Genomic DNA, 115,018 nt, shown 5'->3' on the forward strand with positions numbered 1-115,018 from the left:
GCTGTTGTTTCCAAACTTTCAAAGATCTTTCATTGGACCTCCCCGCAATTGCTGCGGTAAAATCTCAACTACTTGTTGCTTGATATCCAGGTTGCGAACCCGCAGGCCTTAAGCCCATATCATCATTAAATCTTAAAGAACTTTTTTCGTTTTCCCCTCTTTGTGTGCCACCGTTTCAGTGACCGTGTTTCGAAGGGAGTGCAAAGGTAGTGATTATTTTGTTTCTTCCAAATTTTCGGTCAGAAATTTTATTTTTTATTTTTCTGATCCTCAACTACTTATGCGGGGGAAATTCTTTATCGTGAAGCGCGCTTTTCCTTTCGGATCGAGCGACAATTCCCCGCTCCTTGCAAGCGGATTGCAAAGATAGAATGTTTTCAGATTACAGCAAAATTTTAAGTGGCAACTTTTGAAAAAAACTTGCGCAAATGCCTCCCGTCCCGTCAAAATCGCGCACGACACTTATTAATATATGGAAAGCGGAAAACACCCCTCATCAAACCACCGAAATTCTTTTCCGAACCAGGCGCTGATCCACATTTATATTACCTTCATGACCATGGAACCCACCTCTTCCTGCTCACCCGACATCCGCCGGGCACTCGATTTCTTCACCTCCGTTTCTCCCCTTTCCTCCGCCGCGCGCGATGCACTCAGCCATTGCATGGCACTCGAATCCTTTCCCAGGAAACACTGTTTCCAGCAAGCGAAACGGCCGGCAACACATTTGTTCATGGTAGCCAAAGGCCTCGTTCGCAGCTTTTACCAACATAACAACCGGGACATCACCCTGCTGCTGGGAATGGAAAGCTGTATCGTTTGCGCGATGGACAGCCTCCTCTGCGGAAAACCCGCCTATTATAACATCGAAACCCTGGAAGACAGCGACATCATCTCCATTTCATATGCCGACCTGGAACGCCTGTACAGCGAGTTTCACGAGATTGAGCGCCTGGGAAGGCTCATGATCAGCCAATATTACCTGGAGCTGGACCAAAGCTTACGGTCGCAGCGGTTCCTTTCCGCACGGGAACGCTACCAGGAACTGATGGAAAAACAACCGGAATTATTGCAGCGGGCGCCACTGCAGTTCGTAGCGTCGTACCTCGGGATGTCTGCCGAAACGTTGAGCCGCATCCGCGGGTAACGCAGCAGCACGCCCGCGCAAACACTCCGGTCAGGAATGCTTGCACGATGCACCTAATATAATGACTCTCAAAAGCTTACTGAAAATTGGCAGGATGATTCCCTGCAGGGGTCGATGGTTTACTGGACTCTCAAAAGCAAAAATTCTCTCCTGGCGGACGATACGATAACAACTTTATAGTGGAAAGGTTCTGATGTTACCCTGTTTATTTCCTTCTTTTTATCGGTCGTGATTCACGAATATGACCAACTTCACGGCATTCTTACAGCAGTGATCCTACATGAATGCCTGTTGGTGATTGCCGGTTGCGGGCGAAGCGCATCCTGGTGGTGCTGCGTCATTTTCCCTGGCTTCCGAGATTCTCTGCAGACCGCAGCATTCGGGCGAGACTTCCCGGTTTTTGCCAGCGGAGGCTTCCGAATGCAGTGACCTTTACGGGCTTGATGCCGCAAAACTCAAGCGTGGCGCGCTTCATGGCGCGGTGACCGGCGTTGCGGTAAACGAGCCAGTTGTACCAAAGCGGGCTATCCATCGTGGTGATGAGGCGGCCCGATTTCCCTTTCAGCAGTTTGTCCCACAGCGAGGAATTGTCGCGGTACCTGAAAGCTTTGCCGGGCAGGAACACCCGGTCGATAAAGCCTTTCATCAGCGCAGGGTACGTTCCCCACCAGGTGGGATATACCCAAACGAGGTGATCGCACCACTGAATATCGGCCCATGCGGCTTCCAGTGCGGGTTCCCAGGGAGTGCGCTGGCGGTAGCCATGATGAAGGTCGGGCTGGAACGTTATCTCTCCGAGTTGCAACTGGCGGACGGAGTGCCCGGCTGCGGAGGCCCCTTTCGCATAGGCGTCGGCCAAAGCGCCGCAGAAGCTGGTTGCGTCGGGGTGGCCCAGGATCACGAGGATGTTCTTCGATTTCATAGGTGTAAAATTCAGTAATGCGATGTGTGATCTTCTTGATATATATCAATTAGTGGAATGATGGTGGTAACAATGGATTGTTGGGGATCAGCGAAAACCGTGATGGCCGTTTTTGGCGGGAAGGCCCAATAAAAAAGGTCCGTTAGAAAACGGACCTTCTACTAAACTAACCCAAACAAACGTTTAAAAAACGTATGTAAAATCTTGAATTTCTTTTTTGTTGTGCCGGAGTTTCTGGCTGGAATACTGTTCTGTACAGGAATGCGTGTATTTCCAGTTTCGGTTCCGGATGTGGAGCCTCAAGTCTTAGGCGGTAGCTGCGGCTTCGGCGAGCTTCGCTTTGATCTTGGCTTCCACTTCGGCGGCTACTTCCGGATTGTCGAGCAGCAATTGCTTCACGGCATCGCGGCCCTGGCCGAGTTTGTTGCCTTCGTAGCTGAACCAGCTACCGCTTTTCTGCACGATCCCGTATTCCACGCCCATGTCGATCAATTCGCCGACTTTGGAGATCCCGAGGCCGAAGATGATATCGAACTCGGCCATCCGGAAGGGAGGAGCCACTTTGTTTTTCACGACTTTCACTTTCACGCGGTTACCTACAGCTTCGTCGCCGTCTTTGATCTGGCTCATACGGCGGATATCCAGGCGTACGGAAGCGTAGAATTTGAGGGCGTTACCGCCGGTCGTGGTTTCGGGGTTACCGAACATCACGCCGATCTTTTCACGCAGCTGGTTGATGAAGATGCAGCAGCAGTTCGTTTTGGAGATGGTGGCGGTCAGTTTCCTGAGTGCCTGCGACATCAGACGTGCCTGGAGGCCCATCTTGCTTTCGCCCATTTCACCTTCCAGCTCGCCTTTGGGTACGAGGGCGGCTACGGAGTCGATCACCACCACGTCCACCGCTCCGGAAAGGATCAGGCGGTCGGCGATCTCGAGGGCCTGCTCACCATGGTCGGGCTGTGAAATCAGGAGAGAATCCACATCCACGCCCAGCTTGCGGGCATATGAACTATCGAATGCGTGCTCGGCGTCAATGATGGCGCAAATGCCACCTTTTTTCTGCGCCTCCGCAATCGTATGAATCGCGACAGTCGTCTTACCCGAAGATTCAGGCCCGTAAATCTCGATGATACGGCCTTTCGGGAAACCGCCAATACCCAGGGCAATATCCAGCCCCAGCGAGCCCGTGGAAATAACCTCCATCGGCGCTTCCGCTTTTTCTCCCATCATCATCACGGATCCCTTCCCGAAATCCTTCTCGATTTTGTCCATGGTAAGGCGAAGGGCCTTCAGCTTTTCTGTATTGGCGTTTGACATATCAGTTTGAATTAGTAAGTCAGTATTTAGGTTTGTTTTCGTTTTTTTCATTCTCGGCTTGGTACTGCAAGGTAAAACTATTTTCAGATATTATCCTAAAAAAATTAGCAATTTCTTTCCAATGCTAATTTTAATAGTATATCTCCTTCCGTTCACGATACAAAATTGCACCGCCGCTACGCACGGGATCTGCGCAGTAAAAGAATTCCTGAAAAAAGCTGAAAAAAGAAGGGAAAAGCGGAAGCGTGCGACGCAACGGCGGCCCAAAAGCCCTGCCAGCGCCGGCTTCACCCCTATCCTACCCCAAAATGAGATAAGCGCCCACCTGTGCCACGAGCCCTACGAAGAAGCCCGTCCACACCTCGGCGGGCGTATGCGCGTCCAGCACCAGGCGCGCCGTGCCCGCCACGCCGGCCAGTACCACGGCGATCGCCAGCGGCACCGCCACGTTCATGCCCATGCCCGCCATGAGGCAGGCCAGGTAGCCCACAACGCCCCCCCAGCCCACGGTATGCATGCTGATCTTCACGAAACTGTTGGCCACAAAGGAAATCACCACGGCTATGAACACGCCGAGCCAGAACGCATTATAAAATGCCGGCGCCGCCCCTTCGCGCTTGAAGGTATAAAACGCCCAGAAGTAAAATATAATGGAGGCTACGTAGGGAATGATCCGGTCTTTCTGGTCTTTCATCGTAATGCTCCCCACGAAACCCAGGGCTTTCGATAAAGACACCACCAGCATGGGGAACAGCACGCTCGCCACCGCCACGCGGATGAAAAGCACGTCGTAATCCCAGCGGAAACTGTTGCTGCGGAATGAAGTAAAGAATTCGGGCAGCGCCGTTACGGACAGAAAAGTCACGAGCAGCGGGATAAATAAAGGATGCAGAACGTACGAAAATACGTTCGCCAAAGCCCTGGTCACGGGCGAAAAAGTCGGTTTCTGCTCTTCCATGAATGTCATCATAATTCCTTGCGTAAACGCGCCACCGGTATGTTTAACTGTTCCCGGTACTTGGCCACGGTGCGCCGCGCGATGTTGTAACCCTTGTCTTGCAGCATCTTGGTCAGGTTCTCGTCGCTCAGCGGCTTGCGCTTGTTTTCCCCGCCGATCATGTCGGCCAGGATTTTCTTCACTTCGCGGGTCGATACTTCCTCACCGCTATCGGTGCTGAGCGATTCGGAGAAAAAGAATTTCAGCTTGAAGGTGCCGAATTCGGTTTGCACATATTTACTGTTGGCCACGCGGCTCACCGTCGAGATATCGAGCTGGGTGATGTCCGCTATATCCTTGAGGATCATGGGGCGCATCGTGGTTTCGTCGCCCGTCAGGAAGAAATCGTGCTGGTAATTCAGGATCGCTTCCATGGTGCTCAGCAGGGTGTGCTGGCGCTGCTTGATGGCGTCGATGAACCATTTGGCCGCATCGATCTTCTGTTTGATGAACAACACCGCCTCTTTCTGGCGCCTGTCTTTCTTATCGCCCCGGTCGTATTCCTTCAGCATTTCGCGGTAGCCCTCCGAAATCCGGAGGTCGGGCGCGTTTTTGCTGTTGAGGGACAGTTCCAGTTTGCCGTTGTTGTTCATGATGAAAAAATCCGGGATCACATAGCTTTCCGCCTTGTTCATGACGCTGTAATTAGCGCCTGGCTTAGGGTTCAGCTTGATGATCTGGCCGATTGCCTCCCGGAGGTCGTCGTCCGTAAGGTTGAGGGCGCGCTGTATTTTCTCGTAATGTTTTTTCGTGAATTCGTCGAAGTAGTCGTCGAGGATGCGGGTAGCGTAGATGACGCCTTCATCGTCCTGCGGTTTTCTCCGCAACTGGAGCAGGAGGCATTCCTTGAGATCGGAGCAGCAAACGCCGGGCGGGTCGAATGTCTGGATCATTTTGATCATCTGGCGGATTTCTTCCTCATCGGTTTCCACATTCTGGGAAAAGGACAGGTCGTCCACGATGGCGGAAGCCTCCCGGCGGAGGTACCCGTCGTCATCGATCGAGCCGATGATCTGTTCGGCGATGCGGCGCTGGCGCTCGTCGAGCGTCTGGAGGCCCAACTGGTCGAGCAGGTGATCATGGAAAGTGGTTTCCACGCGGATGGGCATGGTCCGCTGCTCGTCGGGGTCCGGATAATTATCGTCGCGGAGTTTGTAATCGGCGATTTCGTCGTCGCCCTCAGACACGTATTCGGAGATATCTATATTATCGTATTCGCTTTCGCTGCCGTCGGGCTCGAATTCGTCGTCGGAACCCGCTTCGAATTCTTCGGCGGGCTTTTCCATTTCATCGTCGGGAGAGGAGCCGTCTTCGCTGTATTCGAGTGCGGGATTTTCTTCCAGTTCTTCCTTGATCCGCTCTTCCAGATTGGCAGTAGGTACCTGCAGCAGTTTCATGAGCTGAATTTGCTGAGGCGACAGTTTCTGTAATAATTTCTGTTGTTGGGTCTGCTTTAACATGGCTCGTTCCTTTTTACCACTTGTCCTCCCCGTCCAGGCTTAATTGATCCGGAAGCAAGCGGAACGACCTTCGGTGAAAGGGCGTATCGCCGTGATTACGGATTGCGTCTCTGTGCTGGCGGGTCGGATAACCTTTGTTGTCTTTCCAGCCATAGTTCGGGAATTGTTCATGCAGGTTTTGCATGTATTCGTCCCGATAGGTTTTGGCCAGCACCGATGCTGCAGCTATGGAAGCATATTTTCCGTCGCCCTGGATAATGCAGGTATGCGGGATATTGCCATAGGGAGTGAACCGGTTACCATCGATGAGTAACAACTGGGGCTGTAGCGATAATCGTGCCAAAGCGATGTGCATCGCTTTGAACGAGGCTTTCAGGATATTGATCCTGTCTATTTCCTCGTTATCGACGCTGGCAACGGCGAAGGCTAAAGCCCGGGCTTCGATGACGGCCCTCAGTTCGATCCGGTCGGATTCCGTCATTTGTTTGGAATCGTTGAGGAACGGGTGGCTGAAATCTCTCGGCAAAATAACCGCCGCGGCGAACACGGGGCCAGCGAGGCATCCCCTTCCGGCTTCATCGCATCCGGCCTCCATGAGTTCGTCCTGAAAATAAGGCAGCAGCAAGGTTACTGGTTTAGTTGGCGCTAAAATTACAAAAACCGGCCGAATGATTCCGGAATTGATAAAAATCATCCGCGGTGCCGGTAATTTCCCCATAAATTTGCGGGTTATGGACATGCAGCAAACAAAAGGGAACCGGGCCATCGTCATCTGGTTATACACCGGGGTGGCCATGATCATCGTGCAGGTATTGCTGGGCGGCATCACGCGGCTGACGGGAAGCGGGCTCAGCATCACGGAATGGAAGCCTATCCTCGGCGCCCTTCCTCCCATGAACGAAGCCGCCTGGCAGGAGGCGTTCGCGAAATACCAGGAGATCGGGCAAAGTAAATATATCAATAGTCACTTTACTTTGACCGATTTCAAATGGATTTATTTCTGGGAATGGCTCCACCGCAACTGGGCGCGCCTGATCGGCATCGTGTTCTTCGTTCCCTTTGTATTTTTCATCCTGAAAAAGATCATCGACCGCAGCATGATCTGGCCCATGGTGGTGCTTTTCGTGCTCGGCGGGCTGCAGGGCGGGATCGGCTGGATCATGGTGAAGAGCGGGCTGAACGAGGAAGACCTTTACGTGAGCCATATTCGTTTAGCCGGTCACTTTATCGCTGCGCTGGGATTGCTGTGGTACGTGCTCTGGTTTGCCCTGAAGCTGAGCGTTCCCCCTTCCGGCCGCGCCGAAGCGCCGGGGCTCCGCCGGCTTTCCGGGTGGATCCTGGGGGTTTTGGTCCTGCAATTAATATACGGTGCGTTCATGGCAGGTTTGCACGCAGCCCTTTCCGCGCCTACCTGGCCGTCTGTCAACGGGTTCGCCGTTCCGCCGGGGATGTTTGCGCAGGGAGGGTTCTGGGCCGATGCCACCCACAATCCCATCACGATACATTTCATCCATCGCGGGCTGGCCTATTTATTAGTAATACTGATCGCCGTATGGTACGTGAAGGCATACCGGTTCCCCCAGCTCCAGGGAGCCCGCGCCGCCGCATTGTTCACCGTACTGCTGCAGGTATTCCTCGGCGTGCTCACCGTGCTGAACAGCCCGGTGAAAATCCCGCTGGCGTTCGCCCTGGCGCACCAGTTCGTGGGCATGGGCCTGCTGATGGTGATGGTGTGGGCGCGATTCCTGACATTGCCGGCGCACCGCTGACATATTATTAATTTTTCATTGCCGATTTTCTCCTTAATTTACTGAGGTGAAAAGATTTTGGTCAAGATTCTTCTACTCCTTCCCTATTCAGCTGCTGTTACTGCATTTCCGCAAGTACCAGGTGCTGTTAATATTCTGGGCGATCCTGTTCAGCACCATCAACGGCGGCTTCGCGAAGCTGTACGGCGGCGATGCGCTGTACCTCGCGCCCGAATACATGGGAAAGGTGAATTTCTACAGCACCACCGTGATGGGCGTGGCTACCGCCATCTTTACCATGAGCTGGAACATCACCACGTTCATTCTGCACAGCGGCCGGTTTAAATTCCTCGCCACCACATCCCAACCCTTTTCGCGCTACTGCCTCAACAATTCCATCATTCCCGCCGCCTTCCTGCTCATGCTGCTCTGGCGCGGATGGCAGTACCAACGCTGGCAGGAGCTCAATTCCGTTCCGCAGATCCTGCTGCTGGCGGAAGGTTTTATCTGCGGTTACCTCGCCATCCTGTTCGTCTCCTTTTTCTATTTCTTCAACGCGGATAAAAATATCGGGAAACGCCTGATGCGCAAATTCGGCAATCCGCGCAATTTCCTCCGCACCATCCTCATCCCCAACCAGGAGCACGACGAAAACGCCATCCCCGTACTGAATTATTTCGCCAGTCCATGGCGGGTACGCCGGGCCAGGAACGTGGGCCATTACAATAAACATTACCTCGATAACATTTTCCGCCAGCATCATTTCGCGGCCATGATCACGATAGGCCTGGCGCTGGTGTTCCTCGTCATCATGGCCTACCTCATGGATTATCCCGCTTTCCGCATCCCCGCGGGCGCGAGCGTCCTGATCTTCTTCGCGTTCCTCATCGGCGTGGCCGGCGCATACGCCTACCTGCTCGAAAGCTGGGCCATACCGGTACTGATCGGCATCATCATCAGCCTCAACTGGATGGTGAAAAACCAGTGGCTCGACAACCGCAACAAAGCATACGGACTTAACTATAACAACAAAAAAGAACGCCCGGCCTACAGCGTGCCGCATCTGCAGGAATTCTTCACGGCAGCACGCGCGGAAGCCGACCGGAAACATACGCTGCAGATCCTGGAGAACTGGAAGAAGCAATTCCCCGCTGGCAGCAAACCTCCGCTGATCGTACTGAACACCAGCGGCGGGGGGAGCCGTTCCGCGGCGTGGACGATGAACGTCCTCCAGCGGTACGACAGCCTCCTCAAAGGAAAAATGCTCCGGCACACCTTCCTCATGACCGGCGCCTCCGGCGGGATGCTCGGGGCCACGTATTTCCGGGAACTGTACCTCCGGCGCCAGGAGCACCGGCTGCCGGCGTCGCAGTACCTGTACGACAGCTCGTACTGCGAAAAAATTTCGAGGGATTTGCTGAATTCGGTTTTCAGCTCGTTCGCCGTTAACGATATCATCACCCCGTTCCGGCATTTCAAGATCGGCGACAACGCCTATGCGAAAGACCGCGGGTATGCCTTCGAGATGCAATTAAACCTGAACACCGATCACATTCTCAATAAAAAACTCGGCGAATACCGGGAGGCGGAATTCGAAGCGCGCATCCCCATGCTGATCTGGTGCGCCAGCATCAATGCAGACGGGCGCCGGTTGTATATGTCGCCGCAGCCGGTCAGTTACCTCTGCGCGCCGGAGTACCGGTATCCGACGAGGAGCATCCGGGATGTGGACGGGGTAGACTTCGCGCAGTTTTTCGCCAACCAGGACGCGCAGGAGCTGCGGGTGACGAGCGCCATCCGGATGAGCGCCACTTTCCCTTATGTGCTGCCGAACGTTTTCCTGCCGAGCAATCCTATTATCGATGTGATGGACGCGGGTATCAGCGATAATTTCGGGCAGGAAACGAGCCTCCGGTTCCTGTATAATTTCCGGGACTGGATCAGGACCAATACGGCCGGCGTGATTTTCCTGCAGCTGCGCGATTCACGGAAAAACGATGTGAGCCCTATCAAACAGAAAAAGGACCTGGGCGATTTGATATTCGAGCCCCTGTTTTCCATGCAGCGGCACTGGACGAGCATGCAGGATTTCGACCAGGACCAGCTTATTAATTACATGGAGGGATATTTTCCCGGGAAGTTCACGCGGCTGATCTTCCAGTACGTTCCGCAGCAGGCGGACAAGGCGGCGGCGCTGAGCTGGCACCTCACGCCGCGGGAAAAACTCGACATCGCCCGGGCGCTCGACAACCCGGCCAACCAGCAGGCCTTCCGGCAGCTGGAAGCCGCGCTGGGAGGGACTTTCACTACTCCTTAACCCGCACACTTTTTTGTTATAACGTATTTATAATTATCTGTATATCAGTGGCTTGGACAAATGTCCGGATTCTGTTATTTCCGGGTTATTTAAAAATCTGCGGCACCAAATTCGCATGATTATTCGTACCTTTGCGCCTTCATTTCGGATTCTTCCGGTTTTTCAGAGCTATCAGGAAGGGGTCGGAAACGGCTAAAAACATTGTCATGCAAATCAGAAACATCGCTATCATCGCGCACGTAGACCACGGCAAAACGACCCTGGTAGACAAGATCTTACATTCTACCAACGTGTTCCGGGCCAACCAGGAAACAGGGGAGTTGATCATGGATAACAACGACCTGGAAAAGGAACGCGGTATCACGATCCTGTCCAAAAACGTGTCGGTTGAATATAACGGAGTGAAAATCAACGTTATCGACACTCCGGGCCACGCCGACTTCGGTGGTGAGGTGGAACGCGTACTGAAAATGGCCGATGGTGTGATCCTGCTCGTGGATGCCTTCGAAGGCCCCATGCCGCAGACCCGCTTCGTACTCCAGAAAGCCCTCCAGCTGAACCTGAAACCCATCGTCGTAATTAATAAGGTAGACAAAGCGAACTGTCGCCCCGACGAAGTGCATGACGCCGTTTTTGAACTTTTCTTCAACCTCGACGCAACCGAAGAGCAGCTGAACTTCCCGACCTACTACGGTTCCGGCAAGAACGGCTGGTTCAACGATTCGCTCACGCCCCGTGAAGACATCCTGCCCCTGCTCGACGGTATCCTGAAACACGTTCCGCAACCGAAGATCGCAGAAGGCTCCCTCCAGCTTCAAATCACCTCGCTCGACTATAGCACCTTCCTCGGCCGTATCGCCGTAGGTAAAGTGACCCGCGGCACCATCGTCGAAAACCAGCCTATTTCACTGGTTCAGGTAGATGGCTCCATCAAGAAATCCCGTGTTCGTGAACTGTACATCTTCGAATCGCTCGGTAAAAAACGCGTGACCGAAGTGTTCCCCGGCGACATTTGCGCGGTGGTAGGCCTGGAAGATTTCGGTATCGGCGACACCATCGCCGACTTCGAAAATCCCGAAGCACTGCCCGTTATCAGCGTAGACGAGCCTACCATGAACATGATGTTCAGCATCAACAACTCTCCTTTCTTCGGTAAAGACGGCAAATTCGTGACTTCCCGTCACCTGCGCGACCGCCTCATCAAGGAAACCGAGAAAAACCTCGCCCTCCGCGTGGTTGACACCGACTCGGCCGACTCCTTCCTGGTGTATGGCCGCGGTATCCTCCACCTCGGCGTACTGGTAGAAACCATGCGTCGCGAAGGGTACGAGCTGACCGTTGGCCAGCCGCAGGTTATCCTCAAAAACATCGACGGCAAGAAATGCGAGCCTTATGAAACCCTCGTGGTAGACGTTCCCCAGGAATTCGCTTCCAAAGTGATCGACCTGGTTACCCGCCGCAAAGGTGAAATGCTCATCATGGAAACCAAAGGTGAAATGCAGCACCTGGAATTCGAAATTCCTTCCCGCGGCCTCATCGGTCTGCGCACCCAAATGCTGACCAACACCGCCGGCGAAGCCGTAATGGCACACCGATTCAACGACTACAAACCCTGGAAAGGCCCCATCCCCGGCCGTAACAACGGTGTACTCGTGGCAAAAGAAGCCGGTACCACTACCGGTTATTCGCTCGACAAACTGCAGGACCGCGGATCATTCTTCGTGGATCCGGGAGAAGAAGTTTACCGTGGCATGATCATCGGTGAAAACAACAAACCCGGTGACCTCGTGGTAAACCCGAACGAAGGCAAGAAACTGACCAACATGCGCGCGAGCGGAAGCGACGCGGCTACCAATATTGCGCCGAAGATCCTGATGACGCTTGAAGAATGTATGGAGTATATTCAGCAGGACGAATGCATCGAAGTTACTCCGAACCACATCCGTATGCGCAAAACCATCCTTGACGAAGAAGAACGCAAGAAATTCCAGAAGATGTTGAAAGCTGAAGAGGTGAACTGATGAATCAAAAGAACTAACATTAGAAGGATACGGAACCGGGCCATAACAGCCCGGTTCTTTTTTATCCTTACATCCCGGGAATGCCCATGCCGCCGAGCATTCCGCCCGCCATGCCTTTCATTTCGGCTTCCCAGGTTTCTTCCGCCTGTTTCAGCGCGCGGTTAAGCGCCGTGATGAGCAGGTCTTCCAGCTCCTCCTTCCTGTCGGCCGACAGCAATTCCGGATCGATCTCCACGCTCTTCACTTCGCGGCCGCCCGTCACCAGCGCCTTCACGCCGCCCGCTTCCCCTTCAATCGTAATATGACGCAGGCGCTCTTTGCTTTCCTGCATTTTCTGCTGCGCTTCCTGCAGCTTGCCGAACAAATCTCCAAACATATGATGCCGTTTTAGGCAAAGATATATTTTCCCCAGCGGCAGCAGAATACGTAACTTGCCGGATATGATCATGACGGATGTTTGCATAATCGGCGCCGGCCCCGGCGGTGCGGCCGCCGCCCTCCAGCTCGACAGGCTGGGCATTCCCTGCGTGGTAGTCGACAAAGCGGTTTTCCCGCGCGACAAAGTTTGTGGCGACGGGCTCAGCGGCAAAGTGATCGCCGGGCTGAACCGGATCGATCCGGCCATCGGGCAGCGATTGCAGGCTTTCGCCGAAAAGGAAAACAGCTGGGGCGTGACGTTCGTGGCACCCGGCCGCACGGGGATGGACGTTCCCTACAAACCGAATTACGATCCTGCGAACGATGCGCCCATCGGCTTCGTCTGCAAGCGGATCCATTTCGACAATTTCCTGGTGGATGAACTGAAGCAGTGCAAAAACGTGCAGTTGATCGAAGGGAAATCCATCGATCAATATACGCCGGCTCCAGACGGATACGCACTGAGCGACGCGAAAGGGACTTTGCAGATCCATGCGAAGATCATCATCGTGGCCAACGGCGCGCATTCCGCATTCACCAAAGACGTGGCCGGCATCCGGATGGAACCGAAGCATTACGCCGCAGGCGTGAGGGCTTATTATTCCGGGGTGACGGGCATGCACGATCACAGTTACATCGAACTGCATTTCCTGAAAAACCTCCTGCCGGGGTACCTCTGGATTTTCCCGCTGCCCAACGGCGAAGCGAACGTGGGCATCGATATGCCGTCTGACACCATGCGCCGCCGCAAGGTGAACCTCAAAACCCTCCTCCACGAAACCTTGCAATCCGACCCGGTTTTCGCGGAAAGGTTCCGTTCAGCACAACCCCTTAGCGCCGTGGAAGGCTACGGGCTGCCGCTCGGCTCCCGCTCCCGGAGGCTTTCCGGCGAACGCTGGATGCTCGTAGGCGATGCCGCTTTCCTCATCGATCCCTTCACGGGTGAAGGGATCGGCAATGCCATTTACAGCGGCGCCATTGCAGCGAAACAGGCGGCGGAATGCCTGCAATCCGGAGATTTTTCGGCGGAAACATTACTGGCGTACGACGCGTCTATCCAGCGCGTGCTGGGCGCGGAACTGCGGCTGAGCACCAAATTGCAGCAGCTCGTCCGCTACCCGCGGCTGTTTAACCTGCTCATGCGCGCAGGTACACAGAACAAACAGCTCCGCGATGTAATTTCCAGCATGTTCTACGAAGTGGACCTCCGGAAAAAACTCACCAAACCTTCCTTCTACATCAAACTGTTACTGAACCGGTAAACCTATGACGAGAGCAATATTCCTGCTGGCCGGGGTGCTGGCGGTTTCAAACGTAAGCGCACAAACGAAATTTTACGACGAGCAGAACGGCATCCTCCGGCTTACCCAGGCCGGGGCGGAACATTTGTCTGGCCTGCCGCTGAAATGCATGCAGCACGAGTTCCCCTACAAAACGGGCATCGTGTTCTCCGATTCTACCCTCGTCCAGAAACCGATTGCTTACCATCCTGCCTTTTACGGGTGTTTCGACTGGCACAGCAGCGTTCACGGCCACTGGATGCTGGTCCGCCTCCTGAAAACGCATCCCGGCCTCCCCAATGCCGCGCTGATCCGCGAGAAGCTGTCGCAGCACCTCACGGCCGAAAATATCCGCAAAGAACTGTTGCTCTTCGCCAACAAGGAAAATAAGGGATTCGAAAGGATTTATGGCTGGAGCTGGCTGCTCCAGCTGCAAAACGAACTGCTGACCTGGAACGATCCCTTCGCCCGGGAGCTTTCCCGCAACATCGCTCCCATGGCCCGTTATTTCAGCGTGGCCTGGCGCGATTTCCTCAAAAAGATCGCTTACCCGATCCGTGTGGGCGAGCACACCAACCTCGCTTTCGGGCTCCGGCTGGCATGGGATTACGCGGCCACGGCAAAAGATACGGCACTACAGTCTTCCATCCGCAGCACGGCCATGCGGTTTTACGCGGCGGATGCCGATTGCCCCGCCAACTGGGAACCCGGCGGCTACGATTTCCTTTCGCCCTGCCTCGAAGAAGCCGATCTCATGTGGCGCATTCTTCCGGCGGCGGAATACAAGATTTGGCTGAAACGCTTCCTGCCGGGGCTTTTCAAACAAGAACCGCTTTTCAGGACCGCCATGGTCAACGACCGGACAGACGGGAAGCTCGTTCATCTCGACGGCCTCAACCTTTCCCGCGCCTGGTGCCTGTACGGCATCGCCCGGCACGCGGGGAACCATGCCCCCGCCATCCGCGAACTGGCTGCACAGCATCTGAGGGCCGCATTGCCCCATGTGGCGAGCGGCGACTATGCGGGTGAGCATTGGCTCGCTACTTTTGCCGTGTACGCGCTCACGGTGGAATAACACATGATTCGCCCAACCCTGATCGAGTATTTATCCAATCCCTGGCAGTCCTGATTGTAAGAACCTACAATTCGTTACCATGAACTTTCTTCAAACTGATTTTCTGATTTCCGCCTTGCTGATCGCATCAGCGTTCATCGTTTTCGGCTTGCTGATCCTCCGGCTGAACAATACATCGCTGCCGCCGGTGTACCCCACGCCCATGCCTATTGCAATCGGCGGATGGCTCATCGTGATCGCGGTGCTGGTTTGCCTTTCGCTGATCTCGAGCTTCTTCGCACTTTTCGAACTGAGTATCTGGATGGATGGTTTCTGGACTGTATATTTCCAAAATCCGGAATCATACCTGACATTGTCGCTGCAGGTTTTATTCGCGTTGAATGTCGTTTTCATCCTGACTTTCGGCTTTTATTCCATTATCCTGTTTTTTAAACGACGGGACATTACTCCCAAGGTGATGACATACTACATCGTCATCAGCACCGCCGTAAATTGCTTTATCAAACTGTCAACTATTCTGGCAGCGCTTTCGGCCATCCCGTTCGATGGTCTTCCGGCGCGTCTATTCATGATACAGCTCCTCGGTATAGTAATTGTCATTCTCCTGACCATGCTCACGATTAACTACCTAAGAAACGCGACCCGGTCGAAGGAAACCTTCGTTCTGCCGCACCCCAGCCTGGTCGACCACGAGTATCCGGAATTCGAGCTCAATAAGGAATCGTAATAAAAAAGGGAGCCTGCCGGCTCCCTTTCGCGTAAGGGTTATTGTGGAATAGTTACGGAGTCGAATACGACCACCTTTTCCCAAAGCGCGTTGCATTTGTCGATGAACGCGAGGTGGATGGGATGTTCCTGGTAGATGTCGTGACCGGCTTCGTCGTTGAAAACGGTCAACAGGCAGTAGCTGTAACTTTTATCGATCACAGGCCGGTCTGTATTGGCGGGCTTCCCGACGTTGAAGACTTTCAGTGTCTCGATTTTCTCCAGTGAGCGCACGCCTTCCTCAAATGTCTTGATTTCCGCTGCGGTGAGACCGGGTTTCAGATAAAAATTTACTACGTGCACGAATTTTTGTGATGACATGGCCGTTTTGTTTTGGACAGACAAGTTAGGGGTTCCCTGTTTAAAAATCAAGCCGTTGGTCAGGTATGCGCCTGTATCTCCTTGCGCACCGTCACCAGGTTCACGACATACACCAGCGCCAAAATCCCCAAAGTGGCGACGATGGTCATGATGCCGGGATACGGCGCCACGAACATCCCATGCTTTGCCAGCACGCCGCTGGCCCACCATTGTGCCGCGGAAACTACGATCAGCGCGATCACGCCCGTCACGAAATACACCGGCACCAGCTGGCCCAGCAGGTAACGCTGCAACCGCTTCGGGGCGGTACCCAGCGTCACCAATAACCGGATTTCCTTCCTGCACGACGAAATGACGAGCTGGATGAACATACTGAACACGAGGAGCGCGAACATGAGCAGCACTCCGCCGAAGAACCCGACCACGCTCACGATCGTTTGTACGATGCCGCGGATCTTGTTGTATTTCGTTTTTTCGGAATCGGTCGAATAGTTATGTTGCTCGAGATAGTTTTTCAGTTCGATGCTGCTGGGGTCTTTCACGCGGATCACCACGCGAGACGGCAGTTTGGCCACACCTTTCCCGTAGCGCGCATTCGCCCAGTCCATAAAAGATTGCGGTACGAGCACAGTGGAGATGCGATCGGAAAATCCGGCGATCTTTCCCCTGAACTGCCCCTGCTGCATGCCGTTGGAGATGATGACTTCCGGCGTGAGGCTTTTGATGGACGTTTCGGAGAATTGCGGGATACCGTTCCCCAGTGCGAACCCGAAATTGAACATATTCACGAAATCGCGCGGCACCACGATCGGCAGCATCTGGTCGCCTTCCCGCCATTTCCATTCGTCGGATTTCACATCGAGAAAAGTATCGGGCACGGCTTCGAAGAACGCGAGGGTCTGGAAACCCAGCTGGTCGGCCTGCATCTGCACGTTGAACTGCGCGGCGGTGATGGCGCCGAAAGCTTCCACGAAAGGCTGCGCGGCAAAATCTTTCTGCTCTTCGGGTGTGAACACCGTTTTTTCCGGTTTGCCCATCATATCGTTGGTGATCAGTTTGTTGACCACGAGATAATCGGCCCGTTCGTTCTGGTTCCGGCTGCCATGGAGCAGTTCATTGAAATCCGTATGCACCTGGAGCGCCACAAGGATCAGCAGCATGGCCACGCCGAGGCCGATGATGGCCATCCAGTAACGGCTTTTGCCGACGCCGGTGCGGATGATCTTTTTTAAAATCCGGTTGAATTGCATGCTATAGCTGGTAGGTTACTTCGTAATTGAAATGTTGATCGTGGTCGAGATCGGTGAGGATGAACCCGGCGTTTCGCGCCCGGCATTCCTGGCCGATCAGTTGCGCGGCTTTGGCGGTATTGCCTTCGTCGAGATGACTGAAGGGCTCGTCCATCATCAGCCACTGGAATGGTTGCATGAGGGCGCGGATGATGGCGATGCGCTGCCGTTCGCCATACGAAAGCGTGGCGGCGCTCTGGCCGAGTACGTGCGTAACGCCGAGCTGTTCGGCGAATTCGCGGATTTTCCCTGCCGGGTACAGGGGTTTGTTGTTCATGACCCGTTTCAGTTCGATGTTTTCTTCGGCCGTAAGCTGGTCGAACAACCGGAGGTCCTGGAACACGACGGAGATGTTTTCCTGGCGGATGGCGGCGAGTTGCGCGGCGGAATAATCTCTCCAGGGCTTTCCGCCGGCTTTGATGGTGCCGGTATAATCGTATCGGATATTGTAGAGATAATGTACGAGCGTGGTTTTGCCCGTACCGGAGGGGGCTTTGATCTTGACGAATTGTCCGGGTTGGAAGGCGACTTCCCGGTCCCAGATGTCCGATGGCCGCTGCCGGATCCTGTCGCGCAGGGGCACCGGCACCACGGCTGAAAGCTCGATCTGCATGTTGAAATGGATGTTAGGCTTAAATATAGGCAAAAAAAGAAAGCCGCCTCTTTGGAAAAGGGCGGCTTTCGGAAATATCGGTATCGATATGCGATTATTTTTCTTCTACTGCAGGCGCTGCAACGGCGGCATCTTCAACAATGGCGCTGTCTACAATTACTGCATCCGCAGCAGGCTCTCCCCACTGGGCTTCGTCGGCTTTACGCTTGGCGTTGGTCCAGTTGTACACCTTGTTGGTGAAATTGAACAGCTGGCTGAGGGCGTTCTTCGACTGGTCTTTAAACAGTACCACGCCGGAAGAATGAGATTTTTCGCCGCTGAACTGTTCGGATTTCGCGGAGATGGATTTCAGCAGGGATTTGAGGTCGGTGCTGATGCTATCGGGCAATTCCATTTGTTTGGAAGGAATGGCGTTCATGATTTTTTCCACGTCAACATAGAAAGCGCCGTAGCTGCCTTTCGCGTTGTCGAGTGCGTCTCCGTCGAGTTTCGCTTTGCCTTTACCTGCGTCGTAAGATTTCAGCAGTTCGGCATCGGAAGCAGCGAGCACGCGCTTGCTGTTGATCGACAGGGACACTTCGCCGAGGGGCATGTTAGGTACGTATTCGTCGCCCTGTTTGGTGAGCGACTGTGCAATCATGGGAGAAGCCATTACTTTTTCGAAAGCGGCTTTGTCGCCCACTTTCAGGCTGAAAATCCATTTTGCTTCGGGTTTGGTAGCGGTGCTGTCCCATTCGGTAGGTTTGGGAACGGCGGCGAAGTCGGAACCAACGAGGGTCATTTCACCTTTGAAAGCGAGCAGCAGATCGTCGAGAGTGATGCGTGCTTCGGAGAGGCCCATATTGGCGAATCCGTCCATGCCCATCATTTTCAGCAGTTCGCCGACGATGCGCAGGTCGAAGTTAATGGCTGCATAACCGAAAATGTTATCGGAAGGATATTGTTCGATGGCGGCTACGTTGACTTTTTCAACGGGGTATTTTTTGATGATGGCGGCGAGTTCCTTGCTGGTGTAAGACCATGCGTCGAAATCGATCTTGCCGGCTTCGAAGTTGGCGGAGCCGGTGGTGAAGGCGCCTTCGGTGATTTTCTTCATGTTGGAAGCCATGAGGGCGCCCATGCCGGAAGCGTTGGCACCGTTCATATTATACAGGGCTTCGCTGCTCATCCAGAAGAGGATGTCGCCTTTTTCCTTGCTGATGTCTTTGAAAGACGCAATGGTGGCAACAGATTCGTCTGCCTTGAGGGTGAACAGTTTTTCGAGGAGCGCGGTACCGGAAGCCGCTGCGGGCTTGGCGGTATCTTCGGAGTCGAAGTAACGGTTGCCCTGATCGATAGTGGCGATGCCGATCATGGTTTTGGCGGTGAAGCCAACCACGCTGTTTTTGTCTTCAACATATTTAAAGTCCTTACCGGCTTTCACTTCTTTTTTGGATTTCTCCTTCACGAACGCTTCGAGTTTGGCAGCGTCGGAAACGTCGGCCACAACGATCATGCTCATGTTGCCACCGGCTTCGCCGGGAACCATGGCGAAGAATACGTCGCCCTCGAGGTCGATACCGGAGCTTTTTGCGTCGGCGAGGGCTTTCGCGTAGTTATTGGAGGTGTCGGACTGCTGGAGGGTTTCGAAGATCTTGTCGATCGTGAGACCGTCTTTGGCCAGTTTGTCCTGGATTTGTTTGGATTTGAACCCGAAAACGATGGCGGCATTTTTAGGAATATGCTTTCCCGACTCGGGGGCTTTGGAGCACGAGGCTAACAGGATAAGCGCCGCACCCGTCATAAAGAGAAGCGCTTTTTGGATCGATCGTTTCATAAAGAAAGAGATGTTAAGAAAAATGGATTTGAAAATTAGAGGCAAAAATACAAGCTTTTTTGCTAATGCGTCTAAATTTGTTCCCTGGCGGGCGTTGGCTCGATTACTTTGCGCAATTTACATACCTTTGGCAGATATTCAGGATTTTAACCATTTTTTTGAAAGACCATATCTAACCTTTATGTACCTGATCCTCCTACAGTACATCCGCCCGCTGGCGGCTATCGAGCACTATATGGAAGCGCACAACGTCTTCCTGGAAAAGCAGGTCCGCGAAGGCCGCTTCATCCTCACCGGCAGGCGCAAGCCCCGCACGGGTTCCATCATCGTTTGCCGCGCCGGCAGCCGCAGGGAAGTGGAAGCCATCCTGGCGGAAGACCCGATGGACAAGTTCCAGCTGGCCGTTTACGACATCATCGAGTTCGAGCCGAATACTTTCGAGATGGCCGGAATCAGCTCCTGATCTGCCTTTCACGCAACTGTACACTAGCCAACTTATCCAGCTCACGTGAACCGGCTTCCTGGCCGGCATCCCCTTTCATCCGGAACAAATACCAAAAACGCTACCGGCCGCGCTACCGCGACCGGGGATCCATATTTCCATCAAACGATTGACTATCAAGTGATAGCTCACCTCCTGCCGGCAGAAAAGTTAGCTTCGGCGGCAGATTTCAGGCGTTGGAGGCTTTTCCGGAAATCGGTTTCGAGATTGTCTTTCATGAACATTCCCAGGATATTCTGCGGTCGTGGATATTTGGCGTCCATGCTCCACGCAACGCGGGTGCCGCCGGCTGAATCGGCGAATTTGAAGGAGATTTCGCAAATGGAGGCAAGCGGTTCGAAGAACTCCAGCTGCTGGCGGATTTCTGTATGGGGTGTGAGGGAAAGGTGGCGCAGGCGGCCGAAGCCGATCTTTTTACCGGTCCAGGTGGTGGAAGCTCCGGCCGTACCGTCTACCCCGTCTATCCTGAATTGCGCGCCGGGTTCCCTTTCCTTGAGGGTATTCCATTGATTATAATGGTCGAAACGGGCGGTTTGGTCCCACACTGCAGCAGGCGGCGCGTGAATAAATACCGATTGCTCGATGTGAACGTGCGTGGGGGCTACCAGCAGCAGAATTGCCAGTAAAGCCATGGCCATGCCGATCACCCAGGCACTGTAATAGAAGAATTTTCTCAAAGGGATAGCTGGTTTTCCACAATTTACCGAATTTTTTCCGGCGGATGGAAAATCCGTAGCATTGGAAAGGCCGGCGCAAAGGAATTTGCACCGGCAGCATACAGTCAGGTCTTTTGGATGTGAATTACTTTTCTTTCTCGTTGAACTTCTTTTCCACGTCTTTCGCTTTCTCGAAATCCAGGATCACCGAATTGATGCAGTAGCGAAGCCCCGTCGGCGGCGGGCCATCGTCGAACACATGCCCCAAATGCGCCTTGCACCGGCCGCATTGCACTTCGGTACGCTGCATGCCATGAGAATTGTCGGGCGTATAGATCACGCTCGTTTTGCTGACGGGCTGGTAAAAACTCGGCCATCCGCAGCCGCTCTCGAACTTCGTGTCTGAAACGAACAGCGGGTTGCCGCAGGCCGCGCAATAATACGTCCCATGCTCCTTACTGTTCCAGAATTTGCCCGTAAATGCCCATTCGGTGCCTTTTTCGCGGGCAATGTCGTACACATCTTTCGGTAAGATCTTTTTCCACTCTGCGTCTGATAGGTTGACTTTGCCCGTGTCAGTGCGGGAATACACCGGGCTCTTTTTTTCTTCCATAAATGATTTTTTAGTTCCGTTCTGTGAATAGGAACAATGACTGAACATCATGCCAGCGATCAATAAAAGATAGGTCCATGTCTTCATGGCTTCATGATTGATTAGATGCATTACTATCGGAACGCAATTATTTATAAATTATTAATCTGGATATGTGTCGTTCCTGCTCTACACATTAAAGGTACGAAACGTACTACTGTATGGATTGTACCCGTTAATGTATTTAACAATATTTTTTCTTCCTAACTTTACGCCAAAAGGCAGGTAAGTGGCGGATATCATCAATTTATTACCAGACAATATTGCGAATCAGATAGCAGCGGGCGAAGTGATCCAGCGGCCGGCATCGGCGGTAAAGGAGTTACTGGAAAATGCGGTGGACGCTGGCGCTACTGAAATCCAGCTCATTATAAGAGATGCGGGCAAAGAGCTCGTTCAGGTGATCGATAATGGAAGCGGGATGAGCGGCACCGATGCACGGATGTGCTTCGAACGGCACGCAACTTCCAAAATCAGGTCGATCGACGATCTTTTCCAAATCCGGACCATGGGTTTCCGGGGCGAAGCCCTGGCTTCCATCGCCGCGGTGGCGCAGGTAGAACTGAAGTCGAAGCGGCAGGACGATGAGCTCGGCACTTTCATCGAGATCGACAATTCCGTCATCCGCCGGCAGGAGCCCTGCCAGGCGCCCGTGGGCACCAGTATCGCCATGAAGAACCTCTTCTTCAACGTGCCGGCCCGTCGTAACTTCCTGAAAAGCAACGCTGCCGAAATGCGCCACATCGTCGATGAATTCATCCGCGTAGCGCTCGCCTTCCCGCATCTTCAGTTTTCGCTGAACAGCAACGGGCAGCAGATGTTCCATTTCGAGAAAGGCTCCCTCAAGCAAAGGATCGTCTCCATTCTCGGCCAGCACTACAACTCCAAACTCGTCACCGTTAAGGAAAGCACCGATTATATGAACATCCACGGGTTTGTGGGGAAACCGGAAACGGCCAAGAAAACCCGTGGCGACCAGTTCTTCTTCGTCAACAACCGGTTCATCAAATCCAGCTACCTCAATCATGCCGTGATGAACGCGTTCGCGGAAACGATCCCGTCAGACAGTTACCCGTTGTACGTGCTCTTCATCGACCTCGACCCCGCGCATGTGGACATTAACGTGCATCCCACCAAGCAGGAAATCAAGTTCGACGACGAGCGCATTCTGTACGCATTCGTGCAATCGGCCATCAAACACGCTTTGGCGCAGTTCAGCGTAACCCCCGCGCTCGATTTCGACCTCGACCCCGGCATCCAGCAGCTCGACGCGCTCACGCAGCCTTTCACCGAAGAAAAGAAAGCGCAGTCGGCCGGTACTTCCATCTACAAAACCTTTACGAGTGCCAACCAGGCGCACGTGATCGATAAAACGGCCAACAGCAACCTCCAGCACTGGAAAGAGCTGTACGGCCCGGCGCCCGCGCGGGATAACGATTTCCCCTTGCCGCCGCCTTCCGATTTCCCGGCTGCACCCACTTCTACCGCCTCCGTCATCGACGAACGCTGGCAGGAAGCGGCACACGACCAGAAAGGCCCGGTGCAGGTGCATCAGCAGTATATCCTTTCGCAGATCAAATCGGGTTTTATCCTGGTAGACCAGCGATCGGCGCACGAACGCATTCTGTACGAACGGTATCTCCGCGCCCTCGCCGAAAAACCCATCGCTACCCAGCAAAGCCTTTTCCCGCAAACGCTGGAACTGTTGCCGGCGGATGCGATCATCGTCCACGAAATGCTGCCCGACCTGCAGGCGCTTGGTTACGACCTCGAACCTTTCGGCCAGCATACTTTTGTGGTGCGCGGAACGCCCGCCGATATTCAATCGGGTAACGAACAGGCCAGTATCGAAGGGTTGCTCGAACAGTTCAAGCATTTCAGTACCGAACTGAAACACAACCGCCGCGAGCGCCTCGTGCGCAGCATGGCCCGCAATAACGCCATCCCATCCGGTAAACCGCTGACTTCCCGCGAGATGCAGAATATCATCGACGAGCTGTTCGCCTGTTCGATGCCCAATGTTTCCCCGGGCGGCAGAGGCACGTTTATCTCTTTTAAGCTGAATGACCTGGAGAAAATGTTCGACAGGGGGTTCTGATCCAATATTTCCATCGTTCCATAAAAAAAGACAGCCGCCTCGAAAGAAGCGGCTGTCTTTTTTATTTTTCCCGGAGGATGTCGGTGACGTCTTTCAACCTGTCATATAAAATTGAGAATGCGCGGTAATTGCGTTCGTACACCGGCGCATGTTCCGTGTTGGGTTCGAAAACGCGTGCCGCGGCCGACGAGCTGAACTGCCAGGCGTCTACCTGTTCCAGCGCGTGCCAGGCCAGCATGGCGGCTCCCAGCGCTGAGGCGTCTTCGTCCTGGTGCAGGAGCATCGGCTTGCGGAAAATATCCGCCAGCAATTGTATCCATAGCGGCGATGCGGTAAATCCACCGCTCACGGTCACCTCACGGATATCGCCCGTCACGCTTTCGAGGGCTTCGCCGATACTGAGGAGGTTGAAGCAAATCCCTTCCACCAACGCCCGCTGGAAATGCGGCGATCCATGGTGCTGGCGCATGCCCACAAACGCTCCGGAAGTGCGGCTGTCCCACACCGGCGCGCGCTCGCCCAGCATGTAGGGCAAACAGAGCAGTCCATCGCTGCCTGCCGGCGCGGTAAAGGCGGTTTTCAGAAAATCGTTATAGTCAGACCAGGGCAGGAAAGCTTTCGAGAACCATTGCAAGGCTACGCCGCCGTTGTTCATGGCGCCGCCGCAAACGTAATGTTCGGGTGTGAGCACGTAAGAGAAAATCCTCCCGGCGGGATCGTCGGCGGGTTTCGGGCTCATCACGCGGATGGCGCCGCTCGTTCCGATAGTGAGCGCGGCATGCCCGGGCTCCACGGCGCCGGAGCCCAGCTGCGCCAGGCAACCGTCGCTGCTGCCGGCCATGATGAGCGTGCCTTCGGGAACGCCCATGGCCTGTGCCATGGCGGGGTCCATGCCGATGAGCAGGCGCGTGGTCTCTACCGGGATGGGCAGGCGGTCGTCTGTGATACCGGCGAGTTTCAGCGCGGGGGCGTACCAGTCCAGCGTACGGATATCAAAAAGCCCCGAGCACGAGGCGAGGGAATAATCGGTGATGAATTCGTGGAAACAGCGGAACAGGAACAGGTCTTTGATCCCTACGAAACAGGCGGCCTGGTCGAAGATGTCGGGCTGCTGTTCGCGGATCCACTGGATTTTGCACAGCGGCGACATCGGGTGGATGGGCGTTCCTGTGGCGCGGTGGATCTCTTTTCCTTCCGGCGTGTTGCGAAGGGCGGCGGCATAATCTTCGGCGCGATTGTCGGCCCAGGTCATCACCGGCGTGAGGGGCTCACCGTCTGCATCTACGGCCAGCAGACTATGCATGGCGCTGCTCAGCGAGATGGCCGCGGGGGCGTAACCCATTTCCGCGACGGTTTCGCGGATGGTCTTGATGATAGCGGCGAGCACTTGCTCAGGGTCTTGCTCACTATACCCGGGAACCGGCTCCTGGGTGGGATAGGTTTGTCTGCGGGATGCGGGGATCTGCCCCGCCGTGGTCACCGCGATCGTCTTCGCACTCCCCGTTCCGATGTCTACACCGAGGATATATGGTGATTTTGTCGTCATAGAATAGAGCCCGAAAGTAAAAAACCCCTTTCATTTTCCGTATTTAATTTATAGATTTAAAATCATTCAGGTTAAATCACGCTACAAAAATCCACGTACTTACAATGGCATTTGAGATAAAAAAACAGGCGAAAGCGTACGACGTGTGCATCATCGGATCTGGCGCTGGTGGCGGAATGGCGGCCAAAGTGCTGTCAGACGCGGGGCTGAAGGTGGCACTGCTCGAAGCGGGCCCGAAGTACGACCCTGCCGATCCGGAGCAGCAGACCCAATTAAAATGGCCTTACGAATCGCCCAGGCGAGGCGCCAACACCACCCGGCCCTTCGGCGATTTCGACGCCGCTTATGGCGGATGGGAAATCGAAGGCGAGCCCTACACACAAAAAAACGGCAGTAAATTCGACTGGTTCCGGTCCCGCATGGTAGGCGGCCGCACCAACCACTGGGGCCGCATTTCCCTCCGTTTCGGACCGAACGATTTCAAGCATTATAGCCTCGACGGGCATGGAGACGACTGGCCGATCGGGTACGATGAGGTGAAACCCTGGTACGACCAGGTAGACAAAATGATCGGGGTTTTCGGGTCGAAGGAAGGGATCTACAACGAGCCGGACGGCTATTTCCTCCCTCCTCCCAAACCGCGCCTCCACGAGCTGATGGTGAAACAGGCCGGCGATAAGCTCGGCATCCCGGTGATCCATTCCCGCCTCTCGATCCTCACCCGCTCGGTGAATAAAGACCGCGGCGCGTGCTTCTTCTGCTCGCAATGCAGCCGCGGATGTACCGTTCACGGCGACTTCTCCTCTTCCACCGTGCTCGTGAAGCCCGCCATGAAAAGCGGCAACGTGGATTTGTACGTGGGCGCCATGGCAAGGGAAATTGTGACGGACGCGTCCGGCAAGGCAACGGGCGTGAGCTATGTCGATAAATCGGACATGCAGGAATACCGCATCGATGCCCGCGTGATCGTACTGGCTGCGAGCGCGTGCGAATCGGCGCGGTTGCTCCTCAATTCCAAATCTCCCATGCACAAAAACGGCCTCGCCAATTCCAGCGGCCTGGTCGGAAAATACCTGCACGATTCCACCGGCGCTTCGCGCGGGGCGTTCATGCCTTCGCTCATGGACCGGAAACGGTACAACGAAGACGGCGTGGGCGGGATGCATATGTATATTCCGTGGTGGCTCGACAATAAGAAGCTCGACTTCGCCCGTGGCTATCACATCGAGTTCTGGGGCGGCATGGGCATGCCGGCATACGGTTTCGGTTTCGGGATCGAAGGCATGCATATGAAAGACCCCAACCGCGGCGGCGCTCCCGCAGGCGGTTACGGCGCCAGCCTGAAAAACGATTACCGCCGGTTCTTCGGTTCCACGATCGGGTTCGCCGGTCGCGGGGAAGCCATCGCGCGGGAAGACAACTATTGCGAAATCGACCCGAACGTCGTGGATAAATTCGGCATTCCCGTTCTCCGTTTCAATTACAAATGGAGCGAACACGAGATCAAACAGGCGCGGCATATGCACGAAACGTTCGAAGAGATCATCCACCAGATGGGCGGCATTCCCCTGGGCCATAAACCCGGTGAAGAAACCATGTACGGCCTCGAAAACCCGGGCCGGATCATCCACGAAGTGGGCACCACCCGCATGGGCAACGATCCCAAACGCTCCGTCCTCAATAAATACAACCAGGCGCACGACGCCAAAAACGTATTTGTAGTGGATGGCGGCGCTTTCGTTTCGCAGGCAGATAAAAACCCCACCTGGACGATCCTCGCGCTTTCGCTGCGCGCATCGAATTACATCGTGGACGAATTGAAAAAACAAAATCTCTGATCATTATGGACAGAAGAGAATCGCTCAAAGCCCTCCTGATAGGTTCCGTATCCACCGGCGTTATCCTCAGCGCCTGCGAAACCAGCACCAAAGAGGCCGACAAGGCGCCTAAAACCGGGAAATTCTACGGCCGTACGCCCGAAGAAGCGCTCCGCGACGAGGCCCTCAAAAAAGAAAAATTCTTCACAGACGCGGAGATGAAAACCATTACCGTGCTCGTAGATATCATCATCCCGAAAGACGAAACTTCCGGATCGGCCACAGACGCCAAAGTGCCGGAGTTCATCGATTTCATCGTGAAAGACCAGCCCAAACACCAGCTGCCCATGCGCGGCGGCCTCCGCTGGCTCGACGTGCAATGCCAGAAACAGTACGGCAAGATCTTCACCGGCCTGGAGCCCGACAAACGCCTGGCCATGGTAGACCAGATCGCGTTCCCCGAAAAAGCGGCGCCGGAAATGAGCCAGGGCGTAGCGTTTTTCAGTTTGATGCGCAACCTCACCGCCACTGGGTTCTTCACCAGCGAAATGGGCATCAGGGACATGGGGTACGCCGGCAACCGGCCCAACGAATGGGACGGCGTTCCGGACGATGTGCTCAAACAATACAACCTCGCATACGACGAAAAAATGCTGGCTGTTTGCCTGAAGAAGGAAGACCGCACCAAACTCATGACCTGGGACGATTGATCCCATCCAGACCGCATAAAAAAAGCGACGCCCGTAATGGACGTCGCTTTTTATTTTTTAGCCGGTGGATCAGTGCGTGTGTTCCTTAAACACACGGTTCAGCCAGCGCAGCATCAGGATGATGGTGCCCGCGGCAACGCCCAACAGCAGGAAATTCACGAGGAAATAATTGACTTTATTGTCGTACTGGTCCCACATCGCCGCGAGCACGCCCGACAATTTGTTCCCGATAGATGTGGCCAGGAACCAGCCGCCCATCATCAGGGAAGTGAGGCGGGCAGGACTCAGTTTCGATACGAGCGACAGGCCCATCGGGCTGAGGAGCAATTCTCCCGCGGTGATGATGCCATAGCTGCCGAACAGCCACCAGGGCGCAGCTTTCACTGCGCCGTTATCGCAAACCATGACGGCCGCCACCATGCAGAAAGTGGACAAAGACGAAATCACGAGGCCCCACGCGATTTTGGTCATCGTGGTCGGTTCCTTTTTCCGTTTGCGGAGGAAGGTGAAGAATGCGACCACGAGCGGCGTGAGGATGATCACGAAAAACGGGTTGATGGATTGGAATTGTTCGGTGTTGACGAGACTGATGGTTGCCCCTTCCGCAGGCATTTTTTCGGGCGCCACGTTCTTAAAATAAACGGGTTTCCCGATTTCCCTTACCGGATTGCCGTTTTCGTCTTTGATAACCCGGAATTCATGGTCGTACGCTACCACTTCGCCGGTTTGGTTGGTGGTGGTTTCCGCGAGGGAAAGCGCGTTGGCGGGGCCGGTCAGCGAGGCAGACAGTTCGCGGTCCGTATAAAACTGCGCCCAGGTGGTGAGCGCGGTTCCGTTTTGTTTGAATACCGCCCAGAACATGATAGACACTGCGAAAACGGCCAGCAGGGCTTTCACAGGCTGTTTGTCGGTTCCCGTAGCTTTGCGCAGCAGGTTCACGAAGAAATAAATAATGGGGAGGCAGGCGAAGATGAACGCATCCGTAGAATCGGTGCCGAAGATATTGCCGGGGATGAACCAGCCGATGCTGCCCACGATCAGAACGGGAACGAATACCTGCGCGAAGATGGAACCGAGGGGCATATCGCCGGGCTGGACGGGTTTGAGGACGTCTGCATGGCGGTAATGTTTGAGCCCGGCAACGAAGATGATGACACCGAGGAACATGCCTATGCCTGCTGCGATGAACGCCGCGCCCCAGTTGATATTGTTGCGGAGGTACGATGCGAAGAAGGTACAGATGAAGGCGCCGATGTTGATCCCCATGTAGAAGATATTATAGCCGGTATCCTTGCGCTCGATGTACCGGGGGTCGTTGTAAACATTGCCCAGCAGGGTGGAGATATTGGGTTTGAAGAAGCCGTTGCCCACACAGATGAGCGCCAGCGAACAGTAGAAAACCGTTAAGTCTTTGACGGCCAGTCCGCAATACCCGATCCCCATGAGGATGCCCCCGATGATGATGGATTTGGCGTAACCGATCTTACGGTCGGCCAGGAGCCCGCCGATGAACGGGGTGAGATACACGAATGCGATGAAAGTGCCGAAAATATCGACCGCCGCAGGCCGGTCCATGGCCCATCCGCCCTTTTCGGCGTCTGTCAGGTATAGTTGCAGAATGGCGAGCAGCAGGTAGAAACCGAATCGTTCCCACATTTCGGAAAAGAATAAAAACGGTAAGGCTACCGGATGTTTGCGGTTAGTCGACATGTTGTAACATAAGGTTTGAGACGGCTAAAAATAGGATAAAAAACCACATTGCACCCAAACATTCCCGACGAACGGTAAGCCCATCCCACCCTGTCTAAAATTTAAGGTTGAAAAAATCGATTTAGCACAGGACAGAACAGGATGCCGCTCATAGAGATTATTGCTTTTTCTATACTTTTTCGATTATATTGAACGAAAATTTATCAAATCATGGTTCAGGGAAAAAATAACAAAAGAAACCAGATTTCACGTAGATCATTTCTAACCAACAGCGCTACCGCCGCTGCAGGTTTCATGATCGTTCCACGTCACGTATTGGGAGGCTCGGGATATACCGCACCCAGCGACAGGCTTCGCGTTGCCGGCATCGGTGTTGGCGGTAAAGGCGACAGCGATTTGAGCGAGATATCCAAAGGCCCGGCAGACATCGTCGTACTTTGCGACGTGCATGACAGCCGCGCAGCAGGATCCGTAAAACGCTTCCCCAAAGCGAAATACTACCGGGATTACCGCGAAATGCTCGACAAAGAACACAAAAACATCGACGCGGTAACCGTTTCCAGCCCCGACCATAACCACGCCGTGCAAGCCATGGCCGCCATGCAGCTCGGCAAGCACGTGTACGTTCAAAAACCCCTCACCCACGATATCTACGAAGCGCGCATGCTCACGCAGGCCGCCAAAAAATATAAAGTAGTCACCCAAATGGGCAACCAGGGCGCCTCCGGCGACGGCGTCCGCCAACTCATGGAATGGTACAATGCCGACCTCATCGGCGATGTTCATACCGTGTATTGCTGGACCAACCGCCCCGTATGGCCGCAGGGAATTCCCTGGCCCTCACAACCCGGCACCAAACCGGCCGACCTCGACTGGAACCTCTGGCTGGGCACCGCTCCGCAAAAAGACTACGTTGACAAACTCGTTCCGTTCAACTGGCGCGGCTGGTGGGATTACGGTACCGGCGCGCTCGGAGACATGGGCTGCCACATCGTGGAACCGCCCTTCCGCGTGCTCGGCCTCGGCTACCCCGTATCCGCGGAAGCCAGCGTAGGCAGCGTGTATGTAGACGAATTCAAACAGGGATATTTCCCGGAAAGCTGCCCCCCGTCTTCCCACGTGATCATGACTTTCGAAACGAAACGCGGTCCGCTGAAACTCCACTGGATGGATGGCGGCATCCAACCCGCGCGCCCCGAAGAGCTGGGCCCCAACGAAAGAATGGGCGACGGTGGCAACGGCGCCATCTTCGAAGGCACCAAAGGCAAAATGATGTGCGGAACCTATGGTATGTACCCTTCGCTGCTGCCTTCCAAACGCAATGCGGAAGTGAACGTGAAGCAAACCATCGCCCGCGTGCCCGAAGGCCACTACGTTCAATGGGTAAACGCGTGCATCGCCGGTTACGGCAAGAAAGAACTGTCGGCCCCCTTCGAGATCGCCGGTCCGCTCACCGAAACCATCCTCATGGGCAACCTCGCCATCCGTAGTTACGATATCCGCAAGCCCAAAGCCGACGGCAAAGGCTTCGATTATCCCGGCCGCTACATCAAGCTGCTGTGGGATGGTCCGAACATGAAGATCACCAACTTCGACGACGCCAACCAGTTCGTGAAGCGTACCTATCGCGACGGCTGGACGCTCGGTGCGTAAGCTGTTTATACGAAATAGTAAGGGTGCCTCCGGCCGGAGGCACCCTTTTTTCTTATAGATACGCTACTTGTCCTAACGGAACAGTTCCTTGAAATCGCGCTTGAACTCTTTCCATTCGCTATCGGCTTTCTTCAGCGATTTATCGAGCCCTTCCCTTGTTTTGTCCCACGCTTCCACCGTGGCGTTTTTCACATCGTCTGCCGCTTTGGCGAGGTCTGCCCGGGCGGCTTCCAGTTTAGCCTGCGCTTTTTTGCTTTTCGCGCTGCCGTCTTTCTTCAGTTCTTCGATCCGCACGTCCAGCGAATCCATTTTTTCCTTGATGGAGGCCGAAGCTTCATCTTTCTGCCGTTGGAACCAGGCGCCGGCGGTATCCGCTTTTTGTTCGATACCTTCCTGGATGGAATCTACCCCTTCATGGATCTTCGCGTTGGCGGAAGAATCTTCGCCGGTAGCGGCGGTTTTGTTCTGGCAGGCCGTGAGGATGGCGGCGGCACCAAGGACGAGGAGGATTTTATTCATATACATTGATTTTTAATCGGTTATTACTGTTTTGTGGCGGTGAAGGTCGCCAGTACGGAATCTCCACGCTGAATGCTGAGGATATCCTTTTCGATGGTGTATTTATTGGTGTTTTGCAGTGCCTGGCTGAAAGCGTTTTCCACGTTCAGGGCCGGACAGGCCATTTGGGTGGACATGATGTCGGACACGGCGAGTTCGCCGGTGGGCGTGGCCACGAATTTGCCGCCGAAGCCGTTGCAGCCGAGATGGCCGCGCACCTGCGACGAAGAATCCAAGAACTGCATATAAATTTCTTTCCCCCAGTTGCTGGTGTCTTTGGGGCCGTTCACGATTTCTTTCAACACCCATTTGGTGCCGGAAAGCGGCCATGCGGGCGCCCCGTCTGTCGTAACGGCGGCTGCCGCGGCGGCGGAATCGGTACCCGATTGCTGTTGGGAACTTTGGCAGGCAGCCAAAATAGCCAGGGCGGCAAAGCGGGAAGCAGTAACTGTTTCATGATAGTGGTTTTATGGTGTATTTGTTTTTCTTATCAATCATCAAGCCATTTTAACGCCGCGGCACCTTCAATTGTTGACTTCCATGACCGGTAAGGGCTATTATGAAAAAAATCGGTAGGTTTGGGCCCTTACAAAATCTAACATATGAAGAAAAATCTATTCCTGTTGCTGCTTTTGCTGTCTGTCAAGCTGGTAAAGGCAGACGAGGGCATGTGGCTTCCTTACCTGCTGGGGCCGCAAACTTATGCCGATATGGTGAAGAAAGGGCTGAAGCTGTCGAAAGACCAGTTATACAGCATCAACAAATCATCCATTAAAGATGCCATTATCATTTTCGGTGGAGGTTGCACGGGAGAGATCGTGAGCAATGAAGGGCTGATCTTTACGAATCACCATTGTGGTTACGGCGCCATCGCTTCTGCCAGTTCGGTGGAGCATAACTACCTGCGCGACGGGTTTTATGCCCGCAGCAAGCAGGAAGAGATCCCTGCAAAAGGGCTTTCCGTTCAGTTCCTCGTGCGGGTGGAAGATGTGACCGCCAAAGTGGAAGAAGCCATCAAAGGTACTACCCTGGCCGATCGCAACCCCAAACTCCAGGCTGCTTACGGCGATATCGTGAAAGCCGCCACCGCCGGCAACGGTTACGAAGCCAAAGTGGTGCCCATGTTCAAAGGGAACCAATATCTCCTCTTCGTGTACGAACGTTACACCGACGTCCGCCTCGTAGGAACGCCTCCCGAAAACGTTGGCAAATTCGGCGGCGATACCGATAACTGGGAATGGCCCCGCCATACCGGCGACTTCTCCGTGTTCCGCGTATACGGCAACGCCAGCGGCAAACCGGCCGAATACGCCGCCAACAACGTTCCCCTCAAGCCGAAACACTTCCTGCCCGTTTCCATCAAAGGCGTGAAAGAAAACGATTACGCCATGATCTTCGGATACCCCGGCGGCACCAATCGTTACGAAACATCCTACGGCGTGAAACTGAAAACCGAGGTGGAAAACCCCTCCATCGTCGGCCTACGCGACATCCGCCTCAAATACATGTTCGAAGAAATGAAGAAAGATCCCGCCGTGAAGCTGCAACTCGCATCTTCCTACGCCGGCATCGCCAACTACTGGAAATTCTTCGACGGCGAAACCGCCCAATTGCTGAAGTACCATGTGTACGAAGAAAAACTGAAAAACGAAGCCGCCTTCCGGCAATGGGCCAAAGGCAAATCCGAGTTCGAGCCCGTATTTACGCAGTATGAAGACATTTACAAGAAATGGTCTCCCTACGCAAAAGTACGCCTCTACCTCATGGAAGGCATCCTCGGCTCGCCCCTCGCTGCCTACGCCAGCTCCCTCGCACAGGTGGAAAACGCCATCCTCAAAAATGGCGACGTCAAAGCCGCCGCCAACGCCGCAGACCAGGCCCGCACCAATTTCCTGAAAGACGAGAACAAACCCTCCGATCAGAAAATCCTCGCCGCCATGGCCATGCGCTATTACCAGGATATCCCGAAAGACCAGCACCCCGTCGGTTTCTACGAAGGACTGAAATCTTTCGGCGACCTGAACGACGAAAAAACCTACCGCAACTGGGCTGCCAACGTGTTCAACAACACCATCATCTTCAACGACGCGAAATGGAAAACTTTCATCAGCCAGCCTGATGCCGTTACGCTGCAGGAAGATCCGGCGTTCGCCTATGCTTCCGCTTTCGTGAAGAACTACGTTACCAAATATGCGCCGATCTACTCCCAGTTCACCGCGCAAAACAACGAGCTTGGCCGCCTCTATCTGAAAGGGGAAGCCCAACGCACGCCCAACGCCAACCGCTATCCCGACGCCAATTTCACCATGCGCCTTTCTTACGGCCAGGTGAAACCCTACTCCCCCCGCGATGCGGTGGCTTACGACTACGTAACCACGATCGACGGTGTTATGGAAAAATACAAACCCGGCGATTACGAGTTCGACCTGCATCCCAATTTCATCGACCTCGTGAAGAAAAAGGATTTCGGCCAGTACATCGATGCGAAGCGTAAAACCCTCGTCGTAGGCTTTATCACCGGCAACGACATCACCGGCGGCAACTCCGGTTCGCCCGTGCTCAACGCCAAGGGCGAACTGATCGGCCTCGCGTTCGACGGTAACTACGAAGCGCTCAGCCACAAAATCCAGTTCGATAAAAATTACAACCGTACCATCAACGTAGACATCCGCTACGTGCTGTGGTGCATCGACAAACTGGGTGGTGCCAAAAACATCATCAACGAACTGAAAATCGTGAAATAGGATTTCCGTTCCGAACACAAAAAATCCCGGCAAGCGTAACGTTTGCCGGGATTTTTATTTGCAGGGAACTCGTCAGCCCGCATTGGCCGTGCGCACGAGGAATTTTTCCACCGCCCGGCGGACCGTAGCCGAAGAATTTGCGTTGTGATTATTGACGAGCACGCTGAAAATGAGCGTTTTACCGGATTTGGTGATCAGATATCCGCTGAGCGCCACTACGCCGCTGAGCGTACCGGTTTTAGCGTAAAGCCGGTTCGGCAGCGCCTGGTAGTAATTTTTCAACGTGCCTTTTCCGCCGGCGGGAAACAGCGGGAAGAGCCGTTCCTTCGAATGTTTTTTATACATTTTATCGAGCACGGTAACGAAGTCGCGGGGCGTAAAAAGATTGTAGCGCGACAGTCCCGAACCGTCTACCCAGTTCGGCGGATGCGGAAGGTCGGTCAGCAGCGAGTCCAGCAAATAACCGATCAGTTTACGGGAATCGATCGCGTCGTATTTGAGGGAAGATGCCATCATAAGGATTTGCTCCGCGAAGAAATTATCGCTGCGGTGCATCATGGGTTGGAAAAGGGTGTCTGTGGGGATGGATTTCAGGATCGTTCCGCTCAAAGGCGCGGTGGTGGCCATTATGCGGACGGGCTTGCGGATCGTGTCTTGCAGGCGGCGGGCCAGTTGGGAAATGCTTCCGGTGATAAAAGGCACTTCGTAAGTCTGTTCCGCTTGCACGTCTGACCGGATGTGCAGCGTGAAGAGGTTCTTGCGCTCTTCGCGGTCGGCCAGTGCTTCTGCGGGCGGGCGTTCGTATACGAGTTCCGTCGGGAATTCGGGCGTCATGGAATAATGGGCGCCTTTCATCCGGATGCGGGCTACGTTGCCGTACATGGGCCATTCGTTGAGTTCCGGCTGATAATAATCCGCGTAATCGCTCCATCCCCATCCAGGCCCGAAACGTTTATTCCTGATAACGCCGGGTTGCAGCCAGATGTTTTTCCCGGTTTGGGCCAGCATGTCCAGCACGCGCTGGGCGGTAAAATCGGGATGGAGGAACGATGGGTCGCCCGTTCCCTGTACAAACAGGGCCGTATCGTTTTCCACGAACCGCATCCCCGGCAACGAATCCCCCAGCAACTGCAAACCCGCGAACAGCGTGAAGATCTTCGTGTTCGACGCGGGCACGAAAAATTTATCGTCCTGGTACTGCAGCCAATACTTCTTCGTGGCCGGATCGTAAATGCTGATGCCGACATGCGCGCTCTTGAGCTCTTTCGTCAGCAAAATATATTGCTGCGCCCAGGCGCGCAGGTTCTTCGGTTGCGCCGCTGCGCCGAGGCTCAGCAACAGGGCGATGGCTCCCGTGAGGTACGATTTCATGTGCTGAATATAATCAATTTGAAGAAGGTTAAGCTTTCCATGGATGGACAGTTTCCGTAGCGGAAACCGTTAGCCGTGTTCACCGTTTTACCAGTAAATCATAAAAGGAAAGGCGCACCCGGGCATGGGGTGCGCCTTTCAAATATCGCTGCCTTTTCACTTGCGTGATCAGGAGAAATAGCGGGTGATGCCGGGCTTCGCGTATGCGTAGTGGCCGCTTGCATCCGGGAGCACCGGCGGCGGCGCGTCGAATGCATATTTCGCGGGTTGCAGGTTGATGCCGGATTTCAGTGCCTTGTCCCACTCGATCAGCTGACCGGAATAGGTGGCCATACGGCCGATGATGGCGGAAAGCGTGGCTTCTGCACCGCGCTGCGCGTCCTGGTATTTGAACTGGCCGGCGGCGATGGCTTCAAACAGCTCGTCGTGCTCGGCCTGGTACGGACGGTTGTGCATTTTACGGTCGAACTGGTAGAGCGTTTTGCCTTTATGGTCAACGATCTGGCCACGGTCGCAGAAGATGCGGCCTTTGGTGCCCACGATCTCCTCGTCTACCTTGCTCACGGAATCTTTCCAGTGGCGGCATTGGGAGTTCATGACAACGCCATTGTCGTACCGGTATTCCACGAAGTGGTGGTCGAAGATTTCCCCTGCTTCCGGACCGGTGCGGATGGCGCGGCCACCCATACCTACGGCGCTTACAGGCGTTTTACCCATGAACCAGTTGCCCACGTCGATGTTGTGGATATGTTGTTCTACGATATGATCGCCGCAGAGCCAGTTGAAATAGTACCAGTTACGCATCTGGTATTCCATTTCGGTGTATTCGGGTTTGCGCTCGCGCACCCAGAGGGCGCCCTGGTTCCACCAAACCTGGATGGAGGTGATGTCTCCGATCATACCGTCTTTCAGGCGTTTGTACAGTTCGCGGTAAGAGGTCATGTAGTGACGTTGGAGACCTACTACCACGTTGAGTTTTTTGGCTTTCGCCTTTTCCGCTGTTTCGAGCACTTTGGCGATGCCGGCGGGGTCTGTGGCCACGGGTTTTTCCATGAACACGTGCTTACCCTGCGCGATGGCTTCTTCGAAGTGGATGGGGCGGAAGCCGGGAGGCGTGGTGAGGATCACCACATCCGCTTTGGCGATGGCTTGCTTGTATCCGTCGAACCCAACGAATTTATCGGCTTCGGCGACTTTAACGCGCTCGGGCGTTTTTTTCATGGCCTCCACGATTTCGTTGTAGCTACCATCGAGCCGGTCGCGGAAAGCGTCGGCCATGGCAACGAGCTGAACGTTCTGTTTGGTGCTGAGCGCCTGTACTGCGGCGCCCGTTCCGCGGCCACCACAGCCGATCAGGGCTATTTTAATGACACCGGCGGAGCCAGAGAAATAATTGGTCTGTGCTGCTTGCGACAGGTAAGGCGCGGCCATGGCGGCGCCTGCGAGGATAGAGGATTTCTTTACGAAGTCTCTGCGAGTTTGATCGTGGAATGATGAGCGTGTTTCCTTTTCCATGTTTGGTAATTTACCGGACGCCTGCCGGCGCCGTTGGTGAAAAAGTATAATGAAATAGACAATAGCTTTATAAAGTACGGATTATCCTGCGAAAATCCATGTGTTGACAGAGATTTGACGGATCAGCGCGCACCTACGAACTGGTCGATCATATCGGCGAAGAATTTCTCCGCTTCTTCTTTTGTCGGTTGCTGAACGGGGCGCACGATGCGGAACCCTACGAACGGCGCATCCGCGTTCCACCATTTGCTTTTCGGGATCTGCGGGTCGCGGTCGTTCCACGCGATGTCGGACATCAGGCGGGCGGCGCTGCGCGCAGCGGCGGCGTCGTCCATATAATTACCGCCACGCACGGTACGCGGGGTTTTGTCTGTCGGTTTCAGCCAGGGATTGGCAGCATCTACGGTTTTGTAGGCTTCCGGTTCGTACTGGTCCATCGTCCACTCCCCCACATTGCCGAGCATGTCGTACAGCCCCCAGGCATTGGGTTTCAGCTCCCCAACCTTGTGATATTTATCTTCGGAATTGCTGGCCGTCCAGGCGTATTCCTTCAATTTCGACGCATCGGCGCCGAAAGGATAAGCGGTTTTGGAACCTGCGCGGCAGGCATATTCCCATTCTGCTTCGGTGGGCAGGCGGAAGAATACGCCGGTCTTATTATACAGCCAGCGGCAATACATCAGCGCGCCGTACTGGCTCATACTGTTGGCAGGGAAGCCGCCGGCCTTGCCCATACCGAGCGTAAGGTCGATGTAGGGCGGACTGGGCCGGGTCATGCCATCGGGCAGCGGGGCCTTGTCCTTGTCTTTGTCTGCATACAGATCGTACTGGTCGAACGTCACTTCGTAAGCGCCCATCCAGAAGGCATCTACTTTCACTTTCTTCTGCGGCCCTTCGTCTGCACCACGGCCTTTTTCGGAAGCGGGGCTTCCGAGGAGGAATTCTCCGGCTTTCACCGGCACCATGCGGATGGTAACGTCTGTGCCCTCGATCTTCTGGTCGTAGGCCTCGAAAGGTGTAGTTTGTGCATGAACGGCGGCAGTGCAGCAGCCTCCGATCAGGAATAACGCGGTTGTCCTTTTCATCTAGTTGGATTACAATAAAGCGTGTGAATTTATCGATTTAGAGGCGGGAATGCAATATTTATTTTATGAACGTCAAAAAATGAAGATAGGCGTTGCATGAAATCGAATGAAATCCCCGTTCATCTATTTTTTATTCAATACATATTGATTTCCTTATTAAAAGCTATAAATTTCGCCTTCGCTAAGTCATTTTAAAATACACGCTATGGAAAGAAGAAGCTTTTTACAACAGTCGACCCTCGCCGGCATCTCCGCGCTGACATTCGGGGGCGCTACTGCGCTGGCAGGCTCCGCCAAAGGGGCAGGGAAAGACAACACCGCCACCGCGGGAAAAACTTTCAATCTCGATTACGCACCGCACCAGGGGATGTTCAAAAACTCCGGCGGCGAAGATTTCCTCGATCAGATCCGGTTCATGCACGACCAGGGATTCCGGTCTATCGAAGACAACGGCATGCTCGGCCGCGATACCGCCCAGCAAAACAAGATCGGCGACCTCCTCGCCAAACTCAACATGCGCATGGGCGTGTTCGTGATCGACGGCGGCGAAAACTGGAAAGTTTCGCTCACCACCGGTAAAAAAGAACATCTCGACGTATTCCTCAAAGCCTGCGAACGCTCCGTAGAGCTCGCCAAACGCGTCAACGCCAAATGGGCCACCGTAGTTCCCGGCTTCTTCGAGCGCCGCATTCCCATCGGCATTCAGACCGGCAACGTGATCGACGCACTCCGCGCCGGTTCCGAGATCCTCGAAAAAGGCGGTCTCACCATGGTCCTCGAGCCCCTGAGCGATACGCCCGAACTGTTCCTCCGCACCTCCGATCAAACGTACGAGATCTGCCGCGCCGTAAACAGCCCGTCCTGCAAAATCCTCTTCGATATTTATCACATGCAGCGCAACGAAGGCAATCTCATCAATATGATCAACCATTGCTGGAGCGAGATCGCCTATGTGCAAATCGGAGACAACCCCGGCCGCAACGAGCCCGGCACCGGCGAAATCAACTATCGCAATGTGTTCAAGCACCTCCACGAAAAAGGCTACAAAGGGGTGATGGGCATGGAGCACGGCAACGCCAAACCCGGTAAGGAAGGGGAAGCCGCGCTGATCAAGGCGTACCGCGATGCGGACAATTTCCTGTAATCGTTACGGGATACATAATACGATCTGATTGGTTTATAACGGTCCCGGTTTGCTTCGGTAAACCGGGATTTTTTTTGCGCTCATCCAAATAAAAAGCCCTCGCAGCAAGACTGCGAGGGCTTTTATCTCGAATGGAAGTTTACTTTTTGAAGAGCATCCCGTTGATCCAGTTCACCACGAGGCCGGGCCAGGTGTTGAGCACCGGGTCTTTCGGGGCCATGCCGAACCCATGCCCGCCGTGATCGTAAATATGCATGGTGGCGGGAATGTTGTGCTGCAGCAACGCTTTGTAGAAAACGAGGCTGTTTTCCACCGGCACGCCTTTATCGTCGCTGGCGTGGATGAGCATGGTGGGCGGGGTTTCGGCGGTTACGCGGTTTTGGGTAGACAGCGAATCCTGTTTTTCCTTCGGCGCACCCGCGCCCAGTAAATTATTGGCGGAGCCGGCATGCCGGAAGCTTTCGCTGAGCGAGATCACCGGGTACACGAGCACGGAAAATGCGGGCCGCGAGCTGAACCGTTCGTGCGCCGCTTTCCCCTGCGGATCGGGCGCGATGTGCATGGTGGTGAGCATCGAAGCGAGGTGCCCTCCTGCCGAAAAGCCCAGCACGCCTACCTTTTCGGGATCGAATCCCCAGGACCCGGCTTTGCTTTTCACGATGCGCATCGCTAATGTTACGTCGTTGTACTGCGCCGGAAAAGTGGACCCGGGCTGCGGACCGCCGTTCAACCGGTAATGCAGCACGATGGCGTCGAACCCGTTGGCGTTGAAGAATTCGGCCACGTCTTTCCCTTCGTGGCCCAGGGCCAGGTGGGCGTAGCCTCCGCCCGGGCAGACCAATACGGCGGCCCCGTTTTTCCTGCCGGCCGGAGCGGGGTAATATTCGATGTGGGGGACGTCGTTGATTTCCTTTCCGCCCAGGATCTTCCATTCCGGATGGTCGGGGTACAGGTTGATACGTTCCTGCGCGGTGGCGTTGATAGCGGCGATGGTAAGCATGGCGGCGATGAATGACTTTTTCATGCGTGGAATGTTTCGCGATTAATGTGCCCCCGCCCGGCGCTTGATCATGCCGCCGCGGGTGTCGTTGATATTATGTTGCACAATAAACGCTTTTTCATCGATCTTTTCAATCTCGTCGATGACCTTATGCACCTCCAGGCGGGTTACAACGGTATAAATGATCTCGATTTCATTATCCACTTCCCCTCTTTTTCCGTACCCGCTTTTCCCTTTGAAAACGGTCACGCCTTTTTTCAGTTTGAGTGTCAATGTCTTACGTATCAATTCCGATCTTGGGGAAATAACGGTCAGGGCGATGTATTCCTCAAAGCCCTGGATCACGAAATCCACCGTTTTCGACGCGGAGAAATACGTGAGCATGGCGTACAGCGCGGTTTCCATGTTGATGAGCACGGCGGCCACCCCGAAGATGAGGATGTTGAAATACATGATCACTTCGCCGATAGACAGTACGGTTTTCCGGGAAATCCACAGGGCGAGCACTTCGGTCCCATCGAGCACGGCGCCGCCACGGATAGACATGCCGATGCCGGCGCCGAGAAAGAACCCTCCGAAAATGGCGATCAGTAATTTGTCTTGCGTCAGTACCGGTACTTTGATGAGCGCCAGCGCCGTGGCGAGCCCTACGATGGCCGCGATGGTTTTCAGCGTGAAGAGGCGCGACAGCTGTTTGTAGGCCAGTACGATGAAAGGCGCGTTGATGACGATCAGCAACACGGAGATCGACCATCCCGAAAGGCGGTTTACCAGCAGGGAAATACCTGTTACGCCGCCGTCGAGGAACCCGTTGGGCAGCAAAAAGGCTTTGAGGCCGATAGCGGCCAGCAATACGCCGATGGCGATGAGGGTGGCGTCTTGCGCATTCTGAATGATATTGATGCGGGCGAGCCTGGCTCTGCGGGGATGCGTCACATGATTTGCTTGAACGTTACCCTAAAAATAAGGAATTACAGGCGTTCCTGGCTACGGAGCCAACGCTCGGGAAGCTCGTTGTTGCTGGCCATGAGGTAATCCGAATAGGCGCAGGGAACGAAATTCTTGTCGGGCAGCTGCATCCACCAGCGACCGGTTTTCTTGCTTTTCAGAAACACGGTGCTGATATCGGCGCCGGCGATGTGGAACTCCAGGAAAGCTTCGCGCTCGTTGAGCTGTGCTTCCTTGTTGCGGACATGCCGCCCGTCGAGGAAATACCAGAGCATTTGCGAGATCTGTTTGGCCGTGAGATTGTCGCGGTCGCGGGTAGGATCGTATCCATAAATGCCGTACGTGGAAAGGTTATTGCTCATGCCGGCATAACGGGAAAGGGCACACGCTTCTTCGCCGGTGAAACCGTTGGGAGAAAGGGAGTGCGATGGTGCGTCGGTATGTTTGATCATGCAGACGTCTACCGAGAACAGGTCTGTATTCCGCAGCACGGGCTCGATCTCTTCGATGTTTTCGCGCACTTTGCCGAGGCGGTAGCAATCGAACCGGAGTTTGTCGAGCGTTTCGAGCATGCGGGGCTGTACGAAATAGCTCTGGAAGCCGATGTGGTTGTAGTGGCGGATGTAGTTGGGCTGTTCCATGAACATATCGAGCAGGAATCGCTGCGATTTCATGGGAGAAGTTTCCTGCAGGTCGATAAGGGCATCGGCTACGCTGACTTCGATGATGTATTTTTTGCAGGCGTAGGCCTGGTATTGGGCGTAGGTGAGGTCGTGGCTGCCGCCGAGGACCACGATGGTTTTGCCGGCGTCGATGAGCTCGGTGAGCACGGTTTTGAGGGCGGCGTAGGCATCGGCCTGGGAGCGCCCCGGGAGGAGGTTTCCGGCGTCGGCGATGCGGAGGTCGCGGTGCCAGAGATAAAGGCGGTAAAATTCTTTTCGGATAACGTCGGGTGCGGGTGTGGCGGAGTTGCTCCGTCCGTTGCCCCGTTCGTCGCCGGCGCCGAGGAAAATGATATCGGCGGCGTCGAGGTTGGGGAGGTGGCCTTGTTCGTAGCTGTCGATGATGTTCCCGACCTGGAGGTCGTCATATTCTTCATCTTCGTTCAGTTCCGCTTTGGAAACGGGCGACAGGTAATCTTGCAGGTGCGAAAAGTCTATCATCACAACGGATATTATTTGTGCGCAAACCTACAACAAGAATTTTACAAATCGTGCGGTGGCGCTGTTCAGTTCATGAACGGCATGGGCAGGGCGGGGAGCCGCCGGTGAAGCGGTCCGGGAAAGGAAATGGTGAGGTGGAAATAGTTACCGGAGACAGTTTTGCTGACCGGTTCGAAGATGGCTCTCTGCGTATTCACTTACTACTGAACAACGGGATGAACGTTGGTGATCTGGCCGGGGAAGGAAGGCCTTTCCGGAATGGCGGGCTGGATATGTGCCCTTAATTTTTGTGGATAATGAACTCAAATGCCTTTGGCTCCTTGCGGAAGAACGCGCGCTCCAGCACTTTGCGCTTACTGGTGACCCGATGCTTGTTGCAATCCGCCACTTCGGTGGCGGCAGCCAGGAAATCCATCGTTTCTACCAGTGATAGCATATCGCTGATCTGCTTCACTTCCTGCTGGATCTCTTGCTCATTATAGCGGTCTTCGTGCAATAAAATGAGTAAATCCCTCTCTACAGGCTTCATGCTAATTAGGTTTGATTGTTTTCGCTGTTGTTGACATCCATGTTTTCAATAACGTGCGCACACGGTAAGATGTGCTTCAAGGTATAGGTGAGATATTCGCTAGTGCCGCATCCGCCCCTTCTGCATCGGCGGGCAGCCGCAATCGTTTTTCTTCAGCACACTGCAACCTTGCCACGTTAAACTGGCCATCGTCAAGAAAATGAAAATCCAGAAAATCCTTTTCATCAACCAATATTAAAATGCTCGTCAAAATTGCTAGTCAGTCGGGCGGGAAGTTTACCTTTTCTTAACAGTGATCATTTCTAAATTAAACTAATTTCGCAATAAATTCTGAAATATTTGTCCACAAATCCCACTGTGCAAAAAAAAGTGCTGGTGGTACCCCTCGATTGGGGCCTCGGCCATGCCACGCGCGACATTCCGCTGATTCGTGAACTCTTAAACGCTGGTTGCGTGGTAGTTATTGCGGCCGAAGGAAAGCACGCCGCACTCCTCTCCCGGGAATTCCCGGAAATTACCATCCTTCCCCTGCCCGGATACCACATTACGTATAGTAAAAAAGGCCTTTTCTTCGGTGTCAAAATCCTGCGCCAGGTCCCCAAGATCTGGAAAGCCGTCCGCCACGAACAGGCCTGGCTGCGCAAAACCGTTGCCGAGCACGGCATTTCCGCCGTCATCTCCGACAACCGGTTCGGCCTTTACCATCCAGACATTCCCTGCGTTTTCATCTCCCATCAACTGCTCATCAAGACGCCATTCGGCGGGGTTACCGAACGCATCCTGCAGCGCATCAATTACCGGTATATCAATAAATATTCCGCCTGCTGGGTGCCCGACTTCCCGGGCGCACACAACCTCAGCGGCGTGCTCGCCCATCCGGCCGAACTGCCCAATAACACCACTTACCTGGGCTGCCTCTCCCGGTTTGAGCCACAGCCGGGCGTTTCCCGGAAATACGATGTGCTCGCCCTCATCTCCGGCCCGGAACCGCAACGCACCCAGCTGGAAACCATCCTGAAAGAACAGCTCCGCCAGATACCCGGCATCAAAGCCCTTATCGTCAGCGGAAAACCCGACCAGGCCAGCGAAGAAGCCACCGCGCCGGGGATTTCTCAAGTCAGCCACCTGGGCGCGGCCGACCTCAACGCCGCCATGCAAGCCAGCGACATCGTCATCTCCCGCTCCGGGTACACCACCCTGATGGACCTCGCCAAACTGAACAAAAAAGCCATCCTCATCCCCACCCCCGGCCAGTCCGAACAGGAATATCTGGGCAAGCACCTCATGCAGGAAGGCTATTTCATCAGCGTGCCGCAACACCGGTTCCGGCTCCAGCAGGCGCTCGACGACGCAAAAACATTCCCCTTCCGCTCTTTCGGCCGGCCGGAAGACATGAACGCGTACAAATCGATCGTCCGCCGCTTCGCAGAATCACTTTAGGGAAATGTATAATTTGTGATCGATTAACGAAATCAGCGCGCGCCCTTCAGCGCCGCCACGGTCTTCGCGTCGTTCCCGATAAAGATTTTGCCGTTCACGATCGCCACCGGCCGTTTCAGAAAAGTATATTCTTCGAGGATCAAATCGCGGTAATCATTTTCCGACAGCTCTTTTCCCGCAAGGCCGCGCGCCTTGTACTGCATCGACCGGCGGCTGAACAGCGATTCGTAGCTCCCGGCCAGTGCGTGCATTTCTTCCAGTTGTTCCGGCGTAATCTTTTCCTTCTTGATGTCTTGCAATTCCGCTCCTTTCGCAACCGCGGCCGTTTCTTCGAGGATACGGGCGCAGGTGCTGCAGGTCGACAGGTAATAAATCTTCTTCATCCCGTAAAATTAGGAATTATGGGAATTGATTACTTTTGACGAATGAGCAAAAAACTCTTCTTATTGGACGCAATGGCGCTTATTTACCGCGCCTACTACGCATTGATCCGGAACCCCAGGCTCACCAGCAAGGGAAAGAACACCAACGCGCAGTTCGGGTTCACCACTACGTTAATCCACCTCCTCAACAAGGAAAAACCCACGCACATCGCCGTGGCATTCGATACGCACGCGCCTACGGAGCGGCATACTGATTTCGCCGACTACAAGGCCAACCGCGAAGATGCGCCTGAAGACCTCCTCGCGGCCCTGCCCGACATCAAGCGGATCATCGAGGGTTTCAACATTCCCGTGCTGGAGCTCGACGGGTACGAGGCCGACGATATCATCGGTACCGTTGCCTGGCAGGCCGCGGCCCAGGGATATTCCGTATACATGGTTACGCCGGACAAGGATTACGGCCAGCTCGTAAAAGACAATGTTTTCATCTGGAAACCGCCTGCGCTGGGTAATAAGGAGGAAGTGATGGGGCCGAAAGAAGTTTGCGAGCGCTGGGGCATCAGCGATGTGGCCCAGGTCGTGGATATTCTGGGGTTGATGGGCGATGCGGTAGACAACATCCCGGGGATCCCCGGTGTGGGCGAAAAAACCGCCACCAAGCTGCTTTTCGAATGGAACACCCTCGAAAACGTCATTGCCAACGCCGACAAAATTCCCGGTAAGCTCGGTGAAAAAGTACGCGCCGGCGCCGATTCCGCCATCCTTTCCAAAAAACTGGCGACGATCATCACCGATGTTCCCGTAGAATTCCATGAAGAGAATTTCTGCTGTACCGAAATTCACAAGGAAAAACTCACGGAGATCTTCTCCGAGCTGGAATTCAAAAGCCTCGGCAAAACGATCCTCGGCGACTCGTTCAACGCCCTGGCAGGAGATCCCGGAAAGCCCGTTCAGCAAGATCTCTTCGGCACCCCCACCGAGGCTCCCCAGGCCGGAAGCACCCTCGCACAACAGGCGGAAGCCATCGAAGCACCGGGCCTCGTCGCCGATAAAAACATCGAAAACACACCGCATACATACCACCTCGCCGATACGCCCGAAAAGCACGCCGAACTGGTAGCCCGGCTCATGAAGGAACCCCTCGTCAGCTTCGATACCGAAACCACCGGCACCGACGCAAATGCGGCAGACATCGTGGGGATGAGCTTCTCCGTGAAACCGTCCGAAGGCTGGTACGTTCCCCTGCCCCCGGCCCGGGACGAAGTGCTGCAGATCCTCGAAACGTTCCGACCGCTTTTCGAACGGACGGACGCGGAATTCGTGGCGCAGAACGCGAAATACGATATGATCGTCCTGAAATGGTACGGCATCGAAGTGAAAGGGAAATTGTTCGACACCATGCTGGCACATTACCTGATAGAGCCGGAGGGCCGTCGCTCGATGGACCTTCTCAGCGCCCAATACCTGCAATACGCGCCGGTTTCCATCGAAACGCTCATCGGGAAGAAAGGGAAGAACCAGGGCAATATGCGCGATGTCGAGATCGAAAAGATCAAGGAATACGCTGCTGAAGACGCCGACATTACCCTTCAGCTCAAATCCTGTTTCGAGCCGCTGTTACGCGAACGCAATGTGGCCAACGTGTTTTACGACATCGAAGCGCCGCTCGTGCAGGTATTGACGGATATGGAATTTGAAGGGGTGAAGATCGATACCCAAGCCCTCGCCGATTATTCCCGCGAGCTGGAAACCGAAATCCGCAAAGCGGAAGAAAGCGTGTTCCAGCAGGCCGGCGTCCGCTTCAACCTCGGTTCGCCCAAACAACTCGGCGAAGTACTGTTCGAAAAGCTCCAGCTCGATCCCAAAGCCAAGAAAACCCGCACCGGGCAATATGCTACCGGCGAAGACGTGCTGGCCAAACTTTCCGCCAGGCACCCCATCGTGGAAAACATCCTCGTCTACCGCGAGTTGAGCAAACTCAAATCTACGTATGTAGACGCGCTGCCGACAATGATCAATCCGCGCACCAACCGGGTACACACCTCCTACAACCAGGCGGTGGCGGTGACGGGGCGCCTCAGTTCCAACAATCCCAACCTGCAGAATATTCCCATCCGCACGGAAAGAGGGCGCGAAGTGCGCAAGGCGTTCGTGCCCCGCAGCGAGGAATTCACCCTTCTTTCCGCCGACTATTCGCAGATCGAGCTGCGCATCATAGCAGCCATCAGCGGCGATCAGAACATGAGCGACGCATTCCGCAACAACCTGGATATCCACACCGCCACAGCAGCCAAAGTATATGGCGTGGAACTGGCAGACGTAACGTCAGACATGCGCCGGAATGCCAAAAGCGTCAACTTCGGAATCATTTACGGCCAGAGCGCCTTCGGCCTCAGTGAAAACCTGGGCATCCCGAGAAGCGAAGCCAAAGCATTGATCGACAACTACTTCGCACAATATCCGGCCATCCGTCAATATATGGAAGACCAGGTGAAATTCGCGCAGCAGACCGGATATGTGCAAACGCTCATGGGCAGGAAGCGCTGGCTGAAAGACATCAATTCTTCCAACGCCGTGGTGCGTGGTTTCGCGGAAAGGAACGCCATCAACATGCCTATCCAGGGAACGGCGGCGGACTTGATCAAACTGGCGATGATCTCGCTGCACAAAACCTTCCGGGAACATAATTTCCGCTCGCGGATGATCCTGCAGGTGCATGACGAGTTGGTGTTCGACGCGCATAAAGACGAGGTAGACATCATCAAACCGCTCATCATCGAAGGGATGCGCAACGCCATGCCGCTCAGTGTGCCGATCGAAGCCGAGATCGGGACGGGGAAGAACTGGCTCGAAGCGCATTGATCCATATCGAAAAATCAGCAAACCTAACTAATACAAAGCCGGTACGGAACGCCGTTCCGTACCGGCTACAGTGAACAAAAAAACAGCAACGGCGCCCTGCTCCTGCACGCAGGCCGCACCCCTTGCAAATCAGCGAATCGTTTACTAGTTTTCACTTATGATCCAAACCTCAAGGTTACAATTGTTACCCTGCACGTTGCAATATTTTGAAGCGCTTTTGCATGGGAATGAAGCATTAGCCCAGATTTTGGGAATAGACGTGCCGGAACAATGGACAGAATACCCTGAAATGGTATTGGTGGCCTACGACAAGTTGCGCAACGATCCTTCCTTACTGGGTTGGTTCTTTTACCTGGCCGTCCACAAGGCCGACAATCGCCTGATCGGCACCGCGGGCTTCAAGGGCCGGCCGGATGCGGATGGCGCGGTGGAAATCGGGTACGAAGTCTCCGGGCCCTACCGCGAGCAGGGATACGCCACGGAAATGGCGGAAATCCTTATCCGTTTTGCATTCAGCCATCCGTATGTGTCGAAGGTGATCGCGCATACGGAAGAGGAATATAATGCCGCCGTGAAAGTATTGCAGAAATCGGGGCTTCGCTTCGCCGGTGAGATCAATGGCCGGGAGGCCGGGGAGCTTTGGCGATGGGAAATCTCCCGGGAACAATACCTCGGGGGCTGACCGCTCATCCATACCACGCCACGCCATTTCCTGCCGATCCCCTACATTTGTCGCCTAAATCTGCAATCAACATGAGCATGAAGAACTGGATGATGGGGGCGGCGATGCTCGCCGGCACCTCCGTTATGGCGCAAACGATGCCGCTCACCAACAAAGCGGGCAGCGAATACAAATTCACCATCCTCAAAAGCCAGGATGCCTTCGCGGTACAAAACCAGGGGCAAACCGGCACCTGCTGGTCTTTTTCCGGCCTCTCCTTTTTCGAATCCGAACTTCTCCGCTCCGGTAAAGGCAAAGACCTGAACCTCAGCGAAATGTTCGTGGTCCGCAAAATGTATCCCCTCAAAGCCGCCAACTACGTGCGCATGCACGGAAAAGCCAACTTCGGTGAAGGCGGCGGTTTCCCCGACGATCTGCTTTGCCTCAGAAATTTCGGTCTCGTACCACAGGAAGCGTATGACGGCAACCGCGACAAAACCTACAACCACGCAGAAATGCTGGGCCTCCTCGAAGGCATGGTCAAAACCCTCGGCGACGCCAAAACAGTGAACCCGAACTGGCAAAAAGCCTTCACCGGCGTGCTCGACGCCTATATCGGCGCCACGCCCGAACAGTTCCAGTACAAAGGCAAAAGCTATACCCCGCAAACCTTCGCCAAAGCGCTCGGCCTCAATGCCGACGATTACGTGATCGTTTCCTCCTTCAACCACCACCCGTTCTACGAACAGTTTGTGCTGGAAGTTCCCGACAACTGGAACTGGGAGAAAGTGTATAACGTTCCCCTGAACGAGTTCACCCAGATCGCCGAACAGGCCGTTCTCAACGGTTACACCCTTGCATGGGCAGCCGACGTGAGCGAAAAAGGGTTCTCTTTCAAAGATGGCCTCGCCATCGTACCTGAAAAAGACTGGGCCGACTATTCCGACGCCGAGCGCCAGGCATTGTTCACCAAGCCCGCGAAAGAAAAAACCATCACGCAGGAAAACCGCCAGCTCGGTTTCGACAATTTCGAAACGCAGGACGACCACGGTATGCACATTACCGGCCTGGCCAAAGACCAGGAAGGCAAGAACTACTTCATCGTGAAGAATTCCTGGGGCGCCAATAACGGTTGCGGCGGCTATTTCTACGCTTCCGTTCCTTATTTCGCCTATAAGACCACCTGCTTCATGGTGAATAAAAAAGCCATCCCCGCCGCGATCGCGAAGAAAATGGGCATTTAATTACATCATATAGCAGCAACGTATTTTTTACAGGGCGCCTCCGGATGGGGCGCCTTTTTTATGCTCCCTGAAAATTGGAACATCCGGGGTGAATCGTTTAAATCGAAAGAAGGATCGCATCGTTATCGATAATTGTACGGGTGCGTTGCGGCGTACTGCCAGAAAAGTACAACGTGGCTTCCGGGAGAAAATCGGAGATCACGCATCAACTAACGGTTTCCCAATCCCCCGCGCCCTCGCGCACCACCATCGGCTCCGGACCGGTACAGTCTACCACGGTAGACATCAGCACACCGCCAGGCCCGCCATCCACCACGATATCCACCAGCTTGCCGAATTTGTCGTGGATGATCTCGGGATCGGTATATTCTTCGACGTACTCGTCGATGGGCAACGACGCACTCATCACCGGGTTCCCCAGTTCTTTCACCAGCGTCCGGCAAATCAGATTGTCGGGAACACGGATGCCGACGGTGTCGCGCTTCGTTTTCAGGAGCTTCGGCACCTGTTTGCTGGCCGGCAGAATGAAGGTATACGGCCCCGGCAACGCCCGCTTCAGGATACGGAACAGCGGCGTGTCCACACTTTTGGTGTAATCCGTAAGATGGCTCAGGTCGTAACAGATGAAGGAAAAATGCGACTTTTTCGGGTCGATCCCCTTGATCCGCGCAATCCGCTCCACCGCTTCGGGCTTGAATATGTCGCAGCCCATGCCATACACCGTGTCTGTCGGATAAATCACCACGCCGCCGTCGCGGAGGCATTCGATGATCGTTTTCAGGTTCCGGGGATTCGGATTTTGCGGATGCAGTTCTAATCTCATGGGCCTTCCTTTTTTATTATTAACAATCTTTCGCGGATCAATGTTGGCGGGTAAATTACAACCGTATCCATAATCTTGCTAACTTTCCGCCCTGTTTCGAAATCAAACCGGATGAAATTAAAAGGAATCGTCCCGAGAACATGGAAAATCATTAAAAGGGTTTTTCTTATTCTCTTTGTGGCACAACTGTTATACATCGTCATGCTCCGATGGGTGAACCCGCCCGTCACCATGACCATGATCGGCAGTTGGTTTTCCCTCATCGGTACCGATAAATCTTTCCATCGCGATTATGTAGACCTCGGCGAAATGTCGCAACATGTCAAACTGGCCGTTATCGCCAGCGAAGACCAGTTGTTCCCCGATCACGACGGTTTCGATTTCAAATCCATCGAAAAGGCGCTCAAACATAACCAGAAAAGCAAAAAGATCCGGGGGGCCTCTACCATCAGCCAGCAGGTCGCCAAAAACGTTTTCCTCTGGCAGGGCCGGAGTTGGGTCCGCAAGGGACTGGAAGTATACTTCACTTTCATGATCGAACTGTGCTGGAGCAAGAAGCGTATCCTGGAAATGTACCTCAACGTGGCTGAAACCGGTGAAGGCATCTTCGGAGTGGAAGCCGCTGCGCAGGCGTATTACAAAAAGCCGGCATCCCATCTGAACCGGGAAGAAGCCGCCATGATCGCCGCATGCCTCCCCAACCCCGTCAAATACACGGTGAATCCCCCCGCCCGCATCACCGCCTGGCGGCAGAAACGCATCCTCCAGCAAATGCGCAACATCGCCGGGGACCCCGACATCGCCGAGCTGATCACAGCGCCGAAAGCGGATAAATTATCTTCGAAAGAAGCCGATAAATAGCCCTGATCGGCCGCAATTCCATATTTGTGTATTTCTTCCCCTAATTTTTTTACCGGCATTTTTAAAATGCCCGGCATTTGTGTCTAATCGCCAGAAAGCCCTCCGGCGAGGGTTTGGGGGCCACAAACATTCGCCAGGTTATCCCAACATCTCCGGAATGGCCGCCGCGGCGGTTTGTAACCGCTGGTTATGATCCCCGCGGACGTCTGCCCAGGGAACGCCGGAATTGATGACGATATCGCGGTAAATATTATAATAATACAGCCGTTCTTCGGGGAGGGGATGTTCGCGGAGGGGATCGTCTTCCCAGGGGATATCAATATATGTGAGCAGGTAGCCGTGGTATTCCCGGACGGCGATCTGTTCGAGGATGCGCGGGTCGCAATCGCCGTACTTCGCTTCGCTCCAGACTTTGATGACGTAGAGATCGGTGTCGCAGACGATGAAATCCTTTCCGCGGGCGGCGGCTTCGTCTTCCGCAGCGAGCTGCCCCTTCGCGATGTGCCAGAGGTCTTCCTTTTCGTAGGGCCGGCCCAGCGATTCGAGGTAGGCCCGCGCGAACTCGGGGACCCACTCCGTTTTATAGTAGGCCGCCAATTGCTGGCTGAGGGTACTTTTGCCCGTGGATTCCGGACCGATGACTACGATTCTCTTCACACCTGTTCGTTTAGTTGTTCCCGGTAGATGCGGCGCCAGTGGAAATATCCGTTGACGGCCACGATGAACAAAATTACGGTTAATACCGCGGTTGGCGCAAGCCCTTTATAGAGCAGCAACGGCACCGCGATAAAATTGGAGACATTCAGCATCACCCAGTTTTCGATCTTCCGCTTCGCCAGCAGCCACATCCCGCTCCAGGCCGCGGCAGACACGAGCGCATCCAGGATGGGAACCGTACTGTCGGTAAAAGTCCGCAACACCCACCAGATGAATACCCATCCCACCACAACAATCCCCAGTGCGATCTGCCAGTCGCGGCGGCTCATCCACGAAATCCCTACCGCATTGTGCCCGTCTTTCTGCCGCGTCCAGTTATACCAGCCGTACACGCTCATGATGAAATAATACGCGTTCAGCCCGGCTTCGGCATACAAACCTACGCCGGGTTTGGCGAACAGGTAGGTGAAAAACCCCGTGCTGACGAGCCCGGTCGGGTACACCCACACACTATTGGCCCGCGAGCAAAAAACGCTCACGATCCCGAAGATCACACCGGTCGCTTCCTGCCACGACATCTGCAGAAATCCGTTTATCACCTGCTGAATAAATCCGTCCATATATAAAATAAAAAAGGCCGCCAAGCCGGCGGCCCTTGCTGTAAAATTAGTTATTCCTGATCGCCGATCAATACGCCGGACACATTCCAGAAACTGAAACTTCCGCCTTCGGGCTTGCCCAGCGGGATCGCTACCTGGATGGTATGCTTGCCGGGCGTGAGCTGCGGCAGCGGAATATCCGTTGGCAGTGTCAGCGTTCCGGGGCACCAATTGCTGCGGCTCAGATCGGAAGAGGAAAGCCCGTTCCCGAAATTCCCCGAAGCCGGGTTGAGCAGGCGGTAAGTGGCGCAATCTTCTCTCCAGGGGATGAAATGGTACGCACGCTGGCCGTCCACATAAATCTCGTTGAGCTTGGGGTTGAACTCGTCGCCGCCGCCCCAGCCGCCATGGCCGGTGGTGATGTAGCGCAGCTTGAGGTTTTTCACGCCTTGCGGAACGTTCACCGTCACCGTCAGCGAATCCTGGTCGAAGAGGGTCGCGTATTCCTGTCCCGCCATTTCCATGACGTTGGTGGAATTGAAGACCGGCTGCACCCATTTCTTCGGCTCGGGCTTTCCTTCACCGTCGTGCCCGGGATAATATTTGAACGTAAGACTGGCTTTATGTCCGCCTTTATCGTAATTCCCGATGTAGATACCGATATACACATCTCCCTGCAGGCGGGGCGCCAGGTCGGAGATGTCCTGTTTGAAAACGGCGGAATCCGCCCAGGGGTACCCTTCGATCTGTACCTGTTTATTGAAATGACGGACCCCGAACGGCGTGAAGAAGCGCATCACTTCCAGCGGCGCCGTGTAGTCTTCCGTGGAAACGTAGCCCTGGTAAGCTTTTCCGTTCCGCCCTTTGAAAGCGGGCAGCACGTTCGCCCCTTTTTCCAACCCTTCGAGGAAACTGCGGGCCTTGTCTGTCGGCACCACGAACACGGAACCCGTACGGTCGTACGCATCTCCGTTCGAATATTGCACCAGTTCGGCGAAGAGCCGCTGGCCAGATTTCACTTCGGGAAGATTTACTTTTTTCAGCACCACGGTCCCGCCGGCGAAATGATAGGTAGCATTGAGCGGATAGCCTTGCGGGTTATCGATTTTGTTGCCCCAGCTGATCTGCTCGCTCTGGAAGATGGGAACGGTAGCATACCGGCTGTCGATCACCTGGCGCTGGTACGCGGGCTCGGACACGAGCTTCCCCCAGGATGCGGGCCATTTCAGCTCGTCATTCGTCACTTTTCTATATTCGATCTTTTTGGCGAAAGTTTCGCTGTTGCCGTTGCGGACGATTTTGAGAATGAGGCCCAGCCCCGGCGCGATGGAGATCTGCGGCGATCCTTTGATGGCCAGTGCGTCGGTGTACCAGATCTCGATGGTGTTGGACCGGATGATGGCTTTGGCCTTTTTACAGGGGATGCCGGCTACCGTGTCTAGTCCCGGGAGGAGCTCGGGTTTGATGTATTCGCCGAAGGGTTTCTTCAGGGTGAAAGTCCCGTTTTTGGACTGGAGCAGCTGGAAGGTGGCTTTGTCTGCATAGCTGAGGAACTGCCGTTCCGTTTGTCTGCCAGCAGTCCCGACGGCAACGCGTTTCCCCTGGACCAGGAGGGTTTGTTCGCCGCGGGATTCTTTCCCGTTATTGCGGAAGCCGTAGGTGACCACAGCCTCGGTCTGTTGCGCGGATACGGTGGCCGAAGTCAGCACCATCGCGCATCCGAATAGAATTCCTTTCATCGTTCACTGTTTTGTTGCAAAGCACCAAAGCTACATAACAAAACGAAAAAAGCGCAGTTATGAAAACTGCGCTTTAACACTATCATTCTTTCAACTATGGCTTATTCGGATTCGGCCACCACTTCCTTCACTTCGGGGATCATGCGTTTCATGATGCCTTCGATGCCGGATTTGAGGGTGATCATGGACGACGGGCAGCCGGAGCAGGAACCCTGCAGGATCACGGTAACCACACCGTCTTCGTAATTTTTGAACTGGATGGCGCCACCGTCCATTTCCACGGCGGGCTTCACGGCGTTTTCCAGGAGGTCTTTGATACGGGTTACCACATCGCTGTCGTCTCCGCTCATCACGGGGGCCGCCTTGATCTCGTCTTCATTGATCACCGCACGGTTATCTTCCAGGTATTCCTTGAGGAACTGGCGGATGGTGGGGATCACGTCTGCCCAATCGGTATCGTTGGTTTTGGACAGCGTCACGAAATTGCTGGCGATGAATACGCCGCGGATGAAGGGGAAAGTGAAAAGCTCGGCTGCGAGCGGGCTCGGGCCGGTGCTGGCCGCATCGGGAAAATCGATGGATTTATTCGGATACAGGAGCTTGTTCGCCACAAACTTCATCGTTTCCGGATTCGGCGTCATTTCCGTATAGATACTGATGATGGGATTTCCTGTTTTGATCATTATTAGTCCAATTTTATCTCCGCCAAAATTAACAAAATTTGACGAGAATGCCGGCCCTAACTTGGAGTCTCCGGAAACAGGTATATTTTTGCAATATGTTACAGACTAAAACCCTGCATGCCCGCAAGCGGATCGCATTGATCGCACACGATCACAAAAAGGCGGAACTGCTGGAATGGGCCACGTACAACAAAACGGTGCTCGTGCGCCACGAGCTGTACGCCACCGGCACCACCGGCAAGCTCATCGAAGAAGCGCTCGACGTTTCCGTACGCAAGCTCCTCAGCGGCCCGCTGGGCGGCGATCAGCAGATTGGCGCGGCCGTTGCCGAAGGGCGGATAGACGTGATCATCTTTTTCTGGGACCCCATGGAGGCCCTGCCCCACGACCCGGACATCAAAGCCCTGCTGCGGCTGGGCGTGGTTTGGAACATCCCCATGGCTTCCAACCGGGCTTCGGCGGATTTCCTTATGACTTCCCCCCTCATGCACCAGGAATACAACGCCATCCTCCCGGATTACAGCCAGTACCTCGGCCGGAAAGTGTAAAATCCGCCGCTGGCTTCATTTTTATGGAAAATTCCACCCAGCCGTTCCTGTTATTCCAGAACAAACGGGCATCCTGTCCCATCCACATAATCGCTTGAAAATCACCGGTGATCGGTGTCGTAATGGCGTTTGAGCGCATCGTCCCCAAAGTCGTTTTTCAGTTCCCGGAACACCGAATGCACGTGGTTCGCGTTGTTTTGCGTGTTGTCGTACTCGATGAGGAACGTTGGCCCCTGGATGCGGTAATAATGCCCCTGGCCCCAGCTGGTGGCGCCCGCCCAGGCGAAACGGATACTGTCCAGCCCCGCCGTTTCGATCTCTTTCCACAAAATATCCTTCATCAGCCGCGTGTACCGGCCAATATATTCGTCGATCAGCGTGCGTAACTGCCGCTGCTGCGCGGGTTGCAGCGAGGCCCAACCGATACCCGGCGGATCGAGCTGCCAGGCGCGGCGCTTGTTGCCGGTAATGATGTCTGATGGCGCCTTTTCCGCAATCAGGGCGATTTTGCGCTGTTGTTCGTTCAGCCCGTTGACGAGCGAGAACGCCAGGTCGGTTTCCCCTTTCAGCAGCTGGTGGCCTTTATGCGGACCGGCTGCCACCCACGCGGGATTGGCCCCGAGGAACCCCGGGCCGGCAGACAGCACATGATTATTAAGGATGGTAAAATTGAGGGACACGTGATGCCCCTCCATGCGCAGGCCCCAGGGCTTGCCGGCGAAAGGGCTTCCGAACACGGCGAAGTAGAAATTCCCCGTATCGCGGTAAGTATCGTTAATGGCGCGGCCTTCCACTTCGCGGAGGATAGCTTCCAGCTCCACCACGCCTTTCGCTTTGCGGGCGCCGTCTTTGCTCAGGCAAAGGTTCACCAGCGCAAAAGCTTTCTCCTGCTGGGTTTGCGTCATGTCTTTCAGGCGCAGGCCGAAACGGTCTTTCGGCACGAAATGCCAATCGGTCCGCTGTTCCCCCTCGAACGGAGCGGTCATCTTCGCCAATTTTTCCTTCCCCAGGTCGAAAAACAAATCCTGCGCCGCCTGCTCCAACGTTCGCTCGGCGGCTTTGGCCGGAAGTTTGGACTGTGGGTATGCTTTCCCGCAAATACTGCTGAGAAATAAACATATGGGAAGGATGAGCGTTTTCATGGGCGTGGATTCTATTTACAAAATACAAATCCTGTCCGCATTTGGCATTTGACCTTCGGAACTTTATTTTCGCAGTTTACGGTAAACCGAAACAGGAAATGGTGAAGCACTTATTGACCGGACTACTACTGTGCGGCAGCTTTCTGCATCCCGCAAAGGCGCAGCAGCCCCCCAAACGGGAGTTCAGGGCGGTATGGATATCAACGATAGCAAACATCGATTGGCCTTCCCGTAAAGGGTTGACGCCCGATCAGCAACGCGCTGAATTTATCGGGCTGCTGGATTTTCACCAGCGGAACGGGATGAACGCCATCATCCTCCAGGTGCGGCCTGCTGCGGATGCGTTCTATCCTTCCCCATATGAACCCTGGAGCGAATACCTCACCGGAAAACAGGGCCAACCACCCATCCCGTACTACGATCCGCTGGAATTCATGATCACGGAAACGCATAAACGCGGCATGGAATTCCATGCCTGGTTCAACCCCTATCGCGCCGTAGCCAACATCCGCGGCAGCAGCATCGCCGCCAATCATATCACCCGCACCCGGCCACAATGGTTCGTGACGTACGGCGACAAAAAATATTTCGACCCGGGCATCCCGGAGGTCCGCTCCTACGTGACCGAGCTCATCCGTGATGTGGTAAAGCGCTACGACATAGATGCCGTTCATTTCGACGATTATTTCTACCCTTACCGCATTCCCGGGAAAGATTTCCCGGACATCGGTTCCTGGCGGCTGTACGGCAAAGGCATGGGGCTCGATGAATGGCGGCGCCACAATGTAGATACCATCATCCAGATGCTCAGCGGTGTTATCAAGGCAACCAAGCCCTGGGTGAAGTTCGGGATCAGTCCGTTCGGCGTTTGGCGCAACCAGGAGAAGGATTTCTCCGGTTCCCCCACCCGCGCGGGCGTCACCAACTACGACGATCTGTATGCCGACGTCATCAAATGGCAACGCCTCGGCTGGATCGATTACCTCACGCCGCAGCTGTACTGGGAGTTCGGGCACCGGCTGGTGGCGTATGACGTGCTGGTAGACTGGTGGTCGAAGCATGCCTACGGCCGGCACATGTACATCGGCCACGGGGCTTACCGTTTGGGAAGCAGCGCCGCCTGGCGGAACCCGCGGGAGCTTCCCAACCAGATCGCCGCTACGCGGGCTTACGGCAATATCCAGGGGAGCGTGTTTTTCAGCAGCCGCTCGTTCGACGGTAACCCGTTCGGTATCAACGATTCCCTGCGCAATCATTTATATAAATACCCGGCATTGGTGCCCACGATGCCCTGGATAGACGATAAAGCGCCGCTGGCGCCATATTTCACGGACGCTTTCGAGAAAGACGGCGGGCTGGAGATCCGTTGGGCGGACGATGATACATCCCACCAGACCCATCAATATGTATTATACCGTTTTGAGGAGGGGCAGGTGATCAATGTGAGCGATCCGACGAAGATCATCGCGATGGTCCCGCAGATGCCGGACCCGGTGTTCATGGACCGCCAATATATTAAAGGCCGCTCCTATATTTATATCGTTACCGCATTGGACCGTATGCACAACGAGAGCATGATCAGTGATCCGATGCGGGTGGAGATGGTGAATGGGTCGGTGAAATTCGAATTTGCACCCTGAAAATGATAGTTTTTTCACATTTTATTCACGGCCGGGAAAATTCCCGGCCTTTTTTATACCCCATCGGGCCCTCACCCGGGGTTCAATTTTTATGTTTTTCAAATGAAGCGGCGGCCGATTTTGAATTTTTCTAAATTTTGGCGGTTTAATCAAACTTTCTGTAAAATAAACCGCATTCTATTAGTATCTTTAAACCGTTCCCAAAGCAAAATACGGTACCTGAGCCTGGGCTTTGTTGCCTGTGGGCGTAGTGTATCTGATAAGGATAAAAAGGAAAATTTTAACAGCCAATGCGAATTGTGAGCCAAGAACAAGGTTTATACCGTCCGGAATTTGAGCACGATGCGTGTGGTACGGGCTTCACCGCCCATATCAAGGGTCGGAAATCACACCAGATCATCCGCGACGCGTTAACCATGCTGGAAAACATGGAACACCGCGGCGCCTGCGGATGCGAGCGCACCACCGGCGACGGTGCGGGTATCATGATCCAGATGCCGCATGAATTCTTGTATGCCGAATGCCTCAAAATGGGCATCCGCCTACCGGATGCCGGAAAATACGGTGTAGGGATGGTTTTCTTCCCCAAAGAACCCCGCTGGCGCGAAGAGTGCCGCGAGATCATTCAACGCTGCGCGGAAAAAGTGGGCCTCGAAATCCTCGGTTACCGGAAAGTACCCGTTCGGCCAGACGGCATCGGCGAAACAGCCCTGTCAGTAGAACCCGAAATCGAACAACTCTTCATCGCCTGCCCGTATCACATCTCCGATCCGGAAGAATTTGAACGTAAACTGTTCGTGCTCCGCAACTACATCACCAAAACGGTACGTTGCTCCATCCCGAAAGAAAAGGCCGAAATCTATTTCGCGTCCTTCTCCCATAAAACCGTCGTATATAAAGGTCAGCTCACCACTTACCAGGTGGGCCATTATTACCCGGACCTTCGCGACGAGCGCATGGTTTCCGCATTCGGCCTCATCCACAGCCGTTTCGCCACCAACACCTTCCCCAGCTGGAAGCTCGCGCATCCCTTCCGTTTTATCGCACACAACGGTGAGATCAACACCCTGAAAGGCAACCTCAACTGGCTCCGCGCCGGCGAAAATGCCTTCCTGACCAAATATTTCACCAAAGAGGAAATGGAAATGCTCTCGCCCATCGTGGACGAAGGGCAGTCCGACTCCGCCTGCCTCGATAACGTGGTGGAACTGCTGAACCTCACCGGCCGCTCGCTCCCCCATGTCATGATGATGCTCATCCCCGAAGCGTGGGACGGCAACGACAGCATGGACCCCATGAAGAAAGCCTTCTACGAATACCACGCGTCGCTCATGGAACCCTGGGACGGCCCCGCGTCGATCTCCTTCACCGACGGCAAGATCATCGGCGCCACGCTCGACAGGAACGGGCTTCGCCCTTCCCGCTTCGTGGTTACGAAAGACGATCGCGTGATCATGGCCTCCGAAGCCGGCGTGCTCCCCATCGATCCGAAAAACGTAAAAGAAAAAGGCCGCCTGCAACCCGGTAAAATGTTCATCGTAGACATGGACCAGGGCCGCATCATCGGCGACGAAGAGCTGAAGCAGGCCATCTGCTCCGCACAGCCCTACGCCGAATGGCTCAATAAATACAAGATCCGGCTGGATGAATTGCCCGAGCCCCGCGTAACCTTCACGCACCTCGAGCACGACCAGATCTTTAAATACCAGCGCGCTTTCGGTTACAGCACCGAAGACCTGGAATCGATCATCGCCCCGATGGCCATCGACGGCAAGGAGCCCATCGGCTCCATGGGTACAGACGTTCCGCTGGCTATTTTGAGCGATCAGCCGCAGCACATCAGCAGCTATTTCAAACAACTGTTCGCCCAGGTGACCAACCCGCCCATCGATCCTATCCGGGAAAGACTGGTAATGTCGCTGGCCACCTTCCTCGGCAATAACGGCAACCTGCTGGACGAGGATCCGCTGCACTGCCACTCCGTGGCGCTGCCGCACCCTGTTTTGAACAACTACGAACTGGAAAAGATCCGCAGCATCGACACCGGGATTTTCCAGGCCAAGACGTTACATACTTATTTCAAGGCCGACGGCAAGCCCGGTTCCCTTGAAAAAGGCCTCGCCCGCCTCTGCCGTTATGCGGTAGACGCTGTGGAAGACGGTTTTGAAGTGATCATCCTTTCCGACCGCGCCATCGATTCCGAGCACGCCGCGATCCCGAGCCTTATGGCCATTTCGGCAGTGCATCACCACCTCATCCGCAAGGGTTACCGCGGCCAGGTTGGTCTCGTGGTCGAAGCCGGCGATGTTTGGGAAGTACATCATTTCGCCGCGCTCCTTGGCTTCGGCGCCACCGCCATCAACCCGTACCTCGCGCTTTCCACCATCCGCGACCTGCGGCTGCGCGGAAAGTTGCAAACGGAACTGGATGTGGACAAACTGAAAAAGAACTACATCAAAGCGGTTTGTGAAGGATTGCTGAAAGTGTTCTCCAAGATGGGCATTTCCACCCTGCAGTCTTACCAGGGCGCCCAGATCTTCGAGATCCTCGGCATCAACAAATCCGTCGTAGACAAATACTTTACCGGCGCCGTGTCCCGCATCCAGGGGCTTGGGCTGGACGAGCTCGCGCAGGAAACGCTGGCGAAGCACTGGATGGGTTACGGCCGCAAGGAAACCCCGGTCCAGCGCCTCACCACGGGCGGCGTGTACCAGTGGAAAAGGAAAGGCGAATTCCACCTTTTCAATCCCACCACCATCCACCTGCTGCAATATTCCACCCGGCAGAACGATTACAGCATCTTCAAGAAATACTCGAAAGCTGTAAACGACCAGAGCGAGAAAGCCGCTACGCTCCGGAGCATGTTCACTTTCAAACGGAACCGCAACCCGGTGCCCATCGAAGAAGTGGAATCTGCGGAAAGCATCCTCAAACGCTTCGCTACCGGCGCGATGAGCTTTGGCTCCATCAGCCACGAAGCCCACTCCACCCTCGCGATCGCCATGAACCGCATCGGCGCGAAAAGCAATACCGGTGAGGGCGGGGAAGATGAAATGCGCTATGAGAAATTGCCGAACGGCGACTCCATGCGCTCGGCCATCAAACAGGTTGCGTCCGCCCGTTTCGGCGTTACGAGCTACTACCTGACCAATGCCGACGAATTGCAAATTAAAATGGCGCAAGGCGCGAAGCCCGGTGAGGGCGGCCAGCTGCCCGGTCATAAAGTGGACGAATGGATCGGGAAGGTCCGCCACGCCACACCCGGAGTAGGCCTCATTTCGCCGCCGCCGCACCACGATATTTATTCGATCGAAGATCTGGCGCAGCTGATCTTCGACCTGAAAAACGCCAACCGCGCGGCCCGCATCAGTGTGAAGCTCGTGTCGAAAGCCGGAGTGGGGACCATCGCCGCGGGTGTTGCCAAAGCGCATGCCGACGTGATCCTGGTATCCGGCCACGACGGCGGCACCGGCGCCTCTCCCATCAGCTCCATCAAACACGCCGGGCTTCCCTGGGAACTGGGGCTGGCGGAAACGCATCAAACCCTCGTCCGCAACAAACTCCGCAGCCGCGTAGTGGTGCAGACAGACGGCCAGCTCAAAACCGGCCGCGACATCGCCATCGCCACCCTGCTGGGTGCCGAAGAATGGGGCGTGGCTACCGCCGCCCTCGTGGTAGAAGGTTGTATCATGATGCGTAAATGCCATCTGAACACTTGCCCCGTGGGCGTTGCCACGCAGGACCCCGATCTGCGCAAACGCTTCAACGGCACCGTTGAAGCCGTGGTGAACTTCTTCCACTTCCTCGTGGCCGAATTCCGCGAAATCATGGCCGAGCTGGGCTTCCGTACGGTGCAGGAAATGGTGGGACAGGTGGAAGTGCTGAAAGTGCGCGACAACATCTCTCACTGGAAATTTAAAAACCTCGACCTTTCTCCCGTGCTGTACCGCGAACCGGCTTCCGACGAAACCGGCCTGTACAAACAGGAAGAGCAGGATCATGGCCTGGCCGAAGTGCTCGACTGGCAGCTGCTCAAAGCCGCCAAAGACGCGCTGGAAAGCAAGACCCGCGTATTCGGCACTTACAAGGTGAAAAATACAGATCGTACCCTTGGCACGATCCTGTCCAACGAAATATCCAAACGTTACAAGAGCGAAGGGCTTCCGGAAGACACGATCCATTTCAAATTCAACGGTTCCGCCGGCCAGAGCTTCGGCGCCTTCAATACCAAAGGCGTAACGCTCGAACTGGAAGGCGAAGCCAACGACTACTTCGGCAAAGGCCTCTCCGGCGCCAAACTGATCCTTTATCCGTCTACGGAAGCGGGATTCAAGGCGGAGGAAAACATCATCGCAGGCAACGTGGCCCTGTACGGCGCTACTTCCGGCGAAGCCTTCATCCGCGGAAAAGCCGGCGAACGCTTCTGCGTCCGTAACTCCGGCGCCACCGTGGTAACCGAAGGAACGGGCGACCACGGCTGCGAATACATGACCGGCGGCCGCGCAGTGATCCTCGGTGAAACAGGCCGCAACTTCGGCGCAGGCATGAGCGGCGGTATCGCCTTCGTGTACGACGTCAAAGGCAATTTCGCCGGACAATGCAACCCGGAAATGATCGACCTCGACCCGCTCGGCGAAGAAGATGCCGCTCAGCTGCACGACCTGATCACCAAGCATCATGCGTACACCAACAGCACCGTGGCCAAATTCATCCTCAGCGACTGGGAAAATCAGCTCCGCCATTTCGTGAAAGTATTCCCGAAAGAATACAAGGCCGCCCTCAAAGCTGCCGCCACCAAAGGCGTGAAAAGCAAAGCGTAACTAACTAATTATCTAAGCGACCAAGCAGAGACAGATATGGGTAAACCAACAGGATTTCTGGAATTTACAAGGGAACTGCCCGGAAAGGCAGACGTGAAATCCCGCGTGAAACATTATAACGAATTCGTAGAGCGATTCCCCGAGAACAAGCTCAACGAGCAGGCCGCCCGCTGCATGAACTGCGGCGTGCCCTTCTGCCACAGCGGATGCCCTCTCGGCAACATCATCCCCGAATTCAACGATGCGGTGTACCGCAAAGACTGGCAGGAAGCGTACGAAGTGCTCACTTCCACCAACAACTTCCCCGAATTCACCGGCCGTATCTGTCCCGCGCCGTGCGAAAGCGCCTGCGTGCTCGGCATCAACCAGCCGCCCGTGGCCATCGAGGAAATCGAAAAGCATATTATCGAGATCGCGTTCGATAAAGGACTGGTAAAAGCCAAAGTTCCCCGCGTGCGCACCGGCAAAAAAGTGGCCGTGATCGGCTCCGGCCCCGCAGGCCTCGCCGCCGCAGCGCAGCTCAACTACGCCGGGCACCAGGTAACCGTTTTCGAGCGGGACGATAAGCCCGGAGGCCTCCTCCGCTACGGCATCCCCGACTTCAAACTGGAGAAATGGGTGATAGACCGCCGCGTGGCCCTTATGGAAGAAGAAGGCGTGACGTTCCAATGCAATGCGAACGTGGGGGTGAACGTTAGTATCAATGACATCCTCCGCGAATTCAACGCAGTGGTGCTGGCCGGCGGGTCTACCATCCCCCGCGACCTCGCCATCCCGGGCCGGGAACTCAACGGCGTACATTTCGCCATGGACTTCCTGAAACAACAGAACCAGCGGGTGGGCAAATCCAAAGTACAGGGCAACGATATCCTCGCCACCGGCAAAAACGTAGTAGTGATCGGCGGTGGAGACACCGGGTCCGACTGCGTTGGCACCTCCAACCGCCACGGCGCCAAAAGCGTCATGCAACTGGAATTAATGCCCAAACCCCCGGCAGACCGTACCCCGTACATGCCCTGGCCTACTTACCCGATGGTCCTCAAAACGTCGTCGTCCCACGAAGAAGGGGCAGACCGCCATTGGGCCATCGCAACCAAAGAATTCGTCGGTGACGATAAAGGCAATCTTACCGGCCTCAAACTGGTGGACCTTACCTGGTCTTTCGGTGAAGACGGCCGCCCCGGGCGCTTCGTGGAAGTGGCCGGATCTGAAAGGACCGTTCCCTGCGAACTCGCGTTCCTGGCCATGGGCTTCCTCCATCCCCAATTCAAAGGCATGCTGGAAGACCTCTCCATCGAGACCGACGAGCGCGGCAACGTGAAAGCCACCGAAAAAGCATATCAGACATCCATCCCGAAAGTATTTGCTGCCGGCGACATGCGCCGTGGCCAATCTCTCGTGGTATGGGCCATTAGTGAAGGAAGAGAGTGTGCGAGAAAAGTGGACGAGTTTCTGATGGGCGCATCCCAACTGGAAAGCAAGGACGATTCCCTCGTATACCTTTCCATCTGATTCTTGAATTTTAAGTCTTCTCATAAGCAGGTTTAGATTTTGTTGTAACCTTCAGCCGGGCCGGGTTTTTACCCGGCCTTTACGTTTTTACTGCCGTGTGGTTGCGCGGGTGTTTTCGTATCTTTTATACAGACACATCCCTCCATATCTTAACCGTGAATTATGCCGCAACCATTGACAGACACAGCTTCCGCGGTCCTGGCCGACGTGCGCGCCCAATACGCCCAATTGCGCGGCCGGACGCAATTTTCGCTGCAAGACCTTTTTTGTCCGGATCATTTCCGGCTGGACGCCTGGTGCCTCCGCTTCCATTCCCATCCGCAATCCGGAGCGTTGGCCGAAGTGGCGAAAAGTTTCGGATCGCAATACGGCTTGTGGCTCGAAAACGCCCGTCACCACGTCACCTGCGCGCTTTTCCTGTACCCCGGTGCCGATCCGCTGCGGATGCTGGACATGATGAAAAACCTCCTCATCGATTTCTATCTGAACGATGTGATGGGGCGGGATGTATTTCCCCTGTTGCCCGAGCCGAAGCAGCGCGAGGCGGAGCGCATCGTTTCGCGGATCGGGAAATACGATCCGGATTTGCCTGTTCCTGAAAACGCGCTACCTGTGGAATTCGCCAACATCCTCGTGCTCCGCGATTTCCGCGACAACGCGCCCGACGCGTGGTTCCGGCGTTTCCTCCGGTTATACACCCAACACGTTACCATTACCCACCGCGATAATAGCGCGGTGGCGCGGGGCGTTATCCCCACCGTGGAGGAATACATCGAACAGCGGTGCCATTACGCGGGCATGCACCACATCGTGATGTGGGTGGAATATGCGACCGGGGATTTCTTGGACTGGAGCTGGCTTACGGATGCCGGGATGGAAGAAGACCTCCGGCAGCTGCATCTCGCCGTGGCGGCGTTCGGGGCCCTGTCCAACGACCTGTTCAGTTTCGAGAAGGAAGTGATCGTGCAGGGGTCAGACGCTAATCTGATGATGGCGGTGGTGCTGAACGGTAAAGCCTGCACGCTGCAAAACGTCATCCGCCAGAGCGCCGCCATCGTCCGGAATTTACTGGAGGATTATTTCCGGTTGACGGAAAGTTGCAAAAGGAGGATGCTGGTTTATACACCGCTTTTCCCACAGCAAACGGCGCTGGTGCTGCGCCATCTCGCCGGGCTGGAGCGCTGCATGCAGGCTTGCTGGGCCTGGCAGGTGCATACGAAAAGGTACAAATCGCCCGGTTCGATCTGGCTGGAAACGACGTTGCCTGTTCCGGAAAAGATCAGGTAGCAGACCGGTCCAGGAGTTGCTGCATGACGGTGGCGAGCGCGCGGAAATCGATCGGCTTTTCGATGATGGCGTCTGCACCCGCTGCTTCGAGATTTTTACGGGTTTCCACGAAAACATCGCCAGTAGTGAGGATCACGGGGATACGGCGGGTGGAGGTGTGGCTTTTCAGGCGGATGAGCGCTTCTTCGCCGTCCATAATATCCATATGTTTATCGAGAATGATGATGTCGGGGAGATGATGTTCCACCTGCTGGATGAGCTCCAGTCCGTTCCGGCTCATGAATACTTCGGCGCCGCTTTGGGAAAGCATCCGGCGGAGGAGGAATGCGTTCAGCTCGTTATCTTCCGCCACGGCCACTTTCACGCCCGGGAACATGATCTGCTCCTTCGGCGCTTCTTCGCGGTGGAGGTCTTCCGCCCGGGCTTCGCGCAGCGGTAAGGTGACGGTAAAAACAGTAGATACCCCTTCCCCGCTTTCCACCCCGATCGTTCCGCCCATGGCCGTTACCTTATTGCGGACGATGAACAGTCCCAACCCGGTGCCCTCGGTATAGCGGCTCTTTTCCGTAACGAAGGGCTCGAAGATGAGGGACATTTTTTCCGGCGGGATGGCAGGCCCTTCGTTGATCACGGCGATCGTCCAGTTGGGCGGGCTCCCCGTCAGCCGGACCAAAATTTCCTTCCCTTTATCCCCGTACTTGATGGCATTGGCCACCAGATTGGTCGTAACCTGGATAAGTTTAAGGGAATCGCCGGCGATGACTGGCGGCATGTTTTCCACTTCCAGCCTGAGCCGCATTTGCCGGCCGGCGGCTACCACCTTGTTCATATTGAGGATATTGGTGAAGAAAGGCTCCACTTCGAAAATGTCTTCACTGCTGGATTCCATTTTCCCTGATTCGATGGCTGCCATATCGAGAACGTTGCTGACGATGTTTTTTGCGCTGATGGCGGCAGACATGAGCTGGTCGGTCAAAGGCTCCACGGGATGGAGGTCTTTATTCTGCCGGATTTCCTTTTTCAGCAGTTGCGCCACGCCGAACACGGCATTGAGCGGGGTGCGGATTTCGTGGATCACCTGGTACACGAACACCCTTTTGAAATCGTTGGCCCGCCGGAGCTGGGAATTGACGTCGTTGCTCTTGACCAGCGGCTGGCTCACGGCGATTACGATCACCAGCACCGCGAAAACGACCATGACGTGGATGATGAAAGCTGCTGTGGGATCGAGTTTCAGCAACAACACCTCCTCCTTTCCGAAGTAATACGCCACTTCCACGAGCAACAGCACGGCGATAGCCGCGATGAAGGCCCAAAACCGGAGGGATGCTTCGCGGAAAATCTGGTAAATGATGGACAGGAGAAAAACGACGGTGAATTCGAGTTGCAACAGCGGTCCCAGTAAAAACCCGAAAACGACGATGGAACAGCATTGCACGAGGTACATCAGCATTGCGGCCTGCCGGAAATGTCCCTTGGCGTTGAGGGGCACCACGCAGGCATTCAGCATAAATTCCGCCAGGAGCACCGCGCCCACCAGCCAGTGCATTTTCACAAGATACAGCAGCACGGGAGCGATCAATAGAATGATGAACCCGAAAGTCAGGCTGAGCTTATTGACCATGATGATGCGCGCTACGTCTTCGGGGTCCTGTACGCGGACCGTTCCCGCCACTACCTGCTGGTAAAAATAATGGCGGAACCGGTGTATGATCGATGCGTGTTTACGCTGGGGTGCAATGTTCATATGTACCTCCGTGGGGTGGTTGTGGGTGGCGGTATCTTTATGACGGTTGCTTAGGACTGGTTCACCTAAAGGTAAAGCATTTCCCAATTCCAAAACCATATCGCCAAACGGCCGAAAAACAGCGGCGCACTCATTTATTTCCTAAATTTATAGCACTAACCAAAAGAGAACCATATGCGCTGGCAAGGACGCCGAGAAAGCACAAACGTAGATGACCGCAGGGGCTCCGGCCGAGGAGGCCTCGTAGTAGGCGGCGGTATCGGGACCATCGTAATTGCCCTGCTGGTATATTTCCTCGGCGGAGACCCCTCCCAGGTCGTGAACATGCAGCAGCAAACCGGCGCCGAACAGGGTCAACTTTCCCCAGAACAGGAAGCCCGGCAGAAAGAAGCCGCCTCCTTCACCAAGGTGGTGCTGGCCGAAACGGAAGATGTCTGGAACAAGGTTTTCCGCGATATGGGCCAACAATACCAGGAGCCCACCCTCGTCATGTTCACCGATGCAGTTCAAAGCGCCTGCGGGCAAGCGTCTGCCGCCTCCGGCCCCTTCTATTGCCCGGCAGACCACCAGGTGTACATCGACCTGTCTTTTTACGACGAACTTAAAAACAACCTCAACGCCCCCGGCGATATGGCCATGGCCTATGTGATCGCCCACGAAGTAGGGCACCACGTCCAGAACCTGCTGGGCGTTTCCCAAAAAGTACAATCCATGCGCAGCCGCCTCAGCGAAGCGGAATACAATAAGCTGTCCGTGAAACTCGAGCTGCAGGCCGATTTTTACGCCGGCCTCTGGGCACACTATATGAAAGGGATCGCCGATTTCATTGAACCCGGCGATATCGAAGAAGCCCTCAACGCCGCAAACGCCATCGGCGACGATAGACTGCAACAGCAGTCGCGCGGGTACGTGGTGCCCGACGCCTTCACCCACGGCACGTCGGCACAGCGCATGTACTGGTTCAAAAAAGGTTTCGAAACCGGCGACATCCGCCAGGGAGACACATTCAACAGCGCACAATGAAAAGACAGATCGTCTGGAAAGGACTTTACTATCAAATGATGGAATACTGCAGCATAGACGCCAGTGGAACGGATATCCGGATAAACGGGACCATCGTGGGTTTCGGGGAAGATGTGCCGTTTTCGGTTTCCTATGATATCGTTACGGACCGCGCCTGGCAAATGTCTGGTCTCGAAATGGCGATCGAGCGGGACGGCGATTGTTCCTGGATTTCCCTCCACCGCGATATCAACGGTAAATGGACGCAAACCGGCCACACGCGCGACGAGTGGGACCATTGCATCGATGTCGATATATCCCTCACCCCATTTACCAATACCCTGCCCATCCGCAGGCTCGGCCTGCAACCCGGCGAGCGAACGCAGGTGGATGCGCTGTACATCAACGTGCTTAAAAACGAGATCAAACCCGTCACGCAGTTTTATACCCGCCTAGATGAAAACCGTTACCTCTACGAAGGCGTGCTCAAAGATTTCAAGCGCGAGATCATCACCGACGAAGACGGACTGGTGATCGATTACCCCGGGCTTTTCTATGCCGTTCAATCCGAAACGGAATAATACTTTTTCAATAGCCAGAGGTAATGCTCGGGCAGGTGGTGCACGAAAATGTTCTTTCCGTCGAACGGGAATTTTTTGTGGTAATCCGCATCCGTCATGAGAATGATGGGCGTGCCGCAGGTCATGTAGTTGTTGCTGAACACATAATCCGGTTGCACCATTTCCGTAAGATTTCTTTTTGCCAGCCGGAATACTCCGTTGCCAAGGGTTTTGCGGAACCGGCGCACGCTGCGGTTGGTAGTACGGGTGAGGCGGTTATAAATGAGGTTGCCGTAGATCCGCACGAAAAATTTCTGCTTCTTCAGTTGCCCCTTAACATTCATGAAAGGGTTCGGTATGTTGTAATCCTGCACGGTTTGGAGCGACAGCGGCGTTTCGGGCACCCAGTCGTCGCTGTTCACGATGCGGTACCCCCAACCGTCGCGGGTGATATTTTCGAAATCGTATGCATAGAAAAGATTGCCGGGTTTGGGCGCTGCGCTGCAATAGGTTTTGTAGATGATATCTTTGGGAAGATCGGGGTGATATTGCAGGTACGACCGCAGGAGGAACGCGATGGCGCCACCCTGGCTGTGGCCGGTAACGATGAACTGGCGCGTGCCCCGGGCATACCGTTCCTTCACATGCGAAATAATGTCTGCAGACATGAAGCCCACGGCGGCCGTCCAACCCACATGCACATACGCCTTCGCGGTATCTGCGGCCATCTGGTACTCCCACCGGGTGCTGTCGTTCAGTTGGAGCACACCTTTTGCGGGGATCATGGCGGCGTAGAAATTCGCCAGCCAGCTTTCGAGTTTGCCGATAGTGCCGCGCACCTGGATCACGTCTACCCCGTCGTTCCTTTCCCACATCATCCAACGGTTATAAAAACCGACTTCCGGCGAAGTGTGAAGCAGGCGATACGCCGGCGGATGATTTTTGGCGGCGGCGGTGTCTCCATCCTGGTGGAGATGCATGAGATCGTAGTACTCGTTGGCGTCGAAACCCGCTTTCAGCTGGGCTTTCACAGGCAGGGCCAACACGGCGGAAAGGGCCCACAAGATAGCGCGCATGTGTTTTTTTCCAAACATAACAAAAATCTGTCGTGTAAAGTTGATAAGCCTTAAATTGCAACGTCACCATTTAACCGCCCATCATGATCACGATTACGAAAGCATCGCCAGAACAATTGGCCATTGTGCAGCAGATCGCCTATGCTACCTGGCCGCATACTTTCGGCAGCATTCTTTCCCCGAAGCAGATCGATTATATGCTGAAGATGATGTACGACCTCGACGTACTGACCGAATCCGTGGAAAAGAAAAACGTCGTTTTCCTGCTGGCCAATGTGGACGGGGTTTTCGGCGGATTTGCCGGCTATGAGCTGCACTATAAAAAAGAACCGGTATCAAAATTGCACAAGATATACGTACTGCCTTCGATGCAAGGGAAAAACGTAGGCCAGGCGCTCATGTCGGAAGTGGAACGCATTTCGCGGGAAGCGGGCATGGAAAAACTTTCGCTCAACGTAAACCGCGATAATAAAGCGGCCGGATTTTACGAACGGAACGGATTTACGAAAACGGGCGAAGAGGATATCGACATCGGCGACGGCTTTTTCATGAACGACGCCATTATGACCAAGAAACTGTAAAGCGGAATATGATCCAACGAAAACACCTCCTGCCAACAATCGCCGCGGCCGCATTGCTGTGCTTCAGCTCCTGCGCCCGCCAGATATCCCAGTCCGGAAAAGCCTCGTTTTATGCCGACAAATTCCAGGGCCGCAAAACCGCCAACGGCGAAACCTTCCGCCAAAGCCGCATGACCGCCGCCCATAAAACCCTCCCGTTCGGCACCAAAGTCAAAGTCAAAAACCTCGATAACGGCAAAACCATCAAAGTCCGCATCAACGACCGCGGCCCCTTCGTTGCCGGCCGCATCATCGACCTTTCCAAAAAAGCCGCGAAGAAACTCGGAATGGTGAATGCCGGCGTGGCGAATGTTAAGATTAAGTATAAAAAGCCCAAAGGATAGGGCTTCGCTTTCTTTTAACAAATTTTCGTCATATATTAGAGTAAAGTGTTGTGTTCAACTATGGACTACTGGTTCCCCATACCTACAGTTTCCAATGAACTCCCTCCAATGACCAACCTGCCCGCTTACCCGGATTTTACAGTAACCCTTTCCGGCGATAACTGGCGACAGGCAGAGTTCGTCAATATTTCCAAGCTGAAATTAGTTGGCGAGGAAGTGGATGAAATCAAGGAAATCCATATCAATCACAGCCGCGAAATGGCGGAAGGCATCCGCGCGTTCGACAATGTGCACGTCCGCCGAAGTATTGGCGCCCCCGAGCTTTTCATTCCCCTTTTCGAGCTTCGGTCCTTCCTCAACTCCGACATGCTTGGCGCTATTGCCATACATCAACATCCCGGGTTCGTGAAAACCGGCTTCGCCATTACGTCGCGCGGCGGATGTTATTACGGCACGGAGGAAAACGGGGTCGTCAAATCCCTCGCCCTTTGCGATGCCACGCCCTGGGCCGATTACGAGATCCCCCGCATCGTCCGGCAATTTTCCCTGGTTTTCGTAGATTGGTGTGATTGCATCATCATAACACCGTAATCAGTGGTTCCTCCATTTCCTGGATTTGTACGGGAACGAGATCGTTTTGGTGGAAATGAGGAAATGATTTCCTTCCAATCCCCCGCTGCGTCTGTGTTTTGTCAATTTTGACGAACAAACTTGCATCCCGGCTCCGTGGTTTTTTTATTTGTTTTATGAAAATGATACGCTACTCTTTCCTCTGCTGCGCCCTGGCCGCAGCCGCGCCCGCGATGGCGCAAAACGCCCGCGTGGTTTTGCCGGGCTTCACGGCTTACGCCGACCCCGCCGAAACCGGCGTGGATATCTCCGGCAGGAACGGGGTTGTGCGGTGGACAGACAGTTCCAACACCGTCCATTTCTGGTTCCACGCCGCCAACACCGGCTCCCTGAAACTGGGGCTCCAGGCAAAAGCCGACGCTCCCGCCAGCCTGACCGTTTCCGTCAACGGTGCGGAAAAAACCGTACAAGTGCCTGCCGGTGCGGATTACGCGGATATTCCCGTGCTGTCTACCAAACTCAAAAAAACCGGATTTTACGATATCGCCCTCAAAGGCGCCTCCAAACAAGGTAATGTGTATGCCGACGTGAAAGGCGTCACCCTCGAAGGCCCCGCCACGAAAGACATCCAGTTCAACCCCAAACCCTGGCGCCGCTCGGCTTCCGTCCATCTCAACTACACCGCCCCCGAGGGCAAAGACGTGGAATGGTTCTACGGCGAAATCAAGGTTCCCGAAGGGCAGGACAAAATCGGTACCTACTTCATGTCTTGCGGATGGCACCGTGGTTATTTCGGGATGCAGGTCAACGGCCCCGATGAAAGAAGGATCATTTTCTCCGTGTGGGATTCCGGCAAGGAGCCCGATAGCCGCGATAAAGTAGCTTACGAAGACCAGGTGACGCTCCTCGCCAAAGGAGACTCCGTGATCGCGCACGGTTTCGGCGGCGAAGGCACCGGCGGCCATAGCCATTGGGTGTACAATTGGAAAGCCGGCCAAACCTACAAATTCCTCATGCACGCGGTCCCCAAAGGCACTACCACACAGTATTCCGCGTACTTCTTCGTGCCGGAGCACAACGAATGGAAACTCATCGCCTCGTTCCGCGCGCCGAAAGACGGAAAATACATGGGCCATCTCTACTCCTTCCTCGAAAACTTCAGCTTCGAGAACGGGCACGTATACCGCAAAGGCTATTACGGTAACCACTGGATCAAAACACCCCAGGGAGAATGGATCGAGCTGACGAAAGCACGCTTCACCAACGACGCTACCGCCCGCGCCAAAGACCGCCTCGATTTCGGCGGCGGCTCCGAAAACGGGATGTTCTACCTCTGGACCGCCGGATTCGTGCCCGCCGATGCCAAACTGGGCGACAATTTCGAGCGCCCCGCCATTGGAAAGGCGCCCCTCATCGAACTGCCCAACTTCTAGTAAATCAACGCTTCAGATACGAAAAGCCCCCGGTTCCGGGGGCTTTTTCATACGCCAAAACGTAAAATAAACTTGTCACGATGTAAAATATGCTTGACTTTATGTAAAAAGTACTTAACTTCATTGCATAAACACCCTGTATATGAAATCAAAATTCCTCCTTCCGCACCTGTACAAAAAAATAGGCTGGTTCGTTTCCCTGCCTTTTATCTTTCTCGGCTTTTCCTGGACTTATTTAACTGAATCGGATTCCAAATTTGCAAGCATGGTTGGCAAACAAATTGGCCGCGCGGTCGGCGACTATTCAGACGAAATCATCTCTGTCGGGATTTTCATCGGCCTGCTGCTCATTTCGTTCAGCCGGGAAAAAGATGAAGACGAATACATCAGCAAAATACGGCTGGAATCCTTACAGCTGGCCGTTCTCGTGAATTACATCCTGCTCATCCTGGCAACGGTGTTCATTTACGATATGGCCTATTTCAATGTGATGATTTACAATATGTTCACCATCCTGCTCATTTTCATCATCCGTTTCCACTACCTTCTCTTCCGCCAAAAAAGATCTTTAACATGAAGAACAACATCAAAGTAGAACGTGCGCGGATGAACCTTACGCAAGACGAACTCGCGCGGCTGACAGGCGTTTCCCGTCAAACCATCAATACCATCGAATCCAATAAATACGTGCCTTCCACCATTCTGGCCCTGAAGATTGCCAAAGTTTTTTCCAAACCGGTCGAAGAGATTTTCTTCCTGACCGAAGAGGATTGAACGGTTAGTCAATGTTGGTAATCCGGCCCGGCCGCCGTTGTGTCACTCACTTCGGCGGCCGTTCTTTTTTCATCTTTTTCAAAAATTGTACATTAGCAGAAATTCCCCCGGTATGGCCAAAAACCCGATTCTGCCCATTGCGGACGCGATCAATCCTTTCAAGATCCGCAAAAAGCGATTGATGAACTTCAATCCCGTAACGGCCGTTTCTTCCCGCAAGCCTGTTGACCATGTCCGGATTACGGTATACGAATACGACAGCGGGTATTTCCACGAAGAAACCACCGGCAGCGTATCCGATTGTTTCCGCTTCGCCGAAACCGACACCAAAAAATGGATCAACATAGACGGGATCCGTCGCGAAGAAGTAGAATCCATCTGCCGGCATTTCAACATCCATTTCCTCCTCATGGAAGATATCATGAGCGAAGGCCAGCGCGCCAAGATGGACGAAATCGGCAATAACCTGTTCTGCCTCCTGCCCATGTGCTATTTCAAAACAGAAAGCTCGGCTGTAGATATCGAACAGGTGAGCCTGGTGCTGGGTAAAAACGTGGTTATCTCCTTCCAGGACGATCCCTACCGCGATGTGTTCAACCCCATTCGCGAGCGCCTGCGCACCGATGGCACCAAACTCCGCCTTTCCGGCTCCGATTATTTACTCTACGCCCTGCTCGATGTCATCGTCGATAATTATTTCATGGTGATGGACCATCTGGGAGACCGTATCGAACTGATGGAAGATATCATTCCCCGCCAGCCCAACAACCGCACGCTCGCCCGCGTCAATTACCTGCGCCGCGAGCTCATGGAATTCAAGCGCGGCATCGCGCCCGTGCGCGACCTGATGAACGGGCTGCTGAAATCCGAAAACGCTTTACTGGAGGAGAATACGGGGAAATATTTCAAAGATGTTTCCGACCACATCATCCAGGCGGTAGACCTTGCCGAGAGCTACCGCGATATGATCATCAACCTGCAGGAACTATATCATGCGCAGATGAACCAGAAGATGAACGAAGTGATGAAGGTACTAACAGTGGTGACTACACTCCTTGCGCCCATGACCGTGATCACGGGGATTTACGGGATGAATTTCGATCACATGCCGGAATTAAAAAACCCCAACGGTTACTTTATAACCATTGGGGCGATGATTTGCATATTTGTGGGGATGATCCTTTTCTTCCGCAAGCGCGGATGGTTTTGATCATTTTTTCTTGTAGACCGGAACGGTGGAGCAGGGTTCCCCGTACATGAGGCTTTTCACGACCGGCCGGAGTTTCCGCGTGATTTCCACATACGCGGCTTCGGGTACGGCTTTATCCGCACAACCTTTGATGATGACGCGCAGATCGTTGAATTCGTTTGCGTCGATCGCCGCTACTTTTTCCAGGAAAATCGTGTTGCGGAGCGAGGTTTCGTCGCCGTAAGCCACGCGGGCCGCAACGGGCTCGAGGTAGGCGGCGGGGAGCATGTACGCCCAAAACGGGATGATGGCATCCGCGGTGCAGGTGATGGTCACGGCTTTTCCGCGGTATTGTTCCCAATCATGCGCCTGCAGCGCGGCGCGGTAATCCTTTTCCTTCAGGATGAGCTCCATGAACAGGTAATCTTTCAGGTCGAATACGATGATTTCTTCCTTGGGATAATATTGTTCGAGATCTATGGTGACGAGCGCGCTTTGCGCTACTTTATTTACTATTTCTTCCATACTGCAAATTTACGGATTTTATGGGAAGCCCGTTCCCTGGTGCCGGCGCGCCCAAACCTGCATAAAAAACCTCATGCGTTGGCCAATCTCCGCTCCTGCTTTGGGTTTCAGGCACAAAAAAGGCCGGGCTTGCGGCCCGGCCTTTTGCTATCAGGATTTCCTAAAATCAGTTGGAGCGGAAGAACGCTGCGCGGTTGTCTTTCACGTTGCTGTTCTTCTTCAGTACAGACTGGAACAGCTGCTGCTGCACCAGTTGCTGCATGGCGCCTTCGAATGCCTGGCTTTGCTGGCCGTATTCGAGGTTGCCGATACCGGATTCGGTGTAGTTGTTTACATGGATCACGAACACGCCAGCCTGGCCCTGGATGGGAGCCGAAACTTTAGCGGTGCCCCATGCTTTGTTGAACGCTGCGCCGATTACGCGGGGCTCGAAGTTAAGTGCCGGCGCGTAAGAAGAGGAGAAGTTCAGGCCTTCGGCGGTCAGCACCGGCTGGTTGGTAGCTTTGGCAGCTGCGTCCAGGTTGGCGGGTGCGCCGATTTTAGCGATGATCTGGTCCGCTTTTTTCTGCTTGCGGACTTCAGCTTCTACGGTAGGACGAACTTCGTCGAGCGGAGCGGTCCCTTTTTCGCGGATGCTGGTCAGAACGGCTACTACGAAACGGTCTTCGAGGGAGAACACGCGGCTAACGTCGTTCTTATTGGCGCTGTAAGCCCAGTTAACGATTTCGCGGGCGGAGCCGAGGCCGGGCAGTACGAAATCCATCGGCTGGATGTTTTCAGCGATTTTTTTGTTCAGTCCTTTCTGCTGGATCGCTTTTTCGAATTTGTCGCGGCTGGTGTTGGCAGAAGCGAATTCGTTGGCTGCGGTCAGCATATCGTTGCTGGATGCGGAGCTGGCGTCTACCCGCTTACCGAGGTAAGCGATTTTGAGGGCCGGTCCTACATTCTTTTGTTCCATGATTTTTACCACGGCGTAACCGATGGGGAGTTTCACCGTTTTCACGGCGCCGGTGGCACCGTCGAACGCGAAGGTTTTCACCTCGGCCAGTTCGGCGGGCATATCGGTGTGTGGGGCCAGGGTAACTTCGCCGCCGGTTTGTTTGGCGTTGGGGTCCTGGCTGATGGCGGTGGCGATGGCTGCGATGTCTCCGCCGCCGCGAACTACCGCTTCAACGCTGTCTGCCCGTTTTTTGGCGATGGAATCTGCGCCCTGTTGAGCGAAGATGAGCACCTGGCGCAGTTTCACGGTGTCGGCCATGGTCTTGCGGTCGATCATTTTCGCGTATACCAGCATGTTGCCGTCGAGGTAAGGACCGAAGGTCGCGCCTTTGGGCAGGTCGATGATGGAATCTTTGTTCGGCACCTGGATGGCGCTGCGGGAAACGTAACCGTCGTATTGGTTATACTCGGAGTTCAGTTTTACGAATTGTGCCACATCGGGGGTGGTGTCCATTTCCGCTTTCAGCTTCTGGATATCGGCCAGTGCGGCCGCGGAGTCGGTGCTGGTGGGGATTACGTCGAAGGAAACGTATTCCAGTTTGCGGCCTTCCGGAACTTCGAACATCCCTTTGTTATCCTGGATGTATTTGTTGAGTTCTGCGTCGGAGGGTTTGATGGTGCTATCCGGGATGGTGGAGTACGGAACCTGTACGTAACCGATGTTGGCTACTTTGGCGGCATCTTCCTGTTGCTGTTTGGCCAGCCACTTGGGATAATAGATACCTTTATTAATTAAGGAATAGTATTTCAGATTTTGCTGATATTCTACGATGGCCTGGTCGAACTGCAGGAGTTGCGCGCGCATGTTGGGATCCTGCTTGGCGGCCTGGTTGAACTGTTGGATAACGGAGGGGTCGAATTCGCCGGTTTCGCGGTTGGCGAATTGCTGGCGGACCAGGGGGTGCGGGTTGTTTGCGCTGAAGGCGTCCACCAATTCCCGATCGGTAACTGTAATGCCCAGGGCTTCGTACTGCTCGGTCATGATGTTTTCACGGAGGAAGCCGTTCCAGGCCTCTTCGCGGAAATACTGCTGCGCTTCTTCATCGAAAGTCTGGCCCGGCATGCGCTGGCGCATCTGCTCGGTCGTGAATTCGATACGGCGCTGATAGTCGGTGTTGGTCAGCTCCACACCGTTTACTTTGCCTACAACATTAGACTGGCCCATGCCAGATCTGCCAAAGAATACGTCCTGCAATAAAAAGCTCACGATGGCCAGGCAGATCAATACGATGATCCAGACAGCGTATTTGTCCCTGATTTTCTGAATAACTGACATATAATATATTGTCTGATTTTAAGAGGTAGCAAAAATAGAATAATTTAATTGTAACTGCAAAATAGCTTTTATTCCCCCAAAAGCCAATACAGTAAAGGGTTTGAGCGATTCAAGGAGGGGTGGTTTTTATCCTTCATTCACACATTATCCACATTTCATAAAGTTTTAATGCACAGGTACCGGTTGTTATCAATCAGGTTTAGACGGCCGCTGATGTAGAGTTTCGGGAGAATTTTTTCGCGGAACGCAGGTGGCGGTTATCCACAAAATAAGGAATACCTCGATATAATCCACAACAAATTGTGTATTAATCGACCCTAAAAACTGAAAACACAAGAAAATTTCGGGGTTTTCGCGATTTCAGAAAAAGTGGCCTCTTTTTCCACAAATCCTGTGTATAAACCTGTTGCTAAGGCTGTTTTTTGTGGGAAAAGCCACCGTTGGACGGAGGTAAAACTAAATTTGTTTTTCTGCCCAACTCCGGTCCGGGAAAAACCGATGTGAAAAACCCGGTTGTTTTAACACTTTCTTAATATCCGGCCGTCAAAAAAGATATTCAGCAAAACTGTTGTCAACACTGTGGATAAACGAGGTCAAATTCAGCAGGGGCGCGGATTACGGTTGTTAATTTCGTGTGAATAGCGGACAGGAAAATAATAACAACTACATTTGTATCAGGAGGGAAAAACAAGTTTCCCCCAAATTCACACCCCTAATAGTAGTGGGCTTTTTCTTCTTTTTAAAAAGAAAATTTAATCTATAGCTATGTTTACGGAGTTAACGGAAGCAAAAAAAAATTTGCAGAAAAAGGGATTTCTGGATATGGAGGTGGACGTACGCCTGGATCTCTTCGCTGAAATCGAGCGGCTCAAAAAGGAAAAAAACGCCATCATCCTGGCGCATTATTACCAGGAACCCGATATCCAGGATGTGGCCGATTATATCGGAGACAGCCTGGGCCTCAGCCAGCAGGCCGCCAAAACCGATGCAGACATCATCGTTTTCGCGGGCGTTCACTTCATGGCTGAAACCGCAAAAATCCTCAGTCCACAGAAAAAAGTGCTCCTCCCCGATCTCAAAGCCGGCTGCTCGCTGGCCGACAGTGCCCCTCCGGAGCTCTTTGCGCGCTTCAAAGCACAGTACCCAGACCACCTGGTCATCTCGTATATCAACTGCTCAGCGGGCATCAAAGCCCTGTCTGACATCATTTGCACCAGCTCCAACGCCGAAAAGATCATCGAGGCGGTTCCCAAAGACCAGCCCATCATCTTTGCGCCAGACCGTAACCTCGGCTCCTATCTCGTGAAGAAAACCGGCCGCGACATGGTTTTATGGAACGGCGCCTGTATGGTGCACGAGATTTTCAGCCTGGAAAAAATCACCAAGCTGAAAGTGCGCCACCCCAATGCCAAGATCATCGCGCACCCGGAATGTGAAGCCCCGGTATTGGCGATCGCGGATTTCATCGGGTCTACGACGGGACTGCTGAAGTTCACCCAGCGCGACGATGCGAAGGAATACATCGTGGTGACCGAAACCGGGATTTTGCACCAGATGCAAAAGGAAAATCCGGACAAGACTTTCATTCCCGCGCCGCCGAACAACGCGTGCGCCTGCAACGATTGTCCGCATATGAAACTCAACACCCTGGAAAAGCTGTATCTCTGCATGGAGTACGAACAGCCGGAAATCACGATGGACGAGCAGTTGCGTATTGCAGCGAAGCGCCCGATCGACCGGATGCTGGAGATCAGCGCACAGGCCGGGCTTTAAGTTCTGTACCGTATTCAAAAGCCGCATTCCCGGGAATGCGGCTTTTTTTGTCTGCATGGATTTGAATAACAATTTTATACATGTTATGACTCTTCTGCTGTAGCGCTTTTCGGGAAAAACTGATGGATTTACCGTCAAAATGCCTGATGATTTTTCCACATGAATAACTATTCCTTTTGTCCAGCCGCGGGATCAGATACATTTGCCGCTTCGGAAATTCCGTAATCGCTTCTTTGGGAGTGAGTTGCGGGATTTTTGAATTGCGCCGGTGTCCGGAGCCGGATAATTTTTTCTGAAAGATTTTTCGGGATGGAGAAGTTATGTCTTTTTGGGACGAAGGTTTTCGGTGGATGAAGTGATAGATTCATGCGCTGATGTTTTGTTTCGTGGGATTTTTTCCGCCGATGATTTTTCCGCTGGGTTTTTCTGAAAGCATTTTCGGGTTGGAGAAGGTATGTTCGTTCGTGAATGATGGTTTTGATGTGTGCACGCACCAGGACGAATGCGCGAATGGTTTTTCCGCCGATGAGGTTTTATGGGGAACGTTTTTTCTGAAAGACTTTTCGGGATGGGGAAGCTATGTCTTTTCGTGATTGAAGATGTGCGTTTCATGAAGTGATAGATTCATGTACGAATTGATATCGATCGCGGAGGAATAGGTTCCGCTGAAGGGTCGTTGTTTTTTCTGAAGATTTTTCGGACTGGAGAAGGTATGCCTGCCTGAATCTGATGGCTGGTTAGCGTAGTGATAGATTCGTTGACGGGGTGATCGGATGATGCCAGGCAGCATTTTCCGCTGATGAATTTTTGAGATGGGGACAAGATGGCTGGAAATTTTTCGGGATGGAGATGGATGTCCTAGCACGAAGGAGGATCTGTTTATATAGTGATAGATGTATGAACAGATTTTTGATTGCGCAGGTTTTTCTCCGCCGGAGCATTTTCGGGCGTTGACTTTTTCTGAATATAATTCGGGTAGGGGATCGTTTGTCTTAGGGTGATCGCTGATCTGTTCATTATATATATGGACAGTGATTGCGACATCGAAAGGATCTACTTGCCTGACTCATTTTCGGGAATAGATTTTTTAGGTCAATTTCAGGATGGAGAAATGATTTCTTTTCGGATGGATGCTTCATTTTGTGTGGTGATAGACGCATGGGATGAGCGACGGATTTCGGGGAGGTTTTTCCGCTGAATTTGTTCCAGGACATATGGGATTTTTCTGAAAGCATTTTCGGGATGGAGTAGTTATATCTCCGCTCCTTTGCCGGGTGGTATGTAGTGATAGATGCAGGCGCCTGGGTATTGGGGGATGGATGGATTTTATTCCGCTGAATTTGTATGGATGAAGAGCGAATTTTTTCTGAATGGATTTCGGAACGGGGAAGTTATGTCTTTCCGGATCAGTGACTGTTGCTTTTGCTACTAAGAATGAAAGTGCGGTTGCTGATGGAATGGATGGATTTTCTGCCGTCGGGTGCATGCAGGGGAAAGGGATTTTTTTCTGGAAGGAATTTCGGACTGGAGATGTATTGTCTCTTCGTGAAAGTTAGAAGTTTGAAAGTGGTTTTTCTTTCTGAGAAGATTTTTCTTTTCCGTAAAGATCTTTGAAGCGAATGGAATATTTGTCGGAATGTAATTCGGTTGATATATCGATTGTGGGGAATACACATAATAATATATAGGTGCATTTTCTCCTGGTTCTATATCGCGATACTTTTCGATGGGGGTTGCTGGGTGAGGGTACTTAATAATATAATGTAGTATTTCTTTGAAAGCTTTTAGAAATAGGCTGCTTCTCTCCTACCCAATAAAAAAAGGCCATCTCAACGAGATGGCCAAAGATCTTATAACGGTGGAGTTATTATTATACGGCAACTTCTTCAACCCAAATATGATCGGCTTCGGTTTTACGGAGTGAAAGATTGTAGCCGGCTACGATGATGCAAATAGGATCTCCCAGCGGCGCTATCTTTTCTACTTTTACCGTTTCCCCCGGAACACATCCCATTTCCATGAGTTTTATATGAAGGTCGCTTTTCTCGAATTCCCGGATTACCGCACTTTTACCAAGGGTGAGGGAAGAAAGTTTAATCATATTTTCTTGTTGAGCGAGTTAAAACCATTCTGTGACTGCTGTCTCAGCTATTACGGGGCAAAGGTACCGCTCAACAGCCATAATGCAAAAAAAGGCCACTGCCGAAAGGCTTTTTCACCATAATTTTACACAATGGCTATCAATTTTACATTACACGAGGTGAAAGTCCAGTTGAAAGAGCGTACCCGGCTGAAGGCTTTCTTGAAGGAGCTCTTCAGGCGTGAGGGACAGGGTTTGAAGAACTTGCATTACGTTTTTTGCTCGGATGATTACCTGTTAACGATCAACCAGGAGTTTCTGCAGCACGATACTTATACGGATATTGTCACTTTCGAGCTTTCGGAGAATCCGGAGATTACCGAGGGGGAGATCTACATTTCCATAGATAGGGTACGTGAGAATGCTGCGAAGTTCAAGGTATCGGAGAACTACGAGCTGCACCGCGTAATTTTCCACGGTGCGTTGCATTTATGTGGTTTTCGGGATAAATCCAGGAAAGAGGAGGCGATCATGCGTGAAAAGGAGGATGAGAACCTGAAACTGTACTTTGAATCCTGATATAGATTGCCATGTTCCACGTGGAACATCTAGTTCAAAGGCATGTAGCTCCCAATTGGGAGCTTTTTTTATGTATATAGTTTGATTTTGGCACCCGGGGCCCGTGTAGCAAATCGTGAATGATACTGTTTCGCTATGCGTGACTTTTATGGTTGATTACGCGGAATTGCTGCATTTATTGTTGTTTGACTTCTGAGTATAGAGGTAATTGTATTCGCAAGGGATTTCTTATTGGTAGGAGAATCAGATTACGGATATAATTCGTGTGAACTGAACGAGGGCCGGTTTACCCCTGCCCTTTCCTGGTATATCTCAGACGCTGTTTACGACCAATCTTGTGCTGTAAGATTTTCAGCTGGTTCTGTAATTGTTGTTCCAGTTTGAATCTGCGTCTTTAAAGACTGGAAATACATTTCTTGTCGCATTATTATGTTCAAACCAGCAGTATCTATTCTTGAATGGATCTTCACCATTGTTTGGAAAAGGGAATGTTTATCGCTAATACCTTATGACACCCCCATTTTTGGGTTTGATTGTTTGCCTCGCCGGTTCATCTGTTGATAAAGTTTACCTTTTACATTGCTTTGCCAGGTAATTAGTGATTCCGCTGTGGAGTTTGTAACCTGCAATGCCTTGAATCTCGTTATGCTGCCTGAAATAACAACTTGTGATGGAATGGGGCAATGTGTCGTGGTTATTTGCCGATATCTGGTTCTTTTTCTTCTATGTTTTGTTGTTGAATTGGCAATGCAAGGTGTTTTATTGCGGGATTTTTGATAAAAGTCTTCAATTTCCCTTGCTGATTAGGTTTTTGACATCCTTTTGAAGGGAAATCATACTCATGGTCATCGTTTCTGTAGTAGTTGGGAGTATGGAGGGTTTGTTTTCTTCATTCCCAGGTCAAAAGTGGATTCCGCATGTGGAGTTTACCAGGCGGTATGGCGAATAATGATTTTGTTTTTTTAGAAATGGCGCTGTTTTCTTGAAGGTATTAGACGTACGCGAATTCTATGGATGTTAAATCCGCTGTTTAGCCTAAGACAAGGGTCTATCCTTCCGAAATTCTATGTTCCACGTGGAACATACTTCGTGTTTGGACTTCAATGTTAGGTTTGGCCTGCATTTTTTTCTGTTTGTTCCGCAGTTTAACAATATGTATCGTGTTGGATATTGAGTAGTGGGTAGTTCAGCCATTACTATTGGAAGAATTGCATCTTGACGCAACTTTTAATCCGGTTTGATGGGGCAGCATGTATTTACTTGGTAGGGGCATAGTCTATGGATGGTTTGGGAGTTGAGAATACGTAGTTTAAATGTTCCACGTGGAACAATCTTGAGATTCATCTCACTAAATGGCCTGAGATACACGCGAGTCTTTGGTTTTTTGGTGGATTGATGCTATATCGGCAGTTTTGAGATAAAAATGTGCGCTTTTGGAGCGAGCGTTGTGATGTTTTTCTTTTTTACCTCTATTTAGGATGGGTTAAGGTATACCTCCTGGTTTCTGATACGCCCAGAGATGTGTAACGAAAGAAATGTTGATCTATGGAGGCGAAATTTGATGAAGGATATATACTGTACAGGGTTTTCTTCCCAGGTAGGAGTTTTTTTATGTGCTTTCAGGCATTATTTATAGTCTATTAGTGAATATGGGCAATAATTATGGGACAATCCTTTCAATTGGAGCGCTTTTACCTTCTTTCCGAGCTTGGGATAATTATGTCGGCCATTAGCGTACCGCGTTTATCCAGATGTGGGGATTATGGCGGGTGGTTTGGTATAGTGCATCGAAGACTTTTATGTTCCACGTGGAACATAGGTGGGTTTTACTATTTAAAGCCGCGGGAATGCATGCTTTTCAAGGAATTATAGGGTAAAAATGATGTTTGGATTATAAAAACTTATGTTCCATGCGGAACTTGGGTGGGTAAATGTATGAATCGGTGAGGTTAGGATGAATTCGGGGCCGGAGGGCTTTTGGGGATTACGCCGATGATTTTCAAAGGTCTTTCCTGTATTATAGTGATTTGACCACAGGTTTACTTTGAGGAATGTAGCATTTTGGGAGGGATCGTCGAGCGCAGTACGGGGAAAACGTTTGGTAGGGTGAGGCCTTGAATATAGGGTATACGCGTAAGGGGGTGTTATGATGGATATAGCGGTTTTTCGTATGCTGCTTCCAGGAGGGATTCATACCGTGGTAGTGTATTGTTCTTTATTTTACTACCTGCAGGTTTAATAAATAGGTTGGTATTAAGGGCTTGAATGAATCCGCTTCCTCTTATTCAGGGAGCTTCCAGCTTGGGTAGAGCGTCCATATTTCGAAGGAATAAGCATTCTTCGCTCCGTATGATAAAGATGTGGTTCCTTTTTGCTTTGTATATCTAAAGCATGTCTGCTATACCCCACAACTCTTGACTTTCCTCCCCTTCATTTGGAGATTCCTTATAGCAAATGTCAAAAGGGCTTCCTGTATTCCTTAAGCAAGTTTTCGATGTACCCCACCCCGGCGGGTAACATTCTCCATAAATCAGCCCTTACCGCAGGTACATCTATTCAGCAAAGGCTACAATGACTCCAGGAAAACCCTGAGGCCCCGAACCCAGGACAAAACCCAGGTGAAATCAAAAAAATAGTACCTATAAATACCTTATTAAATATACCTTTTCAATCTTTTATTATTCGGAAACCACCCCGATCCCCTTACTGCACGTTGTTACAATCATACTATAATCGACCTGGCCATACCACGACACCAGAAAGTTCCTGCAAGACCATCTCGCATCCCGTCAAGGGAATCTCCTTTCTAACCGAAAGTCAGACAAAGACCATATCACACCGCGGCCCCCAACTTCTACCCTGTCCATCAATCTTTTGCCTTAACTTTGCACTTTCAAAATTCAAATATGTTCCCTGTTTACGATGTTATTGTAGTTGGTGCCGGACATGCGGGCTGTGAAGCCGCCGCTGCCGCCGCCAATATGGGTTCCCGGGTGCTCCTCGTTACCATGAATATGCAGACGATCGCGCAAATGAGCTGCAACCCCGCAATGGGTGGCATCGCCAAAGGCCAGATCGTTCGTGAGATTGATGCCCTCGGAGGCTACTCCGGTATCGTGACCGACCAGTCCATGATCCAGTTCCGCATGCTCAACCGTAGCAAAGGCCCCGCCATGTGGAGCCCCCGCACACAAAACGACCGCATGCTCTTCGCCGCCAAATGGCGCGAAGCCCTGGAAAATACCCCGAACGTAGATTTCTACCAGGATATGGTGAAAGCGCTTATCATTAAAAACGGTAGATGCCAGGGCGTAATCACCGGCCTCGGACACGAAATTGCTGCCAAAGCCGTCGTCCTCACTAATGGCACCTTCCTTAATGGCGTCATCCATATCGGCGATAAACAGTTCGGCGGCGGTCGCGTTGCAGAAAAAGCCGCCACCGGAATCACCGAACAATTGGTATCTCTCGGGTTTGAAAGCGATCGCCTCAAAACCGGGACCCCTCCCCGCATCGATGGCCGCTCCCTCGATTACACGAAAATGGAAGAACAAAAAGGCGACGATGAAATCGTTGGCTTTAGCTATATGGACGTAGAAAAGATCCGCCCGGAACAACAACGCTCCTGCTGGATCACCTACACTTCAGAAAATGTACACGAAATACTGAAGACCGGATTCGATCGCTCACCCATGTTCCAGGGAAGAATCCAGGGAATTGGACCCCGCTACTGCCCCTCCATCGAAGATAAAATCAACCGTTTCGCTGAACGCGAACGCCACCAGTTGTTCGTAGAACCGGAAGGATTCAACACCGTGGAAATTTATGTGAACGGTTTTTCGACTTCCCTCCCGGAAGATGTTCAGCTAAAAGCCCTGCGCATGGTGGCCGGTTTTGAGAATGTGAGAATGTTCCGGCCCGGGTACGCGATCGAATATGACTACTTCCCACCCACCCAACTGCAGTTTTCTCTCGAAACGAAACAGGTCGCTAACCTGTTTTTCGCCGGCCAGATCAACGGAACCACCGGGTACGAAGAAGCCGCATGTCAAGGTTTGATGGCCGGCATCAACGCACACCTGAAAGTTACCGAACAGGCGCCGCTCGTTTTGAAACGTAGCGAAGCATACATTGGCGTACTGATCGATGACCTCATCAACAAAGGAACCGACGAACCCTACCGCATGTTTACTTCCCGCGCGGAATTCAGGACCCTCCTTCGCCAGGACAATGCCGACCTCCGTTTGACCGAACGCAGCCACGCCCTCGGTCTCGCAACCGACGAGCGCATGGCCCGCACCCGCGAAAAACTGGAAGGCGTTGAAAAAATAAAATCCATCCTGAAAGAATTACCGCTCGAACCGGAAGAAGCGAACGCCTGGTTACAAGCCAGTGGCTCCGCTCCCCTTACCCAAAAACAACGCGCACACCAAATTTTGCTGCGCCCGGGTATTGATATTTTTTCTATGAAACAGCATTTGCCGAAAGTGGAAAAAGCACTCGAAAACTATTCTAAGGAAGTGCTCGAGCAGGTAGAAATCCAGGTGAAGTACGACGTGTATATCGAAAAGGAAAATGAACTGGTGCAAAGAATGAGTCAACTCGAAGACCTGATGATCCCCGAAACGTTCGACTATTCCAAACTCGTTTCGCTATCGAACGAAGCACGTCAGAAGTTTACGCGTATCAAACCGCGGACCCTCGGTCAGGCAAGCCGGATCAGCGGCGTCAATCCCAGCGACGTACAAATTCTCATGGTCTACATGGGTCGATAGAAAAATATTTTCTCAAGAAAAAAGGAGCGACCGGTTTTTCGGCCGCTCCTTTTTTATGTTCCACGTGGAAAAATGACGATTTCATCCAGAAAATCGTAATTAATTGAAAATCAATAAATTAAAAACATCTCTAAATTTCGATGATCTCGGCATGACTGAGGGGTAAGTATCAAAATCGATAAAAATCGAAAATCGGGGCTAAAAAGCGGGCTATATTTGAATGGGGTATTCTTGAAGAAAAAACGGAACAAGTTTTAACGAAATTTTGCGATAGAGGCAACCTGCGAGCATTGAAAAACGTACATACTGTAGTAACGCCCGAAAAAATTTTTGCCATCCGTTTTCCCGCGGTTTCGGGAAACCCGAATTTTAAAAAAATCAGTGCAAGACATATCAGCAATCATAGCGGGCTGCAAGAACTGGGACCGTTCCAGTCAGGAAGCACTTTACCGGCAATTCTTTGGATATGCCATGGCTATCTGTTTGCGATATGCGAATAACAAAGAAGAGGCGATTGAAATTTTAAACGACGGTTTCTTGAAAATTTTTCACCACATCGATTCTTACGATACGTCCCGACCTTTCAAAAGCTGGTTGAGCAAAATCATGGCAAACACCGCTATCGACCATTTGCGCAGCCGGAAGAAAATCGTTTTTACGGAAGATATCACGCAGGTGTATGAATTGGGGATGCCAGACGAGTATGCCATCAGTAAATTAACATACGAAGAAATTCTCCGATTGGTACAACACCTCCCTCCCGCTTACCGGACCGTTTTCAATTTATACGTGCTCGAAGGATTTCAGCACCAGGAAATTTCAAACATGCTCGGGATCTCGGAAGGAACGTCCAAATCCAATCTGTTTAAGGCGAAGCGGATTCTCAAAGAAAAAATCGAAGCAATCACCTCTATGAATATTTCCGGCCCGGGATCCATCGGTGCCGCCCAACCGTCATGAGCGAACAGTTTGAACATAATATCCGGAAAAAGCTGCAGGATGCAGAAATTCCATTCGAGCCCATGGCCTGGGAGCGAATGGAAAAACTGCTGGACGAACCTAACCGCCGGCGCCCCATCTGGTGGTGGCTGAGCGGGCTTGTGCTCATCCTTGGGCTCGGCGGCTGGTGGTTCTTCTCGCAACAGCATGTGGAAAACCCCGGCGCATCGTCCGAAAATAAAATGGCCAGTCCGGAAGGGAAAAACGAAACGGTGGATAACACCCCCGCTTCCGGAACCGCGAAACTTCCTTCCGCGGATGATGGAAAATTGAATGTGGATAATCCGTCGAAATCGTCCGGATCTCCTTCCACCGATTTCATTTCAAAAGGAGAAAATTCGAATGATGTGGATAAAGGGGCTTCCACCTCCCCTTCCCCTTTTCTAAAAAAAGATATCAGGAAAATGCAGGCTGGGAAAAATGGCATTGCGACAAACGGTACCTCGCAAAACCGGAACAACGACAATCCGGATGTGGATAAAGTGACCAGTTCATCGTTGATTTCTAAAAATGGAAATCCGGATGTGAATAATTCAACAGCCCAATCGATCAACATCGCTCAAAAAAATGGAACGGGAAATCCGGATGTGAATAAGTGGACCGATCCACCCAAAAATATCGATCAAAAAACGATCGAGATCAATTCAGATGTGAATAAGCCTGCGCCCGCAATAATTCCACCCCAAAATCAGGCCGACAAAAAAACGGATGTGGATAAAGGCACCGGAATTACATCAACGCCAGGATTGAACAATCCTTCCGCAGAAACGAAGACGGACTCGGCACAATCAAACCCCGATCCCTGGAAAGCCCCGCGGAGAAAGGGTTTCGAAGGAGGGATTTTCCTCGGGCCGGATGTGAACGCCACCGGGTCTTTCGTGGGCACCAAGATCGGGTTCACCGGCGGCCTCCTGCTCAGGTACCATGTGAATAACCGCTGGTTCATCAGTACCGGCGCCGCCTACACGAAAAAAATGTACGGCGCTTCCCCGGACGAATACAAAGTTCCCGGTCCCGCATATTACATAGACATCGACGCGGATTGTGACGTGATCGATGTGCCGCTCAATTTGCATTACGTTTTTGCAGAACGTCCGACCGGCAGATGGAACGTGAGCGCCGGCGCATCCACGTATTTCATGCTGCGCGAAAAGTATGATTATTACTATACCAACTATCCCAAACGCACCCGCGTATACAGCAACCAAAACCAACACTGGTTTTCCGTCATCAACCTCAGCGCTGGTTGGGAGAAAAACACGAAAGGCCGGTTGAACTGGGGCTTGCAACCTTATGTGAAAATTCCGGCCGGTGGCGTTGGGGAAGGAAAGGTGAAGTTGTATTCCGCCGGCGTCAGCCTGCAGGTCACATTGGGTAAAAAATAAAAGCGGATTATTTTTTCTTCTCGCGAATGTTCTTGTACACCTTGATCGCCACCATGAGCGCGGCGGTAAAAAGGGCAAGGCCGGCCAAGGCCCAAACCGTACTCAGAAAACTTTTCAGGACTACCAGGAAAACGATCGCTACCAGGAAGATCGTGGCCACTTCGTTCCAGACGCGGAGTTGCGTGGAACTGCGTTTGATGACCCCGGCCTGGAGGTCTTTGTAAATGCCGTGAAGGAAAAAGAAATAAAAATACAGGCCGAGCACGAAAGCCAGCTTTATCCACAGCCAAACCGGGATACTGCCTAGCAAAAACGCCATCCATGGACCCAAAATCAACGTCAGCACGGCCGACGGCCAGGTGATCCCGAACCACAACCGTTTCATCATGATCCGGTATTGATCCTGGAGAATGCTGCGACGGGGCTCTTCCATCTCCTCCGCTTCCGTGAAATACACGAACAGCCGCACGATGTAAAACATCCCGGCGAACCAGGTCACGATGAAAATGATATGAAGCGCCTTGATGGTGAGGTACATAATGGCAAAAATAAATAAAAATCACCGGGCGTCCGTCACCCGCCTGGAAAGGGATGAGCGTTGCTCCCGGTCCATGTAAGAATCCTTGCGGCTGTCGCGCGAGAAAGCGTACACGAGCAGCGAAATGAAAATGCAGATGGTCACGTACCAGTAATACCACGATTCATGGCCGATCACTTTGAGTTGGAACGCGATGGTTTCGGCTGTTCCGCCGAAAAGTGCCACCGTTAACGCATAAGGGAATCCCACGCCGAGCGCTCTTACTTCAGCCGGGAACATTTCCGCTTTTACGACGGCGTTGATAGACGTATAGCCGCTCTCGATCACGAGCGCGGCGAGTATCAAAAAGAAGGCGCTCCAGACGGTACCGGCCTGGCTGATGGCTGTGAGCAACGGAACGGTTAAGAGGGTTCCCAACACGCCGAAGCCGATCAGTAAAGGCTTTCGGCCGATTTTGTCGGACAGTTTGCCGAACAGTGGCTGAATGCCGGCGAAGATCAGCACGAGGAAAAACGAAATGAGCGTGGATTCTTCTTTGGACAGTTTCACGGTGTTGACGAGAAACTTTTGCATGTAGGTGGTATAGGTGTAAAACGCGAGCGTCCCTCCCATCGTCAAACCTACAACGGTGAGCACTGCGCGGGGATGATCGCGGAAAAGTGCTTTCACGGAGCCGCGCTCTTTCTTTTTCGTGTAAAGGTCTACGGATTCGTGCATGTTCCGGCGGAGATACAAAGCGGTGATCGCGAGCGCTGCGCCGATAATGAACGGAATGCGCCATCCCCATTCCGCCAATTGTTCCGGAGTGAGGAAAACCCGCTGAAGGAGCATCTGTACGCCGAGCGCGAGGATTTGTCCACCGATAAGCGTCACATATTGAAAGCTGGAAAAGAAACCCCTGCGCGAGGGGTCCGCCACTTCACTGAGGTATGTTGCCGATGTACCGTACTCGCCGCCCACGCTGAGCCCTTGCATAAGGCGCGCCAGCAAAAGCAGCACGGGCGCAGCTACGCCGATGCTGGAAAAAGAGGGTGTACAGGCGATGAGCAAAGAACCGAGCGACATTAATAATACCGACAACGTCATCGCTGTTTTCCGGCCGCGGCGATCGGCGATTGTTCCAAAAAGCCATCCGCCGAGGGGGCGCATGAGAAAACCCACGGCAAAAATGGCGGCGGTGTTTAATAATTGTGCGGTAGGATTGTCTGACGGAAAGAAGACCGGTGCGAAATAAATCGCGAAGGCGGAATAGGCATACCAATCATACCACTCCACGAGATTGCCGACGGAGCCGGTAAAGATTGCTTTCAAACGCCACGCAGTGGTGGCCTGGCGTGGAATGGAATTAGTGGTCATGAATCAAAAATAAATATTTCCCGGACATCCTTTTCTTAACAAACCTTTCACCCCCGGTTTCAACAAAAAAACGAAATTCGGATCATGAGAAAAAGAAGACGGCATCGCCGGAAATGGGCGCGCCAGCAGTTGCGGATAAAGATGTTTTCGGAGGAGCTGACCCGCTTCCGGCAACAACTGGGAAAAGCGCAGCGGGAGCGGAACCGGAAGTTGAATTACCTCGTGGAGCGCATGAACAGGCTCTGGCCCGGGGAATTCGGGTCATGAAACCCACACCGCCGGTAAGCCCATAAACTTTCCATAACGGTTCGCGGCCGTGGCCAGCCGCTCCTCCCCGATCGAAATTCCTTCAAAAGGTATATAAACCATTTCCACCCCGTTTTTCCGGATCTCCCGGCGCCAGGTACCCACGATCTTCCCCTTCGAAATCACCAGATTCGGCAAAATCCCGTTCGGCGGCGAAAGCACCCCAGCCGGCACCCCATCTGCTACCATCGACCGGTCCGCATAACTGATATGATATTCATCGAACCCCGACAGCAACCGCACCTTCGTATCCGGCCTCGCCGCCGTTTCGCCAGGCGTGCGGTAATACGTCTTTTCGCCATATGAAAAACTTTCGAGCGCACTGCCCGCCTCTTCAAACGCCCGCCGGCAGACGGTAATCGGAAATCCGCACCACCACGAAAAATCTTCCGGCGTGGCCGGGCCGCGGCTTTTCAAATATCGTATAGCCAACTCCGTTAGTGGGCCGAAAGAAAGTCGATACGGGAAATCGGGCAACCATTCGTCGAGCAGTACGTACGTGAATTCCTTTCCCCGGCGCGGGCCGCAGCAGATCACCTGCTCCAGGCCGCCCATGGTGAGGAACTGGTTCATGCGGTGGTCGGAAGTGTCGATCCGTTTTTTATCGAGGATGGATTTCAGTTCGTTGCGGGAAAGCGCCTCGCCGTTTTTCAAAACCTCCCGGAAAATTTTGTAGACTTTCGAAAAGGACTCCGCGGTGAGCCCCAACTTTTTCCACTGGCTGCCGCCCTGGATTTTTACCCGAGGAGCTACGAGCGTCGCCATCCAGCGCACATCCTGCGGATGCACGAAATGCAACGTGCCGCGGAGATTCGATATGCGGATGATCTCCCGTTTTTCCAGGAGCTTTTCCACGCCATCGTCGGTCAGGTTTTTACACCGCATCCCGAGCGACCACTTCGCCCCCGCAAAATCCTGCGCTTGCATGGCGCCAATATGCGCAACAACCGATGCCGGCGTTTCGTTGGACGGATTGGCTAAAAACTGTCGCTCGAGGCGGGTGGCGAGCATGGCGGACGGGTTCATTTTCCGAAAGTAAGAAAATCCTGCATGCGGGTAACGTCGATAAAAAAGTGTCCATAAAAAAAGGCGGCCGGAGCCGCCTTTAATTTCAATCCAGCACGTACGGCCAGCGTTGTGGCCGGGTGAGCGTGGCGTTGGCTTGGTCGTCGTTCTGGAAACGTTCTTTCACCGGGTCCCAGAAAAGTTTGCGTTGCAGTTTCATGGCGGTGTGGTTGAGCAGGCAAACCGTACAGGCGCGGTGGCCCACTTCGATCGGCGTGATCGGTTGCTGGCGCGAGCGGACGGCTGCGAGCCAATTGCCATGATGGTCGAGGCTGTCTACGAACCGGATTTCGTTTTCACCGATGATAGAGGAAAGGATTTTTGGGTCGGAGGCATCGAGGGCTTTGCTGTTTTTCGCCTGGCCGGCGGGGTCGTTGGCGGTTGCCGAATAATTCCCGCGGGAAACGAAAATCCATCCATCCGAACCTACGAATTTCACACCGTTGGGATAGCTGTTGCTGGCGAGCACTTTCACGCCGTCTGCATAAATATTTTCCGACTGGAAAGGACCGTGTACGTTCCAGAGGTTCCCGGCGGCGGGGAATTCCGCTTTCGCCGAAATTTCGATGGGGCCGGTATATTCGTACCCCAGTCCCCAGTTCACGATATCGAAATGATGCGCGCCCCAGCCGGTGATCATACCCGCGCCGAACTGTTCGCAGCGGAGCCATCCCGGCCGGCTGAAGTCGTTTGTGGGATGCACGCGCTTGAGGGTGTACGGTACAAAAGGAGTTTCTCCGAGCCAGGCTTCGTAATTCAGTGCTGCGGGAACGGGCATTTCCTTTTCGGGCGTACTCTGGGACGGATCGTCGATGGGCAGGCCTACGTACACGGTATGCACTTTCCCGATCCGGCCATTGCGCACCAGTTCGCAGGCTTTTTTGAACTGCGGCATGGAACGTTGCTGGCTGCCGATCTGAAGGATGCGCCCGGCTTTGTGTACTTCATTACTGAGATACCGGCCTTCCGAAATGGTGAGCGACGCAGGTTTTTGCATGTATACGTCTTTCCCCGCGCGAACCGCCGCCACGGCGGGGATCACGTGCCAATGGTCTGGCGTGGAGATGATGACGGCATCGATGTCTTTGTCGGCCAGGAGCTCCTGGTAATTGTGATAGGCTTTGACGCTGTTGTCTGCCTTCCCGGTTTTTTTGGTGTAATAATCGTTGACGAGTTTTTGCGCGCTGCCGAGGCGTTTGCTGTCGAGGTCGCAAACGGCGATGATGCGGGCGGCATCGTGTTTCCAGACGCCGGGCATATCGTGTTCACGGGAGATGCGCCCGTTGCCGATGGCGCCTACGTTGATGCGGTTACTGGGTGCCAGTGGCCCGCTGATCACGTGTGCCGGAACGATCATCGGGATGTGGGCGAGGGCCACGGTGCCGGCAGCGCCGGTGATTGCGTTTTTGAGGAAGTTCCGGCGCGATCCGCCGCCGGCGTTGTTTTTGGGTCGCATGTGGAATATGATTGAGGGTGATCAGAATCCGATGGAATTGCCGCCGTCTACAGCCAGGCTGGTCCCGGTGATGAAACCGGCCGCTGCGGAAGCGAGGAACACGGCGGCGAGCGCCACGTCTTTCGGTTTGCCCAATTGCTGCATGGGCGTGCGCCCCAGCACACGGTTCTTCCGGTCGGGGTCGTTGTTCAATGCTTTGGCCGACATGTCTGTCTCGATAAAACCCGGTGCGATGCAATTGATCCGTACGCCCCGGGCCGACCATTCCACCGCCATCGCCTTCGTCATCCCTTCCACCGCAGCTTTGGCGGCCGTGTAAGCGATCACTTTCGGGATGCCGTACTTCGCGGCCATGGAACTGATCATGATGATACTGCCCGACCGCCGCTCCGTCATCCGTCTCGCCGCCTCGCGCGACAGTGCGAAAACGGCCTGAAGGTTGGTGCGGAGCACGGTTTCGAATTCGGTATCGGTGACATCGAGCGCATCTTTTTTGAGATGGATGCCGGCGTTGTTGACGAGCACATCCAGCGGGCCGTACGCCGATTCTATCCCGTCTACCAGGTCGGGGATCACGTCGAGCTGCGCGAGGTCGCAAACGATGGTGCGCACATTTCCGCCGATACCGGCAGCGGCGGCATCGAGCACATCGGCACGCCGCCCGGCGATGATCACTTCGGCGCCATATTCGGCGAAGGCACTGGCCACGGCCAGCCCCAGGCCGGAGCCGCCGCCCGTTATCAAGGCTCTTTTTCCTGACAGATCGAAGTCGTGCATGGTCATTATTTGGTGATCTCTTTGGCCATCGCCTGACCGGCGGTGGTCACGTAATATTTTGCGATCATGTTTTTCACTTCCCAGGCGGGAACGGCGCCGGCTTTGAGGAAACCGAGATAGCGCTGGAGCACTTCGGCAAAATGCGCTTCGTGGCCGGTTTTCAATTCCTGCGGTATAGCGATGTGGAACTGCTTGCCCCGCGCTTCCACGGAAATACCGGGATACTTCGCGGAAAGGCGCTTCACGGCCGCGTCCAGCGTTGCGGCGAACCCGGTATCTGCGGCTACGGGCTCTACGAACAGCTCGGGCTTCCAGGATTCTTCCGCGCCCTGGCGAATAACGATGTTACTGCGGCTCCCCCGCGCAATGGCGAAATGCGTATCGCCCCCGCCCGCAGGCGCTTCGAAATTCCACAGTGCCGACAGGCGGACGTGGAACCCTTTCACGGTATAGTCCACCGTGCCATTTGCGGCGATGCCGGCCACGGAATCTTTTACGTATGCCTGCAGAAAATCGGGGAATGCATCGGCGCCAGTGATGGTGGAGAACTGCGCGAGCGTCAGCGGCGTTTTCCATTTCACGGCTTTATTCAACTGGATATCTTTCGTATAGTCGAGCGCGGTAGTGTCGAACAGCATCCAGTGGGTGAGGTCCACGAGATGGGTGTTCACGTCTACGAGGGCATCGCCCTGTTGCGAGGGGTCGAAGAACCAGGTGGGCCGGCGGAGCGGCTTGCCAGATACCATTTTATAGAAATGGTGAATGCTTTCGATTTCGATGGCCGGTTTTTCCGGGGTGCCGGGCTGCATGTCCCCGAACACGGAAGCATCGCGGAGCAGTTCTTTCTGGAGGATGTTCGTGATCTCGGAACGTTCGGTCATGATATCGTACAGCAGCACTTTGGCGGCGTCGGCATCGGCGAAGCTTTTCCGCAGCGATGTGAAGTCGGCTTCGGTAATGGCCATGGGCTTATCTGCCAGCACGTGCATCCCTGCCTGAACGGCCGCGTCGATGTAACGGGTTTTATCGTGGTTATTGCCGGCGAGCACCACAACGGAACCTTTGCGCTCGGATTTCAGTTTTTCCAGCCAGTCGGCCCCGGTGTAAACGTCTTCTTTCCAATGCGTGGGGTCGGCCGGCCGTTCGTTATACTGTTTGATGAGATTGAGGTGGGCTTCCAGCTCGGGGCCTTTCGGTGCATAGACGTGCACGATGCTGTCGATTCCCGGCGTGGCGGTTTTTTGCACGAGCGCGGCGTGGAAGTGGCCGGGCGCGAGGGTGATCAGGTGAACCATATCTTGCGCTTCTTTCGGTTGTCCGGGCTGGCAGGCTGCCATGAGCAGCGAGGCGCCCAGCAGGTAACTGTAACGGTATTGTTTCATGTTGATCATATTAACGTTGATAATCGACCGGTGTTTCGGGCGATGTGGCGTATGCCTTGGACGGGTTGCGCCGGGCGGTTTGGCCGACCAGCCAGTGGAGCCCCTGGTAAAGATGGTTCACGAAAACGGGATCGGTGTAATCGCGCTTGTGATGCCCGAGCGAAGTGAACCAAACGAATCCGCCGTCGAAGTACTGGTACCAGGCGGCGGGGTAATAATTCCCGAACGAGCCCTGGTTTTTCGTGAGCACGGTATCGTTGACGTCGCGTAAACTTTTGACATCGTGGGCCAGGATGGGATGGATGCCACCGTAGAGTTCCTTCGAGAAATAGCATTCGTCTTCGCGGACCCAAACCTTCGGCACGTCTTTCAGCGACGGATGAGAAGGGTTTACCGCCACGAGACGGAACTGCTGGTATTTGGCGTGCCAGGCAAAGGTGCCGCCGATCATCCGTTTGAACCAATCCCATTTCCGTTCCGTGCCGATGGCGGAATGCACGCCCATGAAACCGCCGCCCGACTGAATGTACCGCATGAGCGCCACTTTCTGGGCGTCGGTGTCGAACACGTCGTTATTGGTGGAGGTAAAAACGAGTGCGTCGTATTGGGCGAGGCGGGATTCGGAGAACACGGAAGCATCGTCGGTCACATCCACGGCGAAGCCATGATCTGCGCCCATTTTTTTGAATGCGGCGGCCGCCTCGGGGATATTGTCGTGGACGAATCCTTTCCCGTTTTTGGTGAAAACGAGCACTTTCTTTTGCTTCCAGTTCACGGTGCCTTGCGGGGCGCGTTGGGATGCGCAGGCAGTGAGGAGGAACAGGCAGCTTATCAACAAAATCCCCCGGGCAGGGAAGCGCTTAACATTCATAAGAGATTGATTGACTGTGGAATTGACGTAGGGCGATGCCCCTTTGCCTAAAAGTAGGCAACCGTTCGGGGCTTTCCAACCCGAAGTACCCTTTTACCGCCGGAAAGCCCGTTTACAACGTTTGAAGGAGGGACGAGCGGCAGTCGTCAAATGTGTGAAGGTTAACTTGGCTTTTGTGAAGCTTCCGGATTTTTATTTCGCAGAAAATAATCGAGCAACATGCCCAGCTGGATATTGGTGATGATATCGTAATTGAAAAAGACGGGATTGAAATACCACCTTCCCAGTCGGAACAGCCGTTTACCGTTTCCCGTATGGAAAACGATCCAGGCCAGGCGGAAAACCACTAGTTGCACGGCGATGTACAATATCATGGGAATGCCCGAGGCTGCCCAGGATTCACCGAACATCCATCCGCAAATCCAACGGAACAACAGGTACACGACTAACGGAACAAAGAACAACGCTATACTGCGGTTGAATTCGAAGTAGGTGAACTGTTCTTCGAACTTCTTCTGCGCGGACGGATTGTCGTGGATGGTTTTGGTGAGGTAAAAACTCAGTTCAGGTATCAAATCCAACGGTGGCGCCGGCGTTTTCTCCCTGATATCGGCGCGTGGGATCGAGGCATTGGCCAGTTCCGTGATCAGGGGAGCAAGGCGGGAATGCTGCATCGCCTCTTTCCTGGGAAGGCTGGTCAATACGAAAATATGCCCGAGAAAATCCATCACTACTCCTGTGAGCACTGAAACCGGGATAACGATCGCGATGGAGGTGACCAGGCTTTCGGAGAAAATGTCAGGAACAATGCCATTGAGGTAAAGGGCGATGACGATAAGGATGTTTAGAAAAAGACCGGGCCAGAAATGCCGTTGGAACTCTCCTCCAAGTATACCGTTTACAAGCGATTCCATATTCAGGGATGTTTATTGCCGTGGAAAAATCTGCGTAGCGAGTAATCCTATATTCGAAAAGAACTGCCGGGCTCGGGCATGGTCTTCGGATGTACTGTCGGAAAACCGGGCGCCCTCCTGCTGTATCATCGTAGCCATGATCAACGGGTGTCCGCCATGCTCGATCATGCAGGAGTCATAGAATACTGTATTGCCGGAAGCCGATTTTTCCGCCAGTACTTTTTCATCCCCCAACAACAGGCTCAGCCGCTTCTTGCTTTCGTATCGCGCGGCACGGAGGTAATAACGGAATCCACTGCCGTTCCGGGAAAGCACCCCCAGGGCGATTTTCCGCTGAACCGGTGAAAACAGCAGATCGGTTAAACGGAAAGTATGCGTCGCTTCCGCCAGTATTTTGGCGCAAAAGCCGGCGACGCCGGGATGGACGGGAGAAGGAAACCCCGTAGAAACGAGCCGATAGAACAACGCAACGTCGTCTGCGGAAGTTTCGTTGATACCCGCTGCAGATTCTGCGGGGGAGGGCATCATGGGCACGCGGATAGCCGTGCTTTTTGCACTGGTCGCATCGATAAATCGTTGTACCGCATCCACGGTCAGCAGGCCCAGGATTTTATTGGTGGCGGTGTTGTCGGACCAACCCGCCATGAGCCATAAAAGTTCGCTGATGGTAAACGACGGGCCGCCGTTGGTGTATTTAAGGATTCCAGAACCCTGAACGATATCTTTCGACCCGATAGCCAAGCGGGTGCTGGCCTGCAATCGATTTTGCAGTAAAGCGTCGGCCGCGGCGCCCAGGATGAACAGCTTGATGAAACTGGCCGCAGGCAATTTTCTTTCGCTTTCGTACCGGAATGTGTCATCCCTGCCAGCGATATTGATCGCGACGTTCGCAGTTCGATCCTGCAAATAATTTTGAATAAGCTGATCAATGGCCGACTGTTCCATGTGATGCGTAATGATTCATTTGGCTTAACATTTCTTCGACAGACAGGTCCGGATAAAAAGCCACGTGTGACGGATGGCCTGCGCTGGCGGCTGTATACAGGTCGATCCCCTTCGCCGATAAATCCGTCGAAGGAAATTCGGCTGGAAGGGCAGATGAAACAACGAGTGTTTTCAAGATACGCATAACGGCAAAATAAAACGCCGGCCGGGGATGAAATAGCTGGAATTGGGCCTCTCCTCCCCTTAATGGAAGTTGCCGGCCGACTGCGGAATTGTACGCTTCTGCGGCCAGTTGCCAGATGTGATCGGCGGCGTTGGTTAGCCGGCCGGGATCGGCTTCGGTGAAAAAGCCGTCGAGCATATTTCTGATGAAATCGGCGCCCCGCAGCATCTGGAAGGTGTAACCGCTTTCCGGCCAGGAAACCGCGGGAAGGAAAAAGTATATCCATTGATGTATTGCAGACACCAGGTTACGGAGCACCTCCCATCCATGCCGGCCCGGAAGGATATCGTCCAGGAAGGCGGCCGTGTCTACGTCGGAGAAGAAAAGCGGGTGCAATAGGTCGTTGCGCATGCTCCAGTTATCGGGACTGCCGGAAAAGCGGTACAGTCGGGCGGACGTGCTGAATTGCCGCAGCAGTTTGCCGGCATGGCGGGCCAGAGAGGATATGATCACAACGCGGTGGTCTGGCCTATCGAGGGAGAAACCCTCTTCAGACAAGTATTGTTTACACCATGCGGGAATGTCGTCACCGGAAACGGGTAAATGCCAGTGCATAAACAGGTCGAAGGGCGTGGTTTGCAGCGCGCCCTCCGGCAGGCGGGACACGCTTACGCCCATGCATTCGCCTTCCAGCTGGAGATGGGCGTATTGATAAGCAGTGATGGGCGTATTGGAGGGTAGGCCGCTCTGTTGCAGCCGCTTGAATATCCGCTGGTCGTTTTGTGCAATACGGTACGTCATGCCGCCGATGGGGGCGGAATGGCTTTGAACGGATTGCATGGGAAAAGGCGGGAGGTCTGCTGGGTCTACATGCACGATATTCCTTTTGAAAGCGCGTTCCTGCGGCGGCATGGGGTGCGAGCCCGAGGGAACGGGCGTCGTGGCCCTTTTGATGCCGGAAAAGGAAATCGTTTCGGGATTGTAGAACCCCGCGCCCTTGATCTTTAGCAAAGCGCCGGTATGGCAATCGGGATAGAAAAGGCTTCGCCCCGGCATGGGGTACCACGCTGGCTGGTGCGAGGTTTCCCAGGTAATGATGGATTTTACGACCTGCTGCGTTTGGGCGGCAAATCCTTCCGGCCATATTTCATCCTTTTGCAATGCGACAATTTCCAGGCGAGACATGACAATCATTTTTCGGTGGATAAATGCGTAAGGGACCGTCCGGGATCGCTGCATTGCGGAATGCTTCGTTCAAACGGGCACAGATCACCTTAAAAAGTCACAGGATTAAATGAGGAAGGTCAAAACTATTACCAGAAAGAGGCGTAAAAATTAAAATCGGGGGAAAACAAACCGTGAAAAAATTCCGAAGAGGCACAGGTGCCATATAATGAAAATAATAATTGTGGGGAGAAAAAAAAAGGAAAAAAAAGAGACCATCTTTCGATGATCTCTTTTCCGTGGTGTGAGCCGGGATCGAACCGGCGACACATGGATTTTCAGTCCATTGCTCTACCAACTGAGCTACCGCACCAACTTTTTTTGTTACCCTTTGTCTGAAGGGGAATGCAAAAGTAGTACATTTCCTGAAAATTCCAAAGAATTACTCGAAAATTTCTGCTTTGGCATTGATCCCGTTCCACAACTTATTTCTCCATTCCAGTGCTTTCACGGCATAGGCGGCGCTTTCCGCCCATTTCTCGGGATCGCTTCCACATAATTCTTCTACCATTTTTTCCGCGAGCTTGCTGTGATGATCGCCGTCTACTTCGATATGGCGCTCGAGGTAATAAATGAAAATGTCGAATTTTCCGGGGAATTGTTCGTTCAGATCTTTCACCAATGCGTAGAACATATCGGGAATAAGATCTTCTCTTCCGAAAGTAAATACGGCCGCCATGATGTGCGGTTTATCGGTGGCGATCACTTCAAAGGTAAACTCGAGGAATCCTTTTACGGATGGCGGAAAACCCTCCAGCAAAGCGCTCAGCGGTTGCCCGGCGCGAATCCCTTCCAGCAGGCTATTGATCCTTTTCGTATCGGCGCCCGCCTGCTCCATCGCCTGGATGTAGAGCTCGAAATGGCTGCAGTGCATGGTGCCGGTAACGTCTACGTCACTTTCCTCTCCGGTCACGATTTCGTTGATGAGGAACCGCGTTTCGGGAGAGCCCACCGGCACCCAGGGCGTGGTTACGCAGGTGAGCGCACGCTGCAATCCTTTCAGCAGGCTCATGAAATCCCACACGGCAAACACATGGTGCTCCATGAACTTGCGTACATCTTCGATCGACTGCAACTGTCCATACAGCGGGTGTGCCACGATCTGCCCGCGAACGCCGGCGATATCTTTCTTTACTTCATTAATTCCCATATACCACTAAAAACTTGATACGCATTAATTTCAACTGTTCGATCGAATAGTTGCCTTCTTCCAGTTCTTCCTTCGCCAGCGCCAGGCTCGAGGTTTCGCAGCCTTTGAAATATTCCAGGATCTCGTCTTGCGCGTAATCGTCCAGCTCTTCGTCGATGCAGTAATCGAGGTTCAGCTTGGTACCGCTGGCCACGATGGTCTCCATTTCGTCGAGCAGTTGGGAATACGACAGTTCCTTGTTGCGGGCGATGGTTTCAAGGGGCATTTTCTTGTCGATGTTCTGTATGATGAACACCTTCAGCCCGCTCTTGTTCACGACGGATTTCAGGACGAAGTCGTCCGGCTTCACGATATCGTTCTCTTCCACGAATTTGGCGATGACGTCGATGAACTGTTTGCCGTAGCGGATGGCCTTTCCCTTGCTCACGCCCTGGATCTTTTCCAGTTCCTGGGTGGTGGTGGGGAATTGGGTGGCCATATCTTCGAGCGATGTTTCGAGGAAGATGACGAACGGCGGCAGGTTCTTTTCGCGCGCCACCTTCTTGCGGAGGTCTTTGAGCATTTCGAACAGCACGGGGTCGGCGGTAGGCTGCGGTTCCGCGGCGGCGTTCTCTTCTTCCTCGGCCGCTTCCTCTTCGAACTGGTGGTTGAGGGCCACGTGGATGAGGTACGGCTTTTTCATGAATTTCCGGCCTTTCTCGGTGATCTTCAAAAGCCCGTATTCTTCGATATCTTTTTCGATGAGCCCTTCCAGCATCATCTGGCGGAGGAGCGAATTCCAGAAATGGGCGTCGAACTCCTTCCCTTCCCCGAACACGTCCAGCTTATCGTGCCGGAAAGTGGTGATCTGGGGATTGGTTTTGCCGGTGATGATATTCACGACGTAATCGGTGCCGAACCGCTCTTCGAGGGAGGAAATGGCTTTGAGGGCGATCACGACGCGGTTCTTGACTTCGATCTTTTCTTTCGGGTTGCGGCAGTTGTCGCATTTACCGCAGTCTTCCGTGTCGTATTGCTCACCGAAGTAATGGAGGATCACTTTGCGGCGGCAAACGGCGCTTTCGGCGTAAGCCACGGTTTCGTTGATGAGCTGTGCGCCCATTTCGCGTTCGGAAAGGGGCTTGTCGCGCATGAGGTGCTCCAGTTTCTGCACATCCTGGTAGGAATAGAAGCAAATACAATTGCCTTCGAGGCCATCGCGCCCGGCGCGCCCGGTTTCCTGGTAATAGTTTTCCAGCGATTTGGGGATGTTGTAGTGGATAACGAAGCGGACGTCGGGCTTGTCGATCCCCATCCCGAAGGCGATGGTGGCCACGATCACTTCACATTCCTCGAGGAGGAACATATCCTGCCGCTGTGCGCGGGTGGTGGCGTCGAGGCCGGCATGGTAGGCTACGGCTTTGATGCCGTTGGCCACGAGCATATCCGCGAGCTCTTCCGTGGTTTTACGGTTGAGGGTGTAGATGATGCCGGATTTGCCTTTATGCAGGTGAATGAATTTGACGATTTCCTTGATGGTCTGCTCCTTTTTGCGCTTCGGGCGGATCTCGTAATAGAGGTTCGGGCGGTTGAAGGAGGAGATAAAGATTTCGGGGGAGCGGAGCTCCAGGTTTTTGACGATATCGCTCTGCACCTTGGGCGTAGCCGTGGCGGTGAGGGCGATGATGGGCAGGTTGGGACTGATCATTTCGATCATTTCCCGTAACCGCCGGTATTCCGGCCGGAAATCGTGCCCCCATTCGGAGATACAGTGCGCCTCGTCCACGGCGATGAAGGAAATCTCCAGTTCGCGGAAGAAGTCGATATTTTCCTGTTTCGTGAGCGTTTCGGGCGCTACGTAAAGCATTTTTGTTTTGCCGGACTGCAAGTCGGTACGAACTTTCTTGATTTGCGCTTTCGTCAGGGTGGAGTTCAGGAAGTGGGCCACGTTGTCTTTACTGCTGTAGGAACGGACCAGGTCTACCTGGTTTTTCATCAGCGCGATCAACGGGCTTACTATGAGCGCAACTCCGGGGCTCATCAGGGCCGGCAGTTGGTAGCAAAGCGATTTGCCGCCGCCGGTTGGCATGATCACGAATGTATCTTTTCCGGAAAGTATGCTTTTAATAATTTTCTCCTGATTCCCTTTGAAAGAATCAAACCCAAAATGTTCGTGTAATGCATCCAACAAACTTACCTTTGCAACAGCCATCACATTTAATTTAGTTAGATCCGAGTAAATGCAGCGAAAAAACGCTGACTTTAGATGAAATATTATTGATATATAATTTTGGGGGACACGAAATTACTTAAAAAACCCCGTTGTGTCAATATAATTTACAGGATCGCGGGGCTTGGGTAAAAAATTGATAAATTTGTGTTTGTCGCATGAAACAGAAGACAACGGTTAATATTCGGGAAACAGGGATCAGGACGATCAGGCTGGAATCTTCGGCGATCGGGAGCCTGGAACAGTACATCAATGCGGATTTCGAGCGAGTGGTGGAGCTGATGGCGGCCTGTACCGGGCGTGTGGTGATCACTGGCATCGGTAAAAGCGCCATTATTGCGCAGAAGATCGTGGCCACGTTCAATTCCACGGGAACGCCGGCTTTGTTCATGCATGCGGCAGACGCCATCCATGGCGATCTGGGGATGATCACCCCGGACGATGTGGTGGTGGTTATTTCGAAAAGCGGGGAATCCCCCGAGATAAAGGTCCTCGTCCCCCTCGTCCGTAACCTCGGCAACGTGCTCGTGGCGATCGTGGGCAAGGCGGATTCCTACCTCGCGCAATCGGCACATTTTGTGCTGAATACGTATGTTACGCAGGAGGCATGCCCCAATAACCTGGCCCCCACTTCCAGCACAACGGCCCAAATGGTGATGGGCGACGCCCTCGCCGTTTGCCTCATCGAGATGAAAGGCTTCACCGCCGAAGATTTCGCCCGGTTCCACCCCGGCGGCACCCTCGGCAAAAAGCTCTACCTCAAGGTTGGCGACCTCAGCCGCCAGCACCAGGTGCCCAAGGTAAGCCTCGGCAGCAACCTGCGCGAAGTGATCGTGGAAATCTCCTCCAAAATGCTGGGCGTCACCGGCGTTGTGGATGAAAATAACCAGCTCCGGGGCATCATCACCGATGGCGACCTCAGGCGTATGCTCGAAAAGAATATGAACGCCGCCGGCGCCACCGCGGCAGACATTATGAGCACACACCCGAAAACCATCGACGCCGATGAGCTCGCCGTCAATGCGCTGGATATGATGAGAACTTATGATATCACCCAATTGCTGGTCATGAAAGGCGATCAGTATCATGGAATTATACATTTACACGACTTAATCCGAGAAGGAATTATCTAAAAGATGACACCGTTAAACAACCATTTTTATGTGGCCATCATGGCCGGCGGAATCGGAAGCCGCTTTTGGCCCTACAGCCGCACGGATTATCCAAAACAATTCCTGGATATCCTCAATACAGGCAAGACCCTCCTGCAATGGACCTATGAAAGGTTCGCGCAGTTCATTCCCGAAGAAAACATTTACGTAGTAACTCACCATCACTACGCCGACACCGTGGCCAAGCAATTGCCCAACCTGCCGGTCGCAAACATCGTGAGCGAACCGTCGCGGAAAAATACCGCACCCTGTGTGGCATATATTTCCCACAAAATCCACAAGAAAGACCCCAAGGCCAGCATGATCTGCGCCCCGGCAGACCATCTCATCATGGACGCCACGTCTTTCACCAGCACTTGCCTCAACGCCCTCCTGTTCGCCCAGAAAAACAATGCCCTGCTCACCCTCGGCATCAAACCCACCCGGCCAGACACCGGCTACGGGTACATCCAGTACGAAACGGAGCAGGTGGCAGACAATGTGTACAAGGTTAAAACCTTCACCGAAAAACCCAACCTGGAACTGGCCAAAACCTTCCTGAAAAGCGGCGACTTCCTCTGGAACGCCGGCATTTTCGTATGGAACTCCGCATCCATCCTACAGGCATTGGCCAAATACCTGCCGGAAATGGACGAACTTTTCGTGCAAAACAAAGACAGCCTCAATTCAGCCGGGGAAAAAGAAACCATCGAACGGATATACACCCAGTGCACCAACATTTCCATCGACTACGGTATCATGGAAAAAGCGGACAACGTGTACGTGATCCCCTCCAACTTCGGCTGGAGCGACCTCGGCACCTGGGCCTCGGCTTACGAAAACCTGGATAAGGACTACCTCGGCAACGCCGTACAGGGCAAGAACGTGATGGTGATAGACGCAACCAAATGCATGGTAAAAGCTCCGAACGATAAGCTCGTGCTGCTGCAGGGGCTCGATGATATGATCGTGATCGACACGAACGATGTGCTGCTCATCTGCAAAAAACAGAACGAACAGCAGATCAAGGAATACGTGGCCGAAGTGAAGCGTCACAAGGGCGACAAATTCATGTAAAGAGACGTCGGGTCAAGACATAAAAAAGCCGGAAGCGACTGCTCTTCCGGCTTTTGACTTTTCAGGGTCAGGCGGTTTTTTCTACAACCTGCAGCGGTTTGCCGATCCGCTTGGTGTGTTCATGAAAAGTAACCATGCCTGTTTCGACATCATACATGGCTCCGATAATGCCGACTTCCCCATTATCGATCATCTCTGCGAGAATGATGCTTTGCTCCAGGATGGCTTGCACCGAACGGTCGATGTGGATATTCGTAACGGCTTCCACGAATTCGTGGTTTTTTGAATTCCTGTTTTCGGTGATGGTTTTCTCCTGGAAAACGGCCGGGCGGATCTTGCCGAGCAAACCGGTAAGGTTGCCCATTTCCACATGGTCGCACGCGCCTTTGATGGCACCGCAATGCGTGTGGCCCAGCACTACGATGATTTTGGAACCTGCAACTTTACAGGCGTATTCGAGGCTGCCTAGCACGTTGTCAGACACAACGGCGCCAGCGAGGCGGATGCTGAAGATATCGCCCAGGCCCTGGTCGAACACCAGCTCGGCGGAAGTGCGGGAGTCCATACAGCTCACGATCGCGGCTACCGGCCACTGTCCTTCTTTCGTATCGTTGACCATCGCGAGCAGGTTGCGGTTGATGCGCAGGTTGTTCACGAAGCGGTCGTTTCCTTCTTTCAGGATTTCCAGCGCCATTTCGGGCGTAGTATTGCTTTGGGAGAGTTTATTGTGTGTCCTCATTTTCCGGATCTTTTTTAGTTAACAGATAATTCTTTCAATAATTCCTTGTGGGTGCCTTGTGAATGGGCAACTACCACCTGCGGTTCTTTCTCTCCGTCCATGAAGAGATGGTCGGTATTATTCACCTTATATGCCTCTTTAAAACCGCGCAGTACTACCTTGATCTGCTTTTGCGGCGCCTTGATTTGCGCGAATTCGCGGATAATGTCGAGCACATCCTGGTCGATGTACAGCGTTTTGGCGGCGTCGATGATCACGGTGCTTTTGTCGGGCATTTTATCCAGCGTGAGCAGGATGTTGGCTTTGTTGAGGAAGGAAACTTCCTGCGTGAGCTCGAGCACGAACATATCGCCGGAGCGGTATTTTTCCTTGCGGAAGAAATACGGGCTTTTCATATTGCCCCAGAGGAGGAACAGTACGCTTACGCCCAGGCCGATGGCTACGCCCACGAGCAGGTCTGTCATCACGATCGTTACCACGGTTACCACGAAGGGGATCCACTGGTATTTGCCTTTGGCGAACATTTGCTTGAAGATGGTGGGCTTGCACAGCTTGTAACCGGTTACCAGCAGCACGGCGGCGAGGGTCGACAGCGGGATCATGTTGAGCAGTGTGGGGATGAGGGCCGCACATACCAGCAGCAGCACGCCGTGAGAAATGGTGGAGATCTTGGTACGGCCGCCGGAGTTGATGTTGGCGGAAGAACGAACGATCACCGAAGTCACGGGCAAGCCGCCGATGAGGCCGCTGATCATGTTACCGAGGCCCTGGGCGCGCAGCTCGCGGTTGGGGTCTGAGTAGCGTTTCAGCGGATCGAGCTTGTCTGTTGCCTCGAGGTTCAGCAAGGTCTCGATGGAAGCTACCACGGCGATGGTGATCGCTACGGTGATAACGTCGGCATTGAGGATCTTGCTGAAGTCGGGCAATGTGAACTGGCCGGCGAATTCGCTTGCGGAAGCGGCAACGGGGAGCGAAACCAGGTGGCTTTGCTCAAGGGCCAGCGTGGAGCCGGAGGCGATAAACAGGGCGTTGAGGCCGATACCGGCGAGGACGGCCACAAGCGGGGCCGGGATGGCTTTCAGTTTGGGGATTTTCTGCCAGTACAGCAGAATCGCGATGGAAATCGCGGTGATGATCACCGCCCCCAACTGTATATGATTAATGGTGCTCAGGATGGAGGTGAAAGTATTCTCCCCATCGTGTTGGATGAAAGCAAGTTCCCCTTCTGCATGCTCGTCGTACCCGAAAGCATGGGGGATCTGTTTTAAGACGATGATGATACCGATAGCGGTGAGCATCCCGGTAATAACGTTAGACGGAAAATAGTTGGCGATGACCCCTGCGCGGATGAGCCCCAGCAGGAACTGGATGGCGCCTGCCAGTACCACGGCGAGGAGGAAAGATTCGAATGCGCCCAGTTTGCCGATGGCGGTGAGCACGATAGCGGTAAGGCCCGCGGCGGGGCCGCTGACGCTCAGATTGGAGCCGGAAAAGAAACCTACGACGATACCGCCCACGATGCCCGCGATGAGGCCGGAAAACAGGGGTGCGCCGGAAGCCAGGGCGATGCCGAGGCAAAGGGGCACCGCGATCAGGAATACCACCAGCCCCGCAGAGAGGTCGCCTTTGATATTGGACGTAGCAGGAATTTGCTTGCTCATGTAGCGTTGATTTTATACGGAACAACGGCATCGCGCACACCGGCCGGGCTGCAGTCATTAAAGCCATGCCGGAATGTTGGTCGCCAAAACCCCGGGCCCGTTCCGATCACCACCGTACATCCACCGCCCGCGGAGCAGCACATGAACGGAAACGTCGAACAGCCTCAGGATGGCTTTGCAATGCGTCTTCCGTGGAGAGGAAATAAAAATGAAAAGTCAAATGCGCCATGCCCGGACCGGGTGGCGCGAACGGCAATTAAGCGAGCACGTTCGGAGGAGGGGTCTGGATCTCCTGCACAGGACCGGCAGGAACGTCTTCCAATAAACGATAAGTGTAAGAAGTAAGGAACAATGCAGGGTTCATCGATGGTTCATCATCGCCATATTTATGGCAATTCAGATCGGCCAGCAGCTTCACGCCGCCTTTAGACCCGCAGCTCCCTTCCACGTGTTCCTCTACAATCTGATTATTAAACAATAGTTTCCCTACTTCCTTGATAGGAAGCACCTGGATACACATCAGGCTGATTAGGAAAACACTGATTAATTTTTTCATGAATTGCAAGTTTCACACTTCAATGTGGAGCAAAAGTAACCCCGCCAATCCATAAATTCTATTTTTCCGGGTCAAAAAAATGTTAAATAACCGGTAAGCAGCTATAAATCTGCAACTTACGGTTTAATAATAGCCATATAGCCCATCCCGCCCATTTACCGTTCATCATTTTCCGTTTTCCCATCCCCCGCCCCATTTTTATCAATATGTCAAACTAAATCAGTTAGTTATACGAAAAGTCCGGTAATGTTCTTCGCCAGTTATTTTGCATTAAAGGGTATTGTGTATTGCATAGTAGTAAATTGTTTGTATCTTTGAATCGTCAAGCTGAAAGTATCAGCGCTAAATCAAAAGCTCACTTGCCATGAACATAGATAACACACAATCACAGATGAGAAAAGGGGTGCTCGAGTTCTGCATCCTGTCCATCATCAAGCAAGGCGAGGCTTATCCTTCAGACATTATCGAAAAAATGAAAGAAGCGAAGCTGGATATCCTGGAAGGGACTTTATATCCGCTTCTGACACGCCTCAAGAACGCGGAATTCCTCACCTACCGCTGGGTGGAAAGCAGCTCCGGCCCCCCGCGCAAATATTTCTCCATGACCGAAAAAGGCGAATCCTTTTATAAAGTCCTGGAGGCCACCTGGAACGAACTGGCCAACGCCGTTCACCAGCTCACCCAGCAACCGGAATCAAACCAGTAAATACCCATCCAAAACCTAAAAACCAAGATTCAGAGATGAAAAAGATTATCAACATAAACCTCTCCAGCCGCCTGATTCCCATCGAGGACTCGGCCTACGAGCTGCTCAGGCAGTACCTGGACAGCCTCAAGCGATATTTCTCGCAGGAAGAGGGAGCAGACGAGATCGTGAGCGATATCGAAAGCCGCATCGCCGAAGTGTTCCAGGATAAAATCCGCAAAGGCGCGCATTGCATTACCGACGAAGACGTGATCGAGATCAAGGCTTCCATGGGTACGCCGGAGCAATTCGGCGACGAGCAGCCTGCCAACGGCAACGCTTCTTCTTCCCAATCACAACAGCAAGGCCAGCAACAGGCGTTCGAGCCGTATATCCGCCCCCGTAAACGCTTCTACCGCGATACCGACCACAAGGTGATCGGCGGCGTTTGCTCCGGCCTGGCAGCTTACTTCCGCATCGACCCCGTGATCATGCGCATCCTCTTCGTCATCACAGCCCTCTTCTGGGGTGGCGGCATCCTCGTATACCTCATCCTCTGGTTTGCTACGCCGGAAGCCGCTTCCGCAGCCGAAAAACTGGAAATGCGGGGGGAGCGTGTAGACGTAAATAATATTAAAGCGACCGTTCAGGAAGAAATGAGCCAGATCCGCGCCCGCATGGAAAGAATGGGGGACGATGTGCGAAATTTTTCTACGGGCCGCGGGAAACAGTTCGGTAGAGATGCCGGTTCTGCGATAGAGTCGTTCTTCCGGGGGCTGGGTAACGCCATCGCCTGGATCGCCAAAGGGTTTTTCCTCTTCTTCGGCTTCGTACTGCTCTTCGTGTTGGTAGTGGGCCTGATCGCCGCTGCCACCGTTTCTCCGGTCCTCCTGCAGATCAAAGACCTCGTTCTGGCAGCGGGAACGCAACAGGCGCTCTTCTGGCCGGCCGTTGCCCTGCTGTTCGGGATCCCCGTGCTGGGGCTCATCCTCTTCCTCGTGCGTAAAATCACCGGCAGCAGGATGACCAACAAATACGCCGGCATGACGCTCGGGTTTTTCTGGATCCTCGGTATCGTGCTTTCCATCTCGCTCGCCGTGTCCGTTTCCCGCGACTTCACCACCGTCAACGGTATCCGCGAACCCATACCGATTCAGCAGCCTTCCGGCGGACGGCTCATCATCTCCCGGAACGACGACCTGCTGGAAATCGAAGAACATAATATTTTCGACGACCTGCACATTTCGGAAGACACGGTGATCTGCGACAACATCCGCATCCATATGGAGAAAAGCCCGAACGACCAGTTTTCCGTCGAGATCAAAAAGAGCTCCCGCGGCCGCAGCAGCGCCGAAGCGCGCGAGCTGGCCCGTGAGATCAGCCTCCAGATCGTTCAGCGAGACTCCGTGCTCCTGCTCCCCAGCGGGTTCTCCTTCCCCAGGGATTCCAAGTTCCGCGACCAGCGCGTGTACCTGACGGTTTACGTACCCGCAGGCAAAGAACTGATCGTTGACCGCAAAGCACGCGACCATTACGGGTTCGACGGCTACCGCAGCGGCCGCTGGTGGGACGAAGGGCACGATTGGGACCGCGACGACCGTATGGAGCTGAAAATGAATGAGAACGGTGATTGGGAAAGAAGAGAAATACCGCCGGCTCCGGGTTCCGACCAACAGTTCCGCGACTCCCTCGACCGCAACTACCGCTACCAGGGCCCCGACCGCGAAAATCCGCAGCCCGAAAGGAAAACGGATTCCGTTCAGCCCGCCAAAACCACCGCGGCAAACCGGTTCGTCGGTTTCCTGTTCAGCCTCCCGAAACCCATCGCATAAGATATAGCAATTCGTCACAATAAGTTTAGTTTCTAAAACCTGAGAGACCGCGGTGTTTACCGCGGTTTTTTCTTTTTCGGAAAGCGCCGCCTGTCCTATTTTTCCCGATCCGATCATTTCCCTCCCTATTTAATCGCTAGTTTTGCATATTCAAAAAACCGGAGGATCAGATAAGGATGAAGGCACCCATCAACATTGCGCTGGTCGGCAACCCGAACAGCGGCAAAAGCTCGCTCTTTAACGCGCTGACAGGATTAAACCAGAAAGTAGGCAACTTCCCCGGCGTTACCGTCGACAAAAAAACCGGCAGCGCCCGCATTTCGCCGACGCTGGAGGCGAACATCATCGACCTCCCCGGTACTTACTCCCTGTACCCCAAAAGCGCGGACGAATACGTGACGTACGACGTGCTCCTCCAGCCCGGCAGCGAAGACCGCCCGGATATGGTCATTATCATCGCCGACGCGTCTAACCTCAAGCGCAACCTGCTTTTCTGCTCCCAGATCATCGACCTCAAAATGCCCGTGATCATCGGGCTCACCATGATGGACATCGCCAAGAAAAAAGGCATCGAGATCGACCTGGCAGGGCTGGAACGCGAGCTCGGCGTGCCTGTGGTAGCCATCAACCCGCGTAAGAACAAGGGCATGCAGCCCCTGAAAAAGAATATAGAGCTCGTGGCGCAGGAGAAATTCGTTGTCCCCGCCCGGGAATTCATCGAGAACCGTTTGCTCGCCCCGGCGGTGATAGACGGGGTGAAGCAGATTTTCCCCGTTTCCAGCGACTACGCGGCGCTGCACGTAGCTGCCAATCATGAAGAGCTGGCTTTCATCACCGAAACCCAACAACACGGTTTGCGCGAATTGCTGAAAGCGCAAAACTTCAACAAAACGAAAGTGCAGGCAGAAGAGATCATGCAGCGATACGCCCGCATCAAACATATCATGAACATCACGGTGGTGGAAACCGACCCCCTCCAGCAGCAACTCCAGACGGAAAGGATCGACAACATCCTCCTGCACCGCGTTTGGGGATACCTTATCCTGCTGGGCGTGCTGTTCCTCCTTTTCCAAAGCATTTTCTGGCTCGCCTCCTACCCCATGGACCTCATCGAGGCCGGCTTCGGCTCCCTGGGCGGATGGCTGACAGGCGTGCTGCCAGACAATAACTGGACAGACCTGCTCGTGAACGGCATCGTGGCCGGCCTTGGCGGCATCGCGGTGTTCATTCCGCAGATCGCGATACTTTTCGGGTTGATCACCATCCTCGAAGATACCGGCTACATGGCCCGCATCAGCTTCCTCACAGACCGGCTCATGCGCCAGGTGGGGCTGAACGGCAAATCCGTCATGCCCCTCATTTCCGGCGTGGCCTGCGCCGTTCCCGCCATCATGGCCGCGCGCAACATCGAGAACCGCAAAGAGCGCCTGATCACCATCATGATCACCCCGCTCATGAGCTGCTCGGCCAGGTTGCCCATTTATACGATCATGATCGCCCTCGTCATCCCCAACGTACCCGTGCTCGGCATCTTCAACCTCCAGGGCCTCGCCATGATGGTGCTGTACCTGCTCGGGTTCGTGATGGCGTTCCTCGTAGCCGCCGTCATGAAGCTTTTCATCAGGATTAAAGAGAAAAGCTACTTCATCATGGAGCTCCCCGTGTACCGCGCCCCCCGCTGGAAAAACGTGGGCACCACCATGATCGAGAAAGCGAAAATATTCGTCACCGACGCTGGTAAAGTGATCATGGTGATCTCTGTAATATTGTGGGCGCTGGCGTCTTACGGTCCGTCAGGGAAAATGGACGCCGTTCACAGGGAATACGAAGCGCAGATCGCCGCTACGGCAGACAGTGCCGCCATCGAACAACTGAACCGCGACTTTTCTTCCGCCAAACTCGCCAACAGCTACGCCGGCATTCTCGGTCACGCTATTGAACCGGTGGTGAAACCGCTGGGGTACGACTGGAAAATAGGCATCGCGCTGATTACATCCTTCGCCGCGCGCGAAGTGTTCGTAGGTACGATGGCCACGCTGTACAGTGTAGGCGATACCGAAGACAGCGATGCTACGCTGCGGGAGAAAATGGCCATGGCCAAATGGTCTGACGGGCGGCCCGTGTACACCCTGGCCACGGGGCTTTCGCTCATGATCTTCTACGCCTTCGCCATGCAGTGCATGAGCACGCTCGCCATTGTGAAGCGCGAAACCAAAAGCTGGAAATACCCCGTCATCCAATTCGTGTACATGACCCTCCTCGCCTATGTTTGCAGCTGGGGCGTGTTCCATCTTTTCCAATAACAACGCATTCGAACATACCAAAGCCGGCGCCTTTTCGGGTTGCCGGCTTTTTTGCGCTAACTGCGCGGATTTAGCTGCCGTTATTCCCTACATTTGAGTAAATACGAACCAGATGAAGACACTCCTGACCCTGATCTGCTGCGCAGCATTGGCCCCGACTGCCATGGCACAGGTGGATTCCGTTCTGTTGCTGAAAGACGTGGAAACCCTTAGCGCCGACAAGTTCATGGGCCGCCAGACGGGCTCCAAAGGCAACCGGATGGCGCAGTTTTACCTCCTCGAACGTTTCAGGAAAGCAGGTATCCAGCCCTGGGAAGGCACTTACGAGCAACCGTTCTATTTCACGAGCGGCGACAGGCGCATCATGGGCACCAACCTCTTTGGGTACATACCCGGGAAAACCGACAGCGTGATCGTCATATCCGCACATTACGACCACGTAGGCGTGGGGCCTGGCAACGGGGCAGACAGTATATTCAACGGGGCGGACGATAATGCGTCGGGCGTAGCGGCCATCCTGGGCTTTGCGGCCTGGTTCGCGAAACATCCGCCGCGCCATACCCTTATTTTCGCGGCGTTCGACGGGGAGGAAATGGGGCTCCGCGGCGCGAGGGATTTCGTGTCGCGCCCGCCGGTTCCGCTGAAAAAAATCAAAGCCAATATCAATCTCGATATGGTAAGCCGCAATGGTAAAAATGAATTATACGCCTGCGGAACGTTTCAGAACCCACACCTCAAACCCGCCATAACCGCAGCCGCCGCCAAATCGAAGATCAAACTGCTCACGGGGCACGACCAGCCCGGCGAAGGCAGCCAGAACTGGACGAACCAGAGCGACCAGGGCGCGTTTCACGCACAGCAGGTGCCGTTCATTTATTTTGGGGTGGAAGATCATGAAGATTACCACAAGGTCAGCGACGAATTCTCCCGCATCCAGCCGTCGTTTTTTTACCAGGCGGCCAATACGATACTCGATGTCCTTAAACTAATCGACCAGCAATAAAGAAAAAGGCGCCTCATTGTAATGCCCCCCAAAAGTTGGACACTTTAGGGGGGCATTTTTATGGACAAACGCATTAAATACAGTATTCGTCAAAAAGAGTTAACAGTTGTTTCGATAGAAAAGGGGAAGGAGTCCATTACTT

The 115,018-nt window shown here is 53.6% G+C and carries 98 protein-coding genes and 1 tRNA gene; 45 read left to right on the top strand and 54 right to left on the bottom strand.

Annotated features, from left to right (window positions below; genetic code table 11):
* The first annotated feature begins 553 nt into the window (after nt 1-553).
* On the top strand, nt 554-1,147 hold the full coding sequence (locus tag EJ361_RS22050; protein ID WP_164714371.1) for a Crp/Fnr family transcriptional regulator: 594 nt from the start codon (nt 554-556) through the stop codon (nt 1,145-1,147).
* A gap of 337 nt (nt 1,148-1,484) precedes the next feature.
* On the opposite strand, the gene EJ361_RS22055 is transcribed toward EJ361_RS22050, so the two are convergent.
* The 5 genes from EJ361_RS22055 to EJ361_RS22075 all read right to left on the bottom strand — a co-directional run bounded on the left by EJ361_RS22055 (nt 1,485) and on the right by EJ361_RS22075 (nt 6,561).
* On the bottom strand, nt 1,485-2,069 hold the full coding sequence (locus EJ361_RS22055; RefSeq protein WP_126248418.1) for an NAD(P)H-dependent oxidoreductase: 585 nt from the start codon (nt 2,067-2,069) through the stop codon (nt 1,485-1,487).
* Nucleotides 2,070-2,375: 306 nt separating this feature from the next.
* Nucleotides 2,376-3,386 carry a recombinase RecA gene (gene recA, locus EJ361_RS22060; RefSeq protein ID WP_205687083.1) on the bottom strand — a complete coding sequence of 337 codons (1,011 nt, stop codon included), beginning with the start codon at nt 3,384-3,386 and terminating at the stop codon, nt 2,376-2,378.
* 298 nt (nt 3,387-3,684) lie between these two features.
* A complete protein-coding gene (locus EJ361_RS22065; RefSeq protein WP_126248422.1) occupies nt 3,685-4,356 on the bottom strand; it encodes a hypothetical protein in 672 nt (223 codons plus the stop codon).
* Nucleotides 4,353-5,843, bottom strand: a complete 1,491-nt coding sequence (rpoN, locus tag EJ361_RS22070) for an RNA polymerase factor sigma-54 (protein WP_126248424.1) — start codon at nt 5,841-5,843, stop codon at nt 4,353-4,355. Before rpoN ends, EJ361_RS22065 begins: the two co-directional genes overlap by 4 nt.
* 13 nt (nt 5,844-5,856) lie before the next feature.
* Complete coding sequence (locus EJ361_RS22075; protein ID WP_240646708.1) at nt 5,857-6,561, bottom strand: ribonuclease HII; 705 nt, start codon at nt 6,559-6,561, stop codon at nt 5,857-5,859.
* A 13-nt stretch (nt 6,562-6,574) separates the two neighbouring features.
* Here EJ361_RS22075 and EJ361_RS22080 point away from each other — a divergent pair, with 13 nt between their 5' ends.
* From EJ361_RS22080 to typA, 3 genes are all read left to right on the top strand, one after another.
* Nucleotides 6,575-7,612, top strand: a complete 1,038-nt coding sequence (locus EJ361_RS22080; RefSeq protein ID WP_126248426.1) for a COX15/CtaA family protein — start codon at nt 6,575-6,577, stop codon at nt 7,610-7,612.
* A 46-nt stretch (nt 7,613-7,658) separates the two neighbouring features.
* Nucleotides 7,659-9,908 carry a patatin-like phospholipase family protein gene (locus EJ361_RS22085; RefSeq protein WP_126248428.1) on the top strand — a complete coding sequence of 750 codons (2,250 nt, stop codon included), beginning with the start codon at nt 7,659-7,661 and terminating at the stop codon, nt 9,906-9,908.
* 206 nt (nt 9,909-10,114) lie between these two features.
* Nucleotides 10,115-11,929, top strand: a complete 1,815-nt coding sequence (typA, locus tag EJ361_RS22090; protein ID WP_126248430.1) for a translational GTPase TypA — start codon at nt 10,115-10,117, stop codon at nt 11,927-11,929.
* Between the two features lie 67 nt (nt 11,930-11,996).
* On the opposite strand, the gene EJ361_RS22095 is transcribed toward typA, so the two are convergent.
* The gene (locus EJ361_RS22095; protein WP_126248432.1) at nt 11,997-12,305 is read right to left on the bottom strand and encodes a YbaB/EbfC family nucleoid-associated protein; all 309 of its coding nucleotides are present in this window, start codon (nt 12,303-12,305) and stop codon (nt 11,997-11,999) included.
* A gap of 64 nt (nt 12,306-12,369) precedes the next feature.
* Between EJ361_RS22095 and EJ361_RS22100 the strand changes: the two genes are divergently transcribed.
* The 3 genes from EJ361_RS22100 (at nt 12,370) to EJ361_RS22110 (ending at nt 15,428) form a co-directional block, all read left to right on the top strand.
* Nucleotides 12,370-13,608 carry an NAD(P)/FAD-dependent oxidoreductase gene (locus EJ361_RS22100; RefSeq protein WP_126248434.1) on the top strand — a complete coding sequence of 413 codons (1,239 nt, stop codon included), beginning with the start codon at nt 12,370-12,372 and terminating at the stop codon, nt 13,606-13,608.
* Between the two features lie 4 nt (nt 13,609-13,612).
* Nucleotides 13,613-14,701, top strand: a complete 1,089-nt coding sequence (locus tag EJ361_RS22105; RefSeq protein WP_126248437.1) for a DUF2891 domain-containing protein — start codon at nt 13,613-13,615, stop codon at nt 14,699-14,701.
* 79 nt (nt 14,702-14,780) lie between these two features.
* Entirely contained in the window at nt 14,781-15,428 is a 648-nt protein-coding gene (locus EJ361_RS22110; protein ID WP_126248439.1) for a DUF2569 family protein, read from the top strand.
* A 38-nt stretch (nt 15,429-15,466) separates the two neighbouring features.
* Here EJ361_RS22110 and EJ361_RS22115 read toward each other — a convergent pair whose 3' ends face one another.
* The 4 genes from EJ361_RS22115 to EJ361_RS22130 all read right to left on the bottom strand — a co-directional run bounded on the left by EJ361_RS22115 (nt 15,467) and on the right by EJ361_RS22130 (nt 19,505).
* Nucleotides 15,467-15,787, bottom strand: a complete 321-nt coding sequence (locus EJ361_RS22115; RefSeq protein WP_126248441.1) for a Dabb family protein — start codon at nt 15,785-15,787, stop codon at nt 15,467-15,469.
* Nucleotides 15,788-15,846: 59 nt separating this feature from the next.
* Nucleotides 15,847-17,037, bottom strand: coding sequence for an FtsX-like permease family protein (locus EJ361_RS22120; RefSeq protein ID WP_126248442.1), 1,191 nt, complete (start codon nt 17,035-17,037; stop codon nt 15,847-15,849).
* A gap of 1 nt (nt 17,038) precedes the next feature.
* On the bottom strand, nt 17,039-17,689 hold the full coding sequence (locus tag EJ361_RS22125; RefSeq protein WP_126248444.1) for an ATP-binding cassette domain-containing protein: 651 nt from the start codon (nt 17,687-17,689) through the stop codon (nt 17,039-17,041).
* 94 nt (nt 17,690-17,783) lie between these two features.
* On the bottom strand, nt 17,784-19,505 hold the full coding sequence (locus EJ361_RS22130) for a DUF4836 family protein (protein WP_126248446.1): 1,722 nt from the start codon (nt 19,503-19,505) through the stop codon (nt 17,784-17,786).
* A gap of 181 nt (nt 19,506-19,686) precedes the next feature.
* Here EJ361_RS22130 and EJ361_RS22135 point away from each other — a divergent pair, with 181 nt between their 5' ends.
* A complete protein-coding gene (locus EJ361_RS22135; RefSeq protein ID WP_126248448.1) occupies nt 19,687-19,968 on the top strand; it encodes a YciI family protein in 282 nt (93 codons plus the stop codon).
* Between the two features lie 167 nt (nt 19,969-20,135).
* Here EJ361_RS22135 and EJ361_RS22140 read toward each other — a convergent pair whose 3' ends face one another.
* Together EJ361_RS22140 and msrB are read right to left on the bottom strand one after the other, a co-directional pair.
* A complete protein-coding gene (locus EJ361_RS22140; protein ID WP_126248450.1) occupies nt 20,136-20,684 on the bottom strand; it encodes an SRPBCC family protein in 549 nt (182 codons plus the stop codon).
* A 124-nt stretch (nt 20,685-20,808) separates the two neighbouring features.
* Nucleotides 20,809-21,276, bottom strand: coding sequence for a peptide-methionine (R)-S-oxide reductase MsrB (msrB, locus tag EJ361_RS22145; RefSeq protein ID WP_317126948.1), 468 nt, complete (start codon nt 21,274-21,276; stop codon nt 20,809-20,811).
* A 268-nt stretch (nt 21,277-21,544) separates the two neighbouring features.
* Here msrB and mutL point away from each other — a divergent pair, with 268 nt between their 5' ends.
* The gene (gene mutL / locus EJ361_RS22150) at nt 21,545-23,413 is read left to right on the top strand and encodes a DNA mismatch repair endonuclease MutL (protein WP_126248454.1); all 1,869 of its coding nucleotides are present in this window, start codon (nt 21,545-21,547) and stop codon (nt 23,411-23,413) included.
* A 61-nt stretch (nt 23,414-23,474) separates the two neighbouring features.
* Here the strand turns inward: mutL and EJ361_RS22155 are convergent, their stop codons facing one another.
* Nucleotides 23,475-24,959 carry a gluconokinase gene (locus EJ361_RS22155; RefSeq protein WP_126248456.1) on the bottom strand — a complete coding sequence of 495 codons (1,485 nt, stop codon included), beginning with the start codon at nt 24,957-24,959 and terminating at the stop codon, nt 23,475-23,477.
* A 104-nt stretch (nt 24,960-25,063) separates the two neighbouring features.
* On the opposite strand from EJ361_RS22155, the gene EJ361_RS22160 reads away from it, so the two are divergent.
* Together EJ361_RS22160 and EJ361_RS22165 are read left to right on the top strand one after the other, a co-directional pair.
* Nucleotides 25,064-26,797, top strand: coding sequence for a GMC family oxidoreductase (locus EJ361_RS22160; protein WP_126248458.1), 1,734 nt, complete (start codon nt 25,064-25,066; stop codon nt 26,795-26,797).
* Between the two features lie 5 nt (nt 26,798-26,802).
* Nucleotides 26,803-27,486: a gluconate 2-dehydrogenase subunit 3 family protein gene (locus EJ361_RS22165; RefSeq protein ID WP_126248460.1), complete on the top strand. Its 684-nt coding sequence runs from the start codon at nt 26,803-26,805 to the stop codon at nt 27,484-27,486.
* A 69-nt stretch (nt 27,487-27,555) separates the two neighbouring features.
* On the opposite strand, the gene EJ361_RS22170 is transcribed toward EJ361_RS22165, so the two are convergent.
* A complete protein-coding gene (locus tag EJ361_RS22170; protein WP_126248462.1) occupies nt 27,556-29,196 on the bottom strand; it encodes a peptide MFS transporter in 1,641 nt (546 codons plus the stop codon).
* 210 nt (nt 29,197-29,406) lie between these two features.
* Here EJ361_RS22170 and EJ361_RS22175 point away from each other — a divergent pair, with 210 nt between their 5' ends.
* On the top strand, nt 29,407-30,849 hold the full coding sequence (locus tag EJ361_RS22175; protein ID WP_126248464.1) for a Gfo/Idh/MocA family protein: 1,443 nt from the start codon (nt 29,407-29,409) through the stop codon (nt 30,847-30,849).
* A gap of 72 nt (nt 30,850-30,921) precedes the next feature.
* Here the strand turns inward: EJ361_RS22175 and EJ361_RS22180 are convergent, their stop codons facing one another.
* Together EJ361_RS22180 and EJ361_RS22185 are read right to left on the bottom strand one after the other, a co-directional pair.
* Nucleotides 30,922-31,368: a membrane lipoprotein lipid attachment site-containing protein gene (locus EJ361_RS22180; protein ID WP_126248466.1), complete on the bottom strand. Its 447-nt coding sequence runs from the start codon at nt 31,366-31,368 to the stop codon at nt 30,922-30,924.
* A gap of 23 nt (nt 31,369-31,391) precedes the next feature.
* Nucleotides 31,392-31,823 (bottom strand): META domain-containing protein, encoded by a 432-nt coding sequence (locus EJ361_RS22185; RefSeq protein ID WP_164714372.1) that lies wholly within the window; start codon nt 31,821-31,823, stop codon nt 31,392-31,394.
* A 186-nt stretch (nt 31,824-32,009) separates the two neighbouring features.
* On the opposite strand from EJ361_RS22185, the gene EJ361_RS22190 reads away from it, so the two are divergent.
* Complete coding sequence (locus EJ361_RS22190; protein WP_126248470.1) at nt 32,010-34,151, top strand: S46 family peptidase; 2,142 nt, start codon at nt 32,010-32,012, stop codon at nt 34,149-34,151.
* A 72-nt stretch (nt 34,152-34,223) separates the two neighbouring features.
* Here the strand turns inward: EJ361_RS22190 and EJ361_RS22195 are convergent, their stop codons facing one another.
* The 3 genes from EJ361_RS22195 to EJ361_RS22205 form a co-directional block, all read right to left on the bottom strand.
* Nucleotides 34,224-35,522, bottom strand: coding sequence for a D-alanyl-D-alanine carboxypeptidase/D-alanyl-D-alanine-endopeptidase (locus EJ361_RS22195; RefSeq protein WP_126248472.1), 1,299 nt, complete (start codon nt 35,520-35,522; stop codon nt 34,224-34,226).
* Between the two features lie 168 nt (nt 35,523-35,690).
* Nucleotides 35,691-37,037, bottom strand: a complete 1,347-nt coding sequence (locus EJ361_RS22200) for a Gfo/Idh/MocA family protein (protein WP_126248474.1) — start codon at nt 37,035-37,037, stop codon at nt 35,691-35,693.
* Between the two features lie 122 nt (nt 37,038-37,159).
* Nucleotides 37,160-38,122, bottom strand: coding sequence for a formylglycine-generating enzyme family protein (locus tag EJ361_RS22205; RefSeq protein WP_126248476.1), 963 nt, complete (start codon nt 38,120-38,122; stop codon nt 37,160-37,162).
* Nucleotides 38,123-38,327: 205 nt separating this feature from the next.
* Here EJ361_RS22205 and EJ361_RS22210 point away from each other — a divergent pair, with 205 nt between their 5' ends.
* A complete protein-coding gene (locus tag EJ361_RS22210; protein WP_126248478.1) occupies nt 38,328-39,266 on the top strand; it encodes a hydroxypyruvate isomerase family protein in 939 nt (312 codons plus the stop codon).
* A gap of 139 nt (nt 39,267-39,405) precedes the next feature.
* Here the strand turns inward: EJ361_RS22210 and EJ361_RS22215 are convergent, their stop codons facing one another.
* The 6 genes from EJ361_RS22215 to EJ361_RS25695 all read right to left on the bottom strand — a co-directional run bounded on the left by EJ361_RS22215 (nt 39,406) and on the right by EJ361_RS25695 (nt 43,156).
* Nucleotides 39,406-40,290, bottom strand: coding sequence for an alpha/beta hydrolase (locus EJ361_RS22215; RefSeq protein WP_126248480.1), 885 nt, complete (start codon nt 40,288-40,290; stop codon nt 39,406-39,408).
* Between the two features lie 18 nt (nt 40,291-40,308).
* Complete coding sequence (locus tag EJ361_RS22220; RefSeq protein WP_126248482.1) at nt 40,309-41,202, bottom strand: YitT family protein; 894 nt, start codon at nt 41,200-41,202, stop codon at nt 40,309-40,311.
* Between the two features lie 35 nt (nt 41,203-41,237).
* Nucleotides 41,238-42,377, bottom strand: a complete 1,140-nt coding sequence (locus tag EJ361_RS22225; RefSeq protein ID WP_126248484.1) for a formimidoylglutamase — start codon at nt 42,375-42,377, stop codon at nt 41,238-41,240.
* Between the two features lie 65 nt (nt 42,378-42,442).
* Nucleotides 42,443-42,574, bottom strand: a complete 132-nt coding sequence (locus EJ361_RS26045; protein ID WP_262707082.1) for a hypothetical protein — start codon at nt 42,572-42,574, stop codon at nt 42,443-42,445.
* An 83-nt stretch (nt 42,575-42,657) separates the two neighbouring features.
* The gene (locus EJ361_RS22230) at nt 42,658-42,906 is read right to left on the bottom strand and encodes a hypothetical protein (protein WP_126248486.1); all 249 of its coding nucleotides are present in this window, start codon (nt 42,904-42,906) and stop codon (nt 42,658-42,660) included.
* Between the two features lie 76 nt (nt 42,907-42,982).
* On the bottom strand, nt 42,983-43,156 hold the full coding sequence (locus EJ361_RS25695) for a hypothetical protein (protein ID WP_164714373.1): 174 nt from the start codon (nt 43,154-43,156) through the stop codon (nt 42,983-42,985).
* Between the two features lie 107 nt (nt 43,157-43,263).
* Between EJ361_RS25695 and EJ361_RS22235 the strand changes: the two genes are divergently transcribed.
* Nucleotides 43,264-44,346: a glycosyltransferase gene (locus tag EJ361_RS22235; protein WP_164714374.1), complete on the top strand. Its 1,083-nt coding sequence runs from the start codon at nt 43,264-43,266 to the stop codon at nt 44,344-44,346.
* A gap of 32 nt (nt 44,347-44,378) precedes the next feature.
* Here EJ361_RS22235 and EJ361_RS22240 read toward each other — a convergent pair whose 3' ends face one another.
* Nucleotides 44,379-44,729, bottom strand: coding sequence for an arsenate reductase family protein (locus tag EJ361_RS22240; protein WP_126248490.1), 351 nt, complete (start codon nt 44,727-44,729; stop codon nt 44,379-44,381).
* Between the two features lie 42 nt (nt 44,730-44,771).
* Here EJ361_RS22240 and polA point away from each other — a divergent pair, with 42 nt between their 5' ends.
* The 3 genes from polA (at nt 44,772) to EJ361_RS22255 (ending at nt 49,496) form a co-directional block, all read left to right on the top strand.
* A complete protein-coding gene (gene polA, locus EJ361_RS22245) occupies nt 44,772-47,591 on the top strand; it encodes a DNA polymerase I (protein ID WP_126248492.1) in 2,820 nt (939 codons plus the stop codon).
* Between the two features lie 157 nt (nt 47,592-47,748).
* On the top strand, nt 47,749-48,273 hold the full coding sequence (locus EJ361_RS22250) for a GNAT family N-acetyltransferase (protein WP_126248494.1): 525 nt from the start codon (nt 47,749-47,751) through the stop codon (nt 48,271-48,273).
* Nucleotides 48,274-48,344: 71 nt separating this feature from the next.
* On the top strand, nt 48,345-49,496 hold the full coding sequence (locus EJ361_RS22255; protein ID WP_240646709.1) for a C1 family peptidase: 1,152 nt from the start codon (nt 48,345-48,347) through the stop codon (nt 49,494-49,496).
* Between the two features lie 205 nt (nt 49,497-49,701).
* Here EJ361_RS22255 and EJ361_RS22260 read toward each other — a convergent pair whose 3' ends face one another.
* Nucleotides 49,702-50,319: an L-threonylcarbamoyladenylate synthase gene (locus EJ361_RS22260; RefSeq protein WP_126248496.1), complete on the bottom strand. Its 618-nt coding sequence runs from the start codon at nt 50,317-50,319 to the stop codon at nt 49,702-49,704.
* Nucleotides 50,320-50,430: 111 nt separating this feature from the next.
* Here EJ361_RS22260 and mtgA point away from each other — a divergent pair, with 111 nt between their 5' ends.
* Nucleotides 50,431-51,180 (top strand): monofunctional biosynthetic peptidoglycan transglycosylase, encoded by a 750-nt coding sequence (gene mtgA, locus EJ361_RS22265; protein WP_126248498.1) that lies wholly within the window; start codon nt 50,431-50,433, stop codon nt 51,178-51,180.
* 138 nt (nt 51,181-51,318) lie between these two features.
* Here the strand turns inward: mtgA and EJ361_RS22270 are convergent, their stop codons facing one another.
* The 4 genes from EJ361_RS22270 to EJ361_RS22285 all read right to left on the bottom strand — a co-directional run bounded on the left by EJ361_RS22270 (nt 51,319) and on the right by EJ361_RS22285 (nt 54,858).
* Entirely contained in the window at nt 51,319-51,837 is a 519-nt protein-coding gene (locus EJ361_RS22270) for an AAA family ATPase (RefSeq protein ID WP_126248500.1), read from the bottom strand.
* Nucleotides 51,834-52,457 (bottom strand): nicotinamide riboside transporter PnuC, encoded by a 624-nt coding sequence (gene pnuC / locus EJ361_RS22275; protein WP_126248502.1) that lies wholly within the window; start codon nt 52,455-52,457, stop codon nt 51,834-51,836. Before pnuC ends, EJ361_RS22270 begins: the two co-directional genes overlap by 4 nt.
* A gap of 50 nt (nt 52,458-52,507) precedes the next feature.
* Nucleotides 52,508-54,175: a PNGase F N-terminal domain-containing protein gene (locus EJ361_RS22280; protein ID WP_126248504.1), complete on the bottom strand. Its 1,668-nt coding sequence runs from the start codon at nt 54,173-54,175 to the stop codon at nt 52,508-52,510.
* A 101-nt stretch (nt 54,176-54,276) separates the two neighbouring features.
* A complete protein-coding gene (locus EJ361_RS22285; protein WP_126248506.1) occupies nt 54,277-54,858 on the bottom strand; it encodes a NifU family protein in 582 nt (193 codons plus the stop codon).
* 95 nt (nt 54,859-54,953) lie between these two features.
* On the opposite strand from EJ361_RS22285, the gene EJ361_RS22290 reads away from it, so the two are divergent.
* Nucleotides 54,954-55,406 carry a methylglyoxal synthase gene (locus tag EJ361_RS22290; protein ID WP_126248508.1) on the top strand — a complete coding sequence of 151 codons (453 nt, stop codon included), beginning with the start codon at nt 54,954-54,956 and terminating at the stop codon, nt 55,404-55,406.
* 101 nt (nt 55,407-55,507) lie between these two features.
* On the opposite strand, the gene EJ361_RS22295 is transcribed toward EJ361_RS22290, so the two are convergent.
* On the bottom strand, nt 55,508-56,548 hold the full coding sequence (locus tag EJ361_RS22295) for a DUF3500 domain-containing protein (RefSeq protein ID WP_126248510.1): 1,041 nt from the start codon (nt 56,546-56,548) through the stop codon (nt 55,508-55,510).
* Nucleotides 56,549-56,646: 98 nt separating this feature from the next.
* On the opposite strand from EJ361_RS22295, the gene EJ361_RS22300 reads away from it, so the two are divergent.
* The 4 genes from EJ361_RS22300 (at nt 56,647) to EJ361_RS22315 (ending at nt 65,807) form a co-directional block, all read left to right on the top strand.
* A complete protein-coding gene (locus EJ361_RS22300) occupies nt 56,647-58,188 on the top strand; it encodes a glycoside hydrolase family 10 protein (protein ID WP_126248512.1) in 1,542 nt (513 codons plus the stop codon).
* 290 nt (nt 58,189-58,478) lie between these two features.
* Nucleotides 58,479-63,008: a glutamate synthase large subunit gene (gltB, locus tag EJ361_RS22305; RefSeq protein ID WP_126248514.1), complete on the top strand. Its 4,530-nt coding sequence runs from the start codon at nt 58,479-58,481 to the stop codon at nt 63,006-63,008.
* A gap of 36 nt (nt 63,009-63,044) precedes the next feature.
* Entirely contained in the window at nt 63,045-64,520 is a 1,476-nt protein-coding gene (locus EJ361_RS22310; RefSeq protein ID WP_126248516.1) for a glutamate synthase subunit beta, read from the top strand.
* A gap of 162 nt (nt 64,521-64,682) precedes the next feature.
* Entirely contained in the window at nt 64,683-65,807 is a 1,125-nt protein-coding gene (locus EJ361_RS22315; RefSeq protein WP_126248518.1) for a terpene synthase family protein, read from the top strand.
* Here EJ361_RS22315 and EJ361_RS22320 read toward each other — a convergent pair.
* Entirely contained in the window at nt 65,800-67,554 is a 1,755-nt protein-coding gene (locus EJ361_RS22320) for an ATP-binding response regulator (protein WP_164714376.1), read from the bottom strand. The genes EJ361_RS22315 and EJ361_RS22320 overlap by 8 nt on opposite strands.
* A 174-nt stretch (nt 67,555-67,728) precedes the next feature.
* On the opposite strand from EJ361_RS22320, the gene ypfJ reads away from it, so the two are divergent.
* On the top strand, nt 67,729-68,577 hold the full coding sequence (gene ypfJ, locus EJ361_RS22325) for a KPN_02809 family neutral zinc metallopeptidase (protein WP_126248522.1): 849 nt from the start codon (nt 67,729-67,731) through the stop codon (nt 68,575-68,577).
* Entirely contained in the window at nt 68,574-69,137 is a 564-nt protein-coding gene (locus EJ361_RS22330; RefSeq protein ID WP_126248524.1) for a putative glycolipid-binding domain-containing protein, read from the top strand. The genes ypfJ and EJ361_RS22330 overlap by 4 nt, the downstream gene beginning before the upstream one ends.
* On the opposite strand, the gene EJ361_RS22335 is transcribed toward EJ361_RS22330, so the two are convergent.
* Entirely contained in the window at nt 69,119-70,192 is a 1,074-nt protein-coding gene (locus tag EJ361_RS22335) for a lipase family protein (RefSeq protein WP_164714377.1), read from the bottom strand. The genes EJ361_RS22330 and EJ361_RS22335 overlap by 19 nt on opposite strands.
* A gap of 83 nt (nt 70,193-70,275) precedes the next feature.
* On the opposite strand from EJ361_RS22335, the gene EJ361_RS22340 reads away from it, so the two are divergent.
* The 7 genes from EJ361_RS22340 (at nt 70,276) to corA (ending at nt 75,143) form a co-directional block, all read left to right on the top strand.
* Entirely contained in the window at nt 70,276-70,773 is a 498-nt protein-coding gene (locus EJ361_RS22340; protein WP_126248528.1) for a GNAT family N-acetyltransferase, read from the top strand.
* Between the two features lie 8 nt (nt 70,774-70,781).
* Nucleotides 70,782-71,156 (top strand): septal ring lytic transglycosylase RlpA family protein, encoded by a 375-nt coding sequence (locus EJ361_RS22345; RefSeq protein WP_126248531.1) that lies wholly within the window; start codon nt 70,782-70,784, stop codon nt 71,154-71,156.
* A 108-nt stretch (nt 71,157-71,264) separates the two neighbouring features.
* Nucleotides 71,265-71,747, top strand: a complete 483-nt coding sequence (locus EJ361_RS22350; RefSeq protein WP_126248533.1) for a hypothetical protein — start codon at nt 71,265-71,267, stop codon at nt 71,745-71,747.
* A 155-nt stretch (nt 71,748-71,902) separates the two neighbouring features.
* Entirely contained in the window at nt 71,903-73,159 is a 1,257-nt protein-coding gene (locus tag EJ361_RS22355; RefSeq protein WP_126248535.1) for a DUF3472 domain-containing protein, read from the top strand.
* Between the two features lie 265 nt (nt 73,160-73,424).
* Nucleotides 73,425-73,736, top strand: coding sequence for a hypothetical protein (locus tag EJ361_RS22360; protein ID WP_205687084.1), 312 nt, complete (start codon nt 73,425-73,427; stop codon nt 73,734-73,736).
* Complete coding sequence (locus EJ361_RS22365; RefSeq protein WP_126248539.1) at nt 73,733-73,933, top strand: helix-turn-helix transcriptional regulator; 201 nt, start codon at nt 73,733-73,735, stop codon at nt 73,931-73,933. The genes EJ361_RS22360 and EJ361_RS22365 overlap by 4 nt, the downstream gene beginning before the upstream one ends.
* A gap of 112 nt (nt 73,934-74,045) precedes the next feature.
* On the top strand, nt 74,046-75,143 hold the full coding sequence (gene corA, locus EJ361_RS22370) for a magnesium/cobalt transporter CorA (protein ID WP_126248541.1): 1,098 nt from the start codon (nt 74,046-74,048) through the stop codon (nt 75,141-75,143).
* Here corA and EJ361_RS22375 read toward each other — a convergent pair whose 3' ends face one another.
* Both EJ361_RS22375 and EJ361_RS22380 read right to left on the bottom strand, forming a co-directional pair.
* Entirely contained in the window at nt 75,144-75,647 is a 504-nt protein-coding gene (locus EJ361_RS22375; protein ID WP_126248543.1) for a DUF2480 family protein, read from the bottom strand.
* 166 nt (nt 75,648-75,813) lie between these two features.
* Nucleotides 75,814-77,922, bottom strand: coding sequence for a peptidylprolyl isomerase (locus EJ361_RS22380; protein ID WP_126248545.1), 2,109 nt, complete (start codon nt 77,920-77,922; stop codon nt 75,814-75,816).
* Nucleotides 77,923-78,687: 765 nt separating this feature from the next.
* Here EJ361_RS22380 and nadA point away from each other — a divergent pair.
* Nucleotides 78,688-79,695: a quinolinate synthase NadA gene (gene nadA, locus EJ361_RS22385; RefSeq protein ID WP_126248547.1), complete on the top strand. Its 1,008-nt coding sequence runs from the start codon at nt 78,688-78,690 to the stop codon at nt 79,693-79,695.
* A gap of 167 nt (nt 79,696-79,862) precedes the next feature.
* Here nadA and EJ361_RS25700 read toward each other — a convergent pair whose 3' ends face one another.
* A complete protein-coding gene (locus tag EJ361_RS25700) occupies nt 79,863-80,063 on the bottom strand; it encodes a hypothetical protein (protein WP_164714378.1) in 201 nt (66 codons plus the stop codon).
* A 1,502-nt stretch (nt 80,064-81,565) separates the two neighbouring features.
* Nucleotides 81,566-81,796, bottom strand: coding sequence for a FeoA family protein (locus EJ361_RS22390; RefSeq protein ID WP_126248549.1), 231 nt, complete (start codon nt 81,794-81,796; stop codon nt 81,566-81,568).
* Between the two features lie 132 nt (nt 81,797-81,928).
* Between EJ361_RS22390 and ybeY the strand changes: the two genes are divergently transcribed.
* The 4 genes from ybeY (at nt 81,929) to EJ361_RS22410 (ending at nt 89,513) form a co-directional block, all read left to right on the top strand.
* Nucleotides 81,929-82,354, top strand: a complete 426-nt coding sequence (gene ybeY / locus EJ361_RS22395) for an rRNA maturation RNase YbeY (protein WP_126248551.1) — start codon at nt 81,929-81,931, stop codon at nt 82,352-82,354.
* A 2,906-nt stretch (nt 82,355-85,260) separates the two neighbouring features.
* Complete coding sequence (gene mnmG, locus EJ361_RS22400; protein WP_126248554.1) at nt 85,261-87,129, top strand: tRNA uridine-5-carboxymethylaminomethyl(34) synthesis enzyme MnmG; 1,869 nt, start codon at nt 85,261-85,263, stop codon at nt 87,127-87,129.
* 381 nt (nt 87,130-87,510) lie between these two features.
* Complete coding sequence (locus tag EJ361_RS22405) at nt 87,511-88,089, top strand: RNA polymerase sigma factor (protein ID WP_205687085.1); 579 nt, start codon at nt 87,511-87,513, stop codon at nt 88,087-88,089.
* Nucleotides 88,086-89,513 carry a porin family protein gene (locus EJ361_RS22410; protein WP_126248556.1) on the top strand — a complete coding sequence of 476 codons (1,428 nt, stop codon included), beginning with the start codon at nt 88,086-88,088 and terminating at the stop codon, nt 89,511-89,513. Before EJ361_RS22405 ends, EJ361_RS22410 begins: the two co-directional genes overlap by 4 nt.
* A 7-nt stretch (nt 89,514-89,520) precedes the next feature.
* On the opposite strand, the gene EJ361_RS22415 is transcribed toward EJ361_RS22410, so the two are convergent.
* The gene (locus EJ361_RS22415; protein WP_205687086.1) at nt 89,521-90,051 is read right to left on the bottom strand and encodes a CopD family protein; all 531 of its coding nucleotides are present in this window, start codon (nt 90,049-90,051) and stop codon (nt 89,521-89,523) included.
* Between the two features lie 21 nt (nt 90,052-90,072).
* Nucleotides 90,073-91,407: an MFS transporter gene (locus EJ361_RS22420; protein WP_126248560.1), complete on the bottom strand. Its 1,335-nt coding sequence runs from the start codon at nt 91,405-91,407 to the stop codon at nt 90,073-90,075.
* A gap of 84 nt (nt 91,408-91,491) precedes the next feature.
* Between EJ361_RS22420 and EJ361_RS22425 the strand changes: the two genes are divergently transcribed.
* Nucleotides 91,492-91,674, top strand: a complete 183-nt coding sequence (locus EJ361_RS22425; RefSeq protein ID WP_126248562.1) for a hypothetical protein — start codon at nt 91,492-91,494, stop codon at nt 91,672-91,674.
* Here EJ361_RS22425 and EJ361_RS22430 read toward each other — a convergent pair.
* The 11 genes from EJ361_RS22430 to recQ all read right to left on the bottom strand — a co-directional run bounded on the left by EJ361_RS22430 (nt 91,669) and on the right by recQ (nt 103,851).
* Entirely contained in the window at nt 91,669-92,739 is a 1,071-nt protein-coding gene (locus EJ361_RS22430; RefSeq protein ID WP_126248564.1) for a winged helix DNA-binding domain-containing protein, read from the bottom strand. The two genes, EJ361_RS22425 and EJ361_RS22430, sit on opposite strands and share 6 nt — an antisense overlap.
* An 85-nt stretch (nt 92,740-92,824) precedes the next feature.
* A complete protein-coding gene (locus EJ361_RS22435; RefSeq protein ID WP_126248566.1) occupies nt 92,825-94,234 on the bottom strand; it encodes a Gfo/Idh/MocA family protein in 1,410 nt (469 codons plus the stop codon).
* A 21-nt stretch (nt 94,235-94,255) separates the two neighbouring features.
* Nucleotides 94,256-95,011 carry an SDR family NAD(P)-dependent oxidoreductase gene (locus EJ361_RS22440; RefSeq protein WP_164714379.1) on the bottom strand — a complete coding sequence of 252 codons (756 nt, stop codon included), beginning with the start codon at nt 95,009-95,011 and terminating at the stop codon, nt 94,256-94,258.
* 5 nt (nt 95,012-95,016) lie between these two features.
* Nucleotides 95,017-96,393, bottom strand: a complete 1,377-nt coding sequence (locus EJ361_RS22445; RefSeq protein WP_126248570.1) for a putative oxidoreductase C-terminal domain-containing protein — start codon at nt 96,391-96,393, stop codon at nt 95,017-95,019.
* Nucleotides 96,394-96,403: 10 nt separating this feature from the next.
* Nucleotides 96,404-97,264: a ThuA domain-containing protein gene (locus tag EJ361_RS22450; RefSeq protein ID WP_126248572.1), complete on the bottom strand. Its 861-nt coding sequence runs from the start codon at nt 97,262-97,264 to the stop codon at nt 96,404-96,406.
* 161 nt (nt 97,265-97,425) lie between these two features.
* Nucleotides 97,426-98,178 (bottom strand): hypothetical protein, encoded by a 753-nt coding sequence (locus EJ361_RS22455; RefSeq protein WP_126248574.1) that lies wholly within the window; start codon nt 98,176-98,178, stop codon nt 97,426-97,428.
* Nucleotides 98,179-98,190: 12 nt separating this feature from the next.
* Nucleotides 98,191-99,084 (bottom strand): serine hydrolase, encoded by an 894-nt coding sequence (locus tag EJ361_RS22460; protein WP_164714380.1) that lies wholly within the window; start codon nt 99,082-99,084, stop codon nt 98,191-98,193.
* 19 nt (nt 99,085-99,103) lie between these two features.
* A complete protein-coding gene (locus tag EJ361_RS22465; protein ID WP_126248578.1) occupies nt 99,104-100,471 on the bottom strand; it encodes a hypothetical protein in 1,368 nt (455 codons plus the stop codon).
* Between the two features lie 279 nt (nt 100,472-100,750).
* Nucleotides 100,751-100,823: transfer RNA gene (locus EJ361_RS22470), tRNA-Phe, on the bottom strand.
* A gap of 69 nt (nt 100,824-100,892) precedes the next feature.
* Nucleotides 100,893-101,660 carry a DUF3050 domain-containing protein gene (locus EJ361_RS22475; protein ID WP_126248580.1) on the bottom strand — a complete coding sequence of 256 codons (768 nt, stop codon included), beginning with the start codon at nt 101,658-101,660 and terminating at the stop codon, nt 100,893-100,895.
* Nucleotides 101,650-103,851, bottom strand: coding sequence for a DNA helicase RecQ (gene recQ / locus EJ361_RS22480; RefSeq protein WP_126248582.1), 2,202 nt, complete (start codon nt 103,849-103,851; stop codon nt 101,650-101,652). The genes EJ361_RS22475 and recQ overlap by 11 nt, the downstream gene beginning before the upstream one ends.
* Nucleotides 103,852-104,027: 176 nt before the next feature.
* On the opposite strand from recQ, the gene EJ361_RS22485 reads away from it, so the two are divergent.
* Entirely contained in the window at nt 104,028-105,002 is a 975-nt protein-coding gene (locus tag EJ361_RS22485; RefSeq protein ID WP_126248584.1) for a KpsF/GutQ family sugar-phosphate isomerase, read from the top strand.
* A 3-nt stretch (nt 105,003-105,005) separates the two neighbouring features.
* The gene (locus EJ361_RS22490) at nt 105,006-106,097 is read left to right on the top strand and encodes a mannose-1-phosphate guanylyltransferase (RefSeq protein ID WP_126248586.1); all 1,092 of its coding nucleotides are present in this window, start codon (nt 105,006-105,008) and stop codon (nt 106,095-106,097) included.
* Nucleotides 106,098-106,164: 67 nt separating this feature from the next.
* Here EJ361_RS22490 and EJ361_RS22495 read toward each other — a convergent pair whose 3' ends face one another.
* The 3 genes from EJ361_RS22495 to EJ361_RS22505 form a co-directional block, all read right to left on the bottom strand.
* A complete protein-coding gene (locus EJ361_RS22495) occupies nt 106,165-106,836 on the bottom strand; it encodes a carbonic anhydrase family protein (protein WP_126248588.1) in 672 nt (223 codons plus the stop codon).
* Between the two features lie 14 nt (nt 106,837-106,850).
* Nucleotides 106,851-108,497 carry a SulP family inorganic anion transporter gene (locus tag EJ361_RS22500; RefSeq protein WP_126248590.1) on the bottom strand — a complete coding sequence of 549 codons (1,647 nt, stop codon included), beginning with the start codon at nt 108,495-108,497 and terminating at the stop codon, nt 106,851-106,853.
* A 256-nt stretch (nt 108,498-108,753) separates the two neighbouring features.
* Nucleotides 108,754-109,053: a hypothetical protein gene (locus tag EJ361_RS22505; protein ID WP_126248592.1), complete on the bottom strand. Its 300-nt coding sequence runs from the start codon at nt 109,051-109,053 to the stop codon at nt 108,754-108,756.
* Between the two features lie 364 nt (nt 109,054-109,417).
* Here EJ361_RS22505 and EJ361_RS22510 point away from each other — a divergent pair, with 364 nt between their 5' ends.
* The 4 genes from EJ361_RS22510 (at nt 109,418) to EJ361_RS22525 (ending at nt 114,876) form a co-directional block, all read left to right on the top strand.
* Complete coding sequence (locus tag EJ361_RS22510) at nt 109,418-109,759, top strand: PadR family transcriptional regulator (protein ID WP_126248594.1); 342 nt, start codon at nt 109,418-109,420, stop codon at nt 109,757-109,759.
* Between the two features lie 35 nt (nt 109,760-109,794).
* Entirely contained in the window at nt 109,795-111,570 is a 1,776-nt protein-coding gene (locus EJ361_RS22515) for a PspC domain-containing protein (protein ID WP_126248596.1), read from the top strand.
* 176 nt (nt 111,571-111,746) lie between these two features.
* Entirely contained in the window at nt 111,747-113,873 is a 2,127-nt protein-coding gene (gene feoB, locus EJ361_RS22520; protein ID WP_126248598.1) for a ferrous iron transport protein B, read from the top strand.
* Between the two features lie 112 nt (nt 113,874-113,985).
* Complete coding sequence (locus EJ361_RS22525; RefSeq protein WP_126248600.1) at nt 113,986-114,876, top strand: M20/M25/M40 family metallo-hydrolase; 891 nt, start codon at nt 113,986-113,988, stop codon at nt 114,874-114,876.
* The last annotated feature ends 142 nt before the right edge of the window (nt 114,877-115,018 follow it).

It is taken from the genome of Chitinophaga rhizosphaerae (genome assembly GCF_003958645.1).
In the GTDB taxonomy this organism is placed as follows: Bacteria; Bacteroidota; Bacteroidia; order Chitinophagales; family Chitinophagaceae; genus Chitinophaga; species Chitinophaga rhizosphaerae.

Excerpts from the sequence above, each read along its gene's own strand:
- EJ361_RS22050 (WP_164714371.1), top strand. The coding sequence starts at position 554 with ATGACCATGGAACCCACCTCTTCCTGCTCACCCGACATCCGCCGGGCA.
- EJ361_RS22055 (WP_126248418.1), bottom strand. The coding sequence starts at position 2,069 with ATGAAATCGAAGAACATCCTCGTGATCCTGGGCCACCCCGACGCAACC.
- recA (WP_205687083.1), bottom strand. The coding sequence starts at position 3,386 with ATGTCAAACGCCAATACAGAAAAGCTGAAGGCCCTTCGCCTTACCATG.
- EJ361_RS22065 (WP_126248422.1), bottom strand. The coding sequence starts at position 4,356 with ATGATGACATTCATGGAAGAGCAGAAACCGACTTTTTCGCCCGTGACC.
- rpoN (WP_126248424.1), bottom strand. The coding sequence starts at position 5,843 with ATGTTAAAGCAGACCCAACAACAGAAATTATTACAGAAACTGTCGCCT.
- EJ361_RS22075 (WP_240646708.1), bottom strand. The coding sequence starts at position 6,561 with ATGGGGAAATTACCGGCACCGCGGATGATTTTTATCAATTCCGGAATC.
- EJ361_RS22080 (WP_126248426.1), top strand. The coding sequence starts at position 6,575 with ATGGACATGCAGCAAACAAAAGGGAACCGGGCCATCGTCATCTGGTTA.
- typA (WP_126248430.1), top strand. The coding sequence starts at position 10,115 with ATGCAAATCAGAAACATCGCTATCATCGCGCACGTAGACCACGGCAAA.
- EJ361_RS22095 (WP_126248432.1), bottom strand. The coding sequence starts at position 12,305 with ATGTTTGGAGATTTGTTCGGCAAGCTGCAGGAAGCGCAGCAGAAAATG.
- EJ361_RS22100 (WP_126248434.1), top strand. The coding sequence starts at position 12,370 with ATGATCATGACGGATGTTTGCATAATCGGCGCCGGCCCCGGCGGTGCG.
- EJ361_RS22105 (WP_126248437.1), top strand. The coding sequence starts at position 13,613 with ATGACGAGAGCAATATTCCTGCTGGCCGGGGTGCTGGCGGTTTCAAAC.
- EJ361_RS22110 (WP_126248439.1), top strand. The coding sequence starts at position 14,781 with ATGAACTTTCTTCAAACTGATTTTCTGATTTCCGCCTTGCTGATCGCA.
- EJ361_RS22115 (WP_126248441.1), bottom strand. The coding sequence starts at position 15,787 with ATGTCATCACAAAAATTCGTGCACGTAGTAAATTTTTATCTGAAACCC.
- EJ361_RS22120 (WP_126248442.1), bottom strand. The coding sequence starts at position 17,037 with ATGCAATTCAACCGGATTTTAAAAAAGATCATCCGCACCGGCGTCGGC.
- EJ361_RS22125 (WP_126248444.1), bottom strand. The coding sequence starts at position 17,689 with ATGCAGATCGAGCTTTCAGCCGTGGTGCCGGTGCCCCTGCGCGACAGG.
- EJ361_RS22130 (WP_126248446.1), bottom strand. The coding sequence starts at position 19,505 with ATGAAACGATCGATCCAAAAAGCGCTTCTCTTTATGACGGGTGCGGCG.
- EJ361_RS22135 (WP_126248448.1), top strand. The coding sequence starts at position 19,687 with ATGTACCTGATCCTCCTACAGTACATCCGCCCGCTGGCGGCTATCGAG.
- msrB (WP_317126948.1), bottom strand. The coding sequence starts at position 21,276 with ATGGAAGAAAAAAAGAGCCCGGTGTATTCCCGCACTGACACGGGCAAA.
- EJ361_RS22155 (WP_126248456.1), bottom strand. The coding sequence starts at position 24,959 with ATGACGACAAAATCACCATATATCCTCGGTGTAGACATCGGAACGGGG.
- EJ361_RS22160 (WP_126248458.1), top strand. The coding sequence starts at position 25,064 with ATGGCATTTGAGATAAAAAAACAGGCGAAAGCGTACGACGTGTGCATC.
- EJ361_RS22165 (WP_126248460.1), top strand. The coding sequence starts at position 26,803 with ATGGACAGAAGAGAATCGCTCAAAGCCCTCCTGATAGGTTCCGTATCC.
- EJ361_RS22170 (WP_126248462.1), bottom strand. The coding sequence starts at position 29,196 with ATGTCGACTAACCGCAAACATCCGGTAGCCTTACCGTTTTTATTCTTT.
- EJ361_RS22175 (WP_126248464.1), top strand. The coding sequence starts at position 29,407 with ATGGTTCAGGGAAAAAATAACAAAAGAAACCAGATTTCACGTAGATCA.
- EJ361_RS22180 (WP_126248466.1), bottom strand. The coding sequence starts at position 31,368 with ATGAATAAAATCCTCCTCGTCCTTGGTGCCGCCGCCATCCTCACGGCC.
- EJ361_RS22190 (WP_126248470.1), top strand. The coding sequence starts at position 32,010 with ATGAAGAAAAATCTATTCCTGTTGCTGCTTTTGCTGTCTGTCAAGCTG.
- EJ361_RS22195 (WP_126248472.1), bottom strand. The coding sequence starts at position 35,522 with ATGAAATCGTACCTCACGGGAGCCATCGCCCTGTTGCTGAGCCTCGGC.
- EJ361_RS22200 (WP_126248474.1), bottom strand. The coding sequence starts at position 37,037 with ATGGAAAAGGAAACACGCTCATCATTCCACGATCAAACTCGCAGAGAC.
- EJ361_RS22205 (WP_126248476.1), bottom strand. The coding sequence starts at position 38,122 with ATGAAAAGGACAACCGCGTTATTCCTGATCGGAGGCTGCTGCACTGCC.
- EJ361_RS22210 (WP_126248478.1), top strand. The coding sequence starts at position 38,328 with ATGGAAAGAAGAAGCTTTTTACAACAGTCGACCCTCGCCGGCATCTCC.
- EJ361_RS22215 (WP_126248480.1), bottom strand. The coding sequence starts at position 40,290 with ATGAAAAAGTCATTCATCGCCGCCATGCTTACCATCGCCGCTATCAAC.
- EJ361_RS22225 (WP_126248484.1), bottom strand. The coding sequence starts at position 42,377 with ATGATAGACTTTTCGCACCTGCAAGATTACCTGTCGCCCGTTTCCAAA.
- EJ361_RS22230 (WP_126248486.1), bottom strand. The coding sequence starts at position 42,906 with ATGAAGCCTGTAGAGAGGGATTTACTCATTTTATTGCACGAAGACCGC.
- EJ361_RS22240 (WP_126248490.1), bottom strand. The coding sequence starts at position 44,729 with ATGAAGAAGATTTATTACCTGTCGACCTGCAGCACCTGCGCCCGTATC.
- polA (WP_126248492.1), top strand. The coding sequence starts at position 44,772 with ATGAGCAAAAAACTCTTCTTATTGGACGCAATGGCGCTTATTTACCGC.
- EJ361_RS22250 (WP_126248494.1), top strand. The coding sequence starts at position 47,749 with ATGATCCAAACCTCAAGGTTACAATTGTTACCCTGCACGTTGCAATAT.
- EJ361_RS22255 (WP_240646709.1), top strand. The coding sequence starts at position 48,345 with ATGAGCATGAAGAACTGGATGATGGGGGCGGCGATGCTCGCCGGCACC.
- EJ361_RS22260 (WP_126248496.1), bottom strand. The coding sequence starts at position 50,319 with ATGAGATTAGAACTGCATCCGCAAAATCCGAATCCCCGGAACCTGAAA.
- mtgA (WP_126248498.1), top strand. The coding sequence starts at position 50,431 with ATGAAATTAAAAGGAATCGTCCCGAGAACATGGAAAATCATTAAAAGG.
- pnuC (WP_126248502.1), bottom strand. The coding sequence starts at position 52,457 with ATGGACGGATTTATTCAGCAGGTGATAAACGGATTTCTGCAGATGTCG.
- EJ361_RS22280 (WP_126248504.1), bottom strand. The coding sequence starts at position 54,175 with ATGAAAGGAATTCTATTCGGATGCGCGATGGTGCTGACTTCGGCCACC.
- EJ361_RS22285 (WP_126248506.1), bottom strand. The coding sequence starts at position 54,858 with ATGATCAAAACAGGAAATCCCATCATCAGTATCTATACGGAAATGACG.
- EJ361_RS22290 (WP_126248508.1), top strand. The coding sequence starts at position 54,954 with ATGTTACAGACTAAAACCCTGCATGCCCGCAAGCGGATCGCATTGATC.
- EJ361_RS22295 (WP_126248510.1), bottom strand. The coding sequence starts at position 56,548 with ATGAAAACGCTCATCCTTCCCATATGTTTATTTCTCAGCAGTATTTGC.
- EJ361_RS22300 (WP_126248512.1), top strand. The coding sequence starts at position 56,647 with ATGGTGAAGCACTTATTGACCGGACTACTACTGTGCGGCAGCTTTCTG.
- gltB (WP_126248514.1), top strand. The coding sequence starts at position 58,479 with ATGCGAATTGTGAGCCAAGAACAAGGTTTATACCGTCCGGAATTTGAG.
- EJ361_RS22310 (WP_126248516.1), top strand. The coding sequence starts at position 63,045 with ATGGGTAAACCAACAGGATTTCTGGAATTTACAAGGGAACTGCCCGGA.
- EJ361_RS22315 (WP_126248518.1), top strand. The coding sequence starts at position 64,683 with ATGCCGCAACCATTGACAGACACAGCTTCCGCGGTCCTGGCCGACGTG.
- EJ361_RS22320 (WP_164714376.1), bottom strand. The coding sequence starts at position 67,554 with ATGAACATTGCACCCCAGCGTAAACACGCATCGATCATACACCGGTTC.
- ypfJ (WP_126248522.1), top strand. The coding sequence starts at position 67,729 with ATGCGCTGGCAAGGACGCCGAGAAAGCACAAACGTAGATGACCGCAGG.
- EJ361_RS22330 (WP_126248524.1), top strand. The coding sequence starts at position 68,574 with ATGAAAAGACAGATCGTCTGGAAAGGACTTTACTATCAAATGATGGAA.
- EJ361_RS22335 (WP_164714377.1), bottom strand. The coding sequence starts at position 70,192 with ATGCGCGCTATCTTGTGGGCCCTTTCCGCCGTGTTGGCCCTGCCTGTG.
- EJ361_RS22340 (WP_126248528.1), top strand. The coding sequence starts at position 70,276 with ATGATCACGATTACGAAAGCATCGCCAGAACAATTGGCCATTGTGCAG.
- EJ361_RS22345 (WP_126248531.1), top strand. The coding sequence starts at position 70,782 with ATGATCCAACGAAAACACCTCCTGCCAACAATCGCCGCGGCCGCATTG.
- EJ361_RS22350 (WP_126248533.1), top strand. The coding sequence starts at position 71,265 with ATGACCAACCTGCCCGCTTACCCGGATTTTACAGTAACCCTTTCCGGC.
- EJ361_RS22355 (WP_126248535.1), top strand. The coding sequence starts at position 71,903 with ATGAAAATGATACGCTACTCTTTCCTCTGCTGCGCCCTGGCCGCAGCC.
- EJ361_RS22360 (WP_205687084.1), top strand. The coding sequence starts at position 73,425 with ATGGTTGGCAAACAAATTGGCCGCGCGGTCGGCGACTATTCAGACGAA.
- EJ361_RS22365 (WP_126248539.1), top strand. The coding sequence starts at position 73,733 with ATGAAGAACAACATCAAAGTAGAACGTGCGCGGATGAACCTTACGCAA.
- corA (WP_126248541.1), top strand. The coding sequence starts at position 74,046 with ATGGCCAAAAACCCGATTCTGCCCATTGCGGACGCGATCAATCCTTTC.
- EJ361_RS22375 (WP_126248543.1), bottom strand. The coding sequence starts at position 75,647 with ATGGAAGAAATAGTAAATAAAGTAGCGCAAAGCGCGCTCGTCACCATA.
- EJ361_RS22380 (WP_126248545.1), bottom strand. The coding sequence starts at position 77,922 with ATGTCAGTTATTCAGAAAATCAGGGACAAATACGCTGTCTGGATCATC.
- nadA (WP_126248547.1), top strand. The coding sequence starts at position 78,688 with ATGTTTACGGAGTTAACGGAAGCAAAAAAAAATTTGCAGAAAAAGGGA.
- EJ361_RS25700 (WP_164714378.1), bottom strand. The coding sequence starts at position 80,063 with ATGAATCTATCACTTCATCCACCGAAAACCTTCGTCCCAAAAAGACAT.
- EJ361_RS22390 (WP_126248549.1), bottom strand. The coding sequence starts at position 81,796 with ATGATTAAACTTTCTTCCCTCACCCTTGGTAAAAGTGCGGTAATCCGG.
- ybeY (WP_126248551.1), top strand. The coding sequence starts at position 81,929 with ATGGCTATCAATTTTACATTACACGAGGTGAAAGTCCAGTTGAAAGAG.
- mnmG (WP_126248554.1), top strand. The coding sequence starts at position 85,261 with ATGTTCCCTGTTTACGATGTTATTGTAGTTGGTGCCGGACATGCGGGC.
- EJ361_RS22410 (WP_126248556.1), top strand. The coding sequence starts at position 88,086 with ATGAGCGAACAGTTTGAACATAATATCCGGAAAAAGCTGCAGGATGCA.
- EJ361_RS22415 (WP_205687086.1), bottom strand. The coding sequence starts at position 90,051 with ATGTACCTCACCATCAAGGCGCTTCATATCATTTTCATCGTGACCTGG.
- EJ361_RS22420 (WP_126248560.1), bottom strand. The coding sequence starts at position 91,407 with ATGACCACTAATTCCATTCCACGCCAGGCCACCACTGCGTGGCGTTTG.
- EJ361_RS22425 (WP_126248562.1), top strand. The coding sequence starts at position 91,492 with ATGAGAAAAAGAAGACGGCATCGCCGGAAATGGGCGCGCCAGCAGTTG.
- EJ361_RS22430 (WP_126248564.1), bottom strand. The coding sequence starts at position 92,739 with ATGAACCCGTCCGCCATGCTCGCCACCCGCCTCGAGCGACAGTTTTTA.
- EJ361_RS22435 (WP_126248566.1), bottom strand. The coding sequence starts at position 94,234 with ATGCGACCCAAAAACAACGCCGGCGGCGGATCGCGCCGGAACTTCCTC.
- EJ361_RS22440 (WP_164714379.1), bottom strand. The coding sequence starts at position 95,011 with ATGCACGACTTCGATCTGTCAGGAAAAAGAGCCTTGATAACGGGCGGC.
- EJ361_RS22445 (WP_126248570.1), bottom strand. The coding sequence starts at position 96,393 with ATGAAACAATACCGTTACAGTTACCTGCTGGGCGCCTCGCTGCTCATG.
- EJ361_RS22450 (WP_126248572.1), bottom strand. The coding sequence starts at position 97,264 with ATGAATGTTAAGCGCTTCCCTGCCCGGGGGATTTTGTTGATAAGCTGC.
- EJ361_RS22455 (WP_126248574.1), bottom strand. The coding sequence starts at position 98,178 with ATGGAATCGCTTGTAAACGGTATACTTGGAGGAGAGTTCCAACGGCAT.
- EJ361_RS22465 (WP_126248578.1), bottom strand. The coding sequence starts at position 100,471 with ATGTCTCGCCTGGAAATTGTCGCATTGCAAAAGGATGAAATATGGCCG.
- EJ361_RS22475 (WP_126248580.1), bottom strand. The coding sequence starts at position 101,660 with ATGGGAATTAATGAAGTAAAGAAAGATATCGCCGGCGTTCGCGGGCAG.
- recQ (WP_126248582.1), bottom strand. The coding sequence starts at position 103,851 with ATGGCTGTTGCAAAGGTAAGTTTGTTGGATGCATTACACGAACATTTT.
- EJ361_RS22485 (WP_126248584.1), top strand. The coding sequence starts at position 104,028 with ATGAAACAGAAGACAACGGTTAATATTCGGGAAACAGGGATCAGGACG.
- EJ361_RS22490 (WP_126248586.1), top strand. The coding sequence starts at position 105,006 with ATGACACCGTTAAACAACCATTTTTATGTGGCCATCATGGCCGGCGGA.
- EJ361_RS22495 (WP_126248588.1), bottom strand. The coding sequence starts at position 106,836 with ATGAGGACACACAATAAACTCTCCCAAAGCAATACTACGCCCGAAATG.
- EJ361_RS22500 (WP_126248590.1), bottom strand. The coding sequence starts at position 108,497 with ATGAGCAAGCAAATTCCTGCTACGTCCAATATCAAAGGCGACCTCTCT.
- EJ361_RS22505 (WP_126248592.1), bottom strand. The coding sequence starts at position 109,053 with ATGAAAAAATTAATCAGTGTTTTCCTAATCAGCCTGATGTGTATCCAG.
- EJ361_RS22510 (WP_126248594.1), top strand. The coding sequence starts at position 109,418 with ATGAACATAGATAACACACAATCACAGATGAGAAAAGGGGTGCTCGAG.
- EJ361_RS22515 (WP_126248596.1), top strand. The coding sequence starts at position 109,795 with ATGAAAAAGATTATCAACATAAACCTCTCCAGCCGCCTGATTCCCATC.
- feoB (WP_126248598.1), top strand. The coding sequence starts at position 111,747 with ATGAAGGCACCCATCAACATTGCGCTGGTCGGCAACCCGAACAGCGGC.
- EJ361_RS22525 (WP_126248600.1), top strand. The coding sequence starts at position 113,986 with ATGAAGACACTCCTGACCCTGATCTGCTGCGCAGCATTGGCCCCGACT.